Annotated in this window: 78 protein-coding genes, 1 tRNA gene and 1 pseudogene; 53 read left to right on the forward strand and 27 right to left on the reverse strand. The window is 60.9% G+C overall.

Annotated features, from left to right (window positions below):
• Positions 1–78: 78 nt before the first annotated feature.
• A pseudogene (locus tag I2E13_RS04815) lies at positions 79–645 on the forward strand (transposase); the annotation flags it as partial.
• A gap of 348 nt (positions 646–993) precedes the next feature.
• On the opposite strand, the gene I2E13_RS04820 reads toward I2E13_RS04815, so the two are convergent.
• Complete coding sequence (locus tag I2E13_RS04820) at positions 994–3,210, reverse strand: acyltransferase family protein (protein ID WP_195404339.1); 2,217 nt, start codon at positions 3,208–3,210, stop codon at positions 994–996.
• A 186-nt stretch (positions 3,211–3,396) separates the two neighbouring features.
• Here I2E13_RS04820 and I2E13_RS04825 point away from each other — a divergent pair, with 186 nt between their 5' ends.
• The 9 genes from I2E13_RS04825 (at position 3,397) to I2E13_RS04865 (ending at position 13,096) form a co-directional block, all read left to right on the forward strand.
• The gene (locus I2E13_RS04825) at positions 3,397–4,392 is read left to right on the forward strand and encodes a ribokinase (RefSeq protein WP_195404340.1); all 996 of its coding nucleotides are present in this window, start codon (positions 3,397–3,399) and stop codon (positions 4,390–4,392) included.
• A 4-nt stretch (positions 4,393–4,396) separates the two neighbouring features.
• The gene (locus I2E13_RS04830; RefSeq protein ID WP_195404341.1) at positions 4,397–5,371 is read left to right on the forward strand and encodes a nucleoside hydrolase; all 975 of its coding nucleotides are present in this window, start codon (positions 4,397–4,399) and stop codon (positions 5,369–5,371) included.
• Positions 5,372–5,569: 198 nt separating this feature from the next.
• The gene (locus tag I2E13_RS04835; protein ID WP_195404342.1) at positions 5,570–6,580 is read left to right on the forward strand and encodes a LacI family DNA-binding transcriptional regulator; all 1,011 of its coding nucleotides are present in this window, start codon (positions 5,570–5,572) and stop codon (positions 6,578–6,580) included.
• A gap of 258 nt (positions 6,581–6,838) precedes the next feature.
• Positions 6,839–8,239 (forward strand): L-fucose/L-arabinose isomerase family protein, encoded by a 1,401-nt coding sequence (locus I2E13_RS04840; protein ID WP_195404343.1) that lies wholly within the window; start codon positions 6,839–6,841, stop codon positions 8,237–8,239.
• Between the two features lie 2 nt (positions 8,240–8,241).
• Positions 8,242–9,078 carry a transketolase gene (locus I2E13_RS04845; RefSeq protein WP_195404344.1) on the forward strand — a complete coding sequence of 279 codons (837 nt, stop codon included), beginning with the start codon at positions 8,242–8,244 and terminating at the stop codon, positions 9,076–9,078.
• On the forward strand, positions 9,071–10,009 hold the full coding sequence (locus tag I2E13_RS04850; RefSeq protein ID WP_195404345.1) for a transketolase family protein: 939 nt from the start codon (positions 9,071–9,073) through the stop codon (positions 10,007–10,009). The genes I2E13_RS04845 and I2E13_RS04850 overlap by 8 nt, the downstream gene beginning before the upstream one ends.
• 174 nt (positions 10,010–10,183) lie before the next feature.
• Positions 10,184–11,674, forward strand: coding sequence for an FGGY family carbohydrate kinase (locus I2E13_RS04855; RefSeq protein WP_195404346.1), 1,491 nt, complete (start codon positions 10,184–10,186; stop codon positions 11,672–11,674).
• 153 nt (positions 11,675–11,827) lie between these two features.
• Positions 11,828–12,316, forward strand: coding sequence for an S-ribosylhomocysteine lyase (locus I2E13_RS04860; RefSeq protein WP_117735645.1), 489 nt, complete (start codon positions 11,828–11,830; stop codon positions 12,314–12,316).
• Between the two features lie 135 nt (positions 12,317–12,451).
• Positions 12,452–13,096, forward strand: coding sequence for a DUF4867 family protein (locus tag I2E13_RS04865; protein ID WP_195404347.1), 645 nt, complete (start codon positions 12,452–12,454; stop codon positions 13,094–13,096).
• A gap of 122 nt (positions 13,097–13,218) precedes the next feature.
• Here the strand turns inward: I2E13_RS04865 and I2E13_RS04870 are convergent, their stop codons facing one another.
• A complete protein-coding gene (locus I2E13_RS04870) occupies positions 13,219–14,325 on the reverse strand; it encodes an ATP-binding protein (RefSeq protein WP_195404348.1) in 1,107 nt (368 codons plus the stop codon).
• Between the two features lie 277 nt (positions 14,326–14,602).
• Here I2E13_RS04870 and I2E13_RS04875 point away from each other — a divergent pair, with 277 nt between their 5' ends.
• From I2E13_RS04875 to I2E13_RS04895, 5 genes are all read left to right on the forward strand, one after another.
• Positions 14,603–16,033, forward strand: coding sequence for a 6-phospho-beta-glucosidase (locus tag I2E13_RS04875; protein WP_195404349.1), 1,431 nt, complete (start codon positions 14,603–14,605; stop codon positions 16,031–16,033).
• A gap of 297 nt (positions 16,034–16,330) precedes the next feature.
• A complete protein-coding gene (locus tag I2E13_RS04880) occupies positions 16,331–17,437 on the forward strand; it encodes an ATP-binding protein (protein ID WP_195404350.1) in 1,107 nt (368 codons plus the stop codon).
• Positions 17,438–17,797: 360 nt separating this feature from the next.
• Positions 17,798–19,681, forward strand: a complete 1,884-nt coding sequence (locus tag I2E13_RS04885; RefSeq protein WP_195404351.1) for a histidine kinase N-terminal 7TM domain-containing protein — start codon at positions 17,798–17,800, stop codon at positions 19,679–19,681.
• 152 nt (positions 19,682–19,833) lie between these two features.
• Entirely contained in the window at positions 19,834–21,177 is a 1,344-nt protein-coding gene (locus tag I2E13_RS04890) for a sensor histidine kinase (RefSeq protein ID WP_195404352.1), read from the forward strand.
• Positions 21,174–21,797 carry a response regulator transcription factor gene (locus I2E13_RS04895; RefSeq protein ID WP_118273255.1) on the forward strand — a complete coding sequence of 208 codons (624 nt, stop codon included), beginning with the start codon at positions 21,174–21,176 and terminating at the stop codon, positions 21,795–21,797. The genes I2E13_RS04890 and I2E13_RS04895 overlap by 4 nt, the downstream gene beginning before the upstream one ends.
• 193 nt (positions 21,798–21,990) lie before the next feature.
• Here I2E13_RS04895 and I2E13_RS04900 read toward each other — a convergent pair whose 3' ends face one another.
• The 4 genes from I2E13_RS04900 to I2E13_RS04915 all read right to left on the reverse strand — a co-directional run bounded on the left by I2E13_RS04900 (position 21,991) and on the right by I2E13_RS04915 (position 26,282).
• The gene (locus I2E13_RS04900; protein ID WP_195404353.1) at positions 21,991–22,830 is read right to left on the reverse strand and encodes a hypothetical protein; all 840 of its coding nucleotides are present in this window, start codon (positions 22,828–22,830) and stop codon (positions 21,991–21,993) included.
• An 80-nt stretch (positions 22,831–22,910) separates the two neighbouring features.
• Positions 22,911–24,149: an SPFH domain-containing protein gene (locus I2E13_RS04905; RefSeq protein ID WP_117793912.1), complete on the reverse strand. Its 1,239-nt coding sequence runs from the start codon at positions 24,147–24,149 to the stop codon at positions 22,911–22,913.
• A gap of 48 nt (positions 24,150–24,197) precedes the next feature.
• Complete coding sequence (locus I2E13_RS04910) at positions 24,198–25,520, reverse strand: hypothetical protein (protein ID WP_195404354.1); 1,323 nt, start codon at positions 25,518–25,520, stop codon at positions 24,198–24,200.
• Positions 25,521–25,544: 24 nt separating this feature from the next.
• The gene (locus tag I2E13_RS04915; RefSeq protein WP_117763326.1) at positions 25,545–26,282 is read right to left on the reverse strand and encodes a DUF4428 domain-containing protein; all 738 of its coding nucleotides are present in this window, start codon (positions 26,280–26,282) and stop codon (positions 25,545–25,547) included.
• 405 nt (positions 26,283–26,687) lie between these two features.
• On the opposite strand from I2E13_RS04915, the gene I2E13_RS04920 reads away from it, so the two are divergent.
• Positions 26,688–28,016, forward strand: coding sequence for an ATP-binding protein (locus I2E13_RS04920; protein WP_117735655.1), 1,329 nt, complete (start codon positions 26,688–26,690; stop codon positions 28,014–28,016).
• A gap of 244 nt (positions 28,017–28,260) precedes the next feature.
• Positions 28,261–29,805, forward strand: coding sequence for a helix-turn-helix transcriptional regulator (locus tag I2E13_RS04925; protein ID WP_195404355.1), 1,545 nt, complete (start codon positions 28,261–28,263; stop codon positions 29,803–29,805).
• A 99-nt stretch (positions 29,806–29,904) separates the two neighbouring features.
• Here the strand turns inward: I2E13_RS04925 and mgtA are convergent, their stop codons facing one another.
• Positions 29,905–32,673, reverse strand: a complete 2,769-nt coding sequence (mgtA, locus tag I2E13_RS04930) for a magnesium-translocating P-type ATPase (protein ID WP_195404356.1) — start codon at positions 32,671–32,673, stop codon at positions 29,905–29,907.
• A gap of 439 nt (positions 32,674–33,112) precedes the next feature.
• Between mgtA and pyrE the strand changes: the two genes are divergently transcribed.
• Positions 33,113–33,793, forward strand: coding sequence for an orotate phosphoribosyltransferase (gene pyrE / locus I2E13_RS04935; protein WP_117640525.1), 681 nt, complete (start codon positions 33,113–33,115; stop codon positions 33,791–33,793).
• A gap of 397 nt (positions 33,794–34,190) precedes the next feature.
• Here the strand turns inward: pyrE and I2E13_RS04940 are convergent, their stop codons facing one another.
• Both I2E13_RS04940 and I2E13_RS04945 read right to left on the reverse strand, forming a co-directional pair.
• A complete protein-coding gene (locus I2E13_RS04940; RefSeq protein ID WP_195404357.1) occupies positions 34,191–35,702 on the reverse strand; it encodes a nucleoside hydrolase-like domain-containing protein in 1,512 nt (503 codons plus the stop codon).
• A gap of 71 nt (positions 35,703–35,773) precedes the next feature.
• The gene (locus I2E13_RS04945; RefSeq protein ID WP_195404358.1) at positions 35,774–37,111 is read right to left on the reverse strand and encodes a carboxylesterase family protein; all 1,338 of its coding nucleotides are present in this window, start codon (positions 37,109–37,111) and stop codon (positions 35,774–35,776) included.
• Positions 37,112–37,598: 487 nt separating this feature from the next.
• On the opposite strand from I2E13_RS04945, the gene I2E13_RS04950 reads away from it, so the two are divergent.
• A complete protein-coding gene (locus tag I2E13_RS04950; RefSeq protein ID WP_118273247.1) occupies positions 37,599–39,026 on the forward strand; it encodes a PTS transporter subunit EIIC in 1,428 nt (475 codons plus the stop codon).
• A 226-nt stretch (positions 39,027–39,252) separates the two neighbouring features.
• On the forward strand, positions 39,253–40,566 hold the full coding sequence (locus tag I2E13_RS04955; RefSeq protein ID WP_195404359.1) for an apiosidase-like domain-containing protein: 1,314 nt from the start codon (positions 39,253–39,255) through the stop codon (positions 40,564–40,566).
• A 150-nt stretch (positions 40,567–40,716) separates the two neighbouring features.
• Here I2E13_RS04955 and I2E13_RS04960 read toward each other — a convergent pair whose 3' ends face one another.
• Together I2E13_RS04960 and I2E13_RS04965 are read right to left on the reverse strand one after the other, a co-directional pair.
• Positions 40,717–41,571, reverse strand: coding sequence for a MurR/RpiR family transcriptional regulator (locus I2E13_RS04960; RefSeq protein ID WP_117564529.1), 855 nt, complete (start codon positions 41,569–41,571; stop codon positions 40,717–40,719).
• Positions 41,572–41,844: 273 nt separating this feature from the next.
• Positions 41,845–44,460: a glycosyl hydrolase gene (locus I2E13_RS04965; RefSeq protein WP_195404360.1), complete on the reverse strand. Its 2,616-nt coding sequence runs from the start codon at positions 44,458–44,460 to the stop codon at positions 41,845–41,847.
• Between the two features lie 124 nt (positions 44,461–44,584).
• On the opposite strand from I2E13_RS04965, the gene I2E13_RS04970 reads away from it, so the two are divergent.
• From I2E13_RS04970 to I2E13_RS04985, 4 genes are all read left to right on the forward strand, one after another.
• Complete coding sequence (locus I2E13_RS04970) at positions 44,585–45,586, forward strand: AraC family transcriptional regulator (RefSeq protein WP_195404361.1); 1,002 nt, start codon at positions 44,585–44,587, stop codon at positions 45,584–45,586.
• Positions 45,587–45,834: 248 nt separating this feature from the next.
• Positions 45,835–47,274: a glycoside hydrolase family 1 protein gene (locus I2E13_RS04975; RefSeq protein ID WP_195404362.1), complete on the forward strand. Its 1,440-nt coding sequence runs from the start codon at positions 45,835–45,837 to the stop codon at positions 47,272–47,274.
• Positions 47,275–47,414: 140 nt separating this feature from the next.
• Positions 47,415–47,951, forward strand: coding sequence for a PTS sugar transporter subunit IIA (locus I2E13_RS04980; protein WP_055310775.1), 537 nt, complete (start codon positions 47,415–47,417; stop codon positions 47,949–47,951).
• Between the two features lie 235 nt (positions 47,952–48,186).
• Positions 48,187–48,744, forward strand: a complete 558-nt coding sequence (locus I2E13_RS04985; RefSeq protein ID WP_035136614.1) for a hypothetical protein — start codon at positions 48,187–48,189, stop codon at positions 48,742–48,744.
• Positions 48,745–49,219: 475 nt separating this feature from the next.
• Here I2E13_RS04985 and I2E13_RS04990 read toward each other — a convergent pair whose 3' ends face one another.
• The 8 genes from I2E13_RS04990 to trxA all read right to left on the reverse strand — a co-directional run bounded on the left by I2E13_RS04990 (position 49,220) and on the right by trxA (position 56,432).
• Positions 49,220–49,888: an HAD family hydrolase gene (locus tag I2E13_RS04990; RefSeq protein ID WP_089573630.1), complete on the reverse strand. Its 669-nt coding sequence runs from the start codon at positions 49,886–49,888 to the stop codon at positions 49,220–49,222.
• A 105-nt stretch (positions 49,889–49,993) separates the two neighbouring features.
• The gene (gene hypE, locus I2E13_RS04995; RefSeq protein WP_118093985.1) at positions 49,994–51,028 is read right to left on the reverse strand and encodes a hydrogenase expression/formation protein HypE; all 1,035 of its coding nucleotides are present in this window, start codon (positions 51,026–51,028) and stop codon (positions 49,994–49,996) included.
• An 81-nt stretch (positions 51,029–51,109) separates the two neighbouring features.
• The gene (hypD, locus tag I2E13_RS05000) at positions 51,110–52,225 is read right to left on the reverse strand and encodes a hydrogenase formation protein HypD (RefSeq protein WP_271817599.1); all 1,116 of its coding nucleotides are present in this window, start codon (positions 52,223–52,225) and stop codon (positions 51,110–51,112) included.
• Positions 52,225–52,485, reverse strand: a complete 261-nt coding sequence (locus tag I2E13_RS05005) for a HypC/HybG/HupF family hydrogenase formation chaperone (RefSeq protein ID WP_089573632.1) — start codon at positions 52,483–52,485, stop codon at positions 52,225–52,227. Before I2E13_RS05005 ends, hypD begins: the two co-directional genes overlap by 1 nt.
• Before the next feature lie 131 nt (positions 52,486–52,616).
• Complete coding sequence (gene hypF / locus I2E13_RS05010; RefSeq protein ID WP_195404363.1) at positions 52,617–55,085, reverse strand: carbamoyltransferase HypF; 2,469 nt, start codon at positions 55,083–55,085, stop codon at positions 52,617–52,619.
• A gap of 42 nt (positions 55,086–55,127) precedes the next feature.
• A complete protein-coding gene (nikR, locus tag I2E13_RS05015; RefSeq protein WP_118205863.1) occupies positions 55,128–55,640 on the reverse strand; it encodes a nickel-responsive transcriptional regulator NikR in 513 nt (170 codons plus the stop codon).
• A gap of 1 nt (position 55,641) precedes the next feature.
• The gene (locus tag I2E13_RS05020) at positions 55,642–55,890 is read right to left on the reverse strand and encodes a hypothetical protein (protein ID WP_118080198.1); all 249 of its coding nucleotides are present in this window, start codon (positions 55,888–55,890) and stop codon (positions 55,642–55,644) included.
• A gap of 221 nt (positions 55,891–56,111) precedes the next feature.
• Complete coding sequence (gene trxA / locus I2E13_RS05025) at positions 56,112–56,432, reverse strand: thioredoxin (protein ID WP_195404364.1); 321 nt, start codon at positions 56,430–56,432, stop codon at positions 56,112–56,114.
• Positions 56,433–56,568: 136 nt separating this feature from the next.
• On the opposite strand from trxA, the gene I2E13_RS05030 reads away from it, so the two are divergent.
• The 5 genes from I2E13_RS05030 to I2E13_RS05050 all read left to right on the forward strand — a co-directional run bounded on the left by I2E13_RS05030 (position 56,569) and on the right by I2E13_RS05050 (position 61,169).
• Positions 56,569–57,144, forward strand: a complete 576-nt coding sequence (locus tag I2E13_RS05030) for a hypothetical protein (protein WP_195404365.1) — start codon at positions 56,569–56,571, stop codon at positions 57,142–57,144.
• A gap of 158 nt (positions 57,145–57,302) precedes the next feature.
• Positions 57,303–58,328, forward strand: a complete 1,026-nt coding sequence (nadA, locus tag I2E13_RS05035; protein WP_195404366.1) for a quinolinate synthase NadA — start codon at positions 57,303–57,305, stop codon at positions 58,326–58,328.
• A gap of 28 nt (positions 58,329–58,356) precedes the next feature.
• Positions 58,357–59,760, forward strand: coding sequence for an L-aspartate oxidase (locus I2E13_RS05040; protein ID WP_195404367.1), 1,404 nt, complete (start codon positions 58,357–58,359; stop codon positions 59,758–59,760).
• A gap of 3 nt (positions 59,761–59,763) precedes the next feature.
• Positions 59,764–60,624 (forward strand): carboxylating nicotinate-nucleotide diphosphorylase, encoded by an 861-nt coding sequence (gene nadC / locus I2E13_RS05045; protein ID WP_195404368.1) that lies wholly within the window; start codon positions 59,764–59,766, stop codon positions 60,622–60,624.
• Positions 60,624–61,169, forward strand: coding sequence for a transcription repressor NadR (locus I2E13_RS05050; RefSeq protein WP_117735380.1), 546 nt, complete (start codon positions 60,624–60,626; stop codon positions 61,167–61,169). Before nadC ends, I2E13_RS05050 begins: the two co-directional genes overlap by 1 nt.
• A gap of 242 nt (positions 61,170–61,411) precedes the next feature.
• Here the strand turns inward: I2E13_RS05050 and I2E13_RS05055 are convergent, their stop codons facing one another.
• Entirely contained in the window at positions 61,412–61,663 is a 252-nt protein-coding gene (locus I2E13_RS05055) for an indolepyruvate ferredoxin oxidoreductase subunit alpha (RefSeq protein WP_158564522.1), read from the reverse strand.
• Between the two features lie 440 nt (positions 61,664–62,103).
• On the opposite strand from I2E13_RS05055, the gene dnaK reads away from it, so the two are divergent.
• The 5 genes from dnaK to I2E13_RS05080 all read left to right on the forward strand — a co-directional run bounded on the left by dnaK (position 62,104) and on the right by I2E13_RS05080 (position 69,090).
• Complete coding sequence (gene dnaK / locus I2E13_RS05060; RefSeq protein WP_117793941.1) at positions 62,104–63,993, forward strand: molecular chaperone DnaK; 1,890 nt, start codon at positions 62,104–62,106, stop codon at positions 63,991–63,993.
• 2 nt (positions 63,994–63,995) lie between these two features.
• The gene (locus I2E13_RS05065) at positions 63,996–64,838 is read left to right on the forward strand and encodes a nucleotide exchange factor GrpE (RefSeq protein ID WP_195404369.1); all 843 of its coding nucleotides are present in this window, start codon (positions 63,996–63,998) and stop codon (positions 64,836–64,838) included.
• Positions 64,839–64,945: 107 nt separating this feature from the next.
• The gene (locus I2E13_RS05070) at positions 64,946–65,911 is read left to right on the forward strand and encodes a DnaJ C-terminal domain-containing protein (RefSeq protein ID WP_195404370.1); all 966 of its coding nucleotides are present in this window, start codon (positions 64,946–64,948) and stop codon (positions 65,909–65,911) included.
• Positions 65,912–65,983: 72 nt separating this feature from the next.
• Complete coding sequence (locus tag I2E13_RS05075; RefSeq protein ID WP_117773726.1) at positions 65,984–66,400, forward strand: heat shock protein transcriptional repressor HspR; 417 nt, start codon at positions 65,984–65,986, stop codon at positions 66,398–66,400.
• Positions 66,401–66,789: 389 nt separating this feature from the next.
• Positions 66,790–69,090, forward strand: coding sequence for a hydratase (locus I2E13_RS05080; RefSeq protein ID WP_195404371.1), 2,301 nt, complete (start codon positions 66,790–66,792; stop codon positions 69,088–69,090).
• 272 nt (positions 69,091–69,362) lie between these two features.
• Here the strand turns inward: I2E13_RS05080 and I2E13_RS05085 are convergent, their stop codons facing one another.
• Positions 69,363–70,031 carry a hypothetical protein gene (locus tag I2E13_RS05085; RefSeq protein ID WP_195404372.1) on the reverse strand — a complete coding sequence of 223 codons (669 nt, stop codon included), beginning with the start codon at positions 70,029–70,031 and terminating at the stop codon, positions 69,363–69,365.
• Between the two features lie 234 nt (positions 70,032–70,265).
• Between I2E13_RS05085 and I2E13_RS05090 the strand changes: the two genes are divergently transcribed.
• The 4 genes from I2E13_RS05090 (at position 70,266) to I2E13_RS05105 (ending at position 75,626) form a co-directional block, all read left to right on the forward strand.
• Positions 70,266–70,937, forward strand: a complete 672-nt coding sequence (locus tag I2E13_RS05090; protein WP_195404373.1) for a hypothetical protein — start codon at positions 70,266–70,268, stop codon at positions 70,935–70,937.
• A 183-nt stretch (positions 70,938–71,120) separates the two neighbouring features.
• A complete protein-coding gene (gene clpB / locus I2E13_RS05095) occupies positions 71,121–73,748 on the forward strand; it encodes an ATP-dependent chaperone ClpB (protein ID WP_195404374.1) in 2,628 nt (875 codons plus the stop codon).
• A gap of 134 nt (positions 73,749–73,882) precedes the next feature.
• A complete protein-coding gene (locus tag I2E13_RS05100) occupies positions 73,883–74,068 on the forward strand; it encodes a hypothetical protein (RefSeq protein ID WP_229057829.1) in 186 nt (61 codons plus the stop codon).
• 205 nt (positions 74,069–74,273) lie between these two features.
• On the forward strand, positions 74,274–75,626 hold the full coding sequence (locus I2E13_RS05105; protein ID WP_195404375.1) for an ATP-binding protein: 1,353 nt from the start codon (positions 74,274–74,276) through the stop codon (positions 75,624–75,626).
• Between the two features lie 44 nt (positions 75,627–75,670).
• On the opposite strand, the gene I2E13_RS05110 is transcribed toward I2E13_RS05105, so the two are convergent.
• The 3 genes from I2E13_RS05110 to I2E13_RS05120 all read right to left on the reverse strand — a co-directional run bounded on the left by I2E13_RS05110 (position 75,671) and on the right by I2E13_RS05120 (position 79,144).
• Positions 75,671–77,173, reverse strand: a complete 1,503-nt coding sequence (locus I2E13_RS05110; RefSeq protein WP_195404376.1) for a hypothetical protein — start codon at positions 77,171–77,173, stop codon at positions 75,671–75,673.
• Positions 77,174–77,411: 238 nt separating this feature from the next.
• The gene (locus tag I2E13_RS05115) at positions 77,412–78,419 is read right to left on the reverse strand and encodes a DUF5692 family protein (protein WP_195404377.1); all 1,008 of its coding nucleotides are present in this window, start codon (positions 78,417–78,419) and stop codon (positions 77,412–77,414) included.
• 62 nt (positions 78,420–78,481) lie between these two features.
• The gene (locus tag I2E13_RS05120; RefSeq protein WP_195404378.1) at positions 78,482–79,144 is read right to left on the reverse strand and encodes a TetR/AcrR family transcriptional regulator; all 663 of its coding nucleotides are present in this window, start codon (positions 79,142–79,144) and stop codon (positions 78,482–78,484) included.
• A gap of 188 nt (positions 79,145–79,332) precedes the next feature.
• Between I2E13_RS05120 and I2E13_RS05125 the strand changes: the two genes are divergently transcribed.
• From I2E13_RS05125 to I2E13_RS05155, 7 genes are all read left to right on the forward strand, one after another.
• Complete coding sequence (locus tag I2E13_RS05125; RefSeq protein WP_195404379.1) at positions 79,333–82,110, forward strand: FAD-dependent oxidoreductase; 2,778 nt, start codon at positions 79,333–79,335, stop codon at positions 82,108–82,110.
• A gap of 194 nt (positions 82,111–82,304) precedes the next feature.
• The gene (locus I2E13_RS05130) at positions 82,305–82,733 is read left to right on the forward strand and encodes a hydrogenase/urease maturation nickel metallochaperone HypA (RefSeq protein WP_195404380.1); all 429 of its coding nucleotides are present in this window, start codon (positions 82,305–82,307) and stop codon (positions 82,731–82,733) included.
• Positions 82,734–83,109: 376 nt separating this feature from the next.
• Positions 83,110–84,099, forward strand: coding sequence for a PTS sugar transporter subunit IIB (locus I2E13_RS05135; RefSeq protein WP_195404381.1), 990 nt, complete (start codon positions 83,110–83,112; stop codon positions 84,097–84,099).
• Positions 84,100–84,117: 18 nt separating this feature from the next.
• A complete protein-coding gene (locus I2E13_RS05140; protein ID WP_195404382.1) occupies positions 84,118–84,936 on the forward strand; it encodes a PTS mannose/fructose/sorbose transporter subunit IIC in 819 nt (272 codons plus the stop codon).
• 16 nt (positions 84,937–84,952) lie between these two features.
• On the forward strand, positions 84,953–85,873 hold the full coding sequence (locus tag I2E13_RS05145) for a PTS system mannose/fructose/sorbose family transporter subunit IID (RefSeq protein WP_161156452.1): 921 nt from the start codon (positions 84,953–84,955) through the stop codon (positions 85,871–85,873).
• 120 nt (positions 85,874–85,993) lie between these two features.
• Positions 85,994–86,392: a DUF956 family protein gene (locus I2E13_RS05150; RefSeq protein ID WP_117564941.1), complete on the forward strand. Its 399-nt coding sequence runs from the start codon at positions 85,994–85,996 to the stop codon at positions 86,390–86,392.
• Between the two features lie 304 nt (positions 86,393–86,696).
• Positions 86,697–86,772, forward strand: a tRNA-Arg gene (locus tag I2E13_RS05155).
• 316 nt (positions 86,773–87,088) lie between these two features.
• Here I2E13_RS05155 and I2E13_RS05160 read toward each other — a convergent pair.
• Both I2E13_RS05160 and I2E13_RS05165 read right to left on the reverse strand, forming a co-directional pair.
• Positions 87,089–87,289, reverse strand: coding sequence for a hypothetical protein (locus I2E13_RS05160; protein WP_195404383.1), 201 nt, complete (start codon positions 87,287–87,289; stop codon positions 87,089–87,091).
• Positions 87,290–87,313: 24 nt separating this feature from the next.
• The gene (locus I2E13_RS05165; RefSeq protein ID WP_195404384.1) at positions 87,314–87,562 is read right to left on the reverse strand and encodes a helix-turn-helix domain-containing protein; all 249 of its coding nucleotides are present in this window, start codon (positions 87,560–87,562) and stop codon (positions 87,314–87,316) included.
• 122 nt (positions 87,563–87,684) lie between these two features.
• Here I2E13_RS05165 and I2E13_RS05170 point away from each other — a divergent pair, with 122 nt between their 5' ends.
• Together I2E13_RS05170 and I2E13_RS05175 are read left to right on the forward strand one after the other, a co-directional pair.
• Positions 87,685–91,041 carry a coiled-coil domain-containing protein gene (locus tag I2E13_RS05170; protein ID WP_195404385.1) on the forward strand — a complete coding sequence of 1,119 codons (3,357 nt, stop codon included), beginning with the start codon at positions 87,685–87,687 and terminating at the stop codon, positions 91,039–91,041.
• Between the two features lie 65 nt (positions 91,042–91,106).
• On the forward strand, positions 91,107–91,760 hold the full coding sequence (locus tag I2E13_RS05175) for a hypothetical protein (RefSeq protein ID WP_229057830.1): 654 nt from the start codon (positions 91,107–91,109) through the stop codon (positions 91,758–91,760).
• Between the two features lie 392 nt (positions 91,761–92,152).
• On the opposite strand, the gene I2E13_RS05180 is transcribed toward I2E13_RS05175, so the two are convergent.
• Entirely contained in the window at positions 92,153–92,551 is a 399-nt protein-coding gene (locus tag I2E13_RS05180) for a hypothetical protein (protein WP_195404386.1), read from the reverse strand.
• Between I2E13_RS05180 and I2E13_RS05185 the strand changes: the two genes are divergently transcribed.
• The 6 genes from I2E13_RS05185 (at position 92,532) to I2E13_RS05205 (ending at position 96,492) form a co-directional block, all read left to right on the forward strand.
• On the forward strand, positions 92,532–93,029 hold the full coding sequence (locus tag I2E13_RS05185) for a plasmid mobilization protein (RefSeq protein ID WP_195404387.1): 498 nt from the start codon (positions 92,532–92,534) through the stop codon (positions 93,027–93,029). The two genes, I2E13_RS05180 and I2E13_RS05185, sit on opposite strands and share 20 nt — an antisense overlap.
• Positions 93,016–94,215 (forward strand): relaxase/mobilization nuclease domain-containing protein, encoded by a 1,200-nt coding sequence (locus I2E13_RS05190; RefSeq protein WP_195404388.1) that lies wholly within the window; start codon positions 93,016–93,018, stop codon positions 94,213–94,215. Before I2E13_RS05185 ends, I2E13_RS05190 begins: the two co-directional genes overlap by 14 nt.
• Positions 94,216–94,402: 187 nt before the next feature.
• On the forward strand, positions 94,403–94,528 hold the full coding sequence (locus I2E13_RS11075; protein WP_255413310.1) for a hypothetical protein: 126 nt from the start codon (positions 94,403–94,405) through the stop codon (positions 94,526–94,528).
• Between the two features lie 271 nt (positions 94,529–94,799).
• The gene (locus tag I2E13_RS05195; RefSeq protein ID WP_195404389.1) at positions 94,800–95,438 is read left to right on the forward strand and encodes a hypothetical protein; all 639 of its coding nucleotides are present in this window, start codon (positions 94,800–94,802) and stop codon (positions 95,436–95,438) included.
• The gene (locus tag I2E13_RS05200; protein ID WP_195404390.1) at positions 95,435–96,160 is read left to right on the forward strand and encodes a metallophosphoesterase family protein; all 726 of its coding nucleotides are present in this window, start codon (positions 95,435–95,437) and stop codon (positions 96,158–96,160) included. Before I2E13_RS05195 ends, I2E13_RS05200 begins: the two co-directional genes overlap by 4 nt.
• On the forward strand, positions 96,160–96,492 hold the full coding sequence (locus tag I2E13_RS05205) for a metallophosphoesterase (RefSeq protein ID WP_195404391.1): 333 nt from the start codon (positions 96,160–96,162) through the stop codon (positions 96,490–96,492). Before I2E13_RS05200 ends, I2E13_RS05205 begins: the two co-directional genes overlap by 1 nt.
• Positions 96,493–96,523: the final 31 nt, after the last annotated feature.

A 96,523-nucleotide genomic window follows, 5' to 3' on the forward strand; every position in this document is an offset into this window, starting at 1 on the left:
GAATCCGGCGCATCCGCGTTGGCGCGATTGGCGAAAATACGTTGGTGAAAATGGTGAAAAATATATTGACGCTAACACCTGTTCCAGGGCTGCGCCTGGCAGCGCTGCGTGACGCACCTGCAGCGCAACCTCCAGAGCGCCTGCTCGGGCAGGCCCGAGGACTCCAAGGCGGCCGTCAGGGACCTCGTGCACGCCGCGGTCTACCAGGACGACCCCGACCTCGCGCGCTGCGTGTGGGCCGAGGCGGCGCCCTGGGTGGCGTCGGTGTCCGCCAGGGCCGGCGAGGTCTTCGAGCAGGCCGAGGACTCCGCGCTGGCGTTCACGGCCTTCCCCAGGGCGCACTGGGCCAAGCTCCGCACCAACAACGTCCAGGAGCGCGCCAACCGCGAGATCAAGCGCCGCTACAGGGTCGTGCAGTCCTTCCCCTCGAGGGAGTCGATGCTGCGCCTGACGTGCGCGAGCCTCATGGAGACCGAGGGGCAGTGGTCCCAGCAGCGCGTGTTCTCCGAGGCCTCGGCCGCCGAGGGCTTCGCCGAGCCCGCGGACAGGCCGGCCCCGACAGAGGGGAGGCGCCGCGCGCTCGGGCGGCGCGCCAGGGAGATAGTGGACGAGATAGTCGAGAAGCGCGGCCTCAAGAAGGAGTAACATCGGAGCTTGCAGCGACGGACCTCAGGACACTCTTACACCACGTCTGCGCGCGCCACCTCGCGCGCTACCGCATGTGCGCCATTTTGGGTGGTTTTGCCTGCTACTAAAATTGTAACAGTACTCATATTTGCCTCTTTTTGTCCACGACCTCTTGGAGCCGGCTCGAAAAGAGTGATTTTGGGTTGTTTGCTGCGGGTGTGGGCTTGGAAACAACGCTCGGGGTGGCGAGGCGTCCAGAATTCGGTCGCAAGGAGGGCGTTCCTCGGCTGTGTCAGGAGTGTCCCTGGGTGCCGGCACATAAGGAACGTCCCTAACTGCCGGAGGGGGGGGAGTTTGCGCTGCAGGTTACTTGTCGGTGCCCAGCTTGTGCGGCTTGAGAGCGAGCGCATTGACGAGCGCGTCGGCGGCGGACTTGACGGCTGCCGGCTGCGGATCGTTGACGTGGTCCTCGGGGTGCACGGGCAGGTCTTTCTTGACCGCATCGTGGATCAGGTTAAGGTACTCGGTCACGCCGGTAGTCGACAGGTGCGTGCCGTCGCCATCGAACAGGTCGTTGCGGTTGGCACTGTGCCCGTACCAGTCGATAACGCGTACATTCTTGTAGCGCGTGGCGGCGTTGGCGATGGCCTGGTTCGTGGACCCGACCCACGGCTGCGGGCTACGCGTGTTTACAAACACGACAATACGCTTATCTCCCGCATCGGCCATGATGGCGTCGATCTGATCGTTGGTTACCAAGCCGTTTGTGCCCAGCGCAAAGACCACGATCCTGCCGGCAAGGTTCTGCTGGATATAGCCCTCAAATGTCGCGCGGCCCGCATCAAACTGGCGGCCCTTTTCGGCATCGATATGGCTGTGCGGGAACACGCCGTCAAAGGAATCAACGGCGCGCAGCGACACGGAGTCACCGATCATCAACAGGTCGTAGGAGCCATCGGGGAAGCCGTCGTTGTCCTTGTCGGTATCGTCGGCCGCCTGCTGGTCGGTGGGCGCGGTGTTTTTGGCTTCCTTGTTGAGGACTTCGGCGCCCTCACCGCTCAGCGCGGAGGTCTCCGGCACAAAGATCAGGCCGCCCAGCGCGATGACAAGCACGATCCCGCAAGTGGCGCACACAGGAATATGCGCGCGCACCCAGTTGGCGGGCGTGGTGGTACCGTCGCGGAACTCGGCGACGGTGCGGCCGAAGGCGCCCTTTCTAAACGGCGTCTCGATAAAGCGATATGAGCATTCGGCTACGGCGACCACCAACAACACCTGCAAAATGTACTGCCACCACGGCGTATCGTTGATGTTGGCGACCGGGTTCATGAGCAACAGTAGCGGATAGTGCCACAGGTAGATGCTGTACGAGCGCTTGCCAACCCACACGAGCGGTTCGGCGGACAGTGCGCGGGCAACCATTCCCCGGGGCTGCACGCAGGCCGCGATGACCATGAGCGTGAGGATGGAGCATAACAGCGTGCCGCCGCGATATTGGAACGCGGTGTAGCCGTTGGTGAGCGCGACCATGGCGGCAAGGCCAACCAGACCCACGACGCCCAACACATCGATGGATGCGGGCGAGGACCAAAAGCGCACGAGGGCGCTCGGCTGTGCCGGGACGGTCTCGGCTGCGTCGTCGGTCGTAGCGTCATGCTTGCCCTCGGCGATCTTGCCGTGCTTGGCGGCGCCAGCCAGGCGATTGAGCCCCAAACGACGAGCGAGACGCACCGGCGCCAGGTCGCGATCGGGGATAAAGGCCATCCAGGCGCCCAGCAGCAGCGAGAAGACGCGGGTGTCGGTGCCGTAGTACACGCGGCTGGGGTCGGCGGCGGGGTTATAGAGCACCATCATGGCGAGGGCAGATACCGCGGCAAGGCCCAGAACCACGCGGCGCGTGTTGGGCTTGCTCACATGCATGGATACCATGGCAAACAGCAGTGGCGGCCAAATCAGGTAGAACTGTTCCTCGATGGCAAGCGACCAAAAGTGCGTGAGCGGCGAGGGGTCGCCCAGAGCATTGAAGTACGAGACGTTTTGGGCAATCTGCCACCAGTTGTTGAAGAACAGCAGCGACGGCAGGATGTCGGGGCGCATCTTGGTGAGCATCACGTGGTTAAAGATGGTGCACAGCGCGCAGGTCACGAACACTACCGCTACCACGGCGGGGACCAGGCGACGGATACGGCGGATCCAGAAGCTCTTGAGGTCGATGCGGCCGGTCTTAGCGACTTCGTTGAGTAGCAGGCGTGTGATCAGATAGCCCGAAAGCACAAAGAAGATCGTGACGCCGAGCAGACCGCCCTGCGCCCACGTGAGGTTGAGGTGATAGAGCACCACCGCGACGACGGCAAGCGTGCGCAGACCGTCGAGCGCAGGGATATAGCGGGACTTGGGACGAGCAGGCGTCTGCTCCGCGGCGGGAGTGTTGGCGCGGCCCTCGTTGTTGGCGGAAGCGCGATGGGGGCTCGCAGTGCGTCGCGGCTCGTTGGCACGGCGTTCGCCCTTCACGCGTTCGTGCGGCGCCGGCTCGTTGCCCGTGCGGCGTCGGCCGCGCGAGCCCGATTGCGAGAATTGTTCCATAAAACATCATCCAATGACGAGAATAATCAGCACGTATTCATTGTAGCTGCCTGCTCCTGTGAATGCTTGCTGCTGGCGCAAGCTCAAGCGCGCGTCCACATCAAAGTGAATTAAAGTTATGGAGGTGCGAGAGCACACAATTGACGGTCGACAGCGGGCGCAGAGCCCACGGACGAGGAGGTTTCCATGGCGGATCACAGCATCGTTGCGGTGTTCGGCAGCATGAACATGGACCTTTCGGTGGCGTGCGAGCGCATGCCGCGCGCGGGCGAGACAGTCGGTGGCAGCGGTTTTATCACCAACGCCGGCGGTAAGGGCGCCAACCAGGCCGTCGCTGCCGCGCGCATGGGTGCGCACACGTGCATGATTGGCGCTGTTGGGCGCGATACCTTTGGCGATGTGCTCGTGGCGGGGCTTCAGGATGCCGGCGTGGGCGTTGAGTTTGTGACACGTCTCGATGGCGTGGAGACCGGTACCGCGACTATCATTCGCTGCGAGAGCGATAACCGCATCGTGCTGTCGCCGGGCGCCAACCATGCACTTGCGGGCGAGGACGTTGCCCGCGCACTGAGGCGCCTGGTGGCCGACGAGCTCGACGGCGACGCCAGAGAGATTGCCCCGGCTGCCGGAAGCGTCTTTATCGCCCAGGGCGAATGTGATCTGATGGCAACGGCCGCGGCGCTCTCTTGCGCTCACGAGCTGGGATTCTATACGATCTTTAACCCGGCACCCGCCTGCGACCTGCCGGCAGGAGCGTGGCCTGCGGTCGACCTGGTCTGCCCCAACGAGACCGAGTGCCAGGTGCTGACGGGCATTCTGCCCACGGATGATGCGAGTTGCGTCGCCGCGCTCAATGCGCTGCTCGACAAGGGCGCCGGGACTGCGGTCATCACGCTAGGCGATACCGGCTCAGTTGCACTTGGCGATGACGGTGAGCTGCTGCGCATGCCGGCACTTTCGTGCGCGGTGGTCGATACGACGGCCGCGGGCGATACGTTTATTGGTGCGCTTGCGGCGGCTCGCCTGGAGGGCCTGCCGCTCTTTGAGTGCATGGCGGCGGGCGCACGCGCCTCGGCGGTGACGGTGTCGCGCCTGGGCGCACAGCAGTCGATTCCCACGCGTGCCGAAGTTGAGCGCGTGTTTGATTTAGACGATTTGGTACAAGACGGAGAAGCGGAGTAGAACAATGGCAACCAAGAAGCTGATCCTTGATCTGGATATGGGTGTGGACGATGCGATGGCGCTGGCCTATGCCATCGCGAGCCCCGAGGTGGAGCTCGTGGGCATCACCACGTGCTTTGGCAACGTGCGCGTCGAGCAATCGGCGCACAACTGCCTGGCGGTGCTCGATCTGCTGGGTCGCCCCGAGGTGCCGGTGTACCTGGGTGCCGACCGTCCTCTGCAGGCGACCGAGCCCTATACGCCGCCGGCGTCCACCACGCTTATCCACGGCAAGAACGGCATCGGCGGCGCGAGCGTGCCCGCCTCGCCGTACGAGCCGGTGGGGGCGACGTCGGCCGATGGCAACGCTGCGGTCGATTATCTGATCGATGCCGCGCGTACCTATGGCCCCGACCTGATCTACGTGGCGACCGGCCCGCTCACCAATCTGGCGCTTGCCCTGGAGCGTGATGCAGCGGCGATGATGTCTATCGGTCGCGTGGTCGTGATGGGCGGTGCGCTCACCGTGCCCGGCAACGTGAGCGCGGGCGCCGAGGCCAACATAGCAAGCGACCCCGAGGCCGCCGACGCCGTGCTGCGTTCGGGCCGCAAGCTCACTATGGTGGGTCTGGATGTGACGCATCGCGTGGTGCTCACGCGTCGCGATATTGCCGGCTGGACGGGCTCGGGCACCATGGCGGGCTGCGCATTTGCGAGCATGGTCGAGCACTATATTGGCTCGTACGAGATGAACGCACCCTACCTGGGCGGCTGCGCACTGCACGATCCGCTGGCGGTTGCCGTGGCGATTGACCCCACGCTTGTGGGTGCGCTCGGCTGTAACCTGCGCGTCGACCTGCTGGGCGAGTACCGCGGCCGCACCATCTGCGACGAGCACCGCCTGTCCGATCCGGACAAGAGCGCGCTTGTGGCGCTGACCGTCGACGCCCCGCGCTTCCTCGCGGAGTTTAAGGCGCGTATGGCCCGCGTCCTAGGTTAAATGTTTTTCACGCCCCAAATTGGCTACCGAGTAAATGTGCCCGTTGGGGGAATAGTCGCACCACTTCGCTTGACAACAGGCTAAACTAGCTCATAAACATTTACTATTCTGTTTAGATTGAATTTGCGGTCGTTTAGTTGTCGAGTCACGGGGCGGTCAGGCCACGATGCTCGACCGCGACCGTTACTAGGGGGAACAATGGCTAAAGCAAGTGTTCGCGAGATCAGCCGCATCACCGGTTTTTCGCCTGCGACTGTGTCCAACGCGCTCAACCGCAAGCGCAGCGTGAGCGAGGAGACCGCCAAGGTCATCCTGGAGTGCGCGCAATCGCTCGGCTACCAGCAATCGACGCAGCTCGAGAGCATTCAGTTTGTGCTCGCGCGCAAGACGGGCGCCATCCTGGACGAGAGCACCTTTCACCCCGCGGTCATCGAGGGCGTGGAGCGCCAGGCGCGTCGCCACGGCATGAGCACGAGCTTTGTCTCGCTCGACTTTAGCGACTTGAACGCCGTGCGCCCGCAGGTCGAGGGCCTTATCGCCGACCCGGCTGCCGCCATCGTGCTGATGGGCACCGAGCTGGGTGAGGAAGATTACGCCTTGTTCGCCAACGCCGCCGCCCACCTGATCGTGCTCGACGGCTGGAGCGACCGCCAGTACTTTGATGCCGTAGTCATTGCCAACACCGATTCGGTGCTGCGTGCCGTGGATTACCTTATCGAGAAGGGTCACAAGCAAATTGGCTACCTAGCAGGCGACCTTCGCATCCGCAACTTTAAGGATCGCGAGCGCGGCTATCGTCAAGCGCTTGAGGATGCGGACCTCGAGGCCAACTCGACATGGCGCGTCACGCTGGGCACTACGCTCGAAGGTGCCTATCGCGATATGGGTGCATGGCTCGACAGCGTCTCGCGCGACGACCTGCCGACGGCTTTCTTTGCCGAGAACGACGTGCTCGCCGTGGGTGCCATGCGCGCGTTGAACGAGCACGGCATTCGCGTGCCCGAGGACGTCTCGATCATCGGCTTTGACGATCTGTCGCTGGGCGCCTTCTCCAACCCGCCGCTCACCACGGTGCATGTTCCCAAACACGAGGTGGGCGAGATCGCGGTGCGTCGTCTGGTGGGCAACATCCGCAATCCCAAGAGCTATACCTGCAAGACGGCCGTATCGACCTATTTTGTCGAGCGCCAGAGCGTGCGCGAAATCTAGGCGGAGGCGGTATCGCCCGCTTCGCGTCAAAGCACGCTAGGGCAGCAAATACAACGCCATTTAAAAGAGGGTCCTTCTGGGCCCTCTTTTTTGTTTCCCTTGTATGTTCAATCCGTTTACATACCGTTTAGGCTGATTTCTCTACCGTCTACGGGTATTTCGCGCTAAACTTCTAAACAGAAGAGTAAAACATTTAGTAAACAGAACAAAACGAAACACGCATCTGTTTACTGAACATGTGATTAGGGGAGGACGTACATGGATAAGATCAAGCTCGGTTTTGTGCCCACGCGCCGCAGCATCTTTAGCGCGCCGGACGCGATCAAGTATCGCGGGCTGACGGCTGATCGCCTGCGCGAGATCGGCGTCGACATCGTGGATATCGACGACATCAACGATGAGGGCCTGCTGTTCGACGACAGCCATATCGAGCCTATCGTCAAAAAGTTCCGCGCCGAGGGCGTCGACGGCATCATGCTGTGCCACGCCAACTTTGGCACCGAGTACGTTTGCGCCCGCCTTGCCCGCGAGCTCGGCCTGCCCGTGCTGCTGTGGGGTCCGCGCGACGAGCGCCCTGAGCCCGACGGCACCCGCCTGCGCGATAGCCAGTGCGGCCTGTTCGCCACCGGCAAGGTACTTCGCCGCTTCCAGGTTCCCTTCACCTATATGACCAACTGCCGCCTGACCGACCCCGAGTTCGAGCGCGGCGTTTGGGACTTCTTGGCCGTGTGCAACGTGGTCAAGACCTTCAAGCACACCCGCATCCTGCAGATGGCCACCCGCCCGTTCGACTTCTGGTCGACCATGTGCAACGAGGGCGAGCTGCTCGAGAAGTTCAACATCCAGCTTTCGCCCATTCCCATGACCGAGCTTGTCCAGGCTGTGCGCGACGCCCAGGCTGACGAGCAGGCCATGGCCGCCATGCTTGCCCACATCAACGACAGCTTTGAGATCTGCATTCCCGAGGACAAGGTTCCTGCGGTCGCAGGACTTGCCATTGCCATGAAGCGCCTGGTCGAGAAGTACGGCTGCAACGCCGGTGCCATCCAGTGCTGGAACGCCCTGCAGGACGAGCTGGGCATTATGCCCTGCGCCGCCAACGCCATCCTCAACGAGATGGGTATCCCCGTCGTGTGCGAGACCGATATCCACGGAGCCATCACCGCGCTGATGGTCGAGGCTGCCGACCTGGGCCGTCACCGCGGCATGTTCGCCGACTGGACCGTGCGTCATCCCGATAACGAGAACGGCGAGCTGCTGCAGCACTGCGGCCCCTGGCCCTGCAGCTGCGCGGCCGTCAAGCCCAAGCTCACCTACCCGCTGGCATTCGATCACCCCGGCGCGCTGACAGCCGAGGCCAAGCACGGCGACCTCACCCTTGTTCGCTTTGACGGCGACAACGGCGAGTACTCGCTGCTGCTGGGCAACGCCCGCGGCATCGACGGCCCGGCCGGCATGGGCACCTACCTGTGGGTCGAGGTCGAAAACCTCAAGCGCCTCGAGGCCAAGATCGTCGAGGGTCCCTACATCCACCACTGCGTCGCCATTCACGCCAACGTGGTGCCGGTGCTCTACGAGGCATGCAAGTACATCGGCATTGCCCCCGACTTATACGACCCGATTGAAGAAGACGTCAAAGCCTACCTGCGAGGAGAGTAGAAATGGCAACTATCGAAGAGCTTGAATCCCTGCGTTGGGACCTTCGCCGCGATTGCGTCGATATCATCATGGCTGGCGCTGGCGGCCACATCGGCGGCGACATGTCGGTGATCGATGCGCTGATGACCCTCTACGCTAACCATCTCAACATTTCGCCCGAGACCGTCGACGATCCCAATCGCGATCGCTTCGTGCTCTCCAAGGGCCATGCCATGGAGGCCTACTACGCGGTGCTCTGCCACGAGGGCTATCTGGACCTCGATGACGTCAAGGCCCGCTTCTCTAAGTTCGGCAGCCCCTACATCGGTCATCCCAACAACAAGCTCAAGGGCATCGAGATGAACTCGGGCTCGCTGGGCCATGGCCTGCCCGTGGCCGTTGGCATGGCGCTTGCCGGCAAGATGGACGGCCGCGGCTACCGCGTCTACACCATCATGGGCGACGGCGAGCTTGCCGAGGGCTCGGTCTGGGAGGGCGCCATGAGCGGCGGCAACTACCAGCTCGATAACCTGTGCGCGCTCGTGGATCGCAACCGCCTGCAGATTAGCGGCAGCACCGAGGACGTCATGAAGCAGGACTCGCAGGAGGAGCGCTGGGCCGCCTTCGGTTGGAACGTGCTGTCCATTCCGGGCAACGACGTCCAGGCCATCGACGCCGCGCTGACGCTTGCGGCCGAGACTAAGGGAAAGCCTACGGTCATCATCCTCAACACGGTGAAGGGCTATGGCTCGCCCGTTATGGAGGACAAGGCCGGCTGGCATCATCACCTGCCCAACGACGAGGAATATGCCCAGATCATCGCCGATTTCGCTGCCCATAAGGAGGCCATCAATGGCTAACAAGATCGCCAACCGCAAGGTTATCTGCGACACGCTGCTCGAGGCCGCCAAGACCGATAAGGACATCGTCGTCCTGTGCTCCGACTCCCGCGGCTCCGCGTCGCTCACGCCGTTCTTCGATCAGTATCCCCAGCAGTCCGTCGAGGTCGGCATTGCCGAGCAGGACCTGGTGAGCATCGCTGCCGGCATGGCCTCGTGCGGTAAGAAGGCCTGGGCCGCCTCGCCGGCGTCCTTTGTGACCACGCGCTCGTATGAGCAGTGCAAGGTCGATGTCTCGTACTCCAACACCAACGTCAAGCTCATCGGCATCTCGGGCGGCGTGTCCTATGGCGCCCTGGGTATGAGCCACCATTCTGCGCAGGATATCGCCGCTATGAGCGCGATTCCCAACATGCGCGTGTATTTGCCGAGCGACCGCTTCCAGACCGCCGAGCTCGTGCGCGCCTTGGTTGCCGACAGCAAGCCGGCCTATATCCGCGTGGGCCGCAACCCGGTCGAGGACGTGTATACCGAGGACGAGTGCCCGTTCCAGATGGACCGCGCCACCTGGGTGCGTCGTGGCACCGATGTGACGATTGTCGCCACCGGCGAGATGGTCCGCCACGCCGTGGACGCCGCCGATCTGCTGGCCGAGCAGGGAATCTCGGCAACGGTGCTCGACATGTACTGCGTCAAGCCGCTCGACGCCGAGGCCGTGATCGAGGCCGCCGGCGCCACGCGCGCCGTCGTGACCGTCGAGGAGCACAGCCCCTTCGGCGGCCTGGGTTCCATGGTCGCGCAGGTCGTGGGCGAGCATTGCCCGCGTCCGGTCAAGTGCCTCTCCCTGCCCGACGCGCCGGTCATCACCGGTACGAGCCCCGAGGTCTTTGCGCACTATGGCCTGACGGGTGCCGGAATCACCAAGACGGTCGCCGAGTTCCTCGGCAACTAGTAGAAACAGACGCTGCGCGGCCGCCAAGCACCGCACCTTGCCGTTCAAACCGTCGCTTGCGTACACAAAGTACGCGGCGCTCCTCTTTCACGGCAATCTGCGGCACTTGACGGTCGCTCGCTCCTTGTCCGTCGGATTTTAGTTTTTGAATCGACGGGGGAGACAGGAGAGTACATGAGCAAATACATCATCGGAATCGATCAGTCCACACAGGGTACTAAGGCGCTGCTGGTGGACGAGGGCGGCCATCTGATCCATCGCGCCGACCGCTCGCATCGCCAGATTGTCAACGAGGCCGGCTGGGTGAGCCATGATCCAGCCGAGATCGCCGCCAACGTGCTGGCCGTGGCGCGCGCCGTGGTGGAGGAGACCGGGGTCGATCCGGCCGACGTCGCCGGCATCGGCATCTCCAACCAGCGCGAGACTACCGTTGCCTGGAATCGCACGACGGGCGAGCCGCTGTGCGATGCCGTGGTGTGGCAGTGCGCCCGCGCCCGCGAGCTGTGCGACGAGCTGGCCGCGCGCGAGGGTGTGGCCGAGCTGGTGCGTGACACGACAGGCCTGGTGCTCTCGCCCTACTATCCGGCGGGCAAGATGGCCTGGATCCTCGCGAACGTTCCGGCGGCTGCCAAGGCCGCGGCGGCGGGCGAGCTGTGCCTGGGCACCATCGATGCCTGGGTGGTCTGGACGCTCACGGGCGGCGCGGAGTTTCGCTGCGACTGGTCCAATGCCAGCCGCACGCAGCTCTTCGACCTGCGCCGTGGCTGCTGGAGCGAGCCGGTGTGCGAGGCCTTTGGCATCGATCCGGCGTGCTTGCCGCAGGTGACCGATTCCGACGGCCTGTTCGGCACAACGGACCTGGATGGCTTTTTGCCCGCACCCGTGCCGGTACACGGCGTGCTGGGCGACAGCCATGCGGCCCTGTTTGCGCAGGGTTGCCACAGCCGCGGCATGGCCAAAGCGACCTATGGCACCGGTAGCTCGGTCATGATGAACGTCGGCGACGAGTTCGTCGCCAGCTCGCATGGGCTTTCGAGCTCGCTCGCATGGCGTATGGACGGTGTGACCGAGTACGTGCTCGAGGGCAACGTGAGCTACGCCGGCGCCGTCAAGACGTGGCTGCGCGACGACCTGGAACTCATCAACAATCCCGAGGAAGTCACCGACCTGTGCTACGCCGCCAATCCGGCAAGCCGTGTCTACTTTGTGCCGGCGTTCACTGGCCTGGGCGCGCCGCACTGGGCGAGCGATGCCGAGGGCTGCATCTTTGGCATGACGCGCACCACGGGCCGTGCGGAGTTCGTAAAGGCCGCCGACGAGTCGATCGCCTATCAGATCTTCGACGTGATCGATGCGATGGTCGAGGATTCGGGCGCGGCACTGGCCGAGCTTCGTGTTGACGGCGGTCCCACGCGCGACGCGTACCTGATGCAGTTTGAGAGCGACCTGGTCGGCTCGCCCATCCGCATTGCGAGCAATGACGAGATGAGCGGTCTGGGCGCAGCTTGGGCCTGCGGCATTGCGCTGGGCATGTACGCGCGCGATGTCGTTGACGTCTATGGCGCCCGCGGCATCGTGGAGCCCACCATGTCCGTCGACGAGCGCGCCAAAAAGATCGCCGGCTGGCGCCACGCCGTCGACGCTACAATCGCGTACACGGCCTAGAATGATTTTTCTGGGACTGGGATTAAAAAACTCAGTGATCCCCGTCCTAGGCAGCTTATTTGGGACGGGGCTTTTTTGACTGGTATGATTGGTGCGACCATTCGAACCAGCTAAAAGAGCCCCGTCCCAAATTGACTACCGAGAGGATCTGCCATGGAGCGCATCGCCAGCTTTTCCGTTGACCATCTGCTGCTTGAGCCCGGCGTGTATGTGAGCCGCATCGACCGCGATCCGGCGACCGGTGCTGCCGTCACCACGTTTGACCTGCGCCTGACCACGCCCAACAAAGAGCCGGTCATGAACACGGCCGAGTGCCATACCATCGAGCACCTGGGCGCGACGTTCCTTCGCAATCATGCCGAGTGGTCGAGCCGCATTGTCTACTTTGGCCCCATGGGCTGCCGCACGGGCTTTTACCTCGTCGTATTTGGCGAAGTGACGAGCGAGGAGATCCTGCCGATCGTGCGTGAGCTGTTCGAGTTTGTCGCCGACTTTGAGGGCGATGTCCCCGGTGCCGCTCCCGAGGAGTGCGGTAACTACCTGGACCAGAACCTCCCCATGGCAAACTGGCTTGCGCGCCGTTATCTCGACCGTGACCTGGCCGATATCGACGAGAAGCATCTGCACTATCAACAGGCATAAAGCTGCTCGCAAAATATCGTTTGCACCAGAAGCGCCTCCGCTGTCAGCGGTGGCGCTTTTTCATACTGAGCGCTCAAAACGCGAAGAAATTGTTCTAGAATGTTCGTACTGTCACATAAACGAACAGGAGTGAACATGCATATCTACTCTGTCAACGATCCCGAGTTCAAATCCTATGGCAACGTTTGGGATGACGTTCCGTCCGTGCTCACGTCGCCCGTGCTCGAGGCGCTCTCTGCCACGCCCATCCCCGAGGGCAGCAAGTACGTAGCAAGCGCGCCGGAGCTCGAGGGCGTCAAGGATGCCGATAAGCTGGGCTTTCTCATGTACGGTGGCCGTCCCTTCCAGCTGGGTTGGTGCAACGGCCACAACACGAAGCTCAACTGCCTGGAGTATCACCGCGCCAGCGAGTTCAATCTGGGTGCCCGCGACTTTATCCTGCTGTTGGCCAAGCGCGAGCAGATCGTCGACGGCAAGCTTGACACTACGTGCGTCAAGGCCTTCCGCGCGCCGGCCGGCACGCTCGTCGAGGTCTATGCTACGACACTCCACTACACGCCCTGCATGGTCGACGACTGTGGCTTCCAGGTGATGGTTGCGCTGCCCGCCGGCACCAACGGCCCGCGCCCCGAGGCTGCAGCCGGTATGCCCGCCGCCGGTGATAGCTACTGCTACTGGAAAGCCGACAAGTGGGTCCTCTGCCACGCCGATAGCCCCAAGGCAGCCGAAGGCGGCTACGTGGGCCTCATCGGCAAGAACCTCGACATCGCCTGCGACTAGAGTCCTCTGTCTCAATCTGTAACATCTAGCGGGCTAAATCGTCTCTAACTGTTACAGATCAAGACAAACCGGCCCGAACCACCACAAAGGTGCCTGTTCCCTTTGTGGTGGTTTGTCTGCAGTTACAGCTGACTTCGCAGGTAGTCAGCCATATAAGGAACAGCGAAACGCACATACCCGCGGCGGGCCTGTTCGATCACGCCGGCGTCGATAAGGCGCCGGCGATACTTTTGTGCGTAGTCGGGTGTGACCGACATGCGCTCGGCTACATCAGAAATGCGCGACACGGTGTCTTCGTCATCCGCCATTGCGGCAAGAAACGCAATGTCTTGGTCCGAGAGCGCGGCGAGCGTCGTCTCGCACACATCGTTTTCGAAATCGACCTTTGACGCCCCAATGGCTCCGTCGACTAGCCCTTGTGTTACGCGCTCTCCTGCCTGGCAACGATTGGCGATGTTGTAGCCGATGAGCTGCAGCATGTAGGGCGAGCCCTGGGTTGCGCGAGCGGCATCCAGCCGAAGATCGCTTGGGATATCAAGGTCGAGCTCTTCGAAGGCCCGCTGGTAATAGGCATCGACATCTCCGACTGAAAGCGGTTCGAGCGTGACTTTGCGCGCGCGGTTGAGAAACGTCAGCACACGGTCGTTGAGTGTTGCCGAGACCGCTCCCGGAAGGCCCGCCATAACGAGCGCGACGTTGAGTCCCTCGCCGACGAGCTCTTGATAAGCGGTGACGAGTTGTCTGATCTCGGGCGAATTGGCCTGGAGCTCATCGATGAGGATGAGGATGCCATGTCCTTGCTCGGTTAGTTTGCGCGCCAGTTGCGTGAGCTTGAACTGGAAGCTCTTGGTTTCCTGTACGTCGCGCGTGAACTCGAGGCCGGCTGAGAAACCGAAGACGCTCAGGCTACCGCCCGTGAGTTTAGGGAGATGACGTTTGTTGGCATAGGGCTCGCCCGCCTCTTGGATTTTTTCAACAATGCGCTCGAGCATGTCCTCGGAGGCAACGGTGGGTGTGGCGACGACGAAGCCAAGCTTGCGAGCGCGATCGGCGAGCTCCCACAGGAGAACCGTTTTGCCGCTTCCTCGCTGGCCGAGCATGAGCATGGCGCGGTCTCGATTGCCCGGCTCCTGCTCAAGGCCGGAGATGAATGTTGAAATTACACTTCCTCGCCCAACGAGATAGGATGGGCGATTTCCAAATGAAGGGGAGAAGATGGTTTCAGTCATAAGTCTCCTTTCCTTTTTTTCCTATTTTTTCCTTTTTTTCCTATTCAGTCAAATTGCCTGCTGGCCGAGGGCGGCTATGTGGGATCGCCGCCCCCCAAACCACCACAAAGGTGCCTGTCCCCTTTGTGGTGGTTGGGTATCAAAAAGTGTCAGGCTCGGGCGGCTGCTGGGCGCCTGTGTGCGAAAAGAAGTGTCGGCCTGCGCCGCTGCCGTTGAGTAGTGCGCTGCTTGCGGGGATACTGAAGCCACGACAAACAGCGTATGAAAGGATCGATGCATGGCTTTCCGTAAAGACTTCCTGTGGGGCGGCGCGACGGCTGCCAACCAGTGCGAGGGTGCCTACGACGTGGACGGGCGCGGCCTGGCCAACGTGGACGTGGCCCCGCACGGCCCCGAGCGCTATGCGGTGGTCTCCGGTCAGCGCAAAATGCTCGACTTCGAGGACGGCTATTACTACCCCGCGCAGACCGGCATCGATTTCTACCACCACTACAAGGAGGACATTGCCCTCTTTGCCGAGATGGGCTTTAAGACCTTCCGCATGAGCCTGGCCTGGACCCGTATCTTCCCCAACGGTGACGAGGCCGAGCCCAACGAGGCCGGCCTGGCCTTCTACGAGGACGTGTTCCGCGAGTGCCAAGCGCACGGCATCGAGCCGCTCGTGACCATCACGCACTTCGACTGCCCGATCCACCTCATCAAGGAGTACGGCGGCTGGCGCAACCGCAAGCTCATCGACTTCTACAAGAACCTCGCGACCACGATCTTCACCCGCTACAAGGGTCTGGTGAAGTACTGGCTCACCTTCAACGAGATCAACATGATCCTGCACCTGCCGTTTATGGGTGCCGGCCTGGTTTTTGAGGAGGGCGAGAACAAGGAGGCCGTCGAGTACCTGGCCGCCCACAACGAGCTCGTCGCCAGCGCCTGGGCAACCAAGATTGCCCAAGAGATCGACCCCGAGGTCAAGATCGGCTGCATGCTCGCTGCCGGCACCTACTACCCCTACAGCTGCCGTCCGGGCGATGTGCGCCAGGCGCAGCTCGACAACCAGGACAACTACTTCTTTGTCGACGTCCAGAGCCGCGGCTACTACCCGGCCTATGCCGTCAAGAAGCTCGAGCGTCTGGGCATCGACGTCGGCATGACTGACGAGGACCGCGAGATCCTGGCCGAAAACACCGTCGACTTCATCAGCTTTAGCTACTACTCCACCCGCTGCTCCGCCGGTGCCGATAACCCCGATGTCGAGAAGACCAAGGGCAACGCCTTCGCCGGCGCCAAGAATCCCTATCTGCAGGAGAGCCAGTGGGGCTGGGCCATCGATCCGCTGGGCTTCCGCATTACCCTCAACGACCTGTACGACCGTTATCAGAAGCCGCTGTTTGTGGTCGAGAACGGCCTGGGCGCCAAGGATGTTGTCGAGGAGGATGGCTCCATCAACGACGACTACCGTATCGACTACCTGCGCCAGCATATCGCCGCCATGCGCGATGCCGTGACCGAGGACGGCGTGGACCTTTTGGGCTACACCACCTGGGGCCCGATCGACCTCGTCTCTGCCGGCACCGGCGAAATGTCCAAGCGCTACGGCTTTATCTACGTCGACCGCGACGACGCGGGCAACGGCACCCTCAAGCGTTTCAAGAAGAAGAGCTTTGATTGGTATAAGAAGGTAATCGCCACCAACGGCGAAGACCTGGCCTAAGGGCACTGAGGCACTCAACCTTGGGGCTCCAACCCTCCTCGCGTACCTAAAGTACGCTTCGTCGGGCTTGTCGCTCCCAATCTTGAGCACCTCAGGCCCTTAGGAGGTGGACCTGACCGCCGCATTTCGAAAGTTATGCTTTATAGCTTCCTAACCAAGGCGCCCGGCGAGCAACTTATGCCCGCCGGGTGCTTTGTTAAAAGAAGTGAAAGAAAGCAAAAGAAGTTAAAACTTGCAAAAGAAGTTAAAACTTGCAAAACTAGTGAAAGCAGGATAGAGCTGACGGGGGAGTGTTCCATGGATGTGCCCATTAATCCGTTTACGCCGACATTTGGCATCGTCCCGCCAATTATGGCCGGCCGCACGTATCTTATTGATGATGTTGTGCGAGCGCTCGACCGCGGACCCGGCGATCCCAACTTGGCAACAATCTATGTTGGCGCACGAGGAACAGGTAAAACGGCCCTGCTCTCATACCTTAGCTCCGAGGCGCAAAGGCATGGTTGGATTTCGGTCGGCGTGGCTGCTGCTCCTGGAATGTTGGAAGACATTTACGAGCAAACGCGTGAAGTTGCGGCTGAATATATCGATAGCGGCTTAAATCCTAGGCTCAGAGGTTTGAGTGTGGGCCAGCTATTTAGCGTGGAATGGGAGCCGGAGCAGGCACCTTCGGCAAACTGGCGCACGCGGATGACTCGCCTTATAAAAGCTTTGGACAAATATGACATCGGTTTGCTGTTCACAATCGATGAGGTGTCGGCTTCGTTCGATGAAATGATTAGTTTTGCCTCTACGTACCAGATGTTTGTGCGCGAAGGCCGACGTGTGGGAGTGCTGATGGCGGGGCTGCCGCATCAGGTGTCAATGCTGCTGCGCAACCAGTCCGTTTCATTTTTGCGTCGATCAGTTCAGCACCACTTGGGGAATATTAGCGACAAGGAAATTGCCGTTGCATTGAAGGAGACCATCGAGGGCGGTGGCAGGCGCGTGAGTGCTGACGGCCTTCAGAAGATGGTAGATGCCATCGGCGGTTTTCCGTTTCTTATGCAGCTCGTCGGTTTCCGCTCTTGGGATATACGGCCTCAGGCAGAAGAGATAACCTCCCAAGATGCTGCAAGGGGCATTGCGCTTGCGCGTTCTGACATGGAGCAGCGCGTGTTGGCGCCGACGTATTACGAACTGTCCGAAGGCGATAAAGCGTTCTTGGAGGCAATGCTTGCAGACGGGGGCGAGAGCAAGATTGCGGACGTTGCAGAGCGAATGGGCGTAAAGAGCAATTATGCGTCGCAATACCGCGCTCGCCTGATTGAGCAAGGGATTATTGGTGAGCGCGGCCGAGGAAGGGTTGGCTTTGACCTTCCGTATTTTAAGGAATACCTAGAGGAGACCCTCGCTGTCGATTAGTCATTGGGGGACGTTCTTGTTTGACTGGTCGTTTAAGAATGTCCCCAATGACTACTTGCCTAATTATCACCATTGTTTACCAGCGCGTTTAACCGAATTTACAGTTACCAATTAACCAAATATCAATTCTTTGGTTAACCATATTTACGCATTTCAATTAACGAAACAGATTAAACATGTACTGTTTGAGTTGGCACTTGGGAAATCTCTCGCTGGGCAATCCGTTGCTACGGCTGAGGCCTCTTCGTCGAACCGATACCCCCGGCGAGCAGCTTATGCCCGCCGGGCGCCTTGCCGTCTGCGGATTTTGGGACATGCGGCCCGATTTTTGGGCCCATCTGTCGGTACACTAAAGGCACTATGGGTACCCGCGAGCGACATATCGGTCACGCGGCCGCCCGATCCGCACCCGCGGCGGATCCCAGGGGCGGCAAGCTCTTTGCCATGCCGCGATTCCTTGTTGGCATATCGCATCGTGTATACCGCCGCCGCGTCTTTGCTATCGCCGGCGCCATCACCGCGCTGTTCCTTATGCTTTTAGCGGTCTTGCCGGCGCTGTTCGCCTCGGACCCCAAGCTTTCCAACACCGTGCCCGTCTATGGTGAGGTGTCCAAAGAGGTCGCGGACGAGCTCGCTCATACGAGCTCCTTTCCGCTACTTGTCGCCGCAGTCACGTTTTCAATCTGGGGCGTTCTCGCTTACCTGCGCTGCCTGGACTATGTGTTGCGCCGCCGCCTTGTTGCCATCGCTGCCATCTGCGCCCTGTGGATGATTGAGGTCATCTTTAAGTACAAATCATTCACGCCAAGCTACGCCACGCTGCTTTGGTACCTGTACTACGTGCCCATGACGCTCATCCCGCTGCTCTTTCAGCTATGCGGCATGCGCCTCGTGGGCGTGGAGCAACATCGCGCGGGCCGCCGCTACCGCACGGCCTTGTGGATTACGGCCGCCCTGCTTATCGCGTTTGTGCTAACCAACGATGCGCACCGGCAGATATTCCACTTTGACCGCGCAAGCGAAACCTGGAGCAACGACTACACGTATGGCTGGGGTTACTTTGTCTTTCTGGCGTGGACGGCTTTTAACGTCGTTGCCTTTTTTGTCCTGGTGGGACGGTCCTCGTCTTATAGAATCCAGCGCTTTTCAGGCACGGCAGCACTCGTGTTGCTGGGCGGCGCGTTCTTTGCCGCTTCGTATGCCCTGCGTGTGCCCTGGGCGTGGAAACTCAACTTTTCGCTGGTCTATTGCGTGCTGTGCGTGGTAACATTCGAGATTTGCCTCGATTGTGGCGTTATCCCGTCGTATCACGATATCGCCGGCATCTTCGATACCCTGCCGCTCGATCTCAAGGTTCTGACGCGCGACTTGCAGGTGGCATATGCCACGCCGATGTCGGGACCAATCACGCCAGATGTGCGCGAAGAGCTTCGTGCGCAGGAGTACGGGCGTGCCCACGCCTTTACCGTGGCGTCTGCCCCCGATGTGATGTATCGAGCTTTTCCGCTGCTGGGCGGGTCGGCTCTCCTTGCCCAGGAGGTCTCGGAGCTCAACGAGCTCAATCGCGAGCTGGCGTATCGGCGTATGGAACTGCAACGTCAAAACGAACTGCTCGCGGCAGACTATGACCTTAAGGCGCATTTGGCAGACCAGGAGGCCGAGGCGCTGCTGGTTCAAGATGTGGACCGGGCGCTTGCCCGCGCGCTCAATGAGATGTACAGCCTGCTGAGCTCGCTGCCTCCGCTTACCGACGAGGCGTCCTCGCATGAGCGTTACCGCATGCTGCAGTGCGCCAAAATGCTCGTTGCCTATTGCAAGCGCAAAGGGTCACTTACGCTGGCGCAGCACGAGGAGAGCGGCTTTGACCGCGACCGTATTCAGCTGATTGCCAACGAGCTCGCAAGCGATCTGCGCACCATCGATGTCGACTGCGCCTCGATTGTCGCCATACGCCGCCCACTGCACGCCAGTACGGTAAGCGCGCTGTACGACTGCGTGTACGACTTTGCGTTTTTTGCCTACACCACCGATCATCCGGCGCTTATGTATCACTTGGGCGACCACGACTCGTGCAGTGTCGAGCTGCGCGCCACGCTCTTTTCCAACGATGAGGACGATCTTTCGCGAACACCCGCCGCCCACGAGCTCGAGGTCGCGCTGCAGGGGCGAAACGTGGCGTATCGTCTTGAGGGCGAGCCCGGTCAGCTGCGCATGATCGTCTTGATGCCGCGGACGGGTGAGTGACCATGCAGATTCCGCTTATCCTTCCTCAGATTGTCGCGCTCGACGTCGTCTTTGCCCTAGCGGCATGCCTGTAGACCATTCACGTTCCGTTCATCGCGTCGCGGCGCTCGTCCTATAACCGCAAGGTGATTTGCGCCTACGAGGCGAGCCTTGTGCTTCACCTGATGATTTCGGCGCTCATCTTATTCGCGTCGTCTGGCTCGTATCTGGTGGCGCCGCTTGACGTTTGCGCCAGGGCAATGGGCGGAGTGCTGTGGCTCAATGCCGCGATCTTTGCCTATGGCGTGGTCCTTATGGTGCACTATCGTCGCCCTGTCATGCTGGCCGAGCTGCTGCTTGTTGTCGCCGTTACACCGCCGGTGGTTTTTGCTATGGGCTCGGCGTGGGCCGTTGTCCTTATCGCAGAGGGAGCGTTCTTCCTGTTCCGCTCCATCGCGGCGCTTTTGATGGACGTCCGTAACCGCCAGGAGGACATCACCGCGTTCTCGACGATTGAAACCATCAACGTGATTCCCGTGGGCATTCTGTATCTAGACCCGAGGGGCCATCCGCTGCTCATGAACCGCTGCATGCGCAAAAACCTGGTGGAGCTTCATATGCCCACCGACCTAGGCGATATGAGCGGTACATGGAACGACCTGCGCAAACTCAGTATGCAAATGCCCGAAAGCAGCCAGAGCCGCGTGCGCATCAATTTAGACCGCTTTGGTGAGGCGCGCGTTGTGGTCGAGGTTTCTCCCGCCGAGATTCGCCTGTTTGTGTGCGATGACGTTATGGTCTCGGGCCGTTCGTTCGAGCGCATAATCGGTCTGGATGTGACAGAGTATGCGCATGCGCATGACCGCCTGGCGCAGGCCAACCACCTGCTTGCGCTTGCGGGCAAAGAGCTCCAGGCTCAGATCGAAGAAGTCAAAAAAGTTGCCGACAACGCGGCTTATCTGCGCATGCGTGCCCGCGTTCACGATGTGATCGGCCAGCGCCTGTCTATCCTTCATCGCTATCTGGAGGAGGGGCGTTTGGACGACGAGTCGCTCGAGCAGATTGACCCGTTGCTGCGCTCAATCGCCGCCGATCTGCGCCGTGGCGGTGCCGGCGAGCCTTCGGAGCAGCTGGGCGATATCGTCCACGCCTTCGGCCTGGTGAGCGTGCAGATCGATGTCGAGGGTGCACTGCCCCAGGATGCACGTGTCGCCGCAGCATTCTTGCAGATTATCCGCGAAGCCTCGACCAATGCTACCAAGCATGCGCAGGCGCATCAGGTCCACGTGCGCCTGTGGCAGGAGGGGACGGATGCTGGTGCCGTCGCGCACATGACTATTTCTAACGACGGGTCCCCAGCCCCCGTATCGTATCGCGAAGGAACGGGTATCCCAGGTATGAGGCGTGTCGCGCAAGATCTGGGCGGCAGCTTGGAAGTCCGCCCCGCCCCGCCCTTTACGCTTGCGGTATCCATTCCGCTGCACTCCAACGCCACGGTCCAAAGGAGAAGCTCATGATCCGCGTGCTCATCGTCGAAGACCAGGCCATCTTGCGCGAGAGTCTCGCACGCTCCGTTGGCGACCAGTCCGATATGACCGTCGTCGCCGCGATAGCCGATGCTTCCGAAGCCCTCGATGTCGTGCTCAAGGAGCGCCCGGACATGATACTGATGGACGTGTGCACCGAGCACGATTCCAATGGCATCGTGGCGGCAGCGCGTATTAAAGAGGAACTGCCCGAGTGCCGTGTCATCATTATGACGGGTATGCCCGAGATCACCTTTGTCGATCAGGCGCGCGAGGCGGGCGTCGATAGCTTTGTGTACAAGAATGTCGGTATCGACGAGCTGTTTGGCGTGATGCGCTCCACGCTGGCGGGCTACTGCACGTTTCCCAAACCGCCCGAGAGCATTTTCTCGGGCACGGCGGCCCTCGATGATGTTGAGCTGTCGATTTTGCGCCTTGCCTGCGAGGGCAAGAGCCGTCGCGAGATTGCGGGCGAGCTGTTTATGAGTGAGGGCACCGTCAAGCGCCGCATCTCGGAGATTCTGAGCAAGACCGGCTACGACAATATCATGCGCCTGGCCGTGCATGCGGTGACCGAGGGCAGCATCGTCCCCAATATGGAGCGTCCGTAATCGATGCTCTCGACCGCGCTTCGACGCTAAAAAGCAGGCCGCCCGCCGCATCGCACCTGGAAGCGGCGGGCGGCCTGTTTGCGTGGGCAGATCGTTGCGACGCAAAGCGACGGGGCCGCAGGATCATTTCCTGCGGCCCCGTCTGGTACGCGCGCGGGTTTGTCCGCCAATCCGCGGCTGTCGATGTCTGTCGCTACGCGATGGTTGCGCTGTAGGAAGCGACGTCCTCGTAGGAATCGGTCAGGTAGGCGTCGATGCCGATGGTCGTGTTGACTAGGCTGTCGAAGCCGTCAAGCGTGCCGTTCGAGAAGGTGAACTCTTCGGTGGCGTTGGTGCCGGGCATCAGGTGGGCCGAGAACCAGGCTTCCTTCATGGTGCCGTTGACGTTTGTCTTGCCGGTGGGGGCGTAGAAGGTCAGGTCCTTGTCGCTCTTGTTGACGATGTTGACGACAAAGCCGATGTCGCCCCAGTCGTCCTGGAACTTCTCGGTGATGGTGATGGTGCACAGGTCGTCATCGGCGACAGTGACGGCGGGGGAGATTTCGACGCTCTGGACATCGCCGTCTTCGACGGCCTCCTCGACTTCCTCTTCCTTCTCGGCGGCCTCGCGATCCTTCTTCACGGTACCGGACAGGTCCTTATCGGACTTGCTAAAGATGAGCTTGTCCTCGCCGTCCTCAAGGACAAGCTTGCCGTCCTCGAGCTTCACGTCGGTCGTCTCCTTGTCGACGGTGATACTCGCGGTGGTAGCGTCCTTGGCCTCCCACTTTAGGTCGGAAACTTCGGAGAACAAATCGAGGCTGCCCGTGCCGTCTTCGTCCAGGACCAAGATGCAGCTGATGCCCCATTCCTCGAACATATCCATATACTCATCGGTCAGCTCTTCGCCCTCCGTGGTTCCACCCGAGAGCTTCCAGCTGCCGACAAAGTTGGCCTTGGGGTCTTTGCCGCCGCTGCAGCCCGTGAGGGCAAAGGCGAGCGCCAAGACGCATGTCAGAAATGCGAGTGCGGACTTTTTGAACGTTGTCTTCATGGTGTCCTCCTTCTTGTGTGAAAACCCATAGAAGCAAATGCGGGGGTGGCGGATCCCCCGCCAATTACCAGATAAAGGGGTTAGGGCCTAGGCGTTCCGCAGTTGCTGCAGAACTTGCCGCCGTTTTCGCTACCGCAGTTGGGGCAGAACCACTTGGCCGGCGCCGGGGCGGGTGCGGGACTGCCGCACTCGGAGCAGAACTTGCCGGTGTTGGTGGCGCCGCAGCTGCAGGTCCACGTGCCGGCCGCAGGTGCGGCGGGAGCCGGTGCGGGAGCGGGTGCCGGAGCCGGCTGCGGGGCGGTCTGCTGCTGCGCCTGGCCGGCGGCGAACAGCTGGCTGGCGTTCATGCCGCCCATGCCGCCTGCCATGCCCATGCCCATAAAGCCTGCCATCGCGCCGTTGGGGTTGGCCGCCGCGGCACGCATCGCGTCGCTCTGGGCGCTGGCGATGTTGGCGGCCGCCATGGTGGGGTCGCGCATGACCGCTGCCTTCTGCAGATCCTTGATCATCTGCTCGTCTTCTTGCGAGGCGGCGATGGAGTTAACGCCAAAGCTCACGATCTCGACGCCGCGCAGGTCACGCCAGTCGGCAGAGAGAACCTCGTTGAGCGCGCGGGCGAGCTCGGTGGTGTGGCCGGGGATGGCGCTGTAGCGGATGCCCATCTCCGAGATCTTGGCAAAGGCGGGCTGCAAGGCGGTGAGCAGCTCGGACTTAAGCTGGCTGTCGATCTTGTCGCGCGTGTAACTATCGGTCACGTTGCCGCATACGTTGGTGTAGAACAGCAGCGGGTTGGTGATGCGGTACGAATACTCGCCGTTGCAGCGCACGGAGATGTCGACGTCCAGGCCAATGTTGTTATCGACCACGCGGAAGGGTACGGGCGAGGCGGTGCCGTACTTGTTGCCGATGATCTCCTTGGTGTTGATGAAGTAGACGCGCTGGTCCTTGCCCGCGTCGCCGCCAAAGGTAAAGCGGCTGCCGATATTGGCGAAGGTCTCCTTGATGGAATCGCCCAGGTTGCCGCTAAAGACGCTCGGCTCGCTGCCGGTATCGAAGACGAACTCACCGGGCTCCAGCGCGACTTCGATGATCTTGCCGTTTTGCACCACGAGCATGCCCTGGCCGTCGTTGACGGCGATGACCGAGCCGTTGGAGATGACGTTGTCCTCGCCGCGCGTGTTGGAGCTGCGGCCACCGGTACGTTTGCTGCCCTTGCAGGCCAAGACGTCAGCAGGCATCGATTCGCAGTAGATAAATTCCTTCCACTGGTCGGCCATGACACCGCCGGCAGCTCCCAATCCAGCTTTCAAGAGTCCCATGGTGATCTTCCTTTCTCGTCAAAGGCCGGGTGGTATTGGTTGGATTGCTTAGTCGTCCTTGTCGTCTTTCATGACAACGGTGGTCTCGGTGTGGCTGAAGGTGTCGTGCTTCTCGGTCAGGTCGAGCTCGCCGCAGTACTCGTCGGCGTGGGTGGCCTCGTTGGCCGTCTTGAGCTGGCCTACCAGTAGCACGTCTCCGATAATCACGATGATCAGCGGCGCGATGATGTTGATGAGAATGCCCTCGACATCGAAGGTGAGGTAATCTGGATCGAAGGCGTATTCCCCCATAAAGAGAATCTGGGAGAGGATAAATCCGATCACAAAGAACAGCACCGAGGCAATAGCGAGCTTGGGCTTGGAGCAGGGGAGCTCGCCGACCAAGCGGCCGGTCTGGCCGTTCATGGCAAACAGGTAGCTCTTGCCGTTCCATGAGGTGGAAAGCATCCAGACGGGGAACAGGGCGTAGTCGCTGTCTTCCCAGGTGTAGTCGAGCTGCTTGCTTTCGACCGTGGCATCGTCGTATTCGTCGACGACGGTCTCGCGCAGGGCCGAGATCGTGCTCTCCTCCATGCGGCGCTCGGCGCGCGCCTTGCACGTCTCGCAATCCTCATCGTAGCGGTTGGCGATGTAACCGGGCATGTAGGCGACCGAGAACGGGCGCAGAGCCTCGTAATCAAACGGCTCGATGGCATCCATATGGCCGTCGGGCATCTTGGTCGATCCATCAACGGGCACGCGCTTAAACGAGATATTGCCCTTGCGATAGGCATCGTAGTGGTCGGTGGTCGTGACGGTGCGGTCGGATTCCTCGGTCACGGTCTCGTTGGTCGCGTCAAAGTACACTTCGCCGTCAACGCGGGCGCCGTAGAGCCAAAACGGCACGTAGACGCCTTGAACCTCGTCGATGTGGTTGCCGGTGATAAAGCTCTTGGGTAGCAAGATCTTGCCCTTGTAATGCTCCTTGAGCGCCGCCAGCGCGTCGTCGCGCTCGAGCTTAAACGGAATCACCAGGTCGGGGGAGAAGTCTCCCGAGAGCTGGCCGGGTGCCACGGCGGAGTTGCCGCAGTAGGGACAGGTGGTAACGGCGACCGTGCCGTCCGAGACCAGCTCGGCGCCGCACGACGAGCAGATATAGCCGGCGTTTTGGGCAAGCTCCTGTACCGCGTCGTCGACAGCGGGCTTGGACGCCGTGGCCGCGGCGTCGGCTTTGGCATCCGCCTTGCCCTGGCGCTCGCGATAGAGAGCCTCGACCTCTTCGACTTCAAAGCGCGAATCGCAGTAGTCGCAGACGAGCTTTTGCTCGGCGCTGGCAAAGTGAAGGGGGCCGCCACACGCAGGGCACTGATAGTTGACGCTCTCGAAGGCCATGATCGGTCCTTTCTGCGCCGGGGACTATGCGCCGATGGCGCCGCCGCAGTATTCGCAGCGCCCACTGGCATCGGGAATCGTGGTTGCACCACAGAAGGGACAGGTGACTGCAGTCTTGGGAGCCTTGGCGGCCGCGACGCTATCGCGCGTCTCCTGGCGCAGCTGCACCAGCGCGTCGCGGACTTCGGTTGCCTGGCGCTTGGCCTCGCGGTACTCAACGGATCCGCGCTGCTCGATGGTGGAGTCGTTCACGCGCAGGCCGATCTCGGTAAAGTACGGCGTGTTGACGTGGATGGTCAGGTTAAAGTCGTAATCCAAGTCGTAGCGCGGCGGATCATAGCTCTTGCGCTCGCCGTCCTTGGTCTCGCGATAGACCTCGGTCCGATGCTCGTCGATGTCCATGTCGCAGCCGAGTACCTGCGAAAACTCGATGATGTCGGGGTTGGCGTCGCGCCAGCGGCTCTGCGAGGTAATGATCAGCTGGCCCGCGTCCTCGTCGAGCATGATGTTGGTGCGTCCGGCAGAAAGCGTGCGCGTGGGGTTGAACGACGCCAGGCGTTCGGCGTTGGCCTCGCGGTAGGCGAGCTGCTCGCGGATGTCGTCTGCGGTGCTGGAGCGCCAGCCGCTAAAGAAGGGGGAGAGCTTGCCGGCGCACTCTTTGCACAGGTAGCCTTCGTTGATCTTGGTCTTTCCCAAAAGACCCAGCTCGGTACCGCAAATCGCGCACTCTTTCTTCTCGAACATCTTGTCAAAGAAGCCCATGGCTGCCTCCCATCAACTGGTAGCGTGTGTCACTTTTGATGATGGGTGAGTGCGCGGCCTTTCACGATACCCAAGCGGCTCAAGAAGTCTCCACAACTGGGACACATGGCCCATTTTGGGCAGTCATCGGGGACGTTCTTAAACGACTAGTCGCCGGGGACACTCTTTGCCAAAGGGTGGCACTTGGGGACGTTCCTTTCTGCCGGCACCTGGGGACACTCCTTGTGGGGGGCTCTTCTCGAGAGACAGGTTGGTTATGGCCCCACCCGCTGTCGGAAATTCGATCAACGCTTTCTAAAAATGTTCAATAGAGGTCAATTCCAATTGAGATTATGTTGAAATATATAAATACTCAATTGGAATTTTGCAGTTATCCCAGTTAAAATAGGAAAAGGGAGGCAAGTTATGCTCAAGCGTAAAATAATCGAGAAAATTGAAAGCTGGAAACAGACTAAAACCGGGCAGGGACTGCTTATTACCGGTGCTCGACAAGTTGGCAAAACAAGCGCTGTCGAGCAGTTCGCCCGTGACAACTATAGAAGCTTCCTGAAAATCGACTTCGTGGAGAGACCCGACGCGGTCGAGCTCATAGGGGAGGCAAGGAGCCTCGATGACCTCATTGTGAGAATCACCGCACTGGCTTCATCGCCCATCGCTTCGGATACAAAGACGCTTCTGTTTTTTGATGAGGTGCAGCGTTGCGGAGACGCCATCACCTGGATGCGTTATCTTGCGCAAGACGATCGTTTCGATGTCATTTACTCCGGCTCCATGCTCGGGATTGAGGCGTTCCATTTTCGGTCGTTGCCGGTAGGTACTATCGATATCCTCGAGATGTTTCCCATGGATTTCGAGGAATTCTCCTGGGCTCTGGGAGTCGACGAATCATTATGGGATGTCGTTCGTGCCTGTTATCGCAAACGGGAACAAGTGCCTCCGTTTATTCATGAACGGTTGATCGAGACGTATTATCGGTATGTCCTTGTGGGTGGCATGCCTGAGGCCGTTCAGCTGTTCGTCTCAACTCATGATACACAGGCGATGCGCGCTCGTCAGCAGGGCATTCTCGAAGCATATCGCGCAGATATCGCACGGTACGCCGAAGCCCCCGCGCATGCTCAACGGATCAGGACGATCTACGATGCCATGCCCGCGCAGCTCAATAAAGAGAACAAGCGCTTTCTCGTTACCGGGATAGACAAGCGGAAACGATTTTTGGATTTGCAGCCTGATTTTGACTGGCTTGTTAATGCGGGCGTTGCGATCCCGGTTAAGAGGGTGAGCGAGCCCATGTTCCCCTTGGGTCTCTCGCGGGAAGACAGTTTTTTCAAGTTCTACCTGAGCGATGTGGGGCTGCTGTTCTCTACTTTTTCTCCCGCTGATGTCGAGGCCATTGTTGCGCAGCGGGAATCGATCAACTTTGGGCAGGCTTTTGAGAATGCGGTCGCCCAGGAGCTGCGCGCATGCGGCTACTCTTCGTTGTTCTACTTTAACGCGGCCAAGGTTGGAGAAGTAGATTTTATTATCGAGGATAAGCGGAGCCCCGTCGTTTTGCCTATCGAGGTCAAATCGGGTAGGTACAGCACAAAGCACGTTGCCCTCGATCGCCTGATGAGCGTTGAAAACTATGGATTGGCTCGGGCGGTCGTGCTTCACCGGGACAACGTGGTGGATGGAAAGGCGATATTGTATTTGCCCCTATATATGGCGGGCCTGCTAAAAGAAATGCCATAGATGAAGGGTTGAGAGCTCTGGGGTAGTCATTGGGGACGTTCTTAAACGACTGGTCGCCGGGGACACTCTTTGCCGAGCAAGCAGTCCACGTCGTGCTCCTTCTGGGACAGACGGCTCAAAAACGCTGCACGCCGTGGACTACTGGGGTCAAATTCGCGGCATTTCGAGCTTGGCTTCGTTATCGGGACTGATTCTTTATTAAAATTGAAATCCAAACAGTTGGGCGGCGGGGGGGGGGGGATTCATGAGAGGCATGGGAGACACAGCCGCATACTTACGTCGGGGCATTCGGGAGATTATATGCCTAGCGCTGTTCTATTTTACGTATTTGGCTGGCGAGTATCTTTTTGACGTGCGCGTTGCCGAGTTTGTGCCGCCGAGCGAGGTCGTTGTCTACGAGAGCTTCATCGTCGGCGCGAGCGCAATCGGCTTTCTTGTGCGTCCCCTTCTGTACTACCGCCGTTCCCGTGCGATCGATACGACAAGCGACATCGCGGGCGTGTTGCTGGCATCGGCGTTGCTGCTGTTGATGATGGCGGCTCAATTTGAGATGCTCATTGCCGGCGGGTTGCTGACGTTCTGCACACTGGGCTACTGCGGATCGACCGCCCATGCCAACTTTGCGCGACGCTTTGCACGGACGCCGTATTTGGCGCGCGCGGCGGCGCTTTCGTATGCCCTGGGCGTTCTGGTGCAGGTGCTCAACCATATGGTGATGCCCGCGGGGATTCCGCAACAGTTTGTTCTTGTTGCCTGTGCGGTTGTGCAGGTGGCGCTGCTCCACGACGCTCGTCGTGCCAAGCTGCGCGGTGAATCTGAGCCTGGGCGCGAGTCCGATATCGCCGAGCTTTCGGTGGATGCGTCGGAATTTGGCGCCAAATGGCAAGACGATTCTGAATCAACGGCGGCTTTTCGGCGCGCCGTGGTGCGTTTGACGGTCGCAACCGCCTGTCTTGCTGGCGTGTTTGCCGCCCTCAACGCGGGGCTCACGACCTCGCACGCCGCCGGGGCCATCGACTTGGGCGATTGGCCGCGCTTGCTGATGGGCGTGAGCGCTCTAGTCGCCGGCGCCCTATTTGACCTGCACGGTCGTTCGTATATGAACATCACCATGACTTGCACTGCCATGTTGTCCACGCTTTCGTTCTTTGTCTTGCTCATCGACGGCAATGGCGGCAATGCGCTTGCGGCCATGGCGATTTTCTATCTGGGTTCGGGCTTCTTCGTGGTGTTTTTCACGACGAAATTTGCTGCCATTTCGGTTTATGCGCACTGGTCGTATCTGTGGCCGTGCATGGGTCGTGTCATCAGCAACGTTTGCGCGATGCTCGTGACGGCGCCGGCGGTGGCGATTGTCTCGAGCCAGAACGTGCTGCTGGCGGTGAGTGCGGTGCTCGTGCTGTTTGTGGGCATTGCGATTTCGCTGCTGGGGCAGTCTGGGCATCGGACCGATGACGCTGCGGCGCCCGGCGAGCTGGCGTTTGCTGCCGATGATCTTGGTGCGGACCGCGCGTCTGCTCAGAGCGAGCCCGATTTCGCGGAGGTTCCGGAGCTCACGCTCGGCGAGCGGCTCGATGCCTTTGTCGCCGCCTTTGAGCTTACAGAGCGCGAGCGCGATATTTTGGAGGCCTTGGTCGCATCGCACGAGAGCGTTCAGGACATCGCCGCGAAGCTCTTCCTTTCGCGCTCCACGCTCTACCGCCATATCGCCTCGATCAATAAAAAGACCGGTGCCGAGTCGCGCGTGGCCCTTATCAATTTCTTCTGGTCTTGGACGCCAAATGACTAGCTCATTTGGGACGGGGCATTTTTAGCTGTTTTGGGCCGCTGCGGCCAGCAGGGACAGGTCGTAGCGGCCCAAGCATTCTTGACGATGGTACCTGCGGCACTACAGCAGCTCGCCGTGGCGGGCGATGTAGCGGCGCTTTGCTAGTTGGGTGAGCGCGATGTAGGCGGTAACGATGCCGATGAGCAGCGCGAAAAAGCTCGCGGGCAGCGCCATGAGGCCCAGTGCATCGGCGATGGGGCTTGCCGGCAGCCAGGTGACGAGCGCCAAGCCCAGCACGGTGAGCGCGCACAACGCGGGCGCGGCGTGGTCGCGCGGGCTCGGCAGGCGCGGGGAGCGCAGCATGTGGATCACGAGCGTCTGCGACCACATGGACTCAACGAACCAACCGCTCTGAAAGAGCGCAGCAAAGGTCGCCATACCTGCGACGTCGCCCGCGGCGGCAAGCTCGGACCAGCTTGCGCCCACGGCGGCGGGGCATACCACAAAGAAGAGCGCGGCAAAGGTCACAATGTCAAACAGCGAGCTCACGGGGCCCAGCTCAAGCATAAAGCCCTTGATGGACGCGGTGTCCCAGGTGCGCGGACGGGCAGTCCAGGCGTCATCGACGGTGTCCCACGGCAGTGCGATGCACACGATTTCGTAGACCAGCGACAGCAGTACCAGCTGCAGGGCGCTCATGGGCAAAAACGGCAAGAACAGGCTCGCGACGGTCACGGACAGTACGTTGCCAAAGTTGGAGCTCACCGTGGTCTTGAGGTACTTGAGCAGGTTGCCGTAGGTGCGGCGGCCTTCGATGATGCCGCGCTCGAGCACGCCCAGGTCCTTCTGGAGCAAGATGATATCGGCGGATTCCTTGGCGATGTCGACGGCGGAGTCGACCGAGATGCCGCAGTCGCTTGCGCGCATGGCGGCGGCGTCGTTGATGCCGTCGCCCATAAAGCCTACGGTGTGACCGAGCAGCTCGCGCATGACGCGCACCAGGCGCGCCTTCTGCAGCGGCGAGAGTTTGGCAAAGAGATGGGTTTTCTCGGCACGCTCGGCAAGCTCTGCGTCGTCGAGCGCATCGATCTCGGAGCCGAGCAAAACGTTGCTCGCGTCGATACCGATCTGCTCGCAGACGGTGGCGGCCACGCGGTCGTTGTCGCCGGTCAGGACCTTGACCGCTACGCCCTTGGCCTCGAGGGTGGCGACGGCGCCCGCGGCACTTGCTTTGGGCGGATCGAGGAAGGCCAAAAAGCCCATCAGCACCATGTCGCACTCGTCGGCGATGCCAAACTCGCCCACGCAGCGCGGATTGGTCTTCTGCGCCACGGCAATCACGCGCAGGCCCTCGGCGTTGAGCCCGGCGACCTGCTTGCGAATCTGGGCGAGCTCCTCGTCGGCGAGCGGTTGGACGATACCGCTGACCTCGACAAAGGAGCAGATCTCGAGCATTTCCTCGGCAGCTCCCTTGGTAACCATCTGGGTTTTGCCTTGGGCGTCGGCGACAACTACGCTCAGGCGACGGCGCGAGAAATCGAAGGGCACCTCGTCGACCTTGGTATAGCGGTCACGCAGGCTCTGGCCCAGCATGGCATCGGGTGCGACGGTCGAGGGCGTCACGTCGGCACGGTCGATGACGGCCAGGTCGATAAGGTTTTTGAGGCCGGTCTGGAAGAAGCTGTTCAAAAACGCATGGCGCAGCACACGTGCGTCCTCGTTGCCGTCGGTGTTGAGGTAGCGCTCGAGCACGATGCGGTCTTCGGTGAGGGTGCCGGTCTTGTCACAGCACAGGACGTCCATGGCACCCAGGTTTTGGATCGCCGGCAGCTCCTTGACGATTACCTGGCGACGGGCGAGGTCCTTGGCGCCCTGCGACAGGCTCGTGGTCACGATGACGGGAAGCATCTGCGGCGTGATGCCCACAGCCACGCTCGTGGCGAACAGCAACGCGTCGATGACGTTGCCCTTGGTGGCGGCGTTGATGGTAAAGACGACCGGCGCCATAACGAGCATGAGGCGTACGAGCAACATGGAGACACTCGAGACACCGCGGTCAAACGCGCTCTTCTCGCCGCGCCCGTTGAGCATCTTGGCGATGCCGCCCAGGTAGGTGTCCGAGCCGGTGGCAACGACAAGCGCCATGGCGGTGCCGTTTTGCACGGAGGTGCCGGTAAAGACGATGTTCTTGCAGGCAGAGAGCGGCAGCGCGGAGCCGTCGGCACCCTCGACGACGGTGATAGCGGCGGTCTTCTCGACGGCCTCGCTCTCGCCCGTGAGTGCCGACTCGATCACAAACAAGTCGCGCGCGGTGATGATGCGGGCGTCGGCCGGCACCATATCGCCGGCAGAGAGGCGAATCATATCGCCGGGGACGAGCTCGTCGAAGGGGATCTCGAGATGCTCGTCGTTGCGCAGGGCGCAGCAGGTGTTGGAGACCAGGTCCTTGAGGGCCTCGGCTGCATTGCCGCTGCGGGCTTCCTGGATAAACTTCATGCCGCCCGATACCAGCAGCATGATGCCGATGACGATGACCGTGGAGGGGTCACGCTGCAGCTCGGGCACGGCGAGCACGTCGATGTAGAGCGAGACCAGTGCGAGGGCGGCGAGGATGCCAGCGAAGGGATCGACGAACGCGTCGGCGATGCGGCGGGCGAGCGTCTTGGTCGGCGCTTCGATGGTGTTGGGGCCGACGGCGCTCAGGCGCTCGGCGGCGTGCTCGGCGGTGAGGCCGTTTGCCGTGGCGTCAAGCAGTACGAGAGTGTCCTCAGCACAATGGGTGGCGGCGAATATGGTGTTCTTGGACAGGCCGGCGTGGGCGGCAGGGCGCGCCGTGCGGCGGCGCTTGGAGATAGCTTCGAGTACCGTAGCGGTTTTGAGCATCAGCATAGGGTCCTCCTTGTTGAAGGGAGTTAGCGTACGTGTCGTATTTGCTTCAAAAAAACCTAGATGTCGCTCACGTCATGCTTGCGAGCCACCACAAAGGGGACAGGCACCTTTGTGGTGGTTTTGACGATCGGCTATTGGTGCTTATGCGTGTGCGGAGTCCTCGCGGCGTGCCGAGGGCGGCATGCAGGTTTTTCGACTATGACTGCCTTCCATGGCACACCTCCTTATGGACGGGCGCAGCGCGCTTTGGGTATCTCGTACCCGTTTTAATCCGCCCGTATTCTTGATGAGGGGGTTTGACATGTCAACCCCCATTGTTCGGAAAACCGTTGCCCCTGACAAAGCCTTTACAGAATGCCGTGGCCTCAAAGCGCGCCCGCATCGACGCTTCGCCTGCGCTAAACTGGAAGGCACGTACGCGATTACGAGAGGAGCCCGCATGGAGGCTTACAAGCAAGAGTTCATCAAGTTTATGGTCGAGTCCGACGTTCTTAAATTCGGCAGCTTTACGCTCAAGAGCGGCCGTCAATCCCCGTTCTTTATGAACGCCGGCGCTTACGTGACGGGCTACCAGCTCAAGAAGCTGGGCGAGTATTACGCCCAGGCTATCCACGATAACTTTGGCGACGACTTTGATGTGCTGTTTGGGCCGGCCTACAAGGGTATTCCGCTGGCCGTCGTGACCGCGATTGCCTACCACGAGCTGTACGGCAAGGAGGTCAAGTACTGCTGCGACCGCAAGGAGGCCAAGGACCACGGCGCCGATAAGGGCAACCTGCTGGGCTATGAGCCCCAGGACGGCGACCGCGTGGTCATGGTCGAGGACGTCACCACCAGCGGTAAGTCCATCGACGAGACCTATCCCAAGGTCAAGGCTGCTGCCGATGTCGAGATCAAGGGCCTGATCGTGTCCCTCAACCGCATGGAGGTCGGCAAGGGTGGCGTGACCACCGCGCAGAAGGAGATCGAGGCCAAGTACGGTTTCCCCGTCGCGAGCATCGTCTCCATGGCCGAGGTCGTCGAGACCCTCTACAACCACGAGATCGACGGTAAGGTCGTCATCGACGACGAGCTCAAGACCGCCATCGACGCCTACTACGAGCAGTACGGAGTTCGTTAGTTACGCGGGTTTACCAACCCGCGTAAGCACTTGACGCTGCAAACCCGCCAGAGCGGCAATCTGCCTTTCAACTTCGGCGGCATGACCAGAAGGTCAATGCCGCCTCGTTTCAAGGCACCTTGCTCGCTCTGGCGGGTTTTCGCTGTCGTTGCCAAAACATCGGCGGTGCCGTTGCCGTGGGGGTACTCATTGGGGACGTACTTAAATGAGTGCCCGTAGAGTGAGAGTGGATAATCTCCCGTTTTTGGTCTGTTTGCGGGCTCAAAGTGGGAGATTATCCACTCTCGTCATTTGAGTGTCCAAAAATCCTCGCTCGGCGAACAGGCGGCACTTGGGGACGTTCCTTTTGTGCCGGCGCCTGGGGACACTCCTTGCCGAATGTGGGCGCCGTCGGTTGCTACGCGACGGTGATGGCGACCTGGGCGTAGCGGCTGCAGGGGCGCTCGGCGCGTGTCTGCACGGTGAGGGTGAGCGCGAAGCGATCGCCGGGCCGTGCGTCGGCGGGCACGACGAAAGTGGTGTCCGGCGTGCATTTTTGCCACAGCGACAGGTCTTGGGCGCCCGCATAGCTCGACGGGTCCACGGCGACATCCCAATGCGCATCGAAGCCCTTGTCGTCGGGGTCGACGATGGTCGCTGCAAGGGCGACGCGTTCGCCGGCTACGGCACTGCGATCGGCCACAACTTCGACAACATGCGCCGGATGCGAGCAGGCTGCCGGATCATGGGCACACCATTGCGCGCGGGCGGCAAAGTCTTCCTGATAGGCGCGCAGGTAGGGATTGGGGTTGTCGTCTGCAGGCGTGCTGATGGCGGCAAAAACGGTGGGTGCGTCTGCATCGGGGCGCCCATCATGAAACATGCGGCCGAGTAGCGTATCGAAGTCGGGGTCGTCGATACCGCGCAGGCCAAACGGCAGCAGCGGAATATAGGTCATGCTGTCGCCTTCGGCCATAAAGTCGCCGCGCTCAAACTGCATCGCGGGCATGCCCTCCAGGCCCCAATCCAGACGGGCATGCTTGCCAAACTGAAAGCGCTCGGGCTCGTTTTCGTAGACCTTGCCATCGCCATAGAGCATATAGCGCGCCATGAGGGGGCCGTTTCCCTGCGTGAGATTCTGCTCGGGCCAAGGGGCCTTAAATAGCGGCAGCGTATCGGGCTGAGCCGTCTTGGCGTCGATATAGCCGCCGTACCTATAGGGCACGCGCCAAAAGACGAGCTCGGGAAAGATTTCGCGTCCATGGTCGAGCCATGAGTTGTCCTGCCCTACGCCATCGGCAACACCCATCACGCGCACCTTCTGATGGACCCTCTGCTGCACGGCGGGCCACTCGGGTGTGTTCTGCCATTGTTCGGCGATGGACATGAGGGCGCGAACGATAGTGTTCATACCGCCCCAGGAAAGGAGCCACAGCGCGCGGGGGTCATCATCCATGATGGCGTTGGCGATGACGCGCGAACCGGGCGTTTCCTCGCGTACGTCGCCCTCAAAGGCGGCGTTGCCCATATAGGTGCGCTCGATCATCTGAGCGGGCGTGGGGAAGGACGGCTCGCCGGCGGCAGCGGCATTGGCCTGCAGCTGCGGCCAGGCCTGGGCATACTCGTTGCTCCACAGGCTTTCGATCCAACCCTTGGGGAATGGGCGGTACTCCATGAGCGAGCCAGCTTCGGGGTCGGGCTCGTGCGGAACGACGTCCCAGGTATAGGAGCGCACGCCTTTGGTCCGCCAATGCGGATTCACCTCGCCCAGCGTATGGACACCATCGCCAAGAAAGTGATATTGCGAAGCCGTGTACACCACAGCCTGCACATCGAGCACATTGAGATACAGAGCCAAATGAACCAGAGAGTTCATATCATCGACTTCCATATCGGTGGTAACAATCACTCGAGTCAAATTCTGAGACATAGGAACAACTCCAACCAAGATTTTTTTCAGCCAGTTACGCGCAAGGCAAGACGGGGCACCCGATGGAATGGTTACCTCGAAACCCTGGCCGACCACTCCCAGCAGCCCACCGGCTCGCCGTCGATGAGTACGTTGCCCCCGTCGAAGTCTTGATAACACAGGTCGTTGAACTGGTGGATCCACACGCCGTGGTTGAATATCTTTTTGGCCGAGCCGTCGGCCTCGCGGTACACGCCGGTCAGGTCCTCGACATGGCTAAAGTAGGTGAGGTGCACGTTGGCGCCGGCATCACGCAGGCGCGCCGTGAGCGGCAGCACCGTCTGCTGCGGGCACACGAGCTCGTCGCCCTTGGAGTGCGTAAACCACAGCGGCGTCTTGGAGAGTGCGGCCACGTCCTCGTCCGTGGCGTTGTACCACGGCGCGCAGCAGGGAAGGCCCGCGGCGAAGAAATCGGGGTAGTCGGCGCACAGGCGCAGGGTCATAAAGCCGCCGTTGGAAAGGCCGGCGACCACGATGCGATCGGTGTCGATGCGGTCGGCATGCTCGGCGACAAACTCGTCGATGAGCGCCTTGAGCACGGGGGAGTAGATGCTCTGGTTGGAGCGACCGAGCTGCTCGACGCCGTTGTCCATCCAAAACGTGGGCGACTGCGGCACGAGCACCCAGACAAAGCCGCCAAAGTAGCGCTGGATCTGCTTTTGCGAGAGCGCTGTCACGCGATTGCCGGTGTAGGCACGCGTCGCGCCCTCGCCCTGTGTGGTGCCCTTGCCCTCGCCGGCGCCGTGCAGGTACACGATCAGTGGCGCCTTCTCGACGGCGGGCGTGTCCTTGGGCGCAAACGGGTTGAAGAGCGCGGAGTCAGCGGGCTCAAAGCTCGGCTCAAAATAGCCGTACTCGAGTGCGATGCCGTCGACGGGCGTCTGCTGCACGGCGTTATGCCAGCCCTTGAGCGCGGGACAGATGTCGCCGCGGCTGCGATCGAAGACGAGGCCCGCGGTGGGGTCGTCGCCGTCTTCGCCCGGGAGCGCCACAAGCTGCGTCACGTGCAGGTGGTTCTCTATATAGCGCGAACCCAGCACGCCACCCTCGATCTCTTTGGTGAGACGCACCTCGGGCGTCTCGAGCGCTACGTGTGTGCCCTTGGGCAGGCGCTGACCGTTCTCATCGCAGGGGTAGGCGGCGAGCACCGGCACGTAGCCCACGGAGGGCGCCGCGTGATCGGCCCCGTGCTCCTTGCGCATCAGGACCTCGCCCGTGCGCTCATGGCGGGCACAGTAGATATTGAACGTGTGCTCGTTCACGTCGTTGGCGCGCACAACGCACGGCAGGTCGAGCACCACTTTGTTGATCCAGGGGCCAAAATCGCCCAGCGTGGTGACGGTTGCGTAGGTACACGATTTGAGTTCCATGAGCTACTCCTTTGTGCCGCAAGTACTAAACAAGGGCGGCAATACAGACTAAACATGTTTAGTTTAATGCAGAACTGTAGAATGAGCAGATGAACTCGGTAAACGGTAAAACTGAACACGCAATGAACTACTAAACATATGTTTACTATTAACTAGCAGGACTATTGTTGATGAGCTAGCTCGTTACAAAGGTGTTTATCAAAATAAAAGCCCACGTAAATAGCCATATATCAATATCGGGTCAAATAGACGATCTTCTACCGTCTAAATACGCTTACCCCCGATTTCCTACCGTTCACCGGACTCCAGACGGCAAAATTGCCACAAATCAGGCACTCCGTGTAAACTAAAGCCCGTAAACGTTCAGTAAACAAATTGTTTACGACAGCGTATCCAAGGGTTCGGCAACCGTAAGGGGTTATAGTCGCCGAGCCAAAGGCGTGCTTACACAAGCGAGTAGGCACACGAAGATATGGGGAGGGGTCCCATGGCAGTAGATAACAAGCAGATTGCCACCGATGTCCTCGAGCTCGTGGGCGGTGCGGAGAATGTTACCGTCGCCACCAACTGCATGACGCGCTTGCGTCTGACGCTCAAGGATAACAGCAAGGCCGACGTGGAGAAGATCAAGAAGGTCAAGGGTGTTCTGGGTTGCCAGTTCGCCGGCAGCCAGCTCCAGGTCATCATCGGCCAGAACGTGCCCAAGGTGCTCACCGAGTTCGTCGCCATCTCCGGCGTCAAGCAGGGTGCCGCCGTTGACGAGAATCTCGATGCTCCCAAGGAGAAGTTCGAGCTCAAGAACCTGCCCAACATCATCCTCGACTATCTGTCGGGCTCCATGACCCAGCTGATCCCGCTGCTCATGGCCGGCGGTCTGTTCCGCACCATCGCGGCTGTCCTTGGCCCCACCATGCTGGGCGTTTTTTCGGACACGGACCCGACTTATACGTTCCTCTACACCACACTGTATGAGGCCACGTTTACGTTTATCCCGATCTACCTGGGTTATGCTGCGGCTAAGAAGCTCGGCGCCAGCCCCGTTCTCGGCATGCTTCTCGGCGGTGCCCTTATGGCCCCGTCCGTGGTGAGCGTCGCCACCCAGGAGGGCGGCGGAATCATCTCGGTCTACGGCATCCAGATCGCCGCTGCCAACTATCAGCAGTCCGTCCTGCCGATCATCCTTTCGGTGCCGGTCCTCTACTTCATCGAGAAGTTCTTTAAGAAGGTCATGCCCGACGTGCTCTCCACGGTCTTCACGCCGTTCTGCACCATGATCGTCACGATTCCCATTGCTTTTATCGTCCTCGCTCCGATCGGCAACGAGCTCGGCAGCCTCATCGCCAACATTCTTTTCGGGCTTGCTGACCTTGGCGGCATCGGTATCCTGATCGTGATGGCCATCCTCGGCGCCTTCTGGCAGCTCTTCGTGGTCTGCGGTATGCACATGCCCGTTATCCTGCTCGCTCAGGTGCAGATCATCGCTGCTGGCTACGATCCCTTCGTCTTTGTTTCCACTAACTGCGCTATGGCCGCTGTCTGGGGCTGCGCCTTCGGTGCCTTCCTCAAGATGAAGAACGCTGACGAGAAGAGTCTTGCCCTGGGCTACGTCATCTCCGCCATCGCCGGCGGCGTCACCGAGCCCGCGCTCTTCGGTATCCTCATGCGCTTCCGCCGCACCATGCTCGGCATGTTCATCGGCGGTGCCATCGGCGCTGTGTTCTCGGGCCTCATGGGCGTCACCTATTACCTCGCAGGCGGTGCCTCCAACTTCCTGGTCTTCACCAACTATCTGCAAGGTGGCCAGATGAACACCGTCTGGGCTATCGTCGGTATGGCAATCTCCTTTGCTATTGCCGCTGCCGTCGTCTTTGTCACCGGCTTCTCCAAGGAGGAGCTCGCCGAGATGGAGGCCTAGTCGCCCCAGCCTTGGTCTAAATAAGACCCCCTACACGACAGGGCTCCGCTTGGCATAAGCCCGGCGGGGCCTTCCTGTAGACTTTTTAGGAGAGACGTAAGGGCCCTGTGCTTCGCGTGCGTTCAATTTGAGCTGAGCAACTGCAGCCGCAGACCCTACTGTGATAATGCGGCAGGCGACTTCTTTACCTCCCTCCTAGCAAGTCTCCCCAAGAGAAAGGTGCCATATGAGCTTGGGAAAACTGACCGTCAATACCCGTGAGGACGGGTTCCTCTGCGACGGCAAACCATTCTTTTGGTTTGCCGATACGTGCTGGAGTGCCTTTACGAGCATCACCGAGAACGATTGGGATTACTACCTCACCCGCCGTGCCGAGCAGGGTATGAACGTACTGCAGATCAATACCCTTCCGCAGTGGGACCGCTGCCTGCCCGACCTGGGCATTTGGCCCTATGCGAGCGAGGACGGCGTGCACTTTGATTGGAGTGCACCCAACCAGGAGTACTGGGACCGCGCCCGCCGCATGTGCCAGGCAGCCGTGGAGCACGGCATTCGCCCGGCGCTCGTGCTCATGTGGTGCAACTACGTGCCCGGTACCTGGGGCTCCGTGATCGCCGAGCGCCTGGGTGCCGAGGTCATGCCGCGCGAGGAGGTTCGCGCCCACGTTGCCCGCGTCGTCGAGAACCTGGGCGAGTTCGACCCCGTCTACGTGGTGACAGGCGACACCGACTTTAAGACCGACGAGGCTATCGCCTATTACGGGGATGCACTCGACGAGGTCACCAAGCTGGCTCCCGAGTCCTTGCACACCATGCATATCAACCGTGGCAACCGCGCCCTGCCCGAGCAGTTTGCCGATCGCTTGGACTTCTACATGTTCCAGCCCGGCCACAACTATAGCGGTCAGGAGGAAGCTTGGAAGCTGCCCGAGGATTTTCGCGCGCAGTATCCCAAAAAGCCGATGGTCAATTCCGAGCCCTGCTACGAGCAAATGGGCGCGAGCCGCAACGTGTACTGGCGTTTTACCGCGCAGGATTGCCGTGCAAGCGTGTGGTCGAGCATCCTGGCCGGTGCCTCGGCGGGCATTACCTACGGTGCGCACGGCGTGTGGAACTGGCAGACCTCTCAGAGCCGTGGCAGCGCCCTTGGCGAGGGCTTTGACATGCCGTTCCGCTGGCAAGAGTGCCTGCAGTTTGCGGGCGTGTGGGACTTTGGCCTGATCGAGCACGTGCTGCGCGGCCTGGGTGCCACGAGCGCGGATGGGGCGGTAGCTGTTGAACCCGCGCAGGAGTTGCTCGACGACGCACGCGAGGCCATCCGCGTGGCGCGCGTGGGCGAACGCGTGGTGGTCTATCTGCCGAGGACCACGTCCGTCAAGCTCAAACTCGAGGGCGGCACCACCGCCTGGAATGCTGTGGCGTTTGACCTAGAGAACAAGCGCGTGGCAAACCTGCCGGTTGTGCCCGTCGACGGTGCCGTGCGCGTGGCCCAGCATCCCTTCGAGCACGATGCACTCCTGGTGGTCTCGCCCGCTCAGTAGCGCGCGGTTCCAACGCGACCGGCGGCAAAAAGGCCCGAGTAACGACTACAGAATGAGGGTGGATAATCTCCCGTTTTTTGCCTGTGTACGGGCTCAAAGTGGGAGATTATCCACCCTCGTCATTTAAGTGACCAAAAATCCTCTCTCGTTTTATTTGAGCCCGGGCAGCTTGGTAAAGGGGAAGGACTGCTCGAGGAACTCGGAGCAGCGGGCGTAATCTTTGGCAAAGTAGCTGCTGTAGAGCGAATCGAGTACGTATTGCACGGCGATGTGGCTGGCAAACTGCGTGATGCGGTGGCTCAGGCTCTCGATATCGCTTACGGTGAGATATGCCGCAAAGCCGGGGTGAATGCGGGCACAGTATGGCGTGCCGATGACGATGACCGGGACATGTCGACTGCAGAGGATCGGCAAGATCTCCTTGAGGTTGGGGGCAAGGCCGCTGTAGGAGATGACGATTGCCACATGGTCGGGGCCCGAGGCGAGCGCCGTGCGCACTTGGGCCTCGATATTGTCGTAGCACGTTGAGCTCTTACCGGCGGAAAGCAGGCGATCGCGGAACATTCCCGCCGGATACAGGTTGTGCGAGCCCGTGTAGATGTCCACGGTGCCGGCGCGTAAGACGAGCTTGGCGGCGTAGTCGAGCTGTGCCGGGTCGAGGATCTCGCGCGTCTCGGAAAGCGTGGTCTCGTACAGTCGCGCCATGCGCTCGGAGATCTCCTGGGCGCTGGAGGTCGCATCAAAGGGAAAGTTGATATCCACCTCGGGGGCGGAGTCTGCGCGCGAGGCTGCGCGCATCAGCTCGACCTTGAGTTCTTTGAAGCCCTCGAGGCCGAGCTTTTTGCAAAAGCGGTGGATGCTCGCAACGGAGACATTGGCCTGGCGCGCAAATTCCTTAATGGAGAGCCCGCGGACGTCCTCGCCCATGGCGAGAACCGTCTGCCCGAGCTGCTGCTCGGTGGGGGTGAGCTCCTTGCCCTGCGTGATCTTGCGCTTGATGTCCATATGACTCCTATGCGTTCGTGTCGCTATGTATCAATCATAGCGGTAAACAAAACGCCGGGGAGCAAGCCCTTTCTATGTTCCGCCGTTCTAACGAACGGCGGACCGCTTGACGCTGCGCGGGCCCCAAGCACCCCATCTTGCCGCTCAGCTTCGACGGCATGGGCAAAAGCCCTATGCCGCCTTGCTTCGTGGCAACCTGGGGCACTTGGAACCCGCTCGCTGACTTAGATTCAACCAAGGATTTTGCCTTGATTGAAGTGGGCTTCGATGCCGTTAGCCAAGCAGGCGCACGGGGCCGAGCAGGCCGCTGGGTCCGGAGGGTTCGGTGAGGGCGAAGATGTCGGGGATGGCGTGGTCGAGGGTGTTGATTACATCGATTGTGAGCGCATGTTCACCGGCGGCAAGGGTGCCGAGCTCAAAGCGGTAGGGCGGACAGATGCGGCAGCCCAGATCCGCGCCGTCAAGTGCGACCGTGGCGGTCTCAAAGACCTCGCCCAGGTCGAGCGCGGCGCCGGCGAGGTTCTCAGCAACGGCAAAGCTTGCCTGGTAGCGGAAAGTGCCTGCCTTGCCGGGGAATTCGGCGCAGGAAAGATCGTGCAGGTCGCCAAGCTCGACGGCCTCGTCAAAGACCAGGTGCGTGGCATCGGCGTCGGGCGTGGCAAAGGAGACGTTCCAGGGGCCGTCAACGCGCGTGACCGCATGCTCGGCATCGGAGCCTCCGTGCTCGCCGGCAGCGGGCGCCTCGGCCCCGAGCACCACAATGCAGCTCTCGTAGGGCGCGAGCTCAAGCGTGCCGTCAAAGGCGACGGGTGCACTACCGTCGAGCAAATCGAGGCGCACGCCGTGCACGGGCGCGCCGTCAGCGAGCTCAACATGCGTGTGAATGCCCTGCTTGGGATGCTCGTTTACCAGCATGAGGTAGCTCTCGTCGGCGCGGTCGTAGCGAAGTGCGCGCAGCCACGGCTGCGGCTCGGTGCACACCGCGGTCTGCATACCGGCCGCGCTCAGCACACCCGCAAGCTCGGAAGTTGCAACAACGCAAACGCCTGCAAGCTCGTTGGCCTCCACGGGGGCAAAGCCCGCGCGGCTGGCAGTTTCGCCGTCATAGCGCTTGCTCGGCAGTTTGTCCAGGGCATATACGCCAGCGCCTGCGGCTGCGGCGCACGCGGCAAAGTTGAGTACGGCCCCGCCGGCATATTCGGCGTCGGGCATCACCAGGCAGCGGTACGCCTGGCCGTTCACACTAAAGCCGCTGCCGTCTGCGGCGATCTCCACAGCGTAGCGCTCGGTATCTTCAAACGCCTCGGCCGGCACGATATCGAAATCGATCTGCGCACGCACAAGCTCGGCGGCGGCATGCTGCATAAACGAGGCCTCGCCCGCCCACTCGGCATCGGCGTGGTACAGAAGCGCCACCGGCGTGACGGCCCGCCCGCCCGAAAGCAGGCTCGAGGTGCGGTTCATGTAGCTCATGAGCTTGCCAAAGTGCGCAAACTGGGGGTTCTGACCGTGCGCGTAAAAGTGCGGCGGGCAGTCGAAGTCGGGGAAGGCGGCCATGCTAAAGGCGTGCGGCACAAACCAGTTGACGCCGCGCACCATAACGTGGTCGGTGATCCACTTCATCTCGCGCAGGCCCTCATGCCAGCCAAAAGCGCCAAAGACCTCGGCCATGCAGCGGCCCTGCTTTTTGGGGTCGAGATGCGCTGCCGAGGAGCCCAGCTTGGGCAGCACGTAGTTGTAGAATTCCAGGTCCCACACGCCGCGGCCGTAGGAGTGGAGTCCCTGGTCCATGCCGGGGATGAGCTGGTTGATTACGATGTCCACGCCCGCCATGTCCTGGCCGCCTACGGCGCGAAAGTAGTGCCCGGCGCCCACACCCAGGCGCGCGTGGCAGTCCTTGTCCTCGATCACGTGGCCGATATACTGCACGCCGTGCGCGCGGCACCAGTCGCCGAGCTGGTCGCAGAAGCACTCCTTGTAGAGCGTGCTCGCGATGTCCATGTACACGTGGCGCACGTGCGCGCCGGCGTCCATGCGATCCCACAGGTGCGGGAGCTCGTCCAGGTAGCGCTCGCCCAGCGCCGCGCGCAGGCGGCGCTCGAGCTCAGCCGACCAGGGGAGCGGCGCGGTGGCCTTACCGATGAGTGTGTCGGAGATGCCGTCGGCGCCGGTGACGCCCTTCTCGTTGGCAAAGCCGGGCTCATCGGAGAAAAAGCCCAGGATGGTCTTGCCAAACTCATCGCCCAGATGCGCAAAGTGCGGCTCGTACACGGCATCGATGAGCTGCGCCACCGAGGCACGGTCGACCACGTTGATGTAGTCCTCGTTGTAGGAGGTCTTGCCGCTCGTGAACATCACGCACGCCTGCGTGGTGCCAGCCGGCGCATCAAAGACCAAGCGGCAGGGCGTGCCGTGCTCGTCCTCGATTACGCGGTGCTCCACCTCGACGGCGCGCCCTTCCTGCATAAACGTAACGCCATAGAAGCGCTCCGTCTTGTCGAACATGTTGGTGAGCGCGATGCTCGCCTGCGGCGTGGGGCCCACCACGTCGATGGTGCGGTGGGTGAGAACGATCTTGCGGAGCTCCGGCGCCGCCTCCTTGACGGCGCCGTTGGCGTATCCAGTGGGAAAGTGTGCGTCGTCCAAGATCCAGATCTTGAGGCCCAGCTGCTTGCACGTGTCGATCACAAAGCGCAGGTCGCGCCACCAGCCCTCACCGCAAAAATCGGGATGCGGACGACTCTCGAGGCAGACCTCGTGGATATCGGCGCCGGCGATCTTCTCCAGATACTCGGCAATGGTCTGTTGGTCCTCGCCCTTCATCCACAAAAACGGGAGTACGTGGTTGTCGTAGGCACCGTTGAGCACCTGCTGGTAGTACGCGGTCATGGATCCTCCTTGCAAGCCGATGGTGGGCAGCGTATGTTGCATGGCTCCATTCTGGCGTGCAGGCGGCGGCGTGCTAATATCCAAATCACGGCAGAATATGACCGAATCAACGATTGGTGGGGCCATGGAGATCTTGGAGCTCGAGCGCCGGCTGAGCGAGCTGAGCGTCAGCGAGAGGCGATATAGGGACGAGGCTCCCTTTGACTGGTCGATCATGACCGAGCGCGTTGAGGTCGATGGACGGTCGGTGCGAAAGATCGGGCAGATTGGGACGGAATATACTCAGGCTGGGATGCCAGCTGGCCTGATGATCAGGAGAAACTCGCGCTTTAACGCGGTACCCGAGCACGTGCACGACTACGTTGAGATCAGCTATGTGTACCGGGGGCGCTGTCCGCAGACGGTTGCGGGGGAGAAGCTCGTGCTCGAACGCAACGAGGTGCTGCTGCTCGATGCCGCCTGCCCGCATGCGGTGGCGGCGCTCGGCGAGGAAGACATCATGTTGAGTATGACCGTTTCACGCACCTTTTTACAGCGCAGCCTCGAGGCGAGCCTCTCGCGCGGGAGTGCGGTATCGCGGTTTTTGTTTAACGCGCTCAACAGCGAGACCGACCATCGCGGGCACGTGCGCTTTCGCTGCGGGGAGAGCCGGCGCGTGCGGCGCTACATGCAGGAGATGCTCTGCGAACGCTACGAGCCGAGCCTCAACAGCGCCGAGATCGTTCTGCGCCTGTTTCAGCTTCTGTTGGCCGAGCTCATGGATTGCTATGAGCGCGAGCTCGTGCACGGCGCGGTGGCGGGGCGCGATGAGTCGGGGCGCGCGGCCTCGCTCGTGGCAGGGATGCTCGGCTACATCGAGCGCTCGTTTGCCGCCTGCTCGCTCGAGGAGATGGCGGCACGCTTTCATGTGAGCCCTAACTACGCGTCGGCGCTGCTCAAGCAGCATGTGGGAAAGACCTACCGACAGCTGGTCCAGGAGCGCAGGCTCGCGCGTGCCGCGGAGCTCTTGCGCGCGGGTGCCACGGCCGAGGCGGCGGCGCGTGCCGTTGGCTATGAGAACATGAGCTTTTTCTATCGCAAGTTCCGCACCGCCTACGGCTGCACGCCGGCAACATACCGTGGATGAGCAAGGCGGGGCGGGCTTTTAGCTATCGATATGCCACATCTAAATAGGTCGTTTCGTTTCATCTACCCGGGTCGGAGGGTGGCCGTCAGGTCGATTTTTGCCTCGTCTAGGCCTCGGTATCAAAAAGTGTCAGCCGGCGGAAGCGCTGGGGCGAAAAGAAGTGTCCAATGCGGCGTCTCCGCGCCTTGGGCGCCCAAGTGCGCGCGATACTCGGTTCAGTACATAAAACCCGTTGCGAGGAGGCACATATGGGATTTCCCGAGGGATTCTTTTGGGGCGGCGCCACGGCCGCAAACCAGTTTGAGGGCGCATGGAACGTTGACGGCCGCGGCCCCAGCGTAGATGACCACTTCCTGGGCGGCAGCTACAAGGAGCCACGTCAGATTACGATTGACATCGACCCCAACCGCTTCTACCCCAATCACGACGGTATCGACTTCTACCATCACTACGAGGAAGACATCGCGCTGTTTGCCGAGATGGGCTTTAGCATGTTCCGCATGTCCATCTCCTGGAGCCGTATCTTCCCCAACGGTGACGATGCCGAGCCCAACGAGGCCGGCCTCGCCTTCTACGACCGTGTCTTCGACTGCTTGCGCGCGCACAACATCGAGCCGCTTGTTACGCTTAGCCACTACGAGATGCCCTATGCCCTGGTCGAGAAGTACAACGGTTGGGAGAGTCGCGAGCTTATCGGATTCTTTGAGCGCTATGCCCAGACCGTGCTCGAGCGCTATCACGACAAGGTGACCTACTGGCTCACCTTCAACGAGATCAACTGTGGCACCCTGGACCTAGGCAACCTCTTTGAGACCAGCATGATTCGCGGCTACGAGGGCCCGGCCTCCGGCGCCCACACCACCCCGCAGCAGCGCTTCCAGGCTCTCCACCACCAGTTTGTGGCGAGCGGCCGTGCCATCCGCTATGCGCACGAGCACTTCCCCAAACTCAAGATGGGCAACATGGACTGCTTTAGCCTGTCCTATGCCGCCACGTGCGACCCGGCCGACGTCCTTGCCACCCAGCAGGAGATGAACACCATGAACTGGTACTGCTCCGACGTGCAGGTGCGCGGCAAATACCCGTTCTACGCCAAGCGCTTCTGGGACGAGAACGGCATCGAGCTTAACATCGCCGACGGCGACCTGCAGGACATCGCCGACGGCAAGGTCGACTTCTACACCTTTAGCTACTACATGTCGGGCACTGTGGGCACCCACAAGGACCACGAGATGACCGAGGGCAACATGGCTTTTGGCGGCAAGAATCCCTACCTCGAGAGCACCGACTGGGGCTGGCAGATTGACCCGACGGGCCTGCGTATCGCCCTCAACGAGATCTACGCCCGCTACGAGATTCCGCTGATGGTGGTCGAGAACGGCATGGGCGCCTACGACGAGGTGGAGGAGGACGGCTCCATCCACGACCCGTACCGCATCGCCTACCTCCAGAGCCATGTCAAAGCCATGGGCGAGGCCATCGAGGACGGTGTCGACCTGATTGCCTATACCTGGTGGGGTCCCATCGACCTGGTCTCGGCCGGCACCGGCGAGATGCGCAAGCGCTACGGCTTTATCCACGTCGATAAGTACGATGACGGCACCGGCACCTACGAGCGCCGCCGCAAGGACAGCTTCTTCGCCTACCAGAAGATCATCAAGTCCAACGGTGCCGAGGGCCTGGCTTAATCGACAAGATGAGTGCCACCGGGGAAAAGCCTTGGGATGGGCTCGTGATTCGAGTCCCCACCTTAGCATTTGAACCATTTGGCACTATAATCACCATAGGCATGCGCACAACGTTGCGCTGAATCAAGAGGAGAAAACGTATGGGTCTGTTTGACATGTTCAAGAAGAAGGCTGAGCCCGCGGCTGCCGCTGCTCCGGCCTCCATCTCTGCTTCTGCCGGCGCCGACGTGCTGTGCTCGCCCGTCAAGGGCAAGGTCATCAAGATGGCCGACGTGCCCGATCCCGTCTTTGGTGGCGAGGTTCTGGGCAAGGGCTGCGCCGTGTGGCCCGAGGACGATCTGGTCTACGCTCCCTGCGACGGCAAGGTGACCGTCACCATGGGTCACGCCGTGGGCCTGCAGTCCGATAGCGGCATCGAGGTTCTGGTGCACGTTGGCGTCGATACCGTCAACATGAACGGCGACGGCTTCGAGGGCTTCGTCAAGGCCGACGATGTCGTTAAGGCTGGCCAGCCCATGCTCAAGATCGACCGCGCCAAGATCGCTGCTGCCGGTTACAAGGACTGTGTCGTCGTGGCCGTGTCCAACACCGCCGAGTTTGCCGACGTTGAGCTCGCCGTCGAGGCCGACTCCGCTGTCGCCGCCGGCGACGCCATCGTCAAGGTCGTCCGCAAGTAAACTGCGACAACATAAGGATGTGCAAGGGTGGTCGGGTTATCCGGCCGCCCTTTTTTAATGGGCCGAGTGGGCGCATTTTATTGCAGGGGGCTTGCTTTATAGGCCGTTCGTTCGTCAAATTGAGCCGCCTGCGCTTTTGTGACGCAGGGGGTTGGGCCTGGCCGCTAATATGGACTTGCTGTTACGACGTGCGCCGCGTCTGGGAAGCGCGGTGCCGCTCATTGGGAGGAACAACATGAAAAAGAAGCTGCTGCTTGCGCCCCTCATGGCCGTCTTGGTTGCATGCGTGGTCGTGCTTTCCGGCTGTGGAGGTCCTTCGGTTGAGGAGCTCATCACCGAGGATCTTACGACGCAGTTTGACGAGGTCAAGAACGGTGGCGACGACTTCCTCTCTGGTCTGGAGGAGGCTTCGGGCGATGAGTTCGAGCAGCTGGGTATCGATCCCAAGGAGTATGCCAAGACCTATCTCGAGGGCTTTGACTACAAGATCGGCGACGTGACGGTTGACGAGGACAAGGGTGTCGCGACCGCCGAGGTCTCTATCACCTGCAAGTCCATGAACAAGATCGTCGAGGACTTCTCCACCCAGTATCAGGAGAAGGTCGCCGCGCTTGATACGGTTCCTTCCGATGACGAGCTGTACAAGATGGCCGGTCAGGTTATGGTCGATGTGACCAAGGCCACCGAGCCCAGGAAGACCACGGTTATCTTCAAGTACACCTGCAACGACGACGGCGAGTGGTCTGCCGACGACTCCGTCAACTCCGAGATGATGGATGCAATGCTGAGCTAGTTTGTTGCGGCGTTTTACCAAACGCCGCAACTGCTCGACGCTGCGCGGGCACCAGAGCGACAACTTGTCATTCAAAGAGGACGGCATGACCAGAAGGTCTATGCCGTCCTCTTTTCATGCCAATTTGTTCGCTCTGGTGCCCGCTCGCTGTCCGTCCTCTACCTGCGGCGTTGCCATGGTAGTCATTGGGGCGGCACTTGGGGACGTTCCTTTTCTGCCGGCAGTTGGGGACACTCCTTGCGCCAGCGTTGCATCGAATGCTCGGGAAAATACGAGCCGGTATTTGGCCGAATAGCGGGTCGCGGTTTCCGGATGGGGTGGGTTGTGGAAAGTGCGACCCGGAATATTGCTCTGAAACGGGATGCCGTTTCCCCGACAAGGCTCAACCGGAAAGCGCATCCCATTCTGGGGCGGCAAAACGGGATGCGCTTTCCGCGCGACAGAATCTATGCAGCCGTGTTGAGCGACAGCCCCGCTACTCGCCCAGAATCAGCGCCGCGAGCTCGTCTTGGGTGTCCACCACGTAGTCGGCGCCGGCGGACTCCAGCTCTGCGCGGCCGCGGAAGCCCCAGCTGACACCGGCGCTCTTGAGGCCGGCGTTGTGACCGGTCAGAACATCGACATTGGAATCGCCCACATAGAGCGTGGTTGCCGGGTCGGCGCCTAGCTCTTCCATCACATGCAGCGTAACAGGCGCCTCGGGCTTGGGAGGAAACGCATCGACGCGGCCCTGCACCAGCGCAAAGCGCTCGGAACCAAAGTATTTTTCGATAAGCGGAGCGGCCGAAACATGGTCCTTGTTGGTGAGCACGGCAAGCTGCACGCCCGCGGTGCGCAGGCGGTCGAGCATCTCGATCGTACCGGCGTACGGTGCGGTGTGGTCCTCCTTGTGCTCGCCGTAGTAAGCCCTAAACTCGGCAAGCGTCTGCTCAAACATACGGCCGTCGCCCGCATACTCGGCAGGCATAAAGCGCTCGACCAGCTTGAGCATGCCGTTTCCCACCTTGTAGCGGTACTCGTCTACGGCAAACGTGGGCCAGCCGTGCGTCTCGCAGGTATGGTTGCCGGCGGCCGCCAGGTCCTCGAGCGTGTTGAGGATGGTGCCATCCAGATCAAAGATCACATGGGAAAAAGCTGCTGCCATGGGTGCTCCTGCCGCTTGAGTTGTAAAACGCACCCCATGATACTTGGCATGCGTGCCGGGCATGTTTGGAATCTGAATATCTTTAATAGCCCTGAGCCTTTGTCGTTAGCAAATCCTCGGCAGCTGCTCTCCTACGAGCATGTCGAGGATGCGGGTCGAGCCCCAGCCGGTGCGCACGCGCACGGCGGGGCGGGCGTCCTCGGCAAGCGGCAGCACGCGACCGATAATAGCGGCATTCTCGCCGTAGCGCGCGGCGCGCATGGCTGCCAGCGCGGCATCGGCCTGCTCGGCCGGCACCACGGCAACCATCTTGCCCTCGTTTGCTACCTGCAGCACGTCATAGCCGAGCATCTCGCAGGCTGCCTGCACGTCGGGGCGCACAGGCACGGCATCCTCGTCGACCTCCATGGCAACGCCGCTGGCCTGGGCAAACTCATTGAGCGTGGACGCCAGGCCGCCGCGCGTGGGGTCGCGGAAGCAGCGTGTTTCGGGTGCTGCGGCAAGCACATCGGCAATCAGGTGGTTGAGCGGCGCGGCATCGCTTTCGATGGTGCTCGAAAACGCCAAGCCCTCGCGTTGGCTCATGATGGCGATACCGTGGTCGCCCAGCGTACCCGATACCAGAATGACATCGCCGGGCTGGCAGTTGGCGCCGCTGAGCGCTACGCCCACGGGCACTTCGCCCACGCCGGCGGTATTGATGTAGACGCCGTCGGCCCCGCCGCGCTCGACCACTTTGGTGTCGCCGGTGATGATCGCCACGCCCGCCTCGTGCGCCGTCTCGGCCATCGTTTGCACAATCTGGCGGAGCTTATCCATGGGATAGCCCTCTTCGAGGATAAAGCCGCACGATAGGTAGCGTACGTTGGCGCCCGAGGTCGCGACGTCGTTGACGGTTCCGCATACAGCGAGGCGGCCGATGTTGCCCCCGGGGAAGAACTGCGGCGAGACTACAAAGCTGTCGGTCGACATGGCGATGCGCCCGCTCGTGGGCAGCGCGGCGACGCCGGCATCGTTGCCCTCGAGCAGCTCGGGCGACCCAAAGGCATCCAAAAAGACCTCATCGATGATGCGTTTCATCATCTGACCGCCAGAGCCGTGGCCCAACAGGACAGTGCTATCGGTGGCAGTACGGGACATATCGAAAACTCCAATCGAGGACGGAATTATATGGGTGAGGTGCAGCGTCGACCGGTCCGCCGTTCGTTAGAACGGCGGAACCTAACAGCCTCGGTAGCGGAAATATGCTGCACAGCTGCCCTCGGAACTCACCATGCAGGGGCCGATGGGATGCTCGGGTGTACAAGCGCGGCCGAACAGAGGGCAGTCGCTCGGCGTAATGGCCCCGCGCAGCACGTCGCCGCAGCGGCACCCGCGCGGCTCGACCGTCGCCTCAACGGGCACGTCAAAGCGAGCACGGGCATCAAAGCGCGAGAACTCGGCGCGGATGGAAAGGCCCGAGTTGGCAATCAGCCCCAGCCCGCGCCATGTGGTGTCGCACGGCTCAAATACCTGCTCGACCAGCTGGCGCGCCACGGGATTGCCGTCGGCATTGACGCCGCGACGGTAGGCGTTGTCGATCGTGGGCCTGTCCTCGACAACCATCTGGACCAGCATGCAGATGCCCTGCAGGATATCGACCGGTTCAAATCCTGTGACCACGCCCGGGGTATTGAACTCGTCGACCAAAAAGCCAAAGGGGGCTAAGCCCGTGATGGTGGCGACGTGGCCCGGCAGGATAAAGCCGTCGATAGTGGTCTCGGGATCGTTGGCGATGGCGCGCAGCGCCGGCGGCGTGGTCTTGTGGGCACAGTAGACCGAGAAGTTCTGGAGTCCGCGTGCATCGGCCTCCAAAATGGCGGCGGCGATGGTGGGCGTTGTGGTCTCAAAACCCACGCCCATAAAGATGACCGGGCGGTCGGGGTTGTGTTCGGCGATATCGAGCGCGTCGAGCGGGGAGTAGACGATGCGAATGTCACGCCCTGCCGCTTTTTGCGCAGCGAGCGAGGTGGATGATCCGGGCACGCGCATCATGTCGCCAAAGGTGGTGATGATGGCGCCGTCTATGTTGGCGAGCGCGATTGCGTGGTCGATGTCACGGTTGGCGGTAACACAGACGGGGCAGCCCGGTCCGCTCAGCAGCTTGAGCCCGGCCGGCATAATGGAGCGAAAGCCATAGCGCCCGATGCTCACGGTATGCGTGCCGCAGACTTCCATAAGGTTGATGGCGCGGTCGCCGACAAGCTCATGAATACGATCGATGAGCTCGCGAGCCAGCTTGGAATCGCGAAATGCCGAAAAGTCGATACCGGAGCGAGCCGGCTGCGCCGCCGCCACTAGTATGCCTCGGCCGGGTTGGTGGCGAGCTGGTCCTCTTCGACCAGCTCGGTCATGGTGTTGACCAGGTCGAGCGTCTCCTGCGCCTCCTGCTCGTCGACAATCTGAATGCCAAAGCCGGCGTGCACGAGAATATAGTCGCCTACCTGTGCCGTCGGCACGAGGCGCAGCGAAACGGGGCGCTCGATGCCCATCATGTCGACGGTCGCCTTAAGGTCGTCGTCGCGTTTGACCACTTTACCGGGAACGGCAAGGCACATAATGTTCCCCTTTTATACGTTTTGCGCTGGATAGGCGCCTAATTACCCATCAGTTGATGGTAGCGCTCGCGGGAGTCACGAGCAAACGCGTTACACCTGTGAGACGGCGGCGCGCAGGCTGGCAAAACAGCCTATCGCGATGTTGTCTGCGCAAGACGAGCGCTTGCGACCGCCGCCTGACCGTAGGCGATGCAGCCGTCATTGACGGGTGCGGTGTGGGGGACAAGGACAGTAAGGCCTGCGCTTTTGAGCTCGCGGGTGAGGAACTGAAGCAGGAGTCGGTTCATGAACACGCCGCCCGAGAGCGCGATGGTGTCGAGGTCTTCACGGACGCAGATCTCGCTTGCGATGCGGGCCGACGCGCGGGCGATGGTGACATGGAAGTCGAGCGCGAGCTTGTCGGCGGGCACGCCGGTCCTGATTCCCTCCAAAAGCGCCTCAAAAAGCGGTCTGGAGTTCAGAACATGGAAGTCGTCCGGACGGGATGATTCGGTTACGGAAAAGCTGGCCATATTGCCGGTGGGGCAGGCACTTTCACTGCTGAACGCGCGCCAGGCGGCGGCTTCGAGTTCTATGGCAGGCTCGCCCTCGTAGGTTGCCTTGTCGCAGATGCCCAGAATTGCTGCCGCGGCATCAAAGAGACGCCCCATGCTGCTGGTGCGCGGGCTGTTGATGCCGTGCTCGATCATGGTGGCTGTCACGCTGCGCGTTTGCTCGTCGAGGCTGTCCAAAAGCCGAGCGGCGCCTGGGTGCTCGAGCAGACCGAGCTCACTGAGCAGGGCAAAGGCGTTGCGGCGGCCGCCGCGCACGGAGGCCGCCCCGCCGGGGAGCGCCCAGGTGAGCAAATGCGCGGCGCGCTCAAAGCCGCCAAGGCCGGCAACAAGAAACTCGCCGCCCCAAATGGTCCCATCGGTGCCGGCGCCGGTGCCGTCGAAGGCGATGCCAAGGACACGCGCGTCGGTTGTAAGCTGGCCCGCGGCGATGGCCTCGGCCATTACGCTCGCGATATGCGCATGATGGTGCTGCACCTCGACGAGTGGCAGATTGTGCTCCCGTGCCTGCTCGCGCGCCCACTGGCTCGATAGATAGCTGGGGTGCAAATCGCAGGCCAAGGCGGCGGGCGCCAAGTCAAAGAGATCTTCCAAGCGCGTGCGCGCGGCGTTCCAGGCATCGAAGGTCTCGCCGTTTTCAACATCGCCGATATGCTGCGACACAAAACAGGTTGCCTCGCCGTTCGTCCCTTCACGCGTGAGCGCAATCGTGGCCTTTTGTTGTGGCCCGCAGGCGAGCACGCAGGACGGAGCGCCGTCGAGCGCCGGCAACGGCAGCGGCTGGGGTGCATATCCGCGAGCGCGGCGCACGGGCATAACGGCGCCGTCGACCACGCGCACCACGGAGTCGTCGTAGCGCGAGAGAATCGCGCGGTCGTTGCCGAGCAGCGCGTCGGCAATGCCGGCGGCAACGAGGCGCTCCCAGGCAAGATCGTCATCGGTCTCGATGGGCTCTTCGCTCAGGTTTCCGCTGGTTATGAAGAGCGCGTGCATACCGCGGGCTTCTGCCGCGGCAAGCAACAGATGCTGAAGCGGGGTGTAGGGGAGCATAACACCGAGCTCTGGAAGGTCGTGCGCGACGGACGGCGCGAGCGCGAGGGCGTCGGGGGAGCCGCCGCTCTCGCAAGCAGCACGTCGGCGCAGCAGCACAATGGGGCGAATGCTGCCGGCCAGCAAGCCGCGTGCAACGTCGTTGACATGGCACAGGCGTTCAGCGTCGGCAAGGTCGCGTACCATAACGGCAAGCGGTTTGTTGCTGCGGCGTTTGCGGCGGCGAAGCTCGGCTACCGCCTGCTCGTTGGAAGCGTCGCATGCCAAGTGAAATCCGCCCAGACCCTTGATGGCGACGATACCGCCACCGGCCAGCAGCTCAACACAGCGGTCGATAATGGCGTCGCTGGTCTCGCGCGTGGTGCCGACGGCCGGCAACGCGGCGGCTTCGCCCGGCTCATCGCCCACGCTCGCTTCGCGCCACGTGATATGCGGCCCGCAATCAAAGCAGGCATCGGGCTGCGCGTGAAAACGCCGGTCGAGTGGGTCGGCATACTCCGCGGCGCACTTGGGACACATGGGAAAACAATCCATCGAGGTGGCCGCTCGATCGTAAGGCAGCGAGCGGATGATGGTAAAGCGCGGCCCGCAGTTAGTGCAGTTGATAAAGGGGTAGTGATAGCGTCGGTCGGCGGGATCGAACAACTCGCGCAGGCAATCGTCACAGGTAGCGATATCGGGCGAGACGAGCGTCGTGTGCGCGGTCTGGTCCTGCGATGCCACAATGCGAAAGCCCTGCTCACCGGCAGCGCTCCAACCGCCAGGCCCCAAATCCGCAATATCGACTCGCTCAACGCGGGCTGCCGCAGGCGCATGCTCAGAAAGCGCGGCAACAAAAGCATCGAGCGCATCGGCCGGAGCGTGCGCCTCGATATGCACGCCGTCGCCCGCGTTGAGCACCCATCCGCAAATGCCATGCGCCATGGCCTCGCGATACACAAACGGCCGCATGCCAACGCCCTGCACAATGCCCGTTACATGAATATGCACATGCCGCATGCGACACCCCTCATCAAAACCGACCAAATAGGGACAGGTGCGCTACAGCCCCAGGCTCTGCTTGGTGGCGGCGCACGTGAGCTCGCCGTGCTTAACGCCGCGCAGGCCCAGCAGACGGTCGGCTAGTTCGTAGACGCGCTCGCCGCGACCCTTGAGCGCCAGAATCTCCAAGCAGTTGTGGTGATCCAGATGCACGTGCATGGTCGATACGATCTCGTCGGTGTAGTCGTGCTGCACTTCGTCCAGACGGCGCGTCAGGTCGCCGGTATGGTGGTCGTAGATCATGGTGAGCGACCCGATAACATGCTCATCGGGCGTGCGCATCTGCTCCTTGGCGATCGAGGCGCGAATCAGGTCGCGCACGGCCTCGGAGCGGTTGGCCACGTCGCCGCGGCGCGCGATCTGTTCGTCAAAACGGCGCAGCAGGTCGTCCGGTGCGGTAACCGAAAAGCGGACCAGCTCGGAGCCGGAACCACTACAGTGGCAGCCCGCGTCACCGTCCGCCCCGTGCGGATGCTCGTGCTCGTACCCGCAGCCGTGCTCGTGTTCGGCCACGTTACACCAGCTTCACGGAGCCGACGGAGTTGTGGTCGGCCTCGATGGCCTCTTCGTAGCCCTCGAGTGCGTCGTGGGCCTCGTGCAGCGCAGTCATGGCTGCCTCGAGCTTGGCGCCGATGCGCTCCATGTCAAAATTCTCGGTCGCATGCAGCAGCTGATGGCTCCACTCGTGAGCGAGCTCGATGGTGTCGTCGACCTGCTTGACGCTCATGGCAAGCTGGCTCATGTTCATTCCAACGTCATGCATGGGAAATCTCCTTTTGTATGGGGCAGTTCAGTGGTTCAGATTTTACTACGCTCGCTCTATGCGCAGCTGCATAAGAAAACGGGTGCGAGTCTGTGCGACTCGCACCCGTTCACTGGGGGCTGTTTGTGACTACCATACTATCCGTGGTCGCACGCGCCGCACCCGGCAGTCCGGCGAGCGGTGCAAAACCGCTCATGGACGGCGGGTAAGTAACAAGCGTATTACAGATGCTTCTCCAGCAGCGCCTGCAGCCTCGCCTTGGGCAGAGCGCCAACCGAGCGGTCAATCTCCTCGCCGTTCTTAAACACAATCAGCGTGGGGATGCTCATGACGCCATACTTCATGGCCAGGTCCTGGTTGTCGTCGACGTTGCATTTGGCAACGGCAAGCTTGCCGGCCAGCTCGTCGGCTACCTCGTCCACGATGGGCGAGAGCGATCGGCAGGGCCCGCACCAGGGCGCCCAAAAATCGACCAGCACGGGAAGGTTGTCGTTAACGATGGAATCGAAGTTCTCGGGGGTAATCTGCTTAATGTCAGCCATGGTGACCTCCATAATGCGATGCGGCTCGGCCGCGTAAAACTCAGTACGACCGTGCTTATACCCAGCCGCCCGCAAAGCAACCACTCGCGGGCAGCTCTTTTATATAATGGTGGGCACGCAAACGATTGGAGAGCGCATGTCCACGTCACAAAGCCAGAAAAAAGAAGCCATCGCCCAGGCGGCCGAGCAGGAGCTCGCATCGCTTGCGGTCCGTGGCGTGCGCATCGTGGGCAACGCGTGCTCGCCGATCGTGCTGGTCAAAGGCGATTTGGACGAGGCCGAGCGTTCGGGTGGCGAGCTTGCCGCCGGCCCGGATGGCGCGGCGTTGCGCAAGGCGCTTGGGGCCATCGGCTACGCGCCCGAGGATTTTTGCGTGCTGGCAAGCGTCGCCGGCACAGGTGACGGAGCGGTCACGGTGGGCGAGACTCTGCCGTGCGAGCTGTTCCGCGAGGCGCTTGAGGCCTTGGACCCCGAGGCGGTGCTACTGCTCGACAACAGCGCGGCCGATGTCATGCGCGAAACCTACGCCGATATGCTCGTGGCGATCGATGACTTCGACACCGCCATGCTCAAGCCCGGTCTGGTCGCCCATGTGCAGGGCCGCCGCGTGCTCGCACTCGACGGCTTTGAGGCGGCACTCACCGACAAGGCCGCTAAGCAGCGCATGTGGGCCTACATCAAGCAGCTGACCCCGGCGGCCGCGCCGCTGTAACGGTCTAGTTAGCCCATAGTCCCGATTACGGGCGACACGGGTACGTCCATCATTGAATTATTATTTCAACTTTACACCTAGGTTTACAGCTGTCTTGTCAGCTGTAAACCTAGGTGTCATACTAAAGCCCCAAGATTCGCCAAAAGAGAGGGGCCTTGATGGCACAGAGCGCGAACATGGATGCATCGGAGCTTGCACGCGATATCGCGGCCGGCCTAGCATCGGCAACGACGGCAACGGAGCGCGCGGCATTGGTGCCCGCAGAGCTCGTCGAGGCCATTCGGCAACTAAAAACCCAACGCGACGCGGTGATCTTGGCACACTATTACGTGGCGCCCGAGGTGCAGGCCGTAGCCGATTACGTCGGCGACAGCTTCTACCTGGCAAAGCTCGCCAAGAGCCTGCCGCAGCAGGCCATCGTGCTGTGCGGCGTGGAGTTTATGGGCGAGAGCGCCAAGCTGCTCAATCCCACTAAGACCGTGCTGCTGCCCGAGCCAGGCGCGGACTGCCCCATGGCTCACATGGTCAAGCGCGAGACGGTCGACGCCGCCCGCGCCGAGTATGGCGACGACCTGGCCGTGGTCTGCTACGTCAACTCGACGGTCGAGATCAAGAGCTGGAGCGACGTGTGCGTCACTAGCTCCAACGCCGTCAAGATCGTGTCCGAGCTGCCGCAGCAGCACGTCCTGTTTATCCCCGATCAAAACCTGGGCCGCTTTGTAGCCGAGCAGGTGCCGCAAAAGCACGTCATCCTCAACAATGGCTACTGCCCGCGCCACCATATCATCACCGTCGAGCAGATCGTCGATGCGCAAGAGGCGCATCCCGACGCGCTCGTGCTGGCGCACCCCGAGTGCAAGGCCGATGTCCTTGCCGAGGCCGACTACATTGGCTCCACCGCCGGCATCATCAAGTATGCCGAGGAGTCGGACGCGAGCGAATTCATTATCGTGACGGTCCGTGGCGTGCTCTACGAGCTCGAGCGCCGCTGCCAGGGCACCGGCAAGAAGTTCTACTTCCCCGCGGTGCAGCCCACCTGCGTCAACATGGATCTCATCACGCTCGAAAAGCTCGTGCGCTGCCTGGAGACGGGCGAGGGCGAGGTGCAGATCGGCGTGTCGGACGAGGCCGCCGAACAGGCCAAACTTACGCTCGACCGTATGCTCGAGTACGCAGCGCGCTAGAACAATGTGGCATGAGGGATGGTCCCTTATGCCACATTCAAGGGAGAGGATTCCTGTGGAAACCAAGCAATACCCCGATATGGAGTGCGACGTCGTCATTGCCGGCTGCGGCGTGGCGGGCCTGTACGCGGCGCTCAACCTGCCGACGAGCACGCGCGTGATCATGCTCTCCAAGGGCGCGGTCGACGAGTGCGACTCGATGCTCGCGCAGGGCGGCATCTGCGTGCTGCCCGAGGGCACGGACTACGATGCCTTCTTTGAGGACACCATGCACGCCGGCCATTACGAGAACCGCCGCGAGAGCGTCGACATCATGATCCGCTCGAGCCGCTCGGTCATCAACGACCTGCTGGCGATGGGCGTGGATTTTGAGCGCAAGGCCGACGGCAGCCTCGACTTTACCCGCGAGGGCGCGCACACCCGCCCGCGCATTGCCTTCCATGCCGACATTACGGGCAAGGAGATCACGACCAAGCTGCTCCAGGCCGTTCGCAAGCTGGATAACGTGCAGATTTTGGAGCACGTGGCCATGACCGACATCCTGACGGGCGAGCGTGACGGCGCCACGGTGTGTATCGGCGTCGTCGCCGTTTCCGTGGACGAGGACAACTCGGTTCGTCCCGCCGACGAACTGGCAAGTGCCGCCGAGGGCGTGCATGCCGGCGAGCCGTTTAAGATCCATGCCCGCCATACGCTGTGGGCGACGGGCGGCATCGGTGGCGTATACGACCACTCGACCAACTACCCGCAGCTCACGGGTGACGCTTGCTACATCGCGCAGGAGCATGGCATTAAGATGGAGCACCTGGACTACGTGCAGATCCACCCCACGGGGCTGTTCTCGCCGCAGCCGGGTCGCACCTTCCTGATCAGCGAGAGCTGCCGTGGCGAGGGCGCGATTTTGCTCAACGCCGCCGGCGAGCGCTTTACCGACGAGTTGCAGCCGCGCGATGTGGTCGCCGCCGCTATTCGCGAGCAGATGAAGCTCGACGGTACCGAGCACGAGTGGCTGAGCTTTGCCCCCGTCGAGCGCGACGTGGTGACCGGGCACTTTGCCAACATCCGCGCGCGTTGTCTGGAGGACGGCCGCGACATCTTGGACGAGCCCATTCCCGTTACGCCCACGCAGCACTACTTTATGGGCGGCGTGTGGGTCGATAAGGACGGCCGCACCTCGATGCCCGAGCTCTATGCCGCGGGCGAGACAGCCTGCAACGGCGTTCACGGCAAGAATCGCCTGGCTTCAAACAGCCTGCTCGAGGCGCTGGTCTGGGGCCGCCGTGCCGCCTGGTACATGCGTACCGGCGAGTCGCTGGCCGTGGAGCAGGCGGGTGACCCCGCGCTCGATGGCCGCCATCGCGCTCTGAGCGCCGACACCCTGGCAATCGATGATTTGGCCCGTGCCGCCGGCACGCAGGCCGTGGAGGAGTAGACCATGAATCCCATTACCATGAAGCTCGTCGTCGATGATCTGATTCTGCAGGCTCTGCGCGAGGACATTACGTTTGAGGACGTGAGCACGGCGAGCGTGTGCCCCACGGCGCGTCCCGCTACCGTTGAGCTTATCGCCAAGGCCGACGGCATCATCGCCGGCTTGGATGTGTTTGCTCGTACCTTTGAGCTGCTGGATTCGCAGAGCTCGGTGCTGTTTGATGTTGCCGACGGTGACGAGGTGCACGCCGGCGACCATGTGGGTCAGGTGCGCGGCGACGCGCGCGTGCTGCTTTCGGGCGAGCGCGTGGCACTCAACTACCTGCAGCGCATGAGCGGCATCGCTACCTACACGCACCAGATGGCCGCGGCGCTCGAGGGAACCAAGACCGTGCTCGTCGACACACGTAAGACCACGCCGGGCATGCGCGTGTTTGAGAAGGCGGCGGTCGAGATCGGCGGCGGCAGCAACCACCGCTACAACCTGTCGACGGCCGTCATGCTCAAGGACAACCATATCGACGCCGCCGGTGGCGTGCCACGCGCGATCGAGATGGCGCGTGCCCACGCGTCGTTTACCACGACGGTCGAGATTGAGTGCGAGAACCTGGACATGGTGCGCGAGGCCGTGGAGGCCGGTGCCGATATCATCATGCTCGACAACATGACCCACGATGACATGGCTGCCGCCATCGAGCTTATCGCCGGCCGCGCCAAGACCGAGTGCTCGGGCAACGTGGACGCGAGCAATATTCGCGCGCTTGCCGACCTGGGCGTCGACTTTATTAGCTCGGGAGCGCTGACGCACTCCGCGCCGATCCTCGACCTCTCGCTTAAGCACCTGCGTCTGCTGGACGGTAAATAATGGATGCCCGCGAGCGTCGCCGTGCCATCATGGGCGTGCTCGAGGGAGCCAAAGGCCCCGTATCGGGCGGTGCGCTTGCGCGCGAGGTGGGTGTGAGCCGCCAGGTTGTCGTGCAGGACATCGCCCTGCTGCGTGCCGATGGGCACGACATCGTTGCCACCAATCGCGGCTACGTGCTGCAGGAGGCTCCGAGCAGCCCGGCGGTGCCCACGCGCCTGGTCAAGGTGCACCATGGTGTTGAGCAGGCGGGTGACGAGCTCACGAGTATCGTCGACGCGGGCGGCGCCGTGCTCAACGTGATCGTCAACCACCGCGTGTACGGCAAGATCACAGCCGACCTCGACATTCGTAACCGCCGCGATATCGAGCGCTATCTGGAGGGTATTGCCAGCGGCAAGAGTTTCCCGCTGCTGACGGTGACGAGCGGCTACCACTTCCATCGCATCGCGGCGGAAGACGAGCAGACCCTCGACGAGATCGAGACTATGCTCAAGGAGAAAGGCTACCTCGCAGACCTTATGCCCTACGAGGGCGACCTATCGTAGCCGACGCTGCAAACGCCCCTAAGCGGCAATCTGACGTTCAATCGTCGGTCGCGTACCAAAGTACGCTTCCCTCCTCTTTCACGTCACCTTGCTCGCTTAGGGGCGTTTTCGCTGACTTATGCTCAACCTGCGGCGGTGCCAAATTAGTTATCCGCACAAACAAAATAAGGAGGCCTCCGCGGCGATGCGGAGGCCTCCTTATTGTGCACGGTGTACTTTTGAGTGTGCAAGTGGGGGAGTTGTTACTCCTCGACGATCTCGGTGATCGCGCCAGCGGGGCAAGCGTCCTGGCAAGCGCCACAGGCGACGCAGGAGTCCTCGTCAGCGACGGTAGCGACGTCCTGGAGCTCCAGAACGCCAGCGGGGCAGGAGTCGACGCAAACGCCACAAGCGATGCACTCGTCGGCATCAATTACGGGATGAGCCATGGTAGTTTCCTCTCTGTTGACCGACGCTACAGGCGATGCGCGTCGGTTTGATTCGGGCAAAAACATACCACGGGAGCGACCGTTTGCAATACCCTCTGGCCGGCATCTTCATACCGTTCGCCGAGTATGCCGCGGCTTACTAAAAAACACGCAGGTGGGGTCGCCGAGCTGCGCAAATGTTAGCTAAAGGTGACTCAAAATATTGAGCGATTGAGCAAGTATCCTGCCATTTGTGGACGGGCTAGAAATGACATGCAGAGCTCCGGGACCCAAACCTCAGCCATCTCTACATAGATCTCAATAGATTTGCCGAGAACTCAAATAGCGCTTCTACCTGAGATTTTGCGAACCTAAACTCTGAGTAATAAGAAATCTTATATGAATTGACTTAGATTTTGTATATTCCGGCCCATAAGGGGATACACTACATCCTGAAAGACAAGCCGAAGCACCGCGCGACAGACCGCCGAGGCGGCGCAAACGCACAAGAGAGAGGGAAATTTCTAATGGGCAAGATTCTTGGTATCGACCTTGGTACTACTAACTCCGCTATGGCCGTCCTCGAGGGCGGTTCTCCGACCATCATCGTGAACGCCGAGGGCGACCGCACTACCCCGTCCGTCGTGGGCTTCCGTGCCGACGGCGACCGCGTCGTGGGTAAGGCCGCTAAGAACCAGGCTGTCACCAACCCCAAGAACACCGTGTTCTCCATCAAGCGCTTCATGGGCCGTAAGTACTCCGAGTGCACCTCCGAGCTCAAGACCGTGCCGTATGAGGTTAAGGAGGGTCAGGGCGGCCGTGCCGTCGTCGACATCGAGGGCAAGGATTACACCGCCGAGCAGGTGAGCGCCATGGTGCTCGCAAAGATGAAGGCCGACGCCGAGAAGTATCTGGGCGAGACCGTCACCGACGCCGTCATCACCGTCCCGGCCTACTTCAATGACGCCCAGCGTCAGGCCACCAAGGACGCCGGTAAGATCGCCGGCCTCAACGTCAAGCGTATCGTTAACGAGCCGACCGCTGCTGCTCTGGCCTATGGCCTGGACAAGCAGGGTTCCGACCAGCGCATTCTGGTCTTCGACCTGGGCGGCGGCACCTTCGACGTCTCCATCCTCGACCTCGCCGACGGCGTGTTTGAGGTTCTGTCCACCTCGGGCGACAACCACCTGGGCGGCGACGACTGGGATCAGCGCGTCATCGACTGGATGGCCGACAAGTTCCAGCAGGAGAACGGTGTCGACCTGCGTCAGGACCCCATGGCCCTGCAGCGTCTGAAGGAGGCCGCCGAGAACGCCAAGAAGGAGCTCTCCGCCGCCCAGCAGTCCACCATCAACCTGCCGTTCATCACCATGAACCAGTCCGGCCCGCTGCACCTCAACTACACGCTGACCCGCGCCGAGTTCGAGAAGATCACCCGCGACCTGCTCGAGCGCTGCAAGCAGCCTGTCACCAACGCCCTGCGCGACGCTAAGCTCAAGCTCTCTGATCTGACCGAGGTCATCCTCGTCGGCGGCTCCACCCGTATGCCCGCCGTCCAGGAGCTCGTCAAGACCATGACCGGCAAGCAGCCCAACATGTCCGTGAACCCCGACGAGGTCGTTGCCGACGGCGCTGCCGTCCAGGGTGGCGTGCTCACCGGCGACGTCGAGGGCATCCTGCTGCTCGACGTTACCCCGCTGTCGCTGGGTGTCGAGACCATGGGCGGCATCATGACCAAGATGATCGACCGCAACACCACGATCCCGACCTCCAAGACCGAGGTCTACTCCACCGCTGCCGACAACCAGACCAGCGTCGAGATCAACGTGCTCCAGGGCGAGCGCGAGCTTGCCCGCGACAACAAGTCGCTTGGTAAGTTCCAGCTGACCGGTATCCCGGCCGCCCGCCGCGGCGTGCCGCAGATCGAGGTCACCTTCGACATCGACGCCAACGGCATCGTCAAGGTCTCCGCTAAGGACAAGGGCACCGGCAAGGAGCAGCAGATCACCATCTCCGGCTCTACCGCGCTTTCCGACGACGAAGTCGATCGTATGGTCAAGGACGCCGAGGCTCATGCCGAGGAGGACAAGAAGCAGAAGGAAGAGGTCGAGGTCCGCAACCAGACCGACAGCCTGTGCTACTCCACCGAGCAGACCCTCAACGAGCTGGGCGACAAGGTTTCCGCCGATGTGAAGTCCAAGGCCGAGGCCGCTATCGCCGACGCCAAGAAGGCGCTCGAGGGCTCTGACGTCGAGGCCATCAAGGCCGCTGGCGAGTCCCTGCAGTCCGTGGCCTACGAGCTGGCTCAGGTTGTCTACGCCGACGCTCAGCAGCAGACCGACGGTGCCGCCGGCGCCCAGACCGACGACGATGTGGTCGACGCCGACTACGAGGTTGTAGACGACGAGGACAAGTAATCATGTCCGCCCGTAAAGCTCGCACGGAGGCGGCTGCCGCCAGCGCCGCCCCCGTTGACTCTGAGGAGAAGGACGTGAAGATTCCCGTAGAGGCCGTAGACGATACCGAGGCCAACGAGGCCCCGGCCGCCGAGGCTGCCGAGAACCAGGTAGAGGATTCCAACAAGGAGGCGACGATGACCGAGGACGAGATGGTGGAAGCCGCTATCCGCGCCGGTGAGGAAGCCGCCGACAACGACTTTAAGTTCAAGTTCGAGCAGGCCCAGAAGGAGCTTGCCGACGTTCGTCATGAGCTCGATGCTGCGGCAGAGGCTCAGAAGGCCGCCGAGGACAAGGCAAAGGACGCCACCGAGCGCACCGCCCGTCTGCAGGCCGACTGGGAGAACTTCCGTCGTCGCACCGCCAACGAGCGCATCGCCGAGCGCGAGCGCGCGACCGAGAAGCTCGTCACCGCGCTGCTGCCGGTGGTCGACGATATCGAGCGTGCGATCGACCATGCCCGCAGCCAGGAGCTTGCCGACGACTTTAAGCAGTTCGTCGACGGCGTCGATGCGGTGCATGCCAAGCTGCTCGATGTGTTTGCGCACGAGGGCGTTGAGCCCATCGACCCCAAGGGCGAGGCGTTCGATCCGCTCGAGCACCAGGCCGTGGGTCGCGTCGAGGACGCGTCGCAGTACGACGAGACCGTCAACGACGTGTACCAGAAGGGCTACCGCATGGCGGACCGCATCCTGCGTTCCGCGATGGTGACGGTGACCTACGGTGGCGAGAAGCGCCCCGCACCGGAGCCCGAAGCGGCGCCCGAGGATGCTGCGGCCGACACGGCCGAGAGCACCGAGGAGTAATTGAGAAGGGCCCCGGGGCAACACCCGGGGCCCTTTCTGGCCTAGTGCCATATGAAAGCATGAGCCGCCGCCCGCTGGACGGTGGATGAAACAGGAGAGGAGCTACGATGGCTGCAGGCAAAACCTTCTATGACATCCTGGGCGTATCCAAGAGCGCCTCCGACAAAGAGATCAAGAGCGCGTTTCGCAAGCTCGCGCAAAAATATCACCCCGATGCCGGCGGCGACGAGGCCAAGTTCAAGGAGATCAGCGAGGCCTACGAGACGCTTTCGGACGAGAAGAAGCGCAAAGAGTACGACCAGATGCTCATGTTCGGCGGCATGCCGGGCGCGGGCGGCGCGTACGGCGGCGGCTACGGTGCCGGCGCCGGTGCGAGCGGCTGGGGCGATATCTTCGACAGCATCTTTAGCGGCAACGGCGCCTGGGGCAGCGATTGGGGCTCTGGCTTTGCTGGGGCTGCGGGTAATGCCGGTGCCGGCGCGGGCCGCAGTCGCGCGCGCAAGGGCGGCGACCTGTCGCTGACCGTCGACGTGACGGCCGAGGACGCGTTTCGCGGCGTGACGCACAAGGTCACCTACCGCATTCCCTCGACGGGCGAGCAGCAGACCATCACGGTCTCGGTGCCTGCGGGCGCCGTGGATGGCGGCAAGCTGCGCTACAAGCGTCGCGGCGAGTACGGCGTCGCCGGCGGCGAGCGCGGCGACCTGGTCGTGACCACGCACGTGGAGGAGCACCCGCTGTTTAAGCGCAAGGGCGCCGATGTGACCATGGAGGTGCCGATTTCGGTCTACGAGGCGGCACTCGGCTGCACGGTAGACGTGCCCACGCCAGGCGGTGCAACGGTTCGTCTGAAGGTGCCCGCGGGTACCCAGACGGGCAAGAAGTTCCGCTTTAAGGAGATGGGTGCACCCGACGTTAAGCATCGCGGCCGCACGGGTGCGCTGCTCGTCGAGATCAAGGTGCAGGTTCCCACGAGCCTGTCCGACGATGAGCGCGATGCCATGACCAAGCTGCGCGAGGCCGACACGCGCGATTATCGCGAGAAGGTCAACCGTTACAAGGCGACGTACTAGGGCGGTCGTGGCGCACGCCCGCGCCCGCGGGTTTATGATGGACGATAACGAGACGGAAAGGGGTCAGGTAGCATGGCCGAGGACAATAGGAACAAACCGCTGTACATGATCAGCGTGGCGGCCGAGCTGACCGGCATGCACCCGCAGACTCTGCGCGTCTACGAGTCCAAGGGCCTGGTGAATCCTCAGCGCTCGGGCGGTAATACGCGCCTGTATTCGCGTGCCGATATCGAGCGCCTGGAGCTCATCAACCAGCTGACCGACGAGGGCATCAACCTTGCCGGTGTGGTGCGTATCCTCGATATGAAGGAGCGCGCCGAGGAGCGTGAGCACGAGAACGAAAAGCTCCGCGCTCGCGTGCGCCAGCTCGAGGACGAGCTGCACGAGTACAAGATGCAGAAGAAGATCACCGCCCTTGCCCCGCGCGACGGCTCGGTCAACCCCGAGCAAGTCATGCGCAAACTACTGGGCACCGGCGGGGACTTGTAGGTTACGCCGTTCTACCGAACGGCGTAACGGCTCGACGCTGCGCGCCGCCCAGAGCGACAATTTGTCATTCAAAAGGCAAGGCATGACCAGAAGGTCTATGCCTTGCCTTTTTCATGCCAACTTGTTCGCTCTGGACGTCGCTCGCTGTCCGTCCTCTACCTGCGGCGTTGCCTTGCTCCGGATGCGTTAGTCATTGGGGACGTTCTTAAATGACTAGTCGAAAGGGACACTCTTGCACCAAATCTGCCGGCCCACACCGGACTCGTCCTATGCTTTACTGAGATAAAGTGAACGTGCAGATTCGTAACCCACTCGCAACCGTTCTATGGCACGATATTGAACGAATGTATGCTATGCGCCCAAATCTTTTGGGCAGAGTGGGAGACAGTATGGTCAAGCTGTACGAGGACGGCATCTACCTGCGCCGTGGCAGCGAAGTTGTGCCTGCGGCCGAGGCTGCTGAGCGCGGTATTACGCAGACGCCCGAGGATGCCAAGCGTGGCACCATCGCGTATTCGATCCTCCAGGCACACAATACGTCCGGCGACCCCGAGGCGCTCAAGATTCGCTTCGACGCCATGGCGAGCCACGACATCACCTTCGTCGGCATCATCCAGACGGCGCGTGCCTCGGGCATGGAGCAGTTCCCGCTGCCCTACGTGCTCACCAACTGCCATAACTCGCTGTGCGCCGTGGGCGGCACCATCAACGAGGACGACCACGTCTTTGGCCTTTCTGCGGCCAAGAAGTACGGCGGCATCTTCGTCCCGCCGCACATCGCGGTCATCCACTCCTTTATGCGCGAGAACTTCGCCGGATGCGGCAAGATGATCCTGGGTTCCGACTCGCACACCCGCTACGGCGCCCTGGGCACCATGGCCGTGGGCGAGGGCGGCGGCGAGCTGGCCAAGCAGCTGCTGCGCGACACCTACGACGTCGCCTATCCCGGCGTCGTGGCCATCTACCTCACGGGCGCCCCGCGTCCCGGCGTCGGCCCGCACGACGTGGCGCTTGCCATCATCCGCGCCGTCTTTGCCAAGGGCTACGTTAAGAACAAGGTCATGGAGTTCGTGGGCCCCGGCATCGCGAGCATGACGACCGACTACCGCAACGGCGTCGACGTCATGACCACCGAGACCACCTGTCTGTCGAGCATTTGGGCCACCGACGAGGACACGCACGCGTTTTTGACCATGCACGGCCGCGGCGACGACTACCGCGAGCTCAAGCCCGCCGATGTCGCCTACTACGATGGTTGCGTCGAGGTCGACCTGTCGAGCATCAAGCCCATGATCGCGCTGCCGTTCCATCCTTCCAACGGCTTTGAGATCGACGAGCTCAACGAGAACCTCGAGGACATCCTGCACGAGGTGGAGCTCGAGGCCGCCAAGATCGGCGAGGGCAAGACGCACTTTAGCCTGCTCGACAAGATCGTCGACGGCAAGCTGCATGTGCAGCAGGGCGTTATCGCCGGCTGCTCAGGCGGCAACTACGACTCCGTGGTCCAGGCTGCCCGCGTGCTCAAGGGCGCTAACACCGGCTGCGGTGAGTTCTCGCTGTCGGTCTATCCCACGAGCCAGCCCGTGGCGCTCGAGCTTACGCGCCGCGGCTATATGTACGACCTTATGGAGGCCGGCGCGATCGTGCGCACAGCGTTCTGCGGCCCGTGCTTTGGCGCCGGCGACACACCTGCCAACAACGGCCTGTCCATCCGCCACACCACGCGCAACTTCCCCAACCGCGAGGGCTCCAAGCCGGGCAATGGCCAGCTAAGCGCCGTGGCCCTGATGGACGCTCGCTCCATCGCGGCGACCGCAGCCAACGGCGGCGTCCTGACGCCGGCGACCGACCTGCCCGAGGACACCTGGGACGAGGCCTGCGAGTACACCTTCGACGACGCGCCGTACAAGAAGCGCGTGTACTGGGGCTTTGGCAAGGCCGAGCCGGCCGACGAGCTGGTCGAGGGTCCCAACATCAAGCCGTGGCCTACGATGGAACCGCTCGGCGACGACATCTTGCTCAAGGTGTGCTCCAAGATCATGGACCCGGTCACCACGACCGACGAGCTCATTCCCTCGGGCGAGACGAGCTCCTTCCGCTCCAACCCGCTGGGTCTGGCTGAGTTTACGCTCAGCCGCCGCGACCCGGCCTACGTGGGTCGCAGCAAAGAGGTCGACGCCGTGGAGAAGCGCCGCGTTGCCGGCGAGTCCGCGGGCGACCTGGCGGCGCTCGATGCCGAGCTTGCCGGCGTGTTTGAGGCACTGGCCGGCGTGGGCGTCGCGGCCGATGCCAAGGCGACCGAGTACGGCTCCATGCTCTGCGCCAAGAAGCCGGGCGACGGCAGCGCCCGCGAGCAGGCCGCGAGCTGCCAGCGCGTCATTGGCGGCCTGGCCAACATCGTGCACGAGTACGCCACCAAGCGCTATCGCTCCAACGTGATGAACTGGGGCATGGTGCCCTTCCAGATGGAGGCAGAGCCCAACTTTGAGGTGGGCGATTACGTCTTTGTGCCGGGGATTCGCGCTGCGCTCGATGGCGACCTGAAGAACATCGCTGCCTACGTGGTGCGTGCCGACGGTTCGGTCGAGCAGATTGAGCTCTACATTGCCGATATGACGGCCGAGGAGCGTGCCATCGTCAAGGCCGGCTGCCTGATCAACTACAACAAGTTCAAGGCCGCTGCCGAGTAGCGCACTTAATTGTCCGCCCGGGGCTTACCCTTTCCCGCTCGCTCACGCGCTTCGCGAGGGTCGCGTTCGGGAAAGGGTAAGCCCCGGGCTACATTTCTGCGTTCTTGTTGGGTCTTGAGGGACGCTAATAAATAGACTTGCTTGATGCCGCCTCTTTTTATTGGGGCGGCTTCTTTTTGCCGAAAACCGCCACAAAGGGGCAAGCACCTTTGTGGTGGTGGGGGTGAGCTCAATGTCGGTGTGCACGTTGAGCGACATTCCAATAAGCGCCTCTACAGGATTTCATCTGGGTTGACGGGTTTGGTTGTTTTGGGGATGCCGAGTTTGGATGACGCGAAATCGTCAACATTGTCCTTAATTCCGTCTTTGGTGTAGACAGTGACCGTATAGGTGCTGTGTCCGAATTCGCCCTTGTCGCGTGTTGCCCAGGCATCCCAGTAGGCGGCCCCGTTTCGCCCTTTGATTTTTCCGACACGGCGGAGTTCTGTTCGCTTTAATTTCTGGTTGCTATAGATGGTTCGACCGGCCTCCTCGGTGAGCCCGCACTGTCCAAGCATCTTGTCGAGGACTTGGTTCATGTGGCGCTCATCGGTGTTTGGTGCGTAGTCGTAGGCGAGGGTGATGGAGTCGAGTGGCTGGTCGTCGATCAGATAATTCATCGCCTGAGGGTCAAGGCAGAAATAAGGAGAGCATCCGTCGACCTGGCCGAGCAACGGTAACTTGGACTGCCAAAGTCCGGTGGGAATTCTATCTTCGTAGAAAACACCGCGGCAGATAAAGGAGAGCGAGGTGGCACGCGAGCCAGCGTCGACCATTCCGCATAAATCGAAGGGCGAGGCGATACCGAGGGAAAAGGGCGTGACGACGATAAAGAAGAACATCGCGATGGGTATGGCGAAAATGGTAATGACGTTGCGACCGGTGGAATGAGACGGCTTCATATGCGCTCCTCGAGACAAAGATCTGTTGAGGATAGGCAGAAATGGATATGTTCAGAGAACAATTCAAGTTTAATCTCATGGCGCGAGATGGTCGACCGTTAGCGTCGAAAACCACCACAAAGGTGCCTGTCCCCTTTGTGGTGGTGAGGAGCGCGCGGCTTCTTTTGGTAATAGTGCTGGCTGGCGATATCATTAGTGCAGGTAGCGAAGGTTTGCGTTGCGAGGTGCTTTGCTGTGAGAAGTCCTGCCCGTATTGGATTGATTGTTTTGGCGCTTGCGATCACTGTGGTTGGCATGGGCGCTGTCGGCATGGCGTTTCTACCTGCTGCGGTGACGGAGCCGGTGGTCAAGCCTGTGACTCAATCTGTCGAACTTCTGACCGGCGACGACAAGCCCGAGACCATTACCGTTGATTTTGATGAGCAACCGGCTGCGCTGGGCATTAGTAATTATCCGCGTATTCAGCTTGGGGCCATGCGCTATACCACGGATACAAGCCTGATCGATAGGGCGTCCGAGCTACTCAAGGGCAAAACATTTAAGCGTTGGTACGGATATGCGTCCTATCGGGCAAAAGCGAACGACATGGTTGGCGGATGCCACTCTTCCATCGAGCTGGACACTGCAAACGGCGCAAAGTTATGTGATGTCTCGTACGATCCGGGCTACGAGGGCAATGAGGGGCCGGGCATCTACATCATGGACGGCGATGTCGCCTATGTCATGGAGGGCGACCAGACCGAGCTCAACGATTTTATGGGTCAGTGTATCCAAGATGCCTATAAACAGACCTGCTTGCCTGACCCGCAGGCTGCACGCGATAGTGGGTCTGCCCGTACATGGCTGTTCGAGGATGAGATGCCCTGGACCGTCGAATCGGGAAGTACGGGTTCGGCGAAGGAGTAGAGACCGCGACCACCACAAAGGTGCCTGTCCTCTTTGTGGTGATTCGCATGTCATGAGAGCACTCAAAAAATCTTATATATAGAGACTTAGATTTATGTATATAATCGCGCAAAGCTGGCAACAATACTTCTCGAACAACGTGAAGCCGCCCCGTAGGGCGGCCACCCCAAGAGAGGTGATTCCATGAGAATCGATAAGCTAGCAATGACGTCGCGCGAGGCGTTGCAGACCGCCATGAGTACGGCTGCCGACGCGCAGGCCGGCGCGGTGGAGCCGATTCACCTGCTGTCCGCCCTGCTCGGTGCCGGCGAGCGCAATATCTCCGTGATCATCGAGCGCATCGGCGCCGACCCGGCCCAGCTCGTACGCTCCACACAAGATGCCATCGACCACGCGCCCAAGGTTTCGGGCGAGGGTCAGCAGATGGGCCTGTCTAACGAGCTCGTCCGCGTCATCGAGAAGGCCGAGAAAAAGGCCACCAAGATGGGCGACAGCTTTGTGGTGACCGAGCATCTGCTGATGGCGCTTGCCGAGGACAAGGGCGAGGCTGGTCGTGTGCTGCGCGACGCCGGCGTGACCAAGGAGCGTATCGAGCAGGTCTACGAGGAGCTGCGCGGCGATGACCGCGTGACGTCTGCCGAGGACAAGACCCAGTTTGAGGCGCTGGAGCAGTACGGCCGCAATATCTGCGACCTTGCCCGCGCCGGCAAACTCGACCCGGTCATCGGCCGTACCGACGAGATTCGCCGTACCATCCAGGTACTGTCGCGCCGCACCAAGAACAACCCCGTGCTCATCGGCGAGCCGGGCGTCGGCAAGACGGCCATCGTCGAGGGCATCGCCCAGCGTATCGTGGCCGGCGACGTGCCGAGCACCCTGCGCGACCGTGACCTCATCGAGCTCGACATGAGCGCGCTGGTCGCCGGCGCCAAGTACCGCGGCGAGTTCGAGGACCGCTTGAAGGCCGTGCTCAAGGAAGTACAAAAATCCGAGGGTAAGGTCATCCTGTTCATCGATGAGCTCCACACCATCGTGGGCGCGGGTGCCACCGAGGGCTCCATGGATGCCGGCAACATCCTCAAGCCTGCGCTCGCCCGTGGCGACCTGCATGCGATCGGCGCGACCACGCTCGACGAGTACCGTAAGTACATCGAGAAGGACGCGGCACTCGCCCGACGTTTCCAGACCGTGATGGTCTCCGAGCCCACCGTCGAGGACACCATCTCGATTCTGCGTGGCCTCAAGGAGAAGTACGAGATCTTCCACGGCGTGCATATCACCGATAGCGCGCTCGTGGCCGCCGCCGACCTCTCCGATCGCTACATCGCTGACCGCTTCCTGCCCGACAAGGCCATCGACCTGGTCGATGAGGCCGCAAGCCGCCTGCGCATGGAGCTCGACAGCATGCCGGTCGAGATCGACGCCACCACGCGTCAGCTCACCCAGCTGCAGATCGAGGAGCAGGCGCTCATGAAGGAGACCGATGACGCCTCCAAGGAGCGTCTGGAAGCCCTGCGCCAGGAGATTGCCGAGGTCCAGGAAAAGCTCAACGTGCAAAAGGCCGGCTGGCTCAACCAAAAGAACGCCATCGACCACGTGCAGGAGCTTAAGGGCCAGCTTGACGAGGCCAAGAGCGAAGAGGAGCGCGCGACGCGCAACGGCGACCTGGGTCGTGCGTCCGAGCTGCGCTTCTCCGTGATTCCGGGTCTGCAGCAGCAGATTCAGGATTCCGAGGCCGCGCTCGAGGCGCAAAAGCAGCAGGACGGCGAGGGTCTCAACGAGCAGGTGACCTCCGACGAGATTGCCGAGGTCGTGAGCGCCTGGACCGGTGTGCCCGTGTCCAAGATGATGCAGGGCGAGCTCGACAAGCTCAAGGGCCTGGAGGGCGAGCTGCATAAGCGCGTCATTGGCCAGGACGAGGCCGTCTCCGCCGTCGCCGCAGCTGTGCGCCGCAGCCGTGCGGGCCTTTCCGATCCGGACAAGCCCATCGGCAGCTTCTTCTTCCTGGGCCCCACCGGCGTAGGCAAGACCGAGCTCGCCAAGGCGCTGGCCGAGTGCCTGTTCGATGATGAGCGCGCGCTTGTGCGTATCGACATGTCCGAGTATATGGAGAAGTTCAGCGTCCAGCGTCTGATCGGTGCGCCTCCGGGATACGTGGGCTACGACGAGGGCGGCCAGCTCACCGAGGCCGTGCGCCGTCGTCCGTACTCCGTAATCTTGCTCGACGAGATGGAGAAGGCTCATCCGGATGTCTTTAACGTGCTGTTGCAGGTGCTTGATGACGGCCGTCTGACCGATGGCCAGGGTCGCCAGGTGTCCTTCAAGAACACGATTATCATCATGACGTCCAACGTGGGCTCCAAGGCCATCGCCGATCTGTCCGGTAAGGACGAGGAGGAGATGCGCCATCAGGTCGACGCCGCCATGGCTCAGACCTTCCGCCCCGAGTTCCTCAACCGTATCGACGATATCGTGGTGTTCCATCCGCTCGGCATGGCGCAGATCGAGAAGATCGTCGACATCCAGCTTGCCGACGTCCGCGCGCGTCTGGCCAAGGAGCGCATGACGCTTGCCATCACCCCGGCGGCCAAGCAGATGCTCGCCGTGGGTGGCCTGGACCCCGTGTTCGGTGCCCGTCCGCTCAAGCGCCTGGTCCAGCGCGAGGTCGTGGACGCCATCGCCGCCGCCATCATCGACGGCATGGTGCGCGAGGGCGATCAGGTGACGGTCGATGCCGACAAGGACGGCGGCTTTACCGTCGTGTGCGACAACACGCCGGCGGCCACCTACGAGGTCCCCGACGCCGAGTAGATTTATGGGACATGCCTTAAAATCTGCCAGCCGTCTCTAAACGCCAAGGGCGGCGGATCCAATGGGGTCCGCCGCCCTTTTTCGTGCGACAATCGATGATGTTGAACACGATTGCACGGCAAGGAGATATGCAGATGATAGACAAGAACAAGACGAACACGTCGACGACCGATGCCGCACCCAAGCCTGCGCCTAAGCCGGCACCCAAGCCGCGCGACCCCTACATCCGTGCCGAGAACGAGGATGACGACGGCTACGATCCTTATAGCGATCGTCGCCCCGAGCGCGAGCCCCTCTTCGAAGCCGACCCCTGGCGTTAAGTAGCTCATTTGGGACGGGGTTTTTAGCTACTTTGTTTTCGGCTAGAGGCGTTCATGCCTGCCCCCTCGGCCGCTCGATATCCTCCGGGAGGGGCCACTAATAGAAAACTTGCTTATCCATTAATCAAGATACGCATAATCTTGCTCTCCTGCTAATCAAGAATCGTTATAATCTTGATTAGCAGGAGAGCAAGATTGGAGAATTATGGCATTCAACGACTTGGTGGCTCAAAAAATAAAGGACTTTGAGCAACAGGGGATTCCGCAGGTCTTTGAGCGCGACCTTGATCTAGGCACCCCGCAGGAGCCAAAGCGCGACAACATCGTATATGTGATTGTGGGCGCCCGTCGTTGTGGAAAGACGTATCGCCTGTATCAGGAGATGCGGCGGCTTCAGGGCCAAGGCGTCGAGCTTGACCGGATGCTATATTTCAATTTTGAGGATGAGCGCTTGCGTCCGTATGAGCCATCGCTACTAGCGGACGTGCTCGATACATTCTATGCACTATATCCTGCTGCTCGAGGCGAGGGCGCCTACCTTTTCTTTGACGAGATCCAGGAAATACCCGAATGGGGTGCGTTTCTGCGACGCGTGGTCGATACGGAGAAGGCGACCGTTTACGTGACGGGATCTTCTTCTAAGATGCTGTCCTCAGAACTTAAGAGCGAGTTCAGGGGCCGTTCTCTTGTGCGAGAGCTTTTTCCGTTGAGTTTTTCGGAATACGTCCGATATAAGACGGGGAGCGTTCCTGAGTCGAACGCACCCTTCTCCTCGAGCGATGCGGCGTTGCTCCGACACCATCTGGTCGGATATCTCGAGCGAGGGGGATTCATCGCGACACTTGAGCAGACGCCCGCAGACGCGATTCAGCTGCTACAGGAATATGCGTCGCGAACGGTCGCCATGGACGTCGTTGAACGTTACGACGTCAAGAACCCCCGTTTGGCCTCGCTGTTTCTGGCGCGGTGCATGGCATCTTCGGGACGAGAGCTGTCAGTGAACAAAGTGTACAACGAGTTCAAGAGCAGACAGATACCCGTCAGTCGAAATACGCTCAGCGACTTACTTGAGTATTACGAGGACGCCTGCCTGCTGTTTTCGGTGCCGGAGTTCACGCGTTCGCTTGCAAATAATACGCGGTCTGCGTCTAAGGTCTACGCCGTTGATCCCGCGATGTTCGGAGCGTTCTCCCCCGCATCGGCATTGGATCAGGGTCAGAGGCTCGAGACCGCGGTGTTCAATGCGCTCAGAAGAAGGACCCCCGCCGTGCGGCCCGGTTCGGTTTGCCGCCTGCTGATTAAAGATAAGAATAAAAGCCATGAGGTGGACTTTGTGGCTGGGGATGCACTGCTCATGCAGGCTTACGGCCTGATTCAGGTAAGTGTGGATATGACAAGCGAGAAAACGCGCGAGCGCGAAATTGCCGCGCTCGATGTCGCGATGGCCCAGTTTGATCTTGGCGAGTCGGCAATCGTTACCATGGATGAGCAGGCCGATATTCCATGCAAACACGGCGTGGTACATGCTGCGCCCGCATGGAAGTGGCTCCTTTCCTAATCGTCTATGGATTTGCGAGGCCAGGACTCAGGTGTCATGGTCCGCTAGTCCTGGGCCTTGATGCTCGGCAGGAGAATCTGGGCGAGGTAGTCGGTCTCGAGCTTGGTCGCGGCGTCTGCCTTGCCGTCTTTGCCGACCAGTACGTTCTTGATCTGGCTATAGGTGTAGCGGTTGCCGGTCGTGAGCTCGACAAGCTCAATCGCCGTATCCATGGGGTAGGTTGACACGGGATTCTGCGTCCGTCCGTTGATGGTCTGGGGCACCACGTACGGATAGACGGGGCCGCTGGCGTAGACGGTATAACCGTTGCCTAGATTGGCCGCACCCAAAACCGTATCGCCCTCATCGGGCGTAAAGCTCTCGCCCTCGCGCACCGCGACGAGCGTCACAATCGGCGTATCGCTGTCGTCGGCAAGATAGATGCATAGCGTGCTGCCATTTTGCCAAGTCTCGACCTTGCCGTACCACTCGACGGGGATATCGAGCTGGTAGAGGTCGGTTGCCTTGTGACGGGCGTCGGCATCACGGGCCGCCTGTGCCTTTTGCGCGCTCACGGCATTGACGGCGGCGTCGCGCCGCGCGGTTGCCGCCTGCTGGAGCACCTTGGCGGTGGCGGCGGAGCTCGCGCCTCCCTCCTCGGCATATTTGGCGGCGGCATCGATCTGGTCGTCGGTTACCGTGTCGGCCGAAGGCACCTTGAGCTTAAAGGCGGCCTGGCTGCTTAGGTCCTGTCCGTCGCTCTTGATCGTGACCTGCGCCTTGGTGGTCGGCACGGTATAGACGGTGCCGTCGGATGCGATGGGGGAAGCGGCAATGGAGAGCGTGTAGTCACCGGGTAGCAGTTTGATGCCACGGCCGTGCTCGTCAACATAGAGTGTTTCGCTCACAGAGGAGCCGTCAGAATCCTGGCCGCTCACCTGTACGGGAATCTTGGAGCCGGTGGAACAGTCGAGGCCCGCGGCATGTACGCCAATCTGCACCGACATCATCGTGTGGGCATTGGCGGCGGCGATGGCAGCCTGCTCTTGCCGGTATCCGTTCCAGGCTGCGTAGCCTGCGCCGCCGGCGACGAGCGCGACGGCCACAGCGCCGGCGACCATTAGATTGCGGCGCTTGGGCGACATCTTGCGATGGCGGACCTCGGCCTCATGTGCCGAAGGAACGGACGGTAGGGGAATATCGCCCATGGCGATGGTCTCGTCCACGGCAGGCGCGGAGCCTAAGCCAGGGAGCTCGCGGGTCAGCGAATCTTCGGCCGGCAAGCTGTCGAGCAAGATGGTTTCCTCGCTCGTGTCGGATTCGGGCTGGTCGTCGGCCTCGCATTCGGATTCCTCGTGCCCAGCCTCATCTTCGGTGGGCGCGGCGCCATCGTCTTTTGCATCCTGATCATCGGGCTGCGCCTCGATTTCCGGCTCATCCTGCACATCAACGCTCGAATCGTCAAACGCAATCTCGGCCAGCGCGATCTGGTCTAGGCTCTCCAGGGCCTCGGCACACGCTTCTGCATCTTGGGCCGCATCCTCTTGGCCCGTCGTCTCATCTTTCATATATCCCCCAAGCTCGATATCGGGACAACACTGTACCCAAAAACGGGGCTCCATAGAGCCGCCGCATGATTTGAAATCCGATTTTATATATGCGCGTGTTTTTGAATAGATGAATAGAGGCGCAACGACAAAAAGCCCCCGGAAAGCGAGCGAAACGCTTTTCGGGGGCTCTGCGAGACATTGGATTGAAAGGCCTGGTGAGCGGGCCTATGCCCAAGTGCCAACAGCGGCCAACATGTTACTCGGCGTGCGCGTAGTCAACCTTGGCGCGGCGAGCGGTGGCCTTCTCCCAATCGCTGGTGCCCTCAAAGACATCCTGCTTGTAGGGATTGCGGCCGAGCTTCTTGGCGCGGTAGGCGATGTAGATGATCGCGGCGACGTTGGCGACCAGTGCGGCGATCGAGACCGCGGTAGCGGCGCCGGGGTCGAGCGTGGAGTGGGTCACAAAGATGGACTCCTCCTGGAAGTAGGGGAACACCTGGGCAAACATGCACCAAATAGCCAGCGTAAAGGCGCGGTTCTGGATCCAGCCGCCCTTGTTCCAGACAAAGGCGGCGACGGTGGGCGCCAGCAGCAGCGCAAAGCCGCAGAACCAGGAGTGGGTGGGCAGGCAGTTGTAGGTGTAGCAGAAGTTCCAGATGTCGTAGGCGATGATGTAGACCCAGGTCATGTCGGGCCACAGCATGTCGGTCTGATCCTCGGAGGCGTAGACGCTCCACCAACCGGTCATGCAGAAGATATTGATGATACCGGCGATGCCGTTGAACACGTTGTTCCAGCCGGCAAGCTGCGTGGCGCCCTCGGAGGTGACCCAGGTGGACTCGCCCAGGACAAAGAAGTGATAGGCGCTCTCGAAGTCGGATACGACGGCGATCATGATGTTGATGGCAACGATCACAAACGGCCACGCGCGGAACCAATGCGCCTTGCCGATCTTGCCCCACTGATACTTAATGGCAATGAAGCCCCAGCAACCGGCCAGCGCCGCGTATACCTTGGCGTAGTGGAACCAGCTGTTCTGGTACACATGGGTGGGGTTGGTGAGCGCCCACTCGGCGCCCTGTGAGACGCCGATGGCGATGGCGACGCAGTAGATGGTCATGGCAAGCGGAGCTACGCCAAAGATGATTGCCGCGCCCAGCTTGGTGCGGCGGCCGACCTCGTTGAGCACGATCAGGCCGATAAAGACCATCGCCCAGCCGACCCAGTGGATAAGGGTATCGCTACCCCAAACATCGAACAGCATGCTGCTCTCCTTTCATGCGCCCGCGTCCCCTCTTCCGTCGCGGGCAGTTTGGCAAAATGTCGTCAGTTCCTGGGCTTGCGCTCGGGATACTTGGCGGTGTAGCCCTCGATGTGGAGCGTCGAGGCGATAATCTCCTTGACCGTCTCGTCGGGCACATCGGGGTGCGTGCGGATATACATCAACAGTCCCATGATGAGGGTGTAGAACGTCTCGTAAACATGGTCGATGCGCAGGTCGTGATGGGCGACAAAGTCCACCACGGTGGTGTCGCAAATGTATTGCGCCACGCGCTGGACCACATTGTGCAGAAAGCCGCCGTAGAGCGCGCCGCTGCTCGAGGTGAGCGTGCTCGGCAGCTCGTGGCCGCTCACGACCAGACGCTTAAAGAGTGGAGCGACGGTGTCGAGCGCGCCTTCGATGTCGCCAACCGTGCGGCTGGCGTTCCACTGCTCGAGCTCGGAGATAAAGCCGTCGATCGCCTCGTCCATAACAGCGGTGACGGCGGCGTCCATATCGGCAAAGTAGTGGTAGAACAGTGAGCGCGTGCAGCCGGCCCGTTTGGTCACGGCCGATACCGAAAGATGGGATACGCCCAGCTCGGAGCTCACGTCGCGCACGGCGGCGAGAATCTCGCGACGGCGCTCGTCACCCGTCAGGCGCTTTGCCGCGCTGTCGGGTGCGGGGACGGTGTCGGTTACAGAGATATTCGATGTGGTATCGCTCATGCGTTTGCCGCCTTTCACCCGTTTGAGTCCGACCGTTTGCCTAACAGTCTTGAATATTGTTGACGGTTCGTCAATACTGTTTTTGACACAATGTCAACAATAGCGGGCGAACGGCATGGGGGCATGTCGAGCCCGTAACAAGAGGGGCGCTGCGTGCCTGTCGGGCTGCGGCAAGAGAAGGGACAACCATGATTCTCAACGGACCGGGGATTAGCTACACCGAGCCCGATATCGGCGCGGAGTTCGTGCCGCCGCTGCCGGAGCATCCGCGCGAGGCCATCGTCAAGCTGTGCGAGCATTGCACCAACCGCCTGCTGCACCGCGACGAGCTGCTGGGCTACGAGTACTGGTCGTTTGCCGAGGCCGCGACCGACGAGCAGGCCGAGGTGCTCTGCAAGATGAAGATGCGCCGTCCCTACACGTTGCCCGAGATGGTCAAGATCACCGGCATGCCCGAGGCCGATATCGAGAAGATGCTCGACGACATGAGCTACACGGGCCTGCTCGAGTACAACTGGGAAAACCCCGAGCGCGCCAAGCAATGGGTGCTGCCCATGCTGGTGCCGGGTTCTGCCGAGTTCCTCAACATGCGCGTGAGCCAGCTCGAGGAGCATCCGGTCTATGCCAAGTTCTTTGAGCAGGCATCCAAAGGCCCGCTGTCCAAGGCCACGCCGATGGTGCCGCCCGGAGGCGCCGGTATCGGCATGCACGTCATTCCGGTCGAGAAGGCCATTGACGCCGCGAGCACCTCGGTGCCTATTGAGCATATCGAGCATTGGCTCGACAAATGCGAGGGTAAGTATGCCGCTAGCACCTGCAGCTGCCGCGCGAGCCGTCGCGTGATGGGTGAGGGCTGCGCCGACGACCCGGCAGATTGGTGCATCGCCGTGGGCGATATGGCCGACTACGTGGTCGAGACCGATCGTGGCCATTACGTGACCCGCGATGAGGTTTACGACATCCTGCACCAGGCCGAGGACAACGGCTTTGTGCACCAGATCACCAACATCGACGGCGAGAACAAGATCTTCGCCATCTGCAACTGCAACGTCAACGTGTGCTACGCCCTGCGCACCTCGCAGCTGTTCAACACACCCAACCTGTCGCGCTCGGCCTATGTCGCCAAGGTCGAGAAGGACAAGTGCGTGGCCTGCGGTCGCTGCGTTGAGGTGTGTCCGGCCGGCGCCGCCAAGCTTGGCCAGAAGCTCTGCAGCAAAAAGGCCGGCGGACAGGTGCCCGAGTATCCGCGCCAGGAGCTGCCCGATGCCACCAAGTGGGACCACACCAAGTGGTCGCCCAACTACCGCAACGACAACCGCATCGAGACGCATGAGTCCGGCACCGCTCCCTGCAAGACGGCCTGCCCCGCGCACGTTGCCGTTCAGGGCTATTTGAAGCTCGCGGCTCAGGGTCGCTATGACGAGGCGCTGGCGCTCATCAAGCGCGAGAACCCGCTGCCCGCAATCTGCGGCCGCGTGTGCAACCGCCGCTGTGAGGATGCCTGCACCCGCGGTCGTGTGGACGCCGCCGTGGCTATCGACGAGGTCAAGAAGTTCATCGCCCAGCGCGATCTGGATGCCGCGACCCGCTATGTCCCACCTGTGGTGACCCCGACGCGTGCCGGCGGCTTCGACCAGAAGATCGCTATTATCGGTGCCGGTCCGGCCGGCCTGTCCTGCGCTTTCTACCTGGCCGAGAAGGGCTACAAGCCCGTCGTGTTCGAGAAGAACGAGCGCCCGGGCGGTATGCTTACCTACGGCATTCCCAGCTTTAAGCTGCAGAAAGACGTTATCGAGGCCGAGGTCGAGGTCATTCGCCTGATGGGTGCCGAGTTCCGCTATGGCGTGGAGGTCGGTCGTGATGTGACGCTCGACGAGCTGCGCGCGCAGGGCTTTAAGGCCTTCTACGTGGCTATTGGCTGCCAGGGCGGCCGCCTTGCCGGCATTCCGGGCGAGGATGCCGAGGACGTGATCGTGGCCGTCGACTTCCTTCGCGAGGTCAACAGTGGCAAGATTGACGCGCTGCCTGGCCGCACCATCGTGGTGGGCGGAGGCAACGTGGCTATCGATGTCGCGCGCAACGCCTGCCGTTTGGGTTCCGAGCACGTTGAGATGTTCTGCCTGGAGAACGAGGCGCAGATGCCCGCCAGCGAGGAAGAGCGTCGCGAGGCCATCGAGGACGGCGCTCACATCAGCTGCGGCTGGGGTCCCAAGGAGGTTCACCTGGACGAGGCCGGTCGCGTGTGTGGAATCACCTTCAAGCGCTGCACGCGCGTCTTTGACGACGAGGGCCGTTTTGCGCCCGAGTACGATGAGAACGACCTACGTCGTGTCGATGCCGACCGTGTGGTCATGTCGATCGGCCAGTCCATTGTGTGGGGCGACCTGCTGGCTGGCTCCAAGGTGGAGCTTGGCCGCGGTCAGGGTGCCCTTGCCGATCCCCAGACCTACCAGACCGCCGAGCCCGACATCTTTGTGGGTGGTGACGTCTACACTGGCCCCAGCTTTGCCATCGATGCCATTGCCGCCGGTCACGAGGCCGCGGTGTCCATCCATCGCTTTGTGCAGCCGGGCTCCACGCTCACGATCGGCCGCAACCAGCGCCGCTACACCGCGCTCGACCGCGACGATGTCGTGATCGAGAGCTACGACAACGCGAGCCGCGAGGTTGCCCATGTGGACCGCGAGCGCGAGAAGGCCGCGCCGTTTAGCGAGTACGTCGAGACCTTTACCGAAGAGCAGGTGCGCGCCGAGACCGCCCGTTGCCTGGGCTGCGGTGCCTCGATCGTCGACCCCAACAAGTGCATCGGCTGCGGCCTGTGCACCACCAAGTGCGCGTTTGACGCTATCCACCTGGATCGCGACCGCCCCGAGTGCTCCACGATGGTCAAATACGAGCAAAAGCTTCCGAGCTTGGGTAAGTACGCACTCAAGCGCGCCATCAAGATTAAATTTGGTAGGAAGTAAGAAACGCAACAAGTAGGAGAACGGCGCAGAGAGCGGTTGGACAGCGAGCGAGTCCCAGGCGTGGCGAGGTGCCTTGAAAGAGGAGGGCATAGGGCTTTTGCCCATGCCCGACGATTGAAAGGCAGATCGTCCGTCTGGGGCTCGCGCAGCGTCAAGCCGACCGCCGTTCGTTAGAACGGCGGAAGGAATTAAAAGTGCACGAGCTCGGAATTGTCTATCACATTATTCGCGATGTCGAGAATGCGGCGCGCGCCAATGGCGTGAGTCGCGTTTCGAGCGTGACGTTGCTGCTGGGCGAGGTCTCGGGCATCGTTCCCGATCTACTACTCGACGCTTGGCGCTGGGCGGCAGATAAAAAGTCCATCACGCAGGGCGCGGAGCTTATCGTGGAGCCCGTCGAGGCCGTGACGCATTGCGAGGCGTGCGGCCGCGACTATGCGACAGTCGAGCACGGCAAGACCTGCCCCCATTGCGGCAGTGGCGATACCTATCTGCTCCAGGGCCAAGAGGTCATGATCAAGCAGATTGAGACCCCCGACGAGGATCCGGCAGACGCTGCCCCCGACGGTCCTTCTGACGCCCCCGACGCCGTCGACGCCGCCAACCCCCTCCACATCGCCTAACTTGGTCGTTGGGGACGTTCTTAAATGACTAGCCGTTTAAGAACGTCCCCAACGACTACTTGCGCTATTACATAAGTCATGCTAATAGTCAAGTTATGTCTTTTTAAACAAAATAGCGGCAGTACAAGCGCATTCGCGCTTGCCTAAAATCGATATTAATGAACAGTCTGCTTGTATCTGTAAAATGCATGGCTTGATGAGCGACGCCTTGGCGTGTAATGAGTCAAAAAGCAGTAACGTAATCAACTTGTAACAAACCTAGACGTTTAAACAAATAATCCAACCTTTTGCGAATTTAGCCTTAATTACACAAACTAAACAGGTATACTTCCTTAATGTCGTGTAGGGAATACGTAGACAAAAAGGAGGTTATGTGATGGTAAGTATTGTTCTTGCTAGCCATGGTGACTTGGCGGCTGGAATCAAGCAGACGGGCTCGATGGTCTTTGGCGATCAGCCGTCTGTTGCCGTGGTCTCGCTCGAGCCGAGCATGGGCCCCGACGACTTCCGTGCCAAGGTCGAGGAAGCAGTCGCTTCCTTCGAGGACCAGGAGCAGGTGCTCTTCCTCGTTGATCTGTGGGGCGGCACGCCGTTCAACCAGATCAGCGGGCTCATCGAGGGCCACGATTCCTGGGCTATCGTCACCGGTGTCAACCTGCCTATGCTCATCGAGGCATATTCGCAGCGCTTTGACGCAAAGAACACTGCACATGCGATCGCAAAACATCTCGTGACTGAGGCTAAGGCTGGCGTGCGCGTCAAGCCCGAGTCTCTGGAGCCCGAGGAGAAGAAGCCGGCTACGGCCGCCGCTGCTCCTGCAGGCGCCATCCCTCCGGGAACGGTCATCGGCGATGGGCACATCAAGATCGCCCACGTCCGTATCGACACCCGTCTGCTGCATGGTCAGGTGGCCACCACGTGGACCAAGCAGATCAACCCCAACCGCATCATCGTGGTTTCCGACGGCGTTGCTCACGACGAGCTCCGCAAGACCATGATCGAGCAGGCTGCCCCTCCGGGAGTCCATGCCAACGTCGTGCCCATCAAGAAGATGGCCGAGGTCGTCAAGGACACGCGCTTTGGTGACACCAAGGCCATGCTGCTGTTCGAGAACCCGCAGGATCTGCTCAGGGCCATCGAGGCCGGCGTCGACATCAAGGAAGTCAACATCGGTTCTATGGCTCACTCCAAGGGCAAGGTCGTCGTCACCAACGCCGTCGCTATGGGCGATGACGACGTCAAGACTCTCGAGGCCCTCAAGGCCAAGGGCGTCAAGTTCGAGGTCCGCAAGGTTCCTTCGGATTCCTCCGAGGATCTCGACGCCATGTTGAAGAAAGCTAAGGCCGAACTGGCCGCTCAAGCATAGTAAAGGAGGGTCCGATACATGTCTGCAATCACTATTCTGCTTGTTGCGATTGTCGCGTTGCTTGCCGGTATGGAAGGCATTCTGGATGAGTTCCAGTTCCATCAGCCGCTCGTGGCATGCACGCTTATCGGTCTCGTAACCGGTCACCTTCAGGAGGGCATCCTCCTGGGCGGTTCGCTCCAGATGATGGCCCTTGGCTGGGCTAACGTCGGCGCCGCCGTCGCGCCTGACGCCGCTTTGGCCTCGGTCGCCTCTTCGATCATCATGGTGCTCGCCCTCAACGGCGGCGCCACCGATTCGGGCAAGGCCGTTACCGCCGCTATCGCCGTCGCCGTCCCGCTGTCGGTCGCTGGTCTGTTCCTGACCATGATCTGCCGTACCCTGGCTACCGCTATCGCTCACGCCATGGACGGTTGCGCCGAGAAGGGCGACTTCGCCGGCATCGAGCGCTGGCAGTACGCTGCCATCCTTATGCAGGGCCTTCGTATCGCCATCCCGGCAGTACTTCTGTGCATCATCCCGGCCGAGGCTGTTACCAACGCGCTTAACGCTATGCCCGACTGGCTGTCCGGCGGCATGGCTGTCGGCGGCGGCATGGTCGCTTCCGTCGGTTACGCCATGGTCATCAACATGATGGCCACCAAGGAGACCTGGCCGTTCTTCATCCTCGGCTTTGTCCTTGCTGCCATCCCTCAGCTCACGCTGATCGCCCTTGGCCTCATCGGCATCTCCCTTGCCCTCATCTACCTTGGCCTTAAGGATCTGGCCAAGCAGGGTGGCGGCATGAGCGGTGGCTCCGGTGACCCGCTCGGCGACATTCTGAACGATTACGAGTAGGAGGGGAGTGATACATATGGCAGAGAACAAGATTCAGCTCACCAAGGCTGACCGCAAGAAGGTTTGCTTCCGTCATCAGTTCCTTCAGGGCTCGTGGAACTACGAGCGTATGCAGAATGGCGGCTGGTGCTTCGCAATGATCCCTGCGATCAAGAAGCTCTACACCAGCAAGGATGACCAGATTGCCGCTCTTAAGCGCCACCTGGAGTTCTATAACACCCATCCCTATGTTTCCGCCCCCGTCATTGGCGTTACCCTCGCTCTCGAGGAGGAGCGCGCCAACGGTGCTCCGATTGACGACGTCGCCATTCAGGGCGTCAAGGTCGGTATGATGGGCCCGCTCGCCGGCGTCGGCGACCCCGCCTTCTGGTTCACCCTTCGCCCGATTCTGGGCGCTCTGGGCGCTTCCCTGGCCCTGTCCGGCAGCATTGCCGGTCCGCTGCTGTTCTTCTTCGCGTGGAACATCATCCGTTACGCCTTCCTGTGGTACACGCAGGAGTTTGGCTACAAGGTCGGCTCCTCCATCGCCAAGGACCTCTCCGGCGGTCTGATGGGCAAGGTCACCGAGGGTGCTTCCATCCTTGGTATGTTCATCATCGGCGCCCTGGTCGAGCGCTGGGTGTCCATCTCCTTCACCCCGGTCGTCTCCAAGGTCACGCAGTCTGCTGGCGCCTTTATCGACTGGGCTAACCTGCCCTCCGGTTCCGAGGGTGTCAAGGAAGCACTGACGATGTATAACTCCATCGGCGGTACTGCCCTTGATCAGGTCAAGGTCACTACGCTTCAGGCCAACCTCGATCAGCTCATCCCCGGCCTTGCCGCCGTGTGCCTGACCCTTCTGGTCTGCAAGCTCCTCAAGAAGAAGGTCAGCCCGATCGTCATCATCCTGGCTCTCTTCGCCGTCGGCATCATCGGTCGCGTCTGCGGCTTCATGTAAGCACGCTTCGGCTTAAGACCGAGAGTTGCTAGGCAAGGGCTTTTGAGCCATTGAAACGGACCGCACCCGGTGGGTACACTGGATGCGGTCCGATTGTTTTATTTGGAGGGCGAGGCGCGTATGGCGCAATCTCAGAACAGCACGGTCGATCTGGCAACGCCGGCAACCTGCCTGATGGGGCTTACCAGTCACGGTAACGTGATGGTGGGCAATAAGGCGTTTGAGTACTATAACGAGCGCAATCCCGAGGATTATATCCAAATCCCGTGGGACGAGGTCGACTATATTGCCGCCGAGGTTTTGCGCGGCACCAAGAAGATTACGCGTTTTGCCATCTTTACCAAAGAGAATGGCCACTTTACGTTTTCGACGCGCAATGACAAGGAAACGCTTCGCGCGGTGCGTAAGTACATTGACGAGGACAAGCTCGTTCGTTCGCCCGACTTTATCGATGTGACGGCCAAGGGCGCCAAGAGCATCCCCTCCGTCATCAAGAACCTTTTCCACAAAGGCAACTAGCCATTAAAGAGCGCCCCCCTAAAGTGGGACGCGGTTTCCCATGAGGCTCGATCGGGAAAGTGCATCCCGGTTCGAGTGCCGATTGCGGGATGTAGTTTCCGGAACGGGCCCGTTTGGGAAACCGTGTCCCGTTTCGAGTCGAAATTCTGGGACACAGTTTCCCAGCGAGGTCCCATGGGGAAAGTCTGACCCAGAATTTGCCTGGATAGTGGGACGCACTTTCCGGAGGGCTGTTCCACCGCAACTTCGAAGAGTGGCTACACGCTGCATCACAACGTGTAAATCTGCTACACTAGTACAACATGCCTCCGTAGCTCAGGGGATAGAGCACCGCTCTCCTAAAGCGGGTGTCGACGGTTCGAATCCGCCCGGGGGCACCAGAAAAATCGCAGGTCAGGAGTTATTTTTGCTTCTGGCCTGTTCTGGTTTTGGGGCTAAGAACCGCTTTTGTTTGTAAATCTGGTAAGTAAATAATTTAACTTACCGAGTTTTCCACTGAAAACAGGAAATCACCATTTTGGGGATAAAAGTTTTCAACAGCTGTTAGTCGGTTCCATTTTGGTGACGCGCTTCCCTCTTTTGGGTAAAAAATTTCACCATTTTGATGATTCGGTAGCTTTGAATTCTCTGATAAAAAGCCTGTTCAGAAGCTTGTGTCATACCCATTTTGGTGAAACCAATTAATAGAGAAATAGATTATAAAGAAATAGGGACGGCGATGCCGTCCCCTTCGCTCGCGGAGCTCGCTGCGCGGCCACGTACCGTGTCCTTGCCGCCGGCTAAGCCGTCGATAAAGAATGGGGACAGCGATGCTGCCCCCCCTTCGCTCGCGGAGCTCGCTGCGCGGTCACGTGCCGTGACCTTGCCGCCGGCTACGCCGTCGATTGATTCGCTCACTGCGTTCGCTGATTGATTGATGGACTAATCCGTTTTCTCAGTCACACCAGTCATGAGTGTAGCGATTGTCATGTCGAATCCGTTAGCAATTTTACAGAGGTTAGAAAGACTGACATTTCTTCGTCCGACCTCTATCGAGGCGTAGTAAGACCTGTCCATGCCGATGCGATTCGCAAATTGTACTTGAGAGTAACCAGACTTTGATCTTAATTCTTTGCAGCGTAGACCAAAGGATCGTTGTAGCGGCGAGATATCCATGACAAAAAGAGTCATGGATTGTTGTATAAAAGCCAACGGACTATATACAACAATCCCTGTTAAGGCGCATAATTATCTCTATTGGAAAGCACTCTGATGCCCAGTCGGATAGGGCACGGAAAAGGAATGGAATAGCAATGACTCAGGGAAAGCATTTCGCTGCCGGCGGCGATCACTTCGCCACACTGCCAAACAAAAAGATTCACACTCCGAAGGGGATCGCGCGTCTGACCGTCACCGCGGCGACCATGGCCGCCATGACCGGATCGAGCCTCATCTCACCGTTCACGGCATTCGCCCAGACCGGTGACGGGACCACGCAGCACCCCGCCGTGATGTCGCCGATCGCCGCCCACGCCGGCGCGGCATCCGGTACCGGCGCGAAATCCGCCGCACAGACCATCGCGGACCTGCAGAAGGCGGTCGACGAGGCGAAGGCGAAGGAGGACGCCGCCAAGGCATCCTACGATGAGGCCGCCGGTCCCTACAACGAGGCGGCTTCCGCCCGCGACCAGGCCAAGGCATCCTACGATTCGGCAGTCAGCGCCGGCACGGCAGCCGACCGAGCGGCAATGGACGAGTACGCCCGTCAGGTCGCGGAGGGTAAGGACGCCGCCGATGCCGCCGGCAAGGACCTCGAGCAGGCGAAGGCGGGTCTCGCAGACGCTAAAGCGGATGCGTCCGAGAAGGACGAAGCGTATCAGTCCGCCCTCAAGGCGGCCCAGGATGCCAAGGATGCCCTCGATAAAGCCAAGGCAGATGCTGTAAGCGCCACCCCGGAGGCAATCAGTGCCGCCGAGCAGGCCGTGCGCGCCGCCCAGGCTGCCGTGGACAGGGCACAGGCCGAACTGGACAACGCCAACGCGACGCTTGCCGATGCCCAGTCCAAGCTGGTTGCGGCCCAGTCTGCAAAGGATGCCGCCGATTCTGTCCTCGCTGCAGCCAAGCAGAACAAGGACGCGGCGGATGCGAAGGCCGCAGCCGCCAGCGCCGCCTACGAGAAGGCGAAAGCAGACCTCGCCGCAGCGGAGGCAGGCGCCAGCGGTCCGGAGTACGATGCCGCGAAGCAGAAGGTCGCAGACGCAGAGGCAGCCCTCGCTGCCGCACAAGCGACACAGTCCCAGTGCGAGTCCGAGCTCGAGCAGGCGCAGTCCGCTGCGGCAACGGCGCAGACTGACCTGAATGATGCCCAGGTGTCCCTCTCCGTAAAGCAGCAGGCCGCGGCCGATGCCGAATCCGGTGTGAACGCCGCCCAGTCCGCACTCGATGCCGCGAACGTCGACCTCGATGCGGCCAAGCAGGCGAATGCCGACGCCGTCGCCAAGCTGGATGCCGCGAAGCAGGCTGTCAAGGACGCCGAGTCCGCCAAGGCAGCCGCCGACGTAGAGCTCGCGAACGCCAAGGTCGCAAAGGATACCGCAGACGCGGCCGTGACCGCCGCCCAGCAGAAGGTCGACGAGGCACAAACGAAGGTGGATCTCGCAGACGCGCAGCTCAAGCAGGGAGCCATCGGCTTCTTCCGTGCCATGGGTGCCGATGACGCAGTCAACATCATCCTGAACGCCAAATATGCCGGAAAGACCGAAGTCGGCAACTCCAAGGACGCCACGTCCCTTGATAACATGCTCAATGCGATCAGGTGGATGAAGTCAGTCAACGACTACCGCAAGTCGGTCGGCCTGTCCGAGCTCCAGGTCACCTACAAGCTCATCGCCGGTGCCATTGCGGATGCCAACTACAGTGACACTGTGCTCGATCATGCCCGTCAATATAATTTTGCCGAAAACCTGGCATGGAATTACGGAATCGATCCGAGTGGGCAGTGGATCGAGCAGGAGAAGGGCTTTTTCGACAAGGCAACGGAGGCCCTTTATGGAGTCACCGGTCTTGTCGGCAAGGATGCCTATGATTTCTATGCAAAGAACGGCGTCGCAATCAACCATTGGATTGCAAACAACTGCCGCTGGGAGAACGGCAGCAGCGGCACCGTCGGCCATTACATGAACATCATCAATCCCGAACTCGCCGTTATGGGAATGGCAACCTGCACCAAGGGCACCATGTCCGGGCTTCAGACGCAGTGCTACACCGCAGAGATCTCCGGCTGGTCCGGCTCCGGTTGGAACATGAACCCCATGTCCGTCGACGAGTACGAGCAGAAGCTGACCTCCTACATCGACGGTCTCAAGAACGCCAAGAGCGCACTCGACGCAGCCAAGACCGATCTCGCATCCAAGCAGCAGGCAGCCGCCGGCGCCGCCGCAACCGTCCAGCAGAAGCAGGTCGCGGTGGATTCCGCACAGGCAGGTGTCGATGTCGCGAAGCAGGACGTCACCGATGCCCAGCGTGCCGTCGATGCCGCAAAGGCCGATCTCGCCGCCAAGCAGCAGGGCGTCACGGATGCCCGAGCTGGGTTGGATGCGGCAAAATCGGACCTCGAAGCTGCCAACGCAGCAGTCGATACGGCAAAGTCGACCGTCCAGCAGAAGCGGGTCGCCTTTGATGCCGCCCACGCAGCCGTAACGACCGCACAGTCTAAGTTGGATTCCGCCAAGGCGGACACCGAGGCCAAGCAGCAGGACGTCATGGATGCGAACGCCGACCTCGCGAAGTTCTTCCAGGACGTCGCCGACGCCAAGAAGGCGGTCGATACCGCAAAGAGCGCCCACGACGCGGCGGTAGCCGACCAGGCCGAGAAGGCGGCGGTCCTCGCAGCCGCCAAGCAAAAGGCGGATACCACCGCAAGCGCCCTCGCGGATGCCCAGCGTGCCGTCGATGCCGCAAAGGCCGACACCGGCGTTGCCGCCGACAAGCTTACCGGCTCCCAGACCGATCTCGAGGACGCACAGTCGAACCTCGACATCCTTACCGGTCTTGCCGCGAAGCTCGCAGAGGCACAGCAGCGCGAGCAGGATGCAGTAAAGGCCGTCAATGACACCAAGGCCGCGCTCGATGCCGCGAAGGCGGATACCATCGCCGCCGAGTCCCTGGTCTTTGCCGCCGAGCAGGCAAAGGCGCAGGCAGACGCCAAGCTGGCGAGGCTGAACTCCATCAATGCCGACGCGGCGATCGCTTCCGGCCATGACGCGAACGCGGATGACGCCCTCAACGCGCTTTTCGCCGCAGCAGTCGAGGCACGTGCCAAGGTCGCGCCCGCCAAAGTCATCCTGGACGAGAAGCAGGCTGCGCTGGACGGGCTCAAGCCCGGCTATGATGCGGCGCTCGCCGCCTACGAGCAGGCGAAGTCCGACCGCATCGCGGCGGAGCAGGAGCTTTCCGATGAGATCGCACGACAGGAGGCAGAGGAGGCCGCAAAGCAACAGGTGGCATACAGCCCGAAGCATCTCGCCGGCACGGAGACCGCCCAGCCCGGCAACCTCGCCCAGACCGGCGACCGCACGGGCCTCATCGGCGAGACGTTCGCCATCGGCGGTACCGTCCTCGTGGCAGCCGGCGTCTTCCTCGATCAAAAGAAGCGCCGCGAGCAGATGTAAAAGCGAGCCGGGCGTTGGATATCGGCTGGTGTCCAACGCCCGGTTTCATGGGCAGGGAGATCGGTGTGAGAATAAGGGCTATTATCGTTGCGCTTCTGGTGTGCCTTTCGGCACCTCAACTTGGATGTGCCAGCGTTGCAAAGCAAGGAAGCGGCTCTACGGAAAGGGCCGCCACAGCGGTAAAGAATAAAGACAAAAAGAAGCCAAGCGAAGAAAAGGCGACGCAAACCTCTGGAACCAAGACCGAGGAGAAGAAAGAATCCGACGGCAAGGACCAGAAGTCCGATGACTCCAAGAAGGAGGATAACAAGTCTTCCGATTCCTCGAAGTCGGACAACAAGGGCGATTCCTCCCAGTCCAAGCAGAATTCCGGCAATTCGCAGAGTTCCGGCAGCAACAATTCCTCTTCCAACGGCGGTAGCCAGAAGAAGTGGGTTGCCGAGCAGGGCCACTGGGAGACCGATTACAGCCAGGTCTGGGTACCAAATGTGGTATACACGCGTCATCCCCGCTATTGGGTAAACCACGGTGGTACTATGGTAGGACCCTTCGATTCCGAAGATGCCGCCTATTCGTGGGTTCATAATGATATGGACAACGGCGGCATCGGAGGATCTGTCGTAAACGATTCGTATACCACATCTGAGGACCAGGGACATTATGAACAGCAGGCTACGGGACAACATTGGGTTGTCGACGTCGCCGGCCACTGGGAGTAATGTGCATCGTTCCTCTTCTCTTCCATTCGGTAAATGTTTATTTATTTGTGGGCGGCCGGTTCGGCCGCCTTTTTTAGACACCCAGTCTGGGAGCAAACGATAGGAAAGCAATCAAACGAGAGACCGTTCCAAAAGAATCCGGCGGTGCCGGATGCTTCGGGCAAAACCTTCCGCAAATCGGTAAGGTCTTCCATCAACTTGTTCCAGCCCTCGCCCGGAGTCCGCTGCGCGGTAATGCAAACACTCGGCATCCCTCGCATTCGCATTACCGCTCCGCTCTCGCTACAGCGAATCTCTAACACTCAGCATCCTTCGCGTTAAAAATTCGCTTCCGCTCACGGTCTTCGCTGACACTACGACACCGCGAAGCCTTTCGCTCGAAACGAGGCCGCTCATTTCGTGTCTACGCTACGCTCCGCCCAATCGCCGTTCCGGTGATTGCAAGATTGGTGTTGGGCTAGATAAATGGGGCCATACTCGCCCCCTTTATCTGCCAACACATCTTGATTATCGCCTCCCACGGCGATAAAGTTAGAAATGAAATTCGCCTTCATTTCTAAGGGAAGTGACGGCGTCACTTCAAAAAATCGGCGCGACGTCAGTCGCTCCCAAAAAAGGAAAGCAATCTCATATTGGTTTTGAATCGGTGGCCTCACCGATTCGCTCTGCTTTCCTGGGGGCATGATGAGTTGCAAGCGTCCACACACCGTTAAGGCGACACTCACCTCTGAAGAATACGAAACGTTTTCCGCTTTGGCGGACAAGGCAGGCATGACGAAAGCCGAACTCATTCGCTATGCCTTGAGTCATCGGAGTGAATCACTCGATAATCTAGTCATTTCTAAAAATGATGACGGTGGCCGCAGTAAAAAGCTGCAACCCGTTTCAGGCGATTTGCATGAAACGCGTTCGAAGGCCATTTACGTTAAGGTCACCGATGGGGAGCACGAAGCGATCCGCAGACGAGCGGATGTACTTGGTGCGACCGTCAGTGCGTATGCCCGCCGCGTGATGCTTGCCGGGAAAATCGAGAAGATCGATTTCGATATGAGCCAGGTCGCAAAAATCTATCACGAGCTGTATCGCGAGGGGACGAACCTCAACCAGCTGATGTACTTCGTGCACGCGCAAGGTCTTCCGGCCTACAACGAGAAGGCAGTTTTCCGAACGCTTGAAAAGGTTTACCAGAACGCCCGCAAAGTCACTCTCTTTATCGAAGAACTCGAACAGCGCTATTTCGTCGGCGGTGATCAAAATGACCGTCGTTAAGCAGAAAGGTGTTTCGTCCGAGCGCTATGCGAAGAACGTGCGCAAGTACATTAACGGAAAGTACGCTTTGGCCCGCGGCGGCTGGAACCTCGCGAACCGAAAGTACTGGTTTTCCGAGATGGCTATGACGCGGAAGATGTTTCATCACGACAGGCCTGCGCGTGCCGGCGCGAAGAACATAACGATGCTTCATCAGGTTCTTGCGTTTCTTCCCGAGGAGTGCAGCTGCAACGGAGGCAAGATGACCCCCGATGCATGTATGGCCTACGCGGAGCAATGGCTTGCGAAACACTACCCGCATCAACAAGTGATTGTCGCCTTGCATGAGGAAAGCGATAAGGCGGGAAAACGTTACGCGGTCCATATGGCGATTAACCGCACGGATCTTTTGACGGGTAAGCGTTGCGAGACGGGTGGGCGTCGCGGAAAGTACGAACGCGCTGCGTGGGTTCGTGAAATGGACAAGGCCTGGAATCTCGCTCAGCTCGAAAAGGGAAAGAAGAACTCGAAGATTCGAGACCGACAGCCGCGCGACACTGAAAAGAAAATTGTCGATCGGGGAGAGTACAGCTATAAAAACAATTTGCGCGAGTTGATCCATATTGCAATCAACGACTATCACCCGAAGACTATGGAGCAGTTCAAAAAGATACTTGCCTCATGGGGCGTAGAGATTTTCATTAAGAACAACCGAGTCTATGCGACGGATCTCGATATCAAGGAGGCCGGCAATCCGAAATGCACTTTCAACCTGACCCGTCTTGACGGGCGGTTTGCGATCAAGCAGCTTGAGGCGGCCTTTAAAAATAACGTGCTGGAAGCCGAGCGAGCCCTTCCTTATGAGAGGCGTTGCGAGATTTACATTCAACGGCTTAAGAAAGCGTATTCGGCGTGGGTCGAGCAGGCAAAGGCGAGCAAGGGCGTCGCCTACAATCTCTTCCCTAAGTTCATCGCACCGAAGTGCGATGAAGATCTGCTCGAGGATCCGGCGGTTCGTGATGAGCTTCTTGCCCGGCGCGGTTACGCAAGGGAGATTCGAAACCGTTACGCCGGCGCCGTTCCCGATGCTGGCGATGACCGCGTTCGCGCCGCAGGCCGAGCCCATGGTGGCAACGTCGACATCTCGCCGCAGGTCGATCGTGCGGTCGACCGAGGCGATTACGCTCGCGGAGACACGCCTCGCTAGTTTTGGAGAGCCTATCGTCGGTGCCCTAGCGTGCTGCCATCCAGTGCCGATTCTTTCATGCTCGCAATTCGGCGAGGGTGAGGAGTATGAATTGATCGGCGGAAGTCAGCCGCTCTGATAGAATCGTCCTTGCTGTCGGCAGCCCTCGTGCCGGGCAGAGCCCTCCATTCGATGGGAGGTGATGCCCATGACCGATTTCACCGAGCTCGTGAAGCTCCTGACCGCTACGGTCTCGCTCCTCACGGCCCTTGTCGGCCTTTCCAAGGCACTCAAGCAGGGCTCGAAGCCCAAAAAGAAAGGCCACCGTCGCTAAGACGATGACCTAACTCTATTAAGCAACGGCTCTGCCCAGCTCACTACAACTTGGGCTGCCGTCGGCACCATTCTACCCTCCTGACGAGGAATTCGTCCATATTTCAAAAATCAAATCCTGTTCGCGCGTGGGCGCGTGGGCGTAAACTTTTAGTTGGGCAAACCCGACAGATTGGAGCTTGAAACATGAGGGATATGCACCTCATGTCGCTCATAAAACGTCTCCAGACCTCGAAGGAGAACGTTTTTTAGCGACAGAAGGAGACATAAATATGATCTGGTTTACCAGCGACACCCACTACGGGCATGAGAACGTGCTGAAGTTCACCGACCGCCCGTGGGAGACGATTTGGCAGATGAACGACGCCATCGTCGACAGCATCAACGGCAGGGTTGCCGTGGACGACGAGCTCTACATCCTGGGGGATTTCTCATTCAAGATGGCCGCCCAGGACGCCTATGGGCTGCGCAAGCGGATCGCCTGCAGACGCATCCACCTCGTCCCGGGAAACCACGACAAGGACTGGACCCAGCCGGCGGTCGCGGGCGCCTTCACCGTGGAGCCGCCGATCTGCGTGCTCAAGATCGACAGGCAGAAGATCGTCCTGAGCCATTACCCCATGGCCGACTGGCAGGGCATGAGCCATGGATCGTGGCACCTCCACGGACACATCCACAGCAGCGGCGGCGCGTACAACGAGTTCAACCGCAAGCAGGGCCTTCTGCGCTACGACGTCGGTTGCGATGCCAACGGTCACTCCCCGGTGAGCCTCGACGAGCTGAGGGAATGGTTCGCCGGAGTCGACGAGCCGTGCGGCCGGGTGAAATGGCCCTGGTGGGTCAACGAGACCGGCGACAGGCAGGTCGAGCGCGAGCTGGCGGCGTACAAGAGGGAAGTGGCAATCCGATGACGGTCTATGTGACGGGCGATATTCACGGCGGCCTCGACATGCAAAAGCTCCGCGACTGGGAGCTTGGCGACAGTCTTACCAGCGACGACTATCTCATCGTTGCCGGTGACTTTGGCTTTCCGTGGAACTTTTCTGCCGAGGAATGCGCCGACATCGCCTGGCTGGAGTCGCGCCCCTACACGGTACTGTTCGTCGACGGCAACCACGAGCGCTTCGATCACTGGGAGGAGCGCCCCATGGAGCCGTGGCATGGCGGGCTGACGCAGCGCCTGTCGGACACCTCGCCCATTCGGCGCCTGACGCGCGGCGAGGTCTTCGAGCTCGACGGCTCGACGGTCTTCACCATGGGCGGTGCCACGAGCGTGGACAGGGAATACCGCGTGCCGTATTCCAGCTGGTGGCCGCAGGAGCTGCCGGACGAGCGCAACTTTGAGGGGGCGCGGGCAAAGCTCGACAGCGTGGGCTGGACGGTCGACTACGTGGTCACCCATACCTGCTCGACGCGCATGCTCTCGCCGACGCTCTACCCGGACCCTAGCTGGGAACGCCCTGATGTGGACCGGCTGACCGGATTCCTTGACGAGCTCGAGGACCGCCTGGACTATAAACACTGGTATTACGGCCATTTTCACCGAGACGGCAATCCGGACGAACGGCACACGGTGCTGTATGACCGGATCGTGAGGCTCGGGGACAAACTCCTGCCGTGGGGTGCGTACTGATGACGGTCTATGTGACAGGCGACGTGCACGGCAGGGCCGAGTACGGGTCCAGCCGGTTTGCATTCAAAAATTGGCCGCTGGGCCGGACCCTGACGCGCGATGACGTGGTGATCGTGGCCGGCGACTTCGGCTTTGTCTGGGATGGATCCAACGCCGAGAAATACTGGCTCGACTGGTTCGAATCGAAGCCGTGGACCACGTGTTTCGTAGACGGCAACCATGAGAACCACCACGCCCTGGCAGAACTGCCGGTGCGGGAGTGGAGCGGCGGTCTCGTCCATGAGGTTGTTAGCGCTACTGTAAAAACAACCATTTTGACCAACGCTCAATAACCAATCATGCCAACGCAATCCCGCCATTTGC

It is taken from the genome of Collinsella aerofaciens (assembly GCF_015554145.1).
Classification (GTDB): Bacteria; Actinomycetota; Coriobacteriia; order Coriobacteriales; family Coriobacteriaceae; genus Collinsella; species Collinsella aerofaciens_AA.

Excerpts from the sequence above, each read along its gene's own strand:
- I2E13_RS04920 (WP_117735655.1), top strand. The coding sequence starts at position 26,688 with ATGCTCAAGCGTAAAATAATCGAGAAAATTGAAAGCTGGAAACAGACT.
- I2E13_RS05100 (WP_229057829.1), top strand. The coding sequence starts at position 73,883 with ATGATAGACAAGAACAAGACGAACACGTCGACGACCGATGCCGCACCC.
- I2E13_RS05200 (WP_195404390.1), top strand. The coding sequence starts at position 95,435 with ATGACGGTCTATGTGACGGGCGATATTCACGGCGGCCTCGACATGCAA.
- I2E13_RS05105 (WP_195404375.1), top strand. The coding sequence starts at position 74,274 with ATGGCATTCAACGACTTGGTGGCTCAAAAAATAAAGGACTTTGAGCAA.
- I2E13_RS05150 (WP_117564941.1), top strand. The coding sequence starts at position 85,994 with ATGGCGCAATCTCAGAACAGCACGGTCGATCTGGCAACGCCGGCAACC.
- I2E13_RS04990 (WP_089573630.1), bottom strand. The coding sequence starts at position 49,888 with ATGGCAGCAGCTTTTTCCCATGTGATCTTTGATCTGGATGGCACCATC.
- I2E13_RS04975 (WP_195404362.1), top strand. The coding sequence starts at position 45,835 with ATGGGATTTCCCGAGGGATTCTTTTGGGGCGGCGCCACGGCCGCAAAC.
- I2E13_RS04900 (WP_195404353.1), bottom strand. The coding sequence starts at position 22,830 with ATGAAGACAACGTTCAAAAAGTCCGCACTCGCATTTCTGACATGCGTC.
- I2E13_RS04970 (WP_195404361.1), top strand. The coding sequence starts at position 44,585 with ATGGAGATCTTGGAGCTCGAGCGCCGGCTGAGCGAGCTGAGCGTCAGC.
- I2E13_RS04840 (WP_195404343.1), top strand. The coding sequence starts at position 6,839 with ATGGATAAGATCAAGCTCGGTTTTGTGCCCACGCGCCGCAGCATCTTT.
- I2E13_RS05020 (WP_118080198.1), bottom strand. The coding sequence starts at position 55,890 with ATGCATGACGTTGGAATGAACATGAGCCAGCTTGCCATGAGCGTCAAG.
- I2E13_RS11075 (WP_255413310.1), top strand. The coding sequence starts at position 94,403 with ATGACCGATTTCACCGAGCTCGTGAAGCTCCTGACCGCTACGGTCTCG.
- I2E13_RS05040 (WP_195404367.1), top strand. The coding sequence starts at position 58,357 with ATGCCACATTCAAGGGAGAGGATTCCTGTGGAAACCAAGCAATACCCC.
- I2E13_RS04860 (WP_117735645.1), top strand. The coding sequence starts at position 11,828 with ATGGAGCGCATCGCCAGCTTTTCCGTTGACCATCTGCTGCTTGAGCCC.
- I2E13_RS04910 (WP_195404354.1), bottom strand. The coding sequence starts at position 25,520 with ATGGCCTTCGAGAGCGTCAACTATCAGTGCCCTGCGTGTGGCGGCCCC.
- I2E13_RS05165 (WP_195404384.1), bottom strand. The coding sequence starts at position 87,562 with ATGACTCTTTTTGTCATGGATATCTCGCCGCTACAACGATCCTTTGGT.
- I2E13_RS04870 (WP_195404348.1), bottom strand. The coding sequence starts at position 14,325 with ATGACTGAAACCATCTTCTCCCCTTCATTTGGAAATCGCCCATCCTAT.
- hypE (WP_118093985.1), bottom strand. The coding sequence starts at position 51,028 with ATGTCCCGTACTGCCACCGATAGCACTGTCCTGTTGGGCCACGGCTCT.
- I2E13_RS04980 (WP_055310775.1), top strand. The coding sequence starts at position 47,415 with ATGGGTCTGTTTGACATGTTCAAGAAGAAGGCTGAGCCCGCGGCTGCC.
- clpB (WP_195404374.1), top strand. The coding sequence starts at position 71,121 with ATGAGAATCGATAAGCTAGCAATGACGTCGCGCGAGGCGTTGCAGACC.
- I2E13_RS05005 (WP_089573632.1), bottom strand. The coding sequence starts at position 52,485 with ATGTGCCTTGCCGTTCCCGGTAAAGTGGTCAAACGCGACGACGACCTT.
- I2E13_RS04960 (WP_117564529.1), bottom strand. The coding sequence starts at position 41,571 with ATGGACATCAAGCGCAAGATCACGCAGGGCAAGGAGCTCACCCCCACC.
- I2E13_RS05085 (WP_195404372.1), bottom strand. The coding sequence starts at position 70,031 with ATGAAGCCGTCTCATTCCACCGGTCGCAACGTCATTACCATTTTCGCC.
- I2E13_RS04985 (WP_035136614.1), top strand. The coding sequence starts at position 48,187 with ATGAAAAAGAAGCTGCTGCTTGCGCCCCTCATGGCCGTCTTGGTTGCA.
- I2E13_RS05110 (WP_195404376.1), bottom strand. The coding sequence starts at position 77,173 with ATGAAAGATGAGACGACGGGCCAAGAGGATGCGGCCCAAGATGCAGAA.
- I2E13_RS05140 (WP_195404382.1), top strand. The coding sequence starts at position 84,118 with ATGTCTGCAATCACTATTCTGCTTGTTGCGATTGTCGCGTTGCTTGCC.
- I2E13_RS05190 (WP_195404388.1), top strand. The coding sequence starts at position 93,016 with ATGACCGTCGTTAAGCAGAAAGGTGTTTCGTCCGAGCGCTATGCGAAG.
- I2E13_RS04915 (WP_117763326.1), bottom strand. The coding sequence starts at position 26,282 with ATGGGCTTCTTTGACAAGATGTTCGAGAAGAAAGAGTGCGCGATTTGC.
- I2E13_RS05065 (WP_195404369.1), top strand. The coding sequence starts at position 63,996 with ATGTCCGCCCGTAAAGCTCGCACGGAGGCGGCTGCCGCCAGCGCCGCC.
- I2E13_RS05055 (WP_158564522.1), bottom strand. The coding sequence starts at position 61,663 with ATGTTTTTGCCCGAATCAAACCGACGCGCATCGCCTGTAGCGTCGGTC.
- I2E13_RS05120 (WP_195404378.1), bottom strand. The coding sequence starts at position 79,144 with ATGAGCGATACCACATCGAATATCTCTGTAACCGACACCGTCCCCGCA.
- I2E13_RS04925 (WP_195404355.1), top strand. The coding sequence starts at position 28,261 with ATGAGAGGCATGGGAGACACAGCCGCATACTTACGTCGGGGCATTCGG.
- I2E13_RS05075 (WP_117773726.1), top strand. The coding sequence starts at position 65,984 with ATGGCCGAGGACAATAGGAACAAACCGCTGTACATGATCAGCGTGGCG.
- I2E13_RS04945 (WP_195404358.1), bottom strand. The coding sequence starts at position 37,111 with ATGGAACTCAAATCGTGTACCTACGCAACCGTCACCACGCTGGGCGAT.
- I2E13_RS04905 (WP_117793912.1), bottom strand. The coding sequence starts at position 24,149 with ATGGGACTCTTGAAAGCTGGATTGGGAGCTGCCGGCGGTGTCATGGCC.
- I2E13_RS05185 (WP_195404387.1), top strand. The coding sequence starts at position 92,532 with ATGACGAAAGCCGAACTCATTCGCTATGCCTTGAGTCATCGGAGTGAA.
- I2E13_RS04830 (WP_195404341.1), top strand. The coding sequence starts at position 4,397 with ATGGCAACCAAGAAGCTGATCCTTGATCTGGATATGGGTGTGGACGAT.
- I2E13_RS04880 (WP_195404350.1), top strand. The coding sequence starts at position 16,331 with ATGGATGTGCCCATTAATCCGTTTACGCCGACATTTGGCATCGTCCCG.
- I2E13_RS04885 (WP_195404351.1), top strand. The coding sequence starts at position 17,798 with ATGGGTACCCGCGAGCGACATATCGGTCACGCGGCCGCCCGATCCGCA.
- I2E13_RS04940 (WP_195404357.1), bottom strand. The coding sequence starts at position 35,702 with ATGTCTCAGAATTTGACTCGAGTGATTGTTACCACCGATATGGAAGTC.
- I2E13_RS05030 (WP_195404365.1), top strand. The coding sequence starts at position 56,569 with ATGTCCACGTCACAAAGCCAGAAAAAAGAAGCCATCGCCCAGGCGGCC.
- I2E13_RS04965 (WP_195404360.1), bottom strand. The coding sequence starts at position 44,460 with ATGACCGCGTACTACCAGCAGGTGCTCAACGGTGCCTACGACAACCAC.
- I2E13_RS05115 (WP_195404377.1), bottom strand. The coding sequence starts at position 78,419 with ATGCTGTTCGATGTTTGGGGTAGCGATACCCTTATCCACTGGGTCGGC.
- I2E13_RS05125 (WP_195404379.1), top strand. The coding sequence starts at position 79,333 with ATGATTCTCAACGGACCGGGGATTAGCTACACCGAGCCCGATATCGGC.
- I2E13_RS05180 (WP_195404386.1), bottom strand. The coding sequence starts at position 92,551 with ATGAGTTCGGCTTTCGTCATGCCTGCCTTGTCCGCCAAAGCGGAAAAC.
- I2E13_RS04835 (WP_195404342.1), top strand. The coding sequence starts at position 5,570 with ATGGCTAAAGCAAGTGTTCGCGAGATCAGCCGCATCACCGGTTTTTCG.
- nadC (WP_195404368.1), top strand. The coding sequence starts at position 59,764 with ATGAATCCCATTACCATGAAGCTCGTCGTCGATGATCTGATTCTGCAG.
- I2E13_RS04950 (WP_118273247.1), top strand. The coding sequence starts at position 37,599 with ATGGCAGTAGATAACAAGCAGATTGCCACCGATGTCCTCGAGCTCGTG.
- I2E13_RS04865 (WP_195404347.1), top strand. The coding sequence starts at position 12,452 with ATGCATATCTACTCTGTCAACGATCCCGAGTTCAAATCCTATGGCAAC.
- trxA (WP_195404364.1), bottom strand. The coding sequence starts at position 56,432 with ATGGCTGACATTAAGCAGATTACCCCCGAGAACTTCGATTCCATCGTT.
- I2E13_RS05050 (WP_117735380.1), top strand. The coding sequence starts at position 60,624 with ATGGATGCCCGCGAGCGTCGCCGTGCCATCATGGGCGTGCTCGAGGGA.
- I2E13_RS05195 (WP_195404389.1), top strand. The coding sequence starts at position 94,800 with ATGATCTGGTTTACCAGCGACACCCACTACGGGCATGAGAACGTGCTG.
- I2E13_RS04855 (WP_195404346.1), top strand. The coding sequence starts at position 10,184 with ATGAGCAAATACATCATCGGAATCGATCAGTCCACACAGGGTACTAAG.
- I2E13_RS04850 (WP_195404345.1), top strand. The coding sequence starts at position 9,071 with ATGGCTAACAAGATCGCCAACCGCAAGGTTATCTGCGACACGCTGCTC.
- I2E13_RS04845 (WP_195404344.1), top strand. The coding sequence starts at position 8,242 with ATGGCAACTATCGAAGAGCTTGAATCCCTGCGTTGGGACCTTCGCCGC.
- I2E13_RS05170 (WP_195404385.1), top strand. The coding sequence starts at position 87,685 with ATGACTCAGGGAAAGCATTTCGCTGCCGGCGGCGATCACTTCGCCACA.
- I2E13_RS05080 (WP_195404371.1), top strand. The coding sequence starts at position 66,790 with ATGGTCAAGCTGTACGAGGACGGCATCTACCTGCGCCGTGGCAGCGAA.
- mgtA (WP_195404356.1), bottom strand. The coding sequence starts at position 32,673 with ATGCTGATGCTCAAAACCGCTACGGTACTCGAAGCTATCTCCAAGCGC.
- I2E13_RS04895 (WP_118273255.1), top strand. The coding sequence starts at position 21,174 with ATGATCCGCGTGCTCATCGTCGAAGACCAGGCCATCTTGCGCGAGAGT.
- I2E13_RS05145 (WP_161156452.1), top strand. The coding sequence starts at position 84,953 with ATGGCAGAGAACAAGATTCAGCTCACCAAGGCTGACCGCAAGAAGGTT.
- dnaK (WP_117793941.1), top strand. The coding sequence starts at position 62,104 with ATGGGCAAGATTCTTGGTATCGACCTTGGTACTACTAACTCCGCTATG.
- pyrE (WP_117640525.1), top strand. The coding sequence starts at position 33,113 with ATGGAGGCTTACAAGCAAGAGTTCATCAAGTTTATGGTCGAGTCCGAC.
- I2E13_RS05135 (WP_195404381.1), top strand. The coding sequence starts at position 83,110 with ATGGTAAGTATTGTTCTTGCTAGCCATGGTGACTTGGCGGCTGGAATC.
- I2E13_RS04875 (WP_195404349.1), top strand. The coding sequence starts at position 14,603 with ATGGCTTTCCGTAAAGACTTCCTGTGGGGCGGCGCGACGGCTGCCAAC.
- I2E13_RS04825 (WP_195404340.1), top strand. The coding sequence starts at position 3,397 with ATGGCGGATCACAGCATCGTTGCGGTGTTCGGCAGCATGAACATGGAC.
- nadA (WP_195404366.1), top strand. The coding sequence starts at position 57,303 with ATGGCACAGAGCGCGAACATGGATGCATCGGAGCTTGCACGCGATATC.
- I2E13_RS05205 (WP_195404391.1), top strand. The coding sequence starts at position 96,160 with ATGACGGTCTATGTGACAGGCGACGTGCACGGCAGGGCCGAGTACGGG.
- hypF (WP_195404363.1), bottom strand. The coding sequence starts at position 55,085 with ATGCGGCATGTGCATATTCATGTAACGGGCATTGTGCAGGGCGTTGGC.
- I2E13_RS04820 (WP_195404339.1), bottom strand. The coding sequence starts at position 3,210 with ATGGAACAATTCTCGCAATCGGGCTCGCGCGGCCGACGCCGCACGGGC.
- I2E13_RS05070 (WP_195404370.1), top strand. The coding sequence starts at position 64,946 with ATGGCTGCAGGCAAAACCTTCTATGACATCCTGGGCGTATCCAAGAGC.
- I2E13_RS04955 (WP_195404359.1), top strand. The coding sequence starts at position 39,253 with ATGAGCTTGGGAAAACTGACCGTCAATACCCGTGAGGACGGGTTCCTC.